This is a genomic window from Cupriavidus sp. 21MJTG02-4 (assembly GCF_057798975.1).
The window spans coordinates 112,002-223,100 of sequence record NZ_JBYOJP010000002.1 but is presented as its reverse complement, the minus strand read 5'-3'; the positions used below and the strand labels follow the sequence as shown (position 1 = coordinate 223,100).

Here is a 111,099-nt window from a genome sequence, read left to right as displayed (position 1 = left end):
GGCCGGCATCATTCCGGCCGGCCTGGAGATGATGGACAAGCCCGCCACGGCCGCCGTGGAGGAATTCGTGCACGCGGGCTACGACCTCGACGCCGCCGCCATCCTGCTGTGCGAGTCCGACGGCACGCCCGAGGAAGTGGCGGAGGAAATCCAGCGCATGAGCGACGTACTTACCGCCTCCGGCTGCACGCGCATCGTGGTGTCGCAAAACGAGGCCGAACGCCTGCGCTTCTGGAGCGGACGCAAGAACGCGTTCCCGGCAGCCGGGCGCATCTCGCCCGACTACTACTGCATGGACGGCACCATCCCGCGCAAGCACATCGGCACGCTGCTGCGGCGCATCGAGGAAATGGAGCGCAAGTACGCGCTGCGCTGCATCAACGTGTTCCATGCCGGCGACGGCAATATGCATCCGCTGATCCTGTTCGATGGCGCGGACCAGGACGAATGGCACCGCGCGGAACTGTTCGGCTCCGACATCCTGGAAGCCTGCGTGGAACTCGGCGGCACGGTCACCGGCGAGCATGGCGTGGGCGTCGAGAAGCTCAACTCGATGTGCGTGCAGTTCTCGCGCGCCGAGTGCGATGCCTTCTTCGGCGTCAAGGCCGCGTTCGACCCGGCACGCCTGCTGAACCCGGACAAGGCCATTCCCACGCTCGCGCGCTGCGCCGAATACGGCAAGCTGCACGTGAAGAAGGGCTTGCTGCCCCACCCGGACCTGCCCCGCTTCTGAACGGCACGCCAGCCATGCCGCCACGCCAGACCAACGAGACCCTGCGCCAGCGCCTGGGCCGGCCCGAAACCGGCTGGCGCGAGCGCTGGTACACGATCATCTTCGAGGCCGACACCCGCGAAGGGCGCGCGTTCGATATCACGCTGCTGTTCGCCATTGTCGCCAGCGTGCTGATCGTGATGGTCGACAGCCTGCAGGGCGTGAACGAGCACCTGCGCCGCCTGTTCACCGTGCTCGAATGGATGTTCACGCTGCTGTTCACGGCCGAGTACGTGATGCGCATCCTGGTGGTGCGGCGGCCGTTGCGCTATGTCTTCAGCTTCTTCGGCGTGATCGACTTTATCTCGATCATGCCGACGTGGCTGGCGTTCTTCCTGCCGGAGCTGGCGTTCCTGATCGACGTGCGGCTGCTGCGCCTGCTGCGCGTGTTCCGGATCCTCAAGCTCACGGTGTACTTCGAGGAAGCCGAGATCCTGTACCGCGCGCTCGCCAACAGCCGCCGCAAGATCTTCGTGTTCCTCGGCACGGTGTTCATCATCACCGTGATCCTGGGCACCATCATGTATGTGGTGGAAGGCCCGCAGCATGGCTTTACCAGCATTCCCGTGAGCATGTACTGGGCCGTGGTGACGCTGACCACCACCGGCTTCGGCGACATGGTGCCCAAGACGCCGCTGGGGCAGTTCATTACGTCGCTGACGATCCTGCTGGGCTACGGCATCATCGCCTTCCCGACCGGCATCGTCGGCGCCGAGCTGGCGGCCAGCATCATGAAGCGCCCGCTCACCACGCGCAGTTGCACCCACTGCCTGACCGAAGGGCATGACCCCGACGCGGCGTACTGCAAGCATTGCGGCAGCGAGTTGCCCGAATACCAGAATGATCGCCCGGAGGTCCCGGGCGGCCCCGCCGGCCGACGCCGCAAAGATACCTGACCGAACCGGAGCCACATGCAAGCCACTCTCGACTCCTTCCGCGATGCCGTGCGGCATGCCACCGAGACCCGCACGCCGCTGCGCCTGCGCGGCGGCGGCAGCAAGGACTTCTACGGCCAGGCCATGGACGGCCAGCTGCTGGATACGCGCGCGCATCGCGGCATCGTCGAATACGATCCGGCCGAGCTGGTCATCACCGCGCGCTGCGGCACGCCGCTGGCCGAGATCGAGGCCGCGCTCGCGGAAAAGCGCCAGATGCTGGCCTTCGAGCCGCCGCACTTCGCGGCTGCGGGCCAGCCCAGTGCAGCCACCTTCGGCGGCGCCGTGGCCGCCGGCCTGTCCGGCCCGCGCCGGCAGTCGGTCGGTGCGCTGCGCGATTTCGTCCTCGGCGCGCAACTGATGGACGGCCACGGCGAGGTAATGAACTTCGGCGGCCAGGTCATGAAGAACGTCGCGGGCTATGACGTGTCGCGGCTGCTGGCGGGCTCGCTCGGCACGCTCGGGCTGATCCTGGAAGTTTCCGTCAAGGTGCTGCCGATCCCGTTCGGCGATGCCACGCTGCGCTTCGCGATGAGCCAGGCCGAGGCCATCGACCGCCTGAACCAGTGGGGTGGCCAGCCGTTGCCGATTGCGGCATCGGCGTGGCACGAAGGCGTGCTGCATGTGCGCCTGTCCGGCGCCACCGCCGCGGTACAGGCCGCACGCGCACGGCTCGGCGGCGAGGCCATCGGACAGGAAGAAGGCGTGGCCCTCTGGCAATCGCTGCGCGAGCAGACGCATGCGTTCTTCGCCCCGGCGCTGCAGGGACGCGCGTTGTGGCGCCTGGCGGTGCCGCCAACCTCGGCGCCGCTGGACCTGCCCGGCTCGCAACTGGTCGAATGGGGCGGCGGACAGCGCTGGTGGCTGCCCGATGCCGGCCCCGACGGCAACCATGCCGGACTCGTGCGCGGCATTGCGCAGGCGGTCGGCGGCCATGCAACGCTGTTCCGCAACGGCGACAAGTCGGCGGGCGTGTTCACGCCACTGGCCTCGCCGCTGGCCGCGATCCACACGCGGCTGAAGGCCAGCTTCGACCCGGCCGGCATCTTCAACCCGCAGCGCATGTACCCCGGCCTCTGAGCCGCGCGCCCCGTTCAACGCCAAGGCAACCACACCCCACACCATGCAAACGACCCTGGCCGATTTTCTGCGCAATACGCCCGAAGGCGAAGAAGCCAAGTCCATCGTCGGCAAATGCGTGCATTGCGGCTTCTGCACCGCCACGTGCCCGACGTACCAACTGCTCGGCGACGAACTCGACGGCCCGCGCGGGCGTATCTACCTGATGAAGCAGGTGCTGGAAGGCAATGCCGTCAGTGAAAGCACGCGGCTGCACCTGGACCGCTGCCTGACCTGCCGCAACTGTGAATCGACCTGCCCGTCTGGCGTGCGCTACGGGCGGCTGGTCGATATCGGCCGGCAGGTGGTGGACGACCAGCTCGAAGCGCGCGGCATCCGCCGCCCCGCACGCGAACGCGTGGCGCGCTGGGTGCTGCGCGAAGGCCTGACGCGTCCGGCGCTGTTCGGCACGGCACTGAAGCTCGGGCAGATGGTGCGCCCGATGCTGCCGGCCACGCTGCGCAGCAAGGTGCCGGAACTGAGCAAGACCGCCGATCCCGGCCAATGGCCGCGCACCGCGCACGCGCGCAGGATGCTGTTGCTCGACGGTTGCGTGCAGCCTGCGATGTCGCCCAACATCAATGCCGCGACGGCGCGCGTGTTCGATCGTGTCGGCGTACAACTGGTGGTGGCGCGCGAAGCCGGTTGTTGTGGCGCGATCCGTTTCCACACTGGCGATCACGATGGCGGCCTCGACAATATGCGCCGCAATATCGATGCATGGTGGCCGCATATCGAAGCAGGCGCGGAAGCGATCGTCATGACCGCATCGGGCTGCGGCGCGATGGTGAAGGACTACGGCCACCTGCTGCGCAACGACCCGACGTATGCCGAGCGCGCGCGCCGCGTCTCGGCACTCACGCGCGACCTCTCGGAGATCCTGCCCGACTTTGCCGATCCGCTGCATGCGCTCGCCGGCGCGGTACCGCGCGACGGCCGCCGCGTGGCCTATCATCCGCCGTGCACGCTGCAGCACGGCCAGCAGATTCGCGGCAAGGTCGAAGCGCTCTTGACCGGCCTCGGCGTGGAAGTCAAACTCTGCGCTGACAGCCACCTGTGCTGCGGTTCGGCGGGCACGTATTCGGTGCTGCAGCCGGAACTGGCCTACCGCCTGCGCGACGACAAGCTCGCCAAACTGCAGGCGACCCAGCCCGAAGCCATCGTGTCGGCCAATATCGGCTGCATCACCCACCTGCAAGGCGGTACCGAAACGCCGGTCATGCACTGGATCGAACTGGTGGACAAGATGCTGGGCTGATCCCCGGCCACCCGGCCACGCGTCGGGGCGGTGTGGTTGTCGCCCCTCTCCCGCTTGCGGGAGAGGGAAGAAACCGCATCACTCACAACGCGCCCCATGCTCCAGACCTTTGCCATCCTCCTGGTTTTCCAATCCGTCGGCGAGGTGATCAGCTACGCGCTGCACCTGCCGGTGCCCGGCCCCGTGCTGGGCATGATCCTGCTGTTCGGCTGGCTCGTCTTCGACGACCGCCTGCTGCCCATCATCCAGGGCACCACCAGCGAACTGCTCAAGCACCTGTCGCTGCTGTTCGTGCCGGCCGGCGTCGGCATCATGGTCCATGCCAGCCGCATCGAAGGCGAATGGTTTCCGATCCTGGTCGCGCTGGTGGTATCGACGTGGCTGGCCATCGCCACCACCGCCGTGGTCACGCGCATGCTGATGCGCAAGCCCGCCGAACCGGTGCCGCAGGCCGCGGACCACAGCGGAGAACAGGCATGATGACGCCCCGCCTCAACGAGATCTGGGTCTACCTGGCCGCGAGCCCGCTGGTGGGGCTGACCGCCACGCTGCTGGCCTACGTCTTCGCGTTCCGCATCTATGAGCGCTCGCGCTTCTCGCCGCTCGCGAATCCGGTGATGATCGCCGTCGCGCTACTGGTCACCGTGCTGACCGTTACCGGCACGCCGTACAAGACCTACTTCGACGGCGCGCAGTTCGTGCACTTCCTGCTCGGCCCCGCCACCGTGGCGCTTGCCGTGCCGCTCTACCTGCAACTGCCCAAGCTGCGCACGCACGTGTTCCCGCTGCTGATCGGGCTGGTGGCCGGATCGCTGGTGGCCGTGGTATCGGCCGTTGGCATCGCCTGGATGCTCGGCGCCTCGCGCGAGACGGTGCTGTCGCTCGCGCCGAAGTCGGTGACGATCCCGATCGCGATGGGCGTGGCCGAGAAGATCGGCGGCCTGCCATCGCTCACCGCCGTGCTGGTGATGGCCACCGGCATCATCGGCGCCGTCAGCGCGACCAGCCTGCTGAACCTGCTGCGCATCCGCGACTACACCGTGCGCGGCTTCGCCACCGGCGTGGCGGCGCATGGCATCGGCACCGCGCGCGCGTTCCAGGTGAACCAGGAGGCCGGCGCGTTCGCCGCGCTGGGCATGGGCCTGAATGGCGTGCTGACCGCCATCATGGTGCCGGTGCTGGCGGCGTGGATGCCGCACTGACCCTGCTGCCAGGCTCCTGACAGGACGCTGTCAGCAGCCCGCGCGCATGATGCGGACTCCTTTCCCCGTGACCCAGGAGTCCATCATGAGCAATGGCCTGATCAACTGGCTTGAGATCCCCGTCGACGATATGAAGCGTGCGATTCACTTCTACGAGCAGGTGTTCGAAACGACGCTTCGCCGCGAAACCATGAGCCAGGTCGACATGGCGGTGTTCCCGAATCCCGACCCCGGCGGCGCGCTGGTAGCCGGCGAAGGCTACCGGCCCAGCCAGCACTATGGCCCGGTGCCCTACCTGCATGCGCCGGGGCTCGACGCCCTGCTCCAGCGCGTGGCCCATGCCGGCGGCAAGACCGTGTTCGGCCCGCTGCAGCTGCCCGGCGACATCGGCCGTATCGCGCATATCGCCGACAGCGAAGGCAACCGCATCGGCCTGCACGAGCCGATCGCGGGCTGAGGCCGCGCCGGAGAACCGATGAGCCGCCGCGCCGACCGCCTGTTCCAGATCGTCCAGATCCTGCGCGGCCGCCGCTTGACCACGGCGGCGCTGCTCGCGCAGCGGCTCGGCGTGTCCGAGCGCACGGTCTACCGCGATATCCAGGCGCTGTCGCTGTCAGGCGTGCCGGTCGAGGGTGAGGCCGGCATCGGCTACCGGCTACGCGCCGATTTCGATGTCCCGCCGCTGATGTTCACTGCTCTCGAAGTCGAAGCGCTGGTAGCCGGCCTGCGCCTGCTCAAGGCCTGGGGCGGCGGCGCGCTGGCGGCCGCGGCCGATCCGGCGCTGGAAAAACTGATGGCCGCGCTGCCGCCGCCGCGCCGGCTGGCCGCGCAGCAAAGCCGCGTGTTCGCCCCCGAGTACGTCAACCGCGCGCAGGTGCGCGAGGCGTTCGATGTCGTGCATGGTGCGCTGGGCGCGCAAAAGCTGCTGCTGCTCGACTATTGCGATGCGGAGCAGCGCGTCACCGAACGCGTGGTGCAGCCGCTGGGATTGTTCTTCTGGGGCAATGCGTGGCTGCTGGCGGCATGGTGCACGACGCGCACCGACTACCGCAGCTTTCGCCTGGACCGCTGCCGCGCGATCAGCATGCTCGACGACCGTTTCCACGAAACGCCGGACCGCTCGCTCAATGGCTTCCTGCGCGCGGTACGGGCCAGCGGAGCCTAAGCCTCAGGCGGCAGGATCGGCGATCAGCGTCTCGATGTCCGCGCGGATCTCTTCCGGCTTGGTCATCGACCCGTAGCGCTTGTAGACCGTGCCGTCGCGGCGCAGCAGGAACTTGGTGAAATTCCACTTGATGGCCTGCGTGCCGAGCACGCCGCGCTTCTCGCTGGTCAGCCACTGGTAGAGCGGATGCGCGTCGGGCCCCTTCACGTCGATCTTGGCGAACATCGGGAACGTCACGCTGAAGCGCGATTCGCAGAACTGGCCGATCTGCTGCGCGTCGCCGGGCTCCTGCTTGCCGAACTGGTTGCACGGAAAGCCCAGCACTTCGAGCCCGCGCGCGGCATACGCATCGTGCAGCGCCTGCAGGCCGGCATATTGCGGGGTAAAGCCGCACTCGCTGGCGGTGTTGACGATCAGCAGCACCTTGCCGCGGAACTGCGACAGCGGCACCGGCTGCCCGGCGAGGGAGTTGGCTTCGAACTGGTAGACATTGCTCATGGCGACTTGGCTCCTGGATCCGGCGCTTGCACGCTGCGCATCAGATCACGTTCAGGTGTTCGGTGCCGGCGCCCAGGTCGGCGTCCTTCCTGGTGGCACTGTGCAGCTTGATCATCAGCCGCAGGTCATTGAGCGAATCGGCATTGCGCAGCGCGTCCTCGTACGTGATCTTGCCGCTTTCGTGCAGGTCGAACAATGCCTGGTCGAAGGAGATCATGCCCTGCTCGCGCGATTTCTTGATCACTTCCTTGAGTTCGTGGATCTCGCCCTTGAAGATCAGGTCGGCCACCAGCGGCGTGCCGATCATGATCTCGACCGCCGGCACGCGTCCCTTGCGCCCGGCACGCGGCAGCAAGCGCTGCGAGATCATGCCCTTCAGGTTCAGCGACAGGTCGATCAGCAACTGCTGGCGCTTTTCCTCGGGGAAGAAGTTGACGATGCGGTCGATGGCCTGGTTGGCGTTGTTGGCGTGCAGCGTGGCCAGGCACAGGTGCCCGGTTTCCGCGTACTGCATCGCGTATTCCATGGTCTCGCGATCGCGGATTTCGCCGATCAGGATCACGTCGGGCGCCTGGCGCAGCGTGTTCTTCAGCGCGATGTGCCAGGACTCGGTATCGATGCCGACCTCGCGCTGCGTGACGACGCAGTTCTGGTGCGCGTGCACGTATTCGATCGGGTCCTCGATCGTGATGATGTGGCCGTAGGAATGCGCATTGCGGTGGTCGAGCATCGCCGCCAGCGTGGTCGACTTGCCCGAACCCGTGGCGCCGGTGACGATCACCAGGCCGCGCTTGGACATGACGATCTCATGCAGCGTCGGCGGCAGGTCCAGGTCCGCCACCGACGGAATGCGCGTGTTGATGGTGCGCACCACCATGCCGGCCTTGCCCTGCTGGATGAATGCCGAGACGCGGAAGCGCCCGGCCTTGGGCGCCGAGATGGCGAAGTTGCACTCGCGGGTGTCGTCGAACTCCTTGACCTGGCGTTCGTTCATGATCGAGCGCACCAGGCCCAGCGCCTGCGTCGGGTTGAGCGGCTGCTGCGAGACCGGCGTGACCTTGCCGTCGACCTTGATGGCCGGTGGAAAGTCCGAGGTGATGAACAGGTCCGACCCGCGGTTGCTCACCATCAGCTCGAGCAGGTCGTTGATGTACTTGGCGGCGGATTCGCGGTCGAGCATGGCATGGTCCTGCGAAGAAGCGGCCGCCCCGGAGGCGCGGCCGGCGGGCGAGGCGCGGGCCTCAGCCCATGAAAGCGTCGGGGTTCTTGGCAATGGCCCGTGCGTCGCTGTAGCTGATCATGCTGCGCTTGATCAGGTCCGACAGGCACTGGTCCAGGGTCTGCATGCCCAGCCCGCTGCTGGTCTGCATCATCGAGTACATCTGCGCGATCTTGTTCTCGCGGATCAGGTGGCGGATCGCCGGCGTGGCGATCATGATTTCGTGCGCGGCGGTGCGGCCGTTGCCGTCACGCGTCTTCAGCAGCGTCTGCGAGATCACGGCCTCCAGCGATTCGGACAGCATGGTGCGCACCATGTCCTTCTCTTCAGGCGGGAACACGTCGACCACGCGGTCGATGGTCTTGGCCGCGGAGCTGGTGTGCAGCGTGCCGAAGACCAGGTGGCCGGTTTCGGCCGCGGTCAGCGCCAGGCGGATGGTTTCGAGATCGCGCAATTCGCCGACCAGCACCACGTCCGGATCCTCACGCAGTGCCGAGCGCAACGCGTTGGCGAACGAGTGCGTATGCGGGCCAAGTTCGCGCTGGTTGATCAGGCTTTTCTTGGACTGGTGAACGAATTCGATCGGGTCCTCCACCGTGAGGATGTGGCCCATGTCGTTGTCGTTGCGGTGGTCCACCATCGCCGCCAGCGTGGTCGACTTACCCGAGCCGGTCGGCCCCGTCACCAGCACCAGGCCACGCGGCTTCATGCACAGGTCGGCGAACACCGCCGGCGCGCGCAGCTCTTCGAGCGTGAGAACCTTGGAGGGAATCGTACGGAACACCGCAGCCGCGCCGCGCTGCGTGTTGTAGGCATTGACCCGGAAACGCGACAGGCCGGCGATTTCAAACGAGAAATCGATCTCCAGCCGTTCTTCGTAGCTCTTGCGCTGGGAGTCGCTCATGATGTCGTACACCATGGCGTGGACATCCTTGTGCGCCATGGCGGCGACGTTGATGCGCCGCATGTCGCCGTGAATACGCACCATCGGCGGCATGTCCGCCGACAGGTGTAGATCGGACGCCTTGTTCTTGACTGCGAAAGCCAATAGCTGCGCGATGTCCATCTATAATGACCCCACCCGATTAATTGTCTGTACTTTTCGTACTTCTTTTTACTTCTTCTGTATGTCCGCCGGATTATGTCTGTAATTGCCGCCAACTTGCAAGCTGTGCACCGTGGCGTCGCGGCGGCGGCACAACAAGCCGGAAGAGTCCCTGAAGACGTGGCCTTGCTGGCGGTTTCCAAGACCGTCGCGCCCGGCATCGTGCGCGAGGCATTCGACGCCGGACAGCGCGCTTTTGGCGAAAACTACGTGCAGGAAGGCGTGGAAAAGATCGTGGCGCTGGCCGACCTGCGCAGCCAGGTCGCGTGGCATTTCATCGGGCCGCTGCAAAGCAACAAGACGCGGCTGGTGGCCGAGCATTTCGACTGGGTGCATGCGATCGACCGCCTCAAGATCGCGCAGCGGTTGTCGGAGCAGCGCCCGGCCGGCATGGCGCCGCTGCAGGTCTGCATCCAGGTGAATATCAGCCATGAAGCCAGCAAGAGCGGCGTCGCCCCGGAAGACGTGCCGGAACTGGCGCGCGCGGTGGCCGCGCTGCCGGGGCTTCGCCTGCGCGGGCTGATGGCAATTCCCGAGCCCGCGATCGACCTGGTCGCGCAGCGCCGACCGTTCGCCGCGATGCACGGCCTGTTGCAGTCGCTGCAAGCGGCAGGCCTGCCGCTCGATACCCTGTCGATGGGCATGTCGGGCGACATGGATGCCGCCATCGCCGAAGGCGCCACCATCGTGCGTATCGGCACCGCTATCTTCGGCGCGCGCGCATGAGCATCGCGACCGAATTCCCCCATTCAATTCCAGCCAGAGACTGACATGCTCGAAACCCTGACCTTCGGCTTCCTTGGTGGTGGCAACATGGCCACCGCCCTGATCGGCGGCCTGATCGCGCGCGGCGTGCCGGCCGGATCGATCCGCGTGGTCGACCCGTTCCCCGACGCCCGGCAGCGCCTGGTGCGCGACCTTGGCGTGCATGCGTCCGGTGCGCCGGATGCGGCCTTCGGCGCGTCAGACGTACTGGTACTGGCCGTCAAGCCGCAGCAATTCCGCGAAGCCGCGGCCAGCCTGCTGCCGCACCTGCCCGCGACCGGTGCCGGCAACCTGGTGATCAGCGTCGCCGCCGGCATCCGCCTGCAGGACATGCAACGCTGGCTGGGCGGCCGGTCGCGGCTGGTGCGCGCCATGCCGAACACGCCCGCGTTGTCGGGCATGGGCATGACGGGCCTGGCGTCACCCGCCGGCTTGTCGGCGCAGGACCGCGCCATCGCCACCGCGGTGGCTGAAGCCGTGGGCAAGTGCGCGTGGGTCGATGGCGATGATCAGATCGATGCCGTCACGGCTATTTCCGGCAGCGGGCCGGCCTATGTGTTCTTCTTTATCGAAGCGATGGAACGTGCCGCTACGGAACTCGGCCTTAGCGCGCAGCAAGGCCGTGAACTGGCGGTGCAGACGTTCCTTGGTGCAGCCACGCTGGCTGGCGAGTCGCCGGAAGCGGTGTCCACATTGCGCGAGCGCGTGACGTCCAAGGGCGGTACGACGTATGCCGCGGTGACGGCCATGCAGAGCGCGGGCATTGCCGATGCGTTCGTGCGAGCCATGCACGCGGCGGCGGCGCGTGGGAAAGAGATGGGGGAAGAGTTCGGGAAGGATTGAGCGAGCGCTCTACCCGATATCACCGGCTTGCGCATACCGCAGCCCGGCTCCCCTCTCCCATTTATGGGAGAGGGGAGAAATCCTAGCGCATCGCGTAGGCCAGCGCCGTTCCGGCAAACACGCACGCACCCAGCCAGTTGTTGTGGCGGAACGCTGCAAAACAGCGCATGCGATCGCGGTCGCGAATCAGGGTGTAGTGATAGCCAGCGCAAATCGCCGCTGCGACAAGGCCTGCCCAATAAGGCCATCCCAGCGACAGCATCGCACCTGCCCACGCCATCAGCCCCAAAAAGACCGCATAGCAGACCATGATCGCGGCCACATCGAAACGGCCGAACGTAATGGCTGATGTCTTGATGCCGATCAGCAGGTCATCGTCGCGATCCACCATCGCATACGCCGTGTCATAGGCGACCGCCCAGAACACATTGGCCAGCAGCATTACCCACGCCACCAGCGGCACCTGATCCTGCACGGCGGCAAACGCCATCGGAATGCCAAATCCAAAAGCGATACCCAGGTAAGCCTGCGGAATCGCAAAGAAGCGCTTGAAGAACGGATAGGTCCCGGCCACTACGGCGGCCACCACGGCCAGCCATTTGGTGAGGCTGTTCAGCGGCAGGATCAGTGCGAATGCGGCCAGCGCCAGCACCGCCGCCACCGCCAGCGCTTCCCACGCGGCAATCTTGCCCGCCGTCAGCGGCCGTTCCTTGGTGCGCTTGACGTGCTTGTCGAAGTCGCGGTCGGCGTAGTCGTTGATGGCGCAGCCCGCCGAACGCATCAGGAACGTGCCGGCAAAGAAGATGCAGAACACGCCCAGCGCCGGCGGCCCGCCGGCAGCCATCCACAGTGCCCACAACGTGGGCCACAGCAACAGCAGCGTGCCGATGGGCTTGTCGATGCGCACCAGGCGCGCATAGAGGGCAAGGCGTTCAGACATGGGAGCTCGGGGACAGGAAATCAGCACGGCAGCAGCGGGGACGGAAGGAATCAGAAAGACAGGGAGCGCAGTGACGCTCAGAACAAAAACGCGCCGCAGCCAGGACGGTTGCGGCGCGTCGTGCCGGCATGGCAGTCAGGCGACGATCAGGCCAGCATCGAGCGCAGCATCCACGCCGTCTTCTCGTGCGTCTGCATGCGCTGCGTCAGCAGGTCGGCCGACGGTTCATCGCTGGCGGCGTCGACCAGCGGGAAGATCGAGCGCGCGGTGCGGATCACGGACTCCTGGCCTTCAACCAGCTTGCGGATCATCTCGGTGGCTTCGGGCACGCCGTCTTCTTCCTGAATTGACGACAGGCGCGCATATTCCTTGTAGGTGCCCGGAGCCGGGTAGCCCAGCGCGCGGATGCGCTCGGCGATCGAGTCCACGGCCAGGGCCAGCTCGGTGTACTGCGTCTCGAACATCAGATGCAGCGTGTTGAACATGGGGCCCGTCACGTTCCAATGGAAGTTGTGGGTCTTGAGGTAGAGGGTGTAAGTGTCAGCCAGCAGCTTGGACAGGCCTTCCGCGATCTTCTTGCGGTCCTTGTCGGAGATGCCGATGTTCACGCTCATCTCATTCTTCTTTGCCATGGTAGGTACGCTCCATTCTGGGAAAGCACGAGGATTGCCACACGGCTGAGCCGAACCTGGCCGAGCGGCATAGCCCCGACATTATTGCACTACCGCGCAAGCCGGGACAAACCCCGAGCCAGCGCGCCGCAGTCGAAAAACAAAAACGGCCGCTCATGGCGGCCATTGATTCACGACGTACAGAAAAAACTCAGGCGGCCTCGGCCAATTCCTTGGCATTGAGCCTGCGCACGCCCGGCAAATCGCACGCCGCCACCGCGCTCGCCAGCGCTTCCATGGCGGGCAGGCGGGTGAAGCTCTTGCGCCAGGCCAGCACCACGCGGCGGTCCGGCACCGGCTCGGCGAACGGCACGTAGGCCAGCATATCGCCCTTGGCCTTCATGTCCGGCACCGAGGTGCGCGGCAGCACGGTAATGCCGACGCCGCTGGCAACCATATGGCGGATGGTTTCGAGCGACGAGCCTTCAAAGGTCTTCTGGATGCCGTCGGAAGCCTGCGAGAAGCGCGACAGCTCCGGGCAGACCCCCAGCACGTGGTCGCGGAAGCAGTGGCCGCTGCCGAGCAGCAGCATGGTCTGCTGCTTCAGCTCGTCCGGATCGACGTGGCTGACCTCGGCAAGCTGGTGCCCGCGCGGCACCGCGACGACGAACGGTTCGTCATAGAGCGGGCGCACCGTGAGGCCGGAGTCGGCAAACGGCTCGGCCATGATGGCGCAGTCGATCTCGCCCTGCTTGAGCAGCTCGATCAGCTTGACCGTGTAGTTCTCCTGCAGCATCAGCGGCATTTGCGGCACGGCCCCGATCATCTGCTTGACCAGCGACGGCAGCAGGTAGGGCCCGATGGTGTAGATCACGCCCACGCGCAGCGGACCGGCCAGCGGATCCTTCCCCTGCTTGGCGATCTCGCGGATGGCCATGGTCTGTTCGAGCACGCGCTGGGCCTGGGCCACGATCTGCTCGCCCACGGAGGTCACGGAGACCTCGGACGTGCCGCGCTCGAAGATCTGCACGTTGAGTTCGTCTTCCAGCTTCTTGATCGCCACCGACAGGGTCGGCTGCGACACGAAGCAGGCCTCGGCAGCACGGCCGAAATGGCGCTCCCGCGCCACGGCGACGATGTACTTCAGTTCGGTGAGCGTCATGACTTATCAATTTTCGATAGGCGATAGATTTTACCTTCGATTCCGCAATCTGTCAGAACAGTGCGCGAATGCGGCGCATGGGACACCAAAACGCGAAGTTTGCCCCGTTTTCAGGCCTTCAGGTAATGCTCGCGGCCCCCGAGCCAGCGTGACAGATGGGCCTCCACGGCCTCCGGAAACTGCGTCAGCATGAGCTGCGCGGCTTCCTGCGCGTACTCGACCAGCCAGGCATCGGTGTTCAGGTCGGCAAAGCGCAGCATGGCTTCGCCCGACTGGCGCGCGCCAAGGAATTCGCCCGGTCCGCGGATATCCAGGTCGCGCCGGGCGATCTCGAAGCCATCGGTGGTCTCTCGCATGGTCGCCAGCCGCTCGCGCGCGGTGGGCGACAGCGGCGCCTGGTACATCAGCAGGCAGACCGACTCGGCGGTGCCCCGCCCCACCCGCCCGCGCAACTGGTGCAGCTGCGCCAGCCCGAAGCGCTCGGCATGCTCGATCACCATCAGCGAGGCGTTGGGCACGTCCACGCCGACTTCGATCACGGTGGTGGCCACCAGCACCTGCAGGCGGTTGGCGCTGAAATCGTCCATCACGGACGCCTTCTCGGCCGGCGGCAGGCGGCCGTGGACCAGCCCGACGCGCAGGTCCGGCAAGGCGGCAACCAGCGTTTCGTAGGTCTCCACGGCGGTCTGCAGCTGCATCGCCTCGCTTTCCTCGATCAGCGGGCAGACCCAGTAGACTTGCCGGCCCTCGGCGGCCGCATGGTGAATGCGCTCGATGACCTCGTCGCGGCGCTCGTCGTTGACCAGCCGCGTGACGATCGGCGTGCGGCCCGGCGGCAGTTCGTCGATCACCGACACATCGAGGTCCGCGTAGTACGTCATGGCCAGCGTGCGCGGGATCGGCGTGGCCGACATCATGAGCTGGTGCGGCACGGTTTCCGGCCCGACCGGGGCCGTATCCGGAGCCACATCCGATGCCGGCTCGGCGCCGGCGGCCTTGCCGCGCAGCGCCAGCCGCTGCGCCACGCCGAAGCGGTGCTGCTCGTCCACCACCGACAGGCCGAGTTTGGCGAAGCGCACGGTGTCCTGGATCAGCGCATGCGTGCCGATCGCCAGCCGGGCCTCGCCCGATTCCACGCGCGCCACGGCCGCGCGCTTGTCGCGCGCCTTGAGGCTGCCGGCCAGCCACACCACCGGCACGCCGAGCGGTTCCAGCCACGCCGACAGCTTGCGGTAGTGCTGCTCGGCCAGGATTTCGGTCGGCGCCATGATCGCGGCCTGGTAGCCGGCGTCGATCGCCTGGCACGCCGCCAGCGCCGCCACGATGGTCTTGCCGCTGCCCACGTCGCCCTGCAGCAGGCGGTGCATCGGGTGCTGCGCGGTCATGTCGGCCGCGATTTCCTCGACCACGCGCTGCTGCGCGCCGGTCAGGCGGAACGGCAGTGCGGCCAGGAACTGCGTCAGCAGGCCGCCCTCCCGTCGCGGCATGGACGGTGCATTCTTTTCGCGCCGGGCCTCATGGGCACGCCGCAGCGAGATCTGCTGGGCCAGCAGTTCGTCGAACTTGATGCGCAGCCAGGCCGGATGCGAACGGTCGGCCAGCGCCGCCTCGCTTTCCTGCGGTGGCGGCGTGTGCAGCAGGCGCAGGCATTCGGCGAGCGGGCGCAGCTTCAGCTTGGCGAGCGGCCCCTTCAGCACGGCCGCGGGCAGTGTTTCCGGCATGGGCGTGCGCGTCAACGCGCCGGAAATCGCCTTGCGCAGATAGGCCTGCGAAATACCGGCCGTAGCCGGATAGACCGGCGTGAGCCGGTCCGGCAAGGCCTCGTCGGGCGCGACCGGGCGCACCGTCGGGTGCACCATCTCGGCACCGAAGAAGCCGCCCCGGACTTCGCCGCGCACGCGCAGGCGCACGCCTTCCTCCATCTGCTTGGTCTGGCTGCCGTAGAAATTCAGGAACCGCAGCGTCAGCTCGCCGCTTTCATCGGCGATCTTCACGACGAGCTGGCGGCGCGGACGGAAGGTGACCTCGTTGGAAATGACCTCGCCCTCGACCTGCGCGGCCTGACCGAGACCCGAGCGGCGGATCGCCTCGGCGATCGGCATCAGCGTGGTCTCGTCCTCGTAGCGCATCGGCAGGTGCAGCACCAGGTCGACGCTGCGCCGCAGGCCCATCTTGGCCAGCCGCGCGACCGCGGACGACGGCTTGCTGTCCTTGCCCGCGGCCTTGCCCCTTGCAGACGGCGCTGAGTCAGGGGCTGCGGCTTTGTCCTGGGTCGGTTCGGTGGCGGTTCCGGGCATCGGCAGTCGGGCAGGCGGAGAAATAAGGGGTATCACACAGGGCCGGGCGGCGCCTGGCGCCCAAGCCTTACAATATCGGATTCGCCGATTGTACCTATCCCGGTTGCCGCTCCGTACGCTGCGTACAGCGCCTGGCCGGGTCTTGCCGTTTCCTCATGCTGACGCTGTCCGATTTCGATTTCCCGCTGCCGCCCGAACTGATTGCCCAAAGCGCCCTGCCCGACCGCAGCGCCAGCCGGCTGCTGGTCGTCGAGCGCCTGGCGCCGGGCGAGCAGCCCGACGCTGTCCGGCTGGTCGACCGCGCGTTCAGCGAGATCACCGAATACCTGCGGCCCGACGACCTGCTGGTCTTCAATGACACGCGCGTGATCAAGGCGCGCTTCTTCGGCCACAAGCGTAGCGGCGGCAAGGTCGAGGTGCTGGTGGAGCGGGTGCTGGATTCCCACACCGTGCTGGCCCAGGTGCGCGCGTCCAAGACACCGCCCGAGGGCAGCCAGCTGCACCTGGCGGACGACGCCTTCGCCGTCACGGTCGGCCCGCGCGTCGACCAGTTCTTCACGCTGCGCTTCCCCGCACCCGCGCTGGACCTGATCGAGCAGTATGGACGCCTGCCGCTGCCGCCATACATCACGCACGACCCGGACGCCTACGACGAAACGCGCTACCAAACCGTCTATGCGCGCAACCCGGGCGCCGTGGCCGCACCGACCGCCGGGCTGCATTTCGACGATGCGCTGTTTGCCCGGCTCGACGCCGCCGGCGTGCGCCGCGCGTTCCTGACGTTGCACGTCGGCGCCGGCACCTTCCAGCCGGTACGCACCGAGAATATCGCCGAACACAAGATGCACTCGGAGTGGTACGCCATCTCGCCGGAACTGGCCGACGCCGTGCGCGAAACGCGCGCGCGCGGCGGGCGCGTCATTGCGGTGGGCACGACCTCGCTGCGCGCGCTCGAATCAGCCGCGATGCCCGACGGCACACTGGACGCCGGCAGCGGCGACACCGATATCTTCATCACGCCGGGCTACCAGTTCCGCCTGGTCGATGCCCTGATCACCAACTTCCACCTGCCCAAGTCGACGCTGCTGATGCTGGTGTCGGCGCTGGCCGGCGTGCAAGCCATCCGCGCCGCCTACCGCCACGCGGTCGAGGCGCGCTATCGTTTCTTCAGCTACGGCGACGCGATGTTCCTGACCCGCCAGTGAAACCCGCGGATCCGCGCCAGCCCTGAAGCCAGAACCGAATTCCGAAACCCGCCATGCTCAACTTCGAACTCCTCACCACCGACGGCAACGCGCGCCGCGGCCGCGTTACCCTGAACCACGGCGTGGTCGAAACGCCGATCTTCATGCCGGTCGGCACCTATGGCTCGGTCAAGGCCATGTCGCCGCTGGAACTGAACGAGATCGGCGCCGAGATCATCCTGGGCAACACCTTCCACCTGTGGCTGCGCCCGGGCCTGGACGTGGTGAATGCGCATGAAGGCCTGCACCGCTTCATCGGCTGGGACAAGCCGATCCTGACCGACTCGGGCGGCTTCCAGGTGTTTTCGCTCGGCGATTTGCGCAAGATCACCGAAGATGGCGTCACGTTCGCGTCGCCGGTGAATGGCGACAAGCTGTTCCTGTCGCCCGAGATTTCGATGCAGATCCAGCGCACGCTGAACTCGGACATCGTCATGCAGTTCGACGAATGCACGCCGTACGAGATCGAGGGCCGTCCTGCCACGCACGAAGAGGCGGCCAAGTCGATGCGCATGAGCCTGCGCTGGGCCAAGCGCTCGCGCGACGAGTTCGAGCGCCTGGCCAACCCGAATGCGCTGTTCGGCATCGTCCAGGGCGGCATGTTTGAAGACCTGCGCGATGAATCGCTGGCCGGCCTGTCGGAGCTGGACTTCCACGGCTTCGCCATCGGCGGCCTGTCGGTGGGCGAGCCCAAGGAAGACATGATGCGCGTGCTCGAGCACGTCGCGCCGCGCCTTCCGGCCAACAAGCCGCATTACCTGATGGGCGTGGGCACGCCTGAAGACCTGGTGGCAGGCGTGGCCGCCGGCGTCGACATGTTCGACTGCGTGATGCCAACCCGCAATGCGCGCAACGGCTGGCTCTTTACCCGTTTCGGCGACGTCAAGATCAAGAACGCCGCGCATCGCAACGACCCGCGCCCGCTCGACGAAAGCTGCGCCTGCTACACCTGCCGCAACTTCTCGCGCGCCTACCTGCACCACCTGCACCGCGTCGGCGAGATCCTGGGCGCGCGCCTGAACACCATCCACAACCTGCACTACTACCTCCAGCTGATGCGCGAAGTGCGCGAGTCGATCGAGCAGCACCGCTTCAGCGACTTCCGACGCCAGTTCGCCAGCGACCGCGCGCGCGGCGCGCGCTGAGCCGAGAACTTTCCCGCCTGGCATGGTCGAATACCGGGGTTGTGACGGCCTTGCCGCCCTTAGCGGCAAGTCGTCCAGAACGCACCCGAACAAACCCGAATTCCGGCCTAGAATGCCGGGGCGTGACCGAGTCGGGTGATAGAATGGTCGATTACTTGAATGACTTTTGTGACGGAGAATCAACGTGCTGATTTCTAATGCATTCGCCCAGACCGCCGGTGCCGGCGGCGCAGCGGGTGGCCTGATGAGCTTCCTGCCCATCATCCTGATGTTCGGCGTGCTGTGGTTCATCATGATCCGCCCGCAGATGAAGCGCCAGAAGGAAAGCAAGGCCATGCTGGAAGCCCTGGCCAAGAACGACGAAGTCGTCACGGCCGGCGGCATCCTCGGCAAGGTGACCAAGGTGACCGACCAGTACGTCAGCCTGGAAATCGCCGCAGGCACCGAAATCACCGTGCAGAAGAACGCCGTGACCACGGTGCTGCCGAAGGGCTCGCTGAAGTCGCTCTGATTCCCGTTCGCGACACTGCCCTTTGTCTTTTCCGGCATGCCCCATGTGCATGCCCTGGCAGCCGCCTGATCAGCCCGTGGGCCCCTGAAAGGCCTTCCCGTGGCGGCCAGGCGGCTGTTTGCCAACCGGTCCGGCCCCGCCGGCGTGCCCCTGGGGCCCCCGGCGAATCCGCCAACCGCAGAATGACTGGCCAGAGATGAATCGTTATCCGCTTTGGAAATATGTTGTGATCCTGGTGGCCCTGGCCATCGGCATCACCTACACGCTGCCGAATTTCTTCGGCGAGGCGCCCGCCGTGCAGGTTTCCTCCGGCAAGGCTACGGTCAAGGTGGACCTTTCCATGCAGAAGCATGTGGAAGAGATCCTGGCCCAGAACCAGCTCAAGCCTGACGGCGTGTTCTTCGATGTTTCGGGCCAGTCCGGCTCGGTCAAGGCGCGCTTTCGCACCACCGACGACCAACTCAAGGCCAAGGACGTCCTGACGCGCACGCTCAACCCCGACGCGGCCGACCCGACCTACGTGGTCGCGCTGAACCTGCTCTCGGGCTCGCCGCGCTGGCTGACCGCCATGCACGCGCTGCCGATGTACCTGGGCCTGGACCTGCGCGGCGGCGTGCACTTCCTGCTGCAGGTCGACATGAAGGGCGCCGTCGACAAGAAGCTCGACAGCCTTTCGGGCGATGCCCGTACCCTGCTGCGCGACAAGAACGTTCGCCACGGCGGCATCGACCGCGACGGCGACAAGCTGACCGTGCGCTTCAGCAATGCCGACGACGCCAACAAGGCGCGCGCCATCCTGGCCGACAACCTGCGCGAACTCGCCTTCGCCATGGACGGCAACAACGTGGTCGGCACCTTTACGGATGCCGCCCGCAAGGCCGTGCAGGACGCCGCCGTCAAGCAGAACATCACCACCCTGCACAACCGCGTGAACGAGCTTGGCGTGGCCGAGCCCGTGATCCAGCAGCAAGGCGCGGACCGCATCGTGGTGCAGCTGCCCGGCGTGCAGGACACCGCCAAGGCCAAGGACATCATCGGCCGTACCGCCACGCTGGAAGCGCGCCTGGCCGACCCCGACGCGCCGCGCAACCCGCGCCCGGGCGACCCGGTTCCGTTTGGCGACGAGCTGTTCACGCAAGGCAACGGCGCCCCGGTGATCCTGCGCAAGCAGGTGATCTTCACCGGCGACCGCATCGAAAGCGCGTCGGCCGGCTTCGACCAGAACCAGCGCCCGTCGGTCAACATCAAGCTCGACGCCCAGGGCGGCCGCGTGCTGCGCGACGTCTCGCGCGAGAACATCGGCAAGCCGATGGGCATCGTGCTGTTCGAAAAGGGCAAGGGCGAAGTCCTGACCGTGGCGACGATCCAGTCCGAACTCGGTTCGAGCTTCCAGATCACTGGCTCGTACTCGACCGAAGCCGCCAACGACCTAGCCCTGCTGCTGCGCGCCGGCTCGCTGGCCGCGCCCATGGAGATCATCGAGGAACGCACCATCGGCCCGTCGCTGGGCGCGGACAACATCCAGAAGGGCTTTGACTCGGTCGCCTATGGCTTCGGCGCCATCGCCGTGTTCATGGTGCTGTACTACATGCTGTTCGGCGTGTTCTCGGTGGCGGCGCTGGGCATCAACCTGCTGCTGCTGATTGCGGTGCTGTCGATGCTGCAGGCCACGCTGACGCTGCCGGGCATTGCCGCAATCGCGCTGGTGCTGGGCATGGCCATCGACGCCAACGTGCTAATCAACGAGCGTATCCGCGAGGAACTGCGCGCGGGTGCCTCGCCGCAGATGGCGATCGCCGTCGGCTTCGAGCGCGCCTGGGCCACCATCCTGGACTCCAACGTCACCACGCTGATCGCGGGCCTGGCGCTGCTGGCCTTCGGCTCCGGTCCGGTGCGCGGCTTTGCCGTGGTGCACTGCCTGGGCATCCTGACCTCGATGTTCTCGGCGGTGTTCTTCAACCGCGGCCTGGTCAACCTCTGGTACGGCCGCAAGAAGAAGCTGCAAAGCGTGGCCATCGGCCAGATCTGGAAACCGGGTGCGGACACCCCGGTCGCCAAGTAAGCACGGATACATCAGGACAACATCATGGAATTCTTCCGCATCCGGCGCGACATTCCGTTCATGAAGCACGCGTTGATCTTCAACGTGGTGTCCTTCCTGACGTTTGCCGCCGCCGTATTCTTCCTGTGGCACAAGGGCCTGCACCTGTCGATCGAGTTCACCGGCGGCACGGTGATGGAGGTCAACTACCAGCAGGCGGCCGATCTCGAAAAGATCCGCGGCCAGGTGGGCAAGCTCGGCTATACCGACGTGCAGGTGCAGAACTTCGGCACCTCGCGCGACGTGATGATCCGCCTGCCGCTGCAGAAGGGCCCGGACGGCAAGCCCGTCACCTCGGCCCAGCAGAGCGAGCAGGTCATGGGCGCATTGCAGGCGGCCACGCCTGAGGTCAAGCTGCAACGCGTGGAGTTCGTCGGCCCGCAGGTCGGCAAGGAACTGGCCACCGACGGCCTGCTGGCCTTGCTGTGCGTGGTGATCGGCATCGTGATCTACCTGTCGTTCCGCTTCGAGTGGAAGTTCGCGGTGGCGGGCATCATCGCCAACCTGCACGACGTGGTGATCATCCTGGGCTTCTTCGCGTTCTTCCAGTGGGAATTCTCGCTGTCGGTGCTGGCGGCTATCCTGGCGGTGCTCGGCTACTCGGTGAACGAGTCGGTAGTGATCTTCGACCGGATCCGCGAGGCCTTCCGCAAGTACCGCAAGATGACCACGCACGAGGTCATCGACCACGCGATCACCAGCACGATGTCGCGGACCATCATCACCCACGGCTCGACCGAAATGATGGTGCTGTCGATGTTCTTCTTCGGCGGCCCCACCCTGCACTACTTCGCCCTGGCGCTGACGGTCGGTATCCTGTTCGGTATCTACTCGTCGGTGTTCGTTGCCGCGGCGCTGGCCATGTGGTTTGGCGTCAAGCGCGAAGACCTGGTCAAGGGCGACAAGAAGGCCGGAGGCACGGATCGCGATGATCCGAACTACGGCGCGCAGGCCTGAGCCTGACGCTGGACAAAAAAAGGCGCACCTTTGGGTGCGCTTTTTTTTTTTGCTCTTCATTGCGGGTGGATTAGTGATCTTGTACCGGCGGGACTGGTGTCGTGAAACTGGGCGGCGCCAGAGTCCAAGAGTAGGATTAAATCCTACTCACGCAAGGAGGGTGCCATGCGGACCACTCAACAACTGAGCGTCACCCTTCCGACCGAAATGGCCCAGGCCATCAAGGAAAGGGTGCGTAGCGGGGAGTACGCCAGCGAGAGCGAGGTGATTCGAGATGGCCTTCGCGCACTCTTCGCTCGTGACCGGACCGTGGAGAACTGGCTGCGCGAAGAGGTCGTTCCAGCCTATGAGGCCATTAAGGCGGATTCATCGCGCGGCCGGACGGCAAGTGAAATCCGTTCCCGTCTGGCTGAAGAACTTGCCCAGAAGACCCGCGAAGGATGAGATCCTGTCAGGTCATCTTTACGCCGGAGTTCGAAGAACGGCTTGGCGAGCTGTTCCACTACATCGCCGATGAATCCGGCTCCGCGGCGGTCGCTGCGCAACACGGATGCAATCGTCGGCTATTGCGAGAGCCTCACTACCTTTCCGCATCGGCGCACCATGCGCCATGACCTTCAGCCAGGATTGCGCATCACCCACTATCGGGGGCGCACAGTGATTGCGTACTTGGTGGAAGGGGACCAGGTATTCATTACCGGCCTGTTCCATGGTGGCCGGAACTACGAGGCGGAGCTGGGAGCGGACGACTAATCCGTCAGCATTGGCCAGCCCCCTCATCCATGAAAAACGGGACCAGCCCATACGGCTGATCCCGCTCCTGTCATGATCCGTGACGGCAGCACGCCTCCGATCACAGCACAGCCTCACCCCCGTTCCGAAAACCGCTCGATCCAGATCGCCAGCCGGTCCGTCGAAAAGCTGGCCGTGCGTGTGCCGGCACGGCAGGCAATGGTCTCGCCTTCGCGCGTGAACTGCAGCGCGCCGCCGGCTTCTTCGAGCCACAGTAGGCTGGCCAGCCACGCCGCGTGCTGCGCAGAAACCGCCTCGCCCACCGGCTTGGCCAGGAATTCGCTGAGCGCGGACGGTGCGGTCCATACCACCGTCTCGCCTTCGCGGCGCACGGTGCTGTCGCCCAGCGCCTCGGCCACGACCTGCAGCGCATCGGCGGCGCCGCGCCCGGCATGGCGCGTGCGCAAAGCCGCCAGCTGCGTCCCCACGGCATGGCCGAAGGTGCCGCTGCGCTCGCTCTCGGCGCCCACCAGGTCGGCATAGTCCATGCGCTGCCAGTCGGGTTCGGCATTGCGCGCGCCGCCCAGCTCCGTGCCGGCCAGGTAGGTCTCGACGGGTTGGAAGCGGCCCGGGCCGATCAGGCTCGCGCACAGCGCGTGGATCATGCCGATGCGCGTGGCCACGGTCTGGGTCTGCAGCACGCTCAGCTTTTCGCGCACGAGCTGGTCGCGCTCCTTGCGCAGGCCGGCCATCTCCAGCGCCTGCTTCAGTTCCATGCGCAGCGCGGTGATGTCCCACGGCTTCTTGATGTAGCGGTGGATCTGCCCCTGGTTGACGGCCTCGACGGTCTGGTCCAGTTCCGAATACGCGGTGGTCAGGATCCGCACGATATGGGGATAGCGCTCGCGCGCATGGCGCAGCAGCTCGTTACCATACTCGCCCGGCATGCGCTGGTCGGACACCAGTACCGCAAGGCTGTCGGCGTGCGCCTCGAGCAGTGCCTTGCCCTCCTCCACCGAGCCGGCGGTCACCACAGGGGCCAGCGCGCCGATCGCGCGCTGGAAATACTTCACGGCCGTGGCTTCGTCGTCGACGAACAGAATCGCCGGGGGTGGTGCCTGGGTGGCATTCGGTTCGTTCATCGGTCACTCCTGTTCATTCGATTCTTGAAATTTGGGAAGTCCAGCGTCACGGTCGTGCCGGCTCCGGACGCTGAGGCGATCCGGATGCCGCCGCCAAACGACTGCATGACGCGGTTGCAGAAAATCATGCCGAGGCCGCTGCCGCCGGCCCCCGCGTGAGTGGTGACGGGGTCCACCAGCAGGCGCTCCATCACCTCGGGCGGAATCCCCGGCCCGTTGTCGCAGATGCGGATCTCCTGCCGCGGCTTCGACACCACGACAAAGCGCAGCAGGGGCGCACCGACGTCGCCAAGCGCGCGCAGCGCATTGCTCATGACCGAGGAAAGCACCAGCGCCACGCAGTTGGGCAGCGTCTGCACGGGAAAATCGCCGTGTATCTCCACCTGGACCCAGTTGCGCTGGTCGGCATTGAACGGATAGCTATCGAGCAGCGACGCGACCAGCGCGCCCGCGCTCACTTCGGTGCCCGGCTCCTGCCGCGCCGGCGTGCTGCCCGCGCTGCTGCGCACCGATTGCAGGAACGACGACAGCACCGCCAGGCAATACTGGGCGTTGTCGCGCATGGCGCTGGCGGCCTGGCCGATCTCGCCCTGGCGCTGCGCGGTGTATTCGGCCGTCACGCGCCCCTCGATGCCGCGCGCGAAATTGGCAATGGCCGCGAGCGGCGTATTCAGCTCGTGGGCCAGGAAGGCCAGCGTTTCGTCGATCGCCATCAGCCGCTGCTGCCGCAGCGCCCGCTCGCGCGAGCGCTCCACGGCCAGGCGCAGGACGTTGCGCACATCGCCGACGCTCAGCGGCTTTTCCAGGATGCGGAACACTTCGCCGCTGTTGACGGTCTGCAGCAGCACGTCCTTGTCGGCATACGCCGTGACGAGAATCCGGACGATCTGCGGGAATTCCTCGGCCACCTGGCGCAACAGGTCGCCGCCGTCCCGTCCCGGCATGCGGAAATCGGTGACCAGGATGGCCGTGCGCGCGCCGGCGCCACGCAGAATGTCGATCGCCTCGTCGGCGCCGGCGGCGGTCAGGACTTCATACTCGTTGCCCACGGCGCGCGCAAAGTACTTGAGCGCCATGTCTTCATCGTCGACGTAGAGCACGGTCGGCCGTGCCTGCTGGACTTCGCTCATGGCCAGATCACTCCGCGCGCGGCAGGTCGAAACTGAAGGCGGCCCACTTGCCGAATTCGCTCTCGGCAAACAGCTGGCCACCGTGCCGCTCGATCACCGCATAGCTGATCGACAGGCCCAGCCCCAGCCCCTGCCCTACGTCGCGCGTCGTAAAGAACGGCTCGAACACGCGCGCCAGGTTCTCCGGCGCAATGCCCGGGCCGTTGTCCTGGACTCGCACATGCAGGCGGCTTTCCACCCAACGGATCGTGGTATGGATGGCCGGCGCCACCGTGCCTGCCTTGCGCATCGCCAGCGCGGCATTGGAGAACAGGTTGATCAGCACGCCGATGACGGCCGCTTCGTCGCCGAGCACCAACGTGTCATCGGGCAGTTCGCGCGTCACCTTGACGCCTCGCAGCTCGTGGGCCGTGAGGCGGATGGAGGAATCGAGCGCCTTCTCGAACAGGAACGGCGTGCCTTCGACCTCGGCCCCGGGCTTGCGGTAGGCGAAGGTTTTCAGGTCCGACACGATATGCTGGATGCGCTGCATGCCCTGCTTGGCATCGACCAGGCATTCCTCCAGCGACGGATTTTCCTTGGCCTGCGGCTCTTCCATGGCCACCTCGATGGCCATCAGGCAGAAGTTGACCGGATTGTTCACCTCATGCAGCAGGCCTGCCGCGAGCGTACCGATGGCCGCCATCTTTTCCTGCTGCAGCATCTGGCCCTTGATGTCCGCGAGCCGGCGGTTGATGTCGGCCAGTTCCTCGTTCTTGCCCGCCAGCTCCTGCTTGAGCCGGATCAGGTGAAAGTGCCCGCGCTCGTTCATGAACGTGTACACGGCGCTGGCCACGATCGAAAACACGATGAACAGCGAATTGACGAGGAAGTGCCCATTCTGTGCCAGGCCTTCGGGATGGACCAGGCAGGCCACGAAGTACAGCAGATAGGTCACCGCGCCAAAGCCGACGGTCTGCCACAGGCCCATGGGCATCGCTATGCCGACCGCGAAGATGACAAGGTTCAGTCCCGCATAGTAGATCGAGGAAGCGCCGTCGGTCGTGGCAATCATCCAGGCGATCATCACCTGCGGCAGCAGCAGCCAGGCCAACGTGAGCGGCTGGACAAAGCGCCGTCCGGCCCCCTTCACCAGCAGCAGGAAAATCAGCCCGATCAATACCGAGACGACCAGGCGTGCCACGAAGAACTGCAATTGGTGGCCGGGATAGATGCCGTAGTCGAGTCCGACGCCAGCCATCACCAGCACGATGGCCGTCAGCGCGCCGGCCCGGCTCGAGATCAGGCGGAAGTCGCCCAGCTCGGCCTCGTACCGGGAATACTGCCCTGCAGTCCGTTTCAACATGGTGGTCAGGCCTTGGCCGGATCGGTCACGACGGCTTCGACGAACACATTGACGCCGGTGACATCAACGTACGTGCGGCCGTCACGCGTGTTGGAGGGCAGCAGCGCCTGCATGCCCGCCTCATCGCGATAGATCAGGTACCACTCCAGCATATGTTCCATGCTGTACCGTTCCGGATTGTTGACGTGAACGTTAGTGGCCAGGATGCGCCCCTCGGGATGCGTGCGCGACGAGAAATAATTAAGCAGGCGCGCGCAAACGCGATCCGACAGGTAGTCGAACAGGCCAGCGCAATAGACCCCGTCGAACTCGCGCAGCGACGGATCAATCTCGATGCGCCGCTTGAGCAGCTCATGCACAGAGTGATGGACGTATTCGACATCGACCTTCACACCGGCCAGCCGGCAACTTTCATCGATGCGCGCGCGGGTGTAATCCAGCGTTTCCTCGCTGAAGTCGAGCAGCTGGAACGACAGCCACTGCGGTTCCGGGTACTCGGCAATGAAACGGCGGATCTCCACCGCGGGCCCGCAACCGACATTAAGCAGGCGAAACGGCCTGCCCGCGGCCTTGGCCTGCTCGGCCACGCGCACCAGGAAATCGACCAGCAGGTCGATGCGGTTGCGGTGGGCAGCGGCCACGGAGGACTGCAGGAAGGTCGCGTTGACGATCTGGAAATAGGTGTTCGGGCCCTCGCGCGGATCCGAGAGGATCTGGTTCACCATCTCATAGTCGCCCGCGTAGCCGAGCGGCTTGGTGTAGGTGCGAAACACGAACGGGGAGCGCAGCAGCAAGGGATGCAGCGCCGCCTGCGTGAAAGTGCGGTGCATCACGGTCTGCTCTTCCGGCACGTTCGCGGCTTCGCCATCGAGCACGGCGGAATAGTGGCGTATCTTCAGGGCGATCGGCGTGGCCAGCTCTTCGAATACGTCCATGCGCAGCGTATCGCCCTCCTTGGGCAACGCGCTGGACATGTCGACCTGCTCGACCCAGCGCGAAACCTCCGACAGGAACGCGCGCATTTCGTTGACCACGATCTGGTAGTCGCGCCGGATATTGAAACGCTCGTTCCAGTCCTGCACGAAGCGCTGCGACTCGCGCGCGACCGAATTCGGCTCGTTGTCGAGGTTGCTCAGCTCCAGCCACTCGTCGATCAGCGTGAGCGACACGACCGCGGTCAGGCCGGTATTCACCAGGCTCATCACCACGGCCTTGCCGAGATAGGCGTTCTTGGGCCCCATGCGGATGCTGAGTTCGCTCAGCACCTCGCTGACCTGCACGATCGAATACGGATTGTAGATTTCCATCACCAGAGACTTTCTCTGGAGATTGATGATCGTGCCCCGCACCTGCTCGCCCTGCGAGTTGCGAAAGCTGACTACCGGATCGATTTGCGTTTTGGAATACACGGTATTACGCCAGGGAAATCCGAGAAAGGCTGGTGGCCATGCAGCCGGACGGACCGGATGGCCAGGTACAGCACAGGAGGGGCGACAGGGTCGCGGAGACGGCTACCGTTTTCGGAATGTACAGCGAATGCTCATGTCGGGTGCGCGAATGCCTGTTGGAGGCTTGGTCACCGGCGGTACGCGCCCCGGTTTCCTGCCTGGATCGGGAAGAATCTGATTCAAGACAATTTGCTGCGAGCCATTGTACTGTGGCAAGAGCGGCCCATACAACCAAGTGGATGAAACGTCCCCCCGTACTCCCGAGTACAAGTGTGGGCAAGCATGCGGCAACTAAAAAAGGCCGGCAAGGCCGGCCTTCTCAAATTGGGCTGCAGCCCCGGGTATTACTCCGCGCGGACGCCTTCGACCTGGATCGCCAGCTTGACCTGCGGGTTGAAGCCCATCTTCACGCCATAGTCGAGACCGAAGTCGGCACGGTTGAACTGGCCAACCGCGTCGGCGCCGCAAGCCTCGCGCTTGAGCATCGGGTGCTGGATGCACTTGAAGTCGCGGATTTCCAGCTTGACCGGCTTGGATACGCCGCGCAGGGTCAGCACGCCCTCCACTTCGGTCGGGACATCGCCCTTGAACTTGCTGAACTTGCCCTTGTAGCTCGCTTCCGGGAAGGCCTCGACATCGAACATGTCCGGGCTCTTGGCGTGCTGGTTCAGCTTGGAATTACCAAAGTCGATCGAGGCCGGATCGATCTTCACGTCCACCGTGCCGCTCTTGGCGGCGCGGTCCAGCGTGACCACGCCGCTGGATTTCTCGAACTTGCCGCGCCAGGTCGACAGGCCGCCGAGGTGGTCGGCCTCGAAGCTCGGGTAGGTGTGGGTCGGATCGAGGTTATAGGTCACGGTGTTGGCCGAAGCCACGCCGAAGGCGGCGGTTGCAGCAACGGCCGCCACGGCGGTCATGAGGGTACGCAGTTTCATGGGATCTCCCGACAAAAGGTTGGAGAGGAACATCAACGGGAATGGCAACAGCTGTTCAGTTCGAGAAGACCGGCGCAGCCGGCCTTCACTTCTTTGCTGCCGTCACGATATGGAACTTGATCTGCACGTCGTCGGCGACCACGGAAGTATCCTTCCATTCACCGTCGCCGATATTGAAGGCCGTGCGCTTGATCGGCAGCACGCCTTCGAACACCTGGGCAGCGCCGTCCTGGCGATACGTGGCCGGGATGACGATGTCCTGGGTCTTGCCCTTGATGGTCAGCTTGCCGGCCACCTCGTACTTGCCCGGCGTGCCGTTCTTGATGCTGGTGGACTGGAACACGGCCTTCGGGTACTTCGCCGCGTCAAACCAGTCCTTGCCCTTCACTTCCTTGGTGGTCTCGGCGTCGGCGATCTCAAAGCTCGACACGTCGATCTCGACCTTGGCCGACGACGTCGCCAGCTTGGCGGGATCGAAGTCGACGTTGGCGTCAAACTTCTTGAACTTGCCTTCCATGGGCACGCCGATCTGGCGCGCCACCGCGGTCACAGAGCTCTTGGCGGTGTCGATCTGCGCCCAGGCAAGGTTGGCGGCGACTCCGGTGGTGGCCAGCACGGCGGCCAGCAGCAGCGAACCGGGGCGGGGAATGCGTTTCATCAATGACTCCTGTCAGTGGGCGGCGCGCTGCGCCGCGCATCAGAACCGAAATGGGATTTCCCGAACAGCAACGACCGGAGCGACCTGCTCCGGTCGCGAGGCCTAGCGCAGGAACGGCAGCATGCGGCCAAGCGTGCCGTCGCGATCGACGACCTGGTGCTTGATGGCAGCGGCCGCGTGCACCGTCACCACGCCCGCCATCAGGTAGTTCAGCGCGACATGCGCGACCTTGAAGACGGCCTTGAGCTCTTCATTGGCCTCGATCAGCACGGGCATCTTCCACAGGCCCAGGTAGACCACGGGCACGCCCGCGGCCAGGCTGTACAGGTAACCCGTGACCGGCACCACGATGATCAGCACGTAGAGCAGGTGATGGGCGCCCGCGGCGGCCCTGGCCTGCCACGCCGGCGTACCCGGTGCGACCGGCGGCGCGGCATGCGTGGCGCGCCAGAGCACGCGCAGCACGGCGATGATGAACACGGTCACGCCGAGCCATTTGTGCCACGAGAACAGCTTGAGCTTGGTTGGCGTCAGCCCGGGGATGCCGGTCATGTACCAGCCCAGCCCGAAGGCGGCGAAGATCAGCAAGGCAATGATCCAGTGCAGGCCGATGGCCGTGGCACCGTAGCCGGTAGCAGTAGCGTTCGAACGCATCAAATTCCTCAGCCCTTGTCGCGGGCATTTCACAATCTTTGGGCAAGTCTGCAACGGGAAATCTGGCCCCGCGCTTCAGATTCTCGCATTATTGCGGCGGAGTGTGCGCGCATGCAGGACAGTCCTTAATTAAGTTATTCAAATGATTTGAAGTGGCATTCTGTCGCAGGGCGCGCCCCTGCCCTTTCCTTCAAAACAAGCAAAAAAGCCACCCGATCGGGTGGCTTTCTTGCTTCAAGCGGAGAGGCGCGTCAGATCCGCTCGGCCAGAACGATAGCCTTGCCGATGTAGCTCGCCGGCGTCATGGCCAGCAGCAGGTCCTTGGCGTCCTGCGGAATGGCCAGGCCGGTGATGAACGTCTGCAGCGCCTCGCGCGAGATGCCCTTGCCGCGCGTCAGCTCCTTGAGCTGCTCGTACGGGTTGGGCACGCCGAAGCGGCGCATCACGGTCTGCACCGGCTCGGCCAGCACCTCCCAGCAGTTGTCGAGGTCTTCGTTGAGGCGTTCCGGGTTGGTTTCCAGCTTGCCCAGGCCGCGCAGGCAGGCCTCGTAGGCCAGCAGGCTGTAGCCGAAGGCCACGCCGATATTGCGCAGCACGGTCGAATCGGTCAGGTCGCGCTGCCAGCGCGACACCGGCAGCTTCTCCGACAGGTGGCGCAGCACCGCATTGGCCAGGCCCAGGTTGCCTTCCGAGTTCTCGAAGTCGATCGGGTTGACCTTGTGCGGCATGGTCGACGAGCCGATCTCGCCGGCCTTGGTCTTCTGCTTGAAGTAGCCGACCGAGATATAGCCCCAGATGTCGCGGTTCAGGTCCAGCAGGATGGTGTTGGCGCGCGCCACGGCGTCGAACAGCTCGGCCATGTAGTCGTGCGGTTCGATCTGGATGGTGTACGGGTTGAAGGTCAGGCCCAGGCGGGTTTCGATGACCTGCTTCGAAAACGCTTCCCAGTCGAACGTCGGGTAGGCCGACAGGTGCGCGTTGTAGTTGCCCACGGCGCCGTTCATCTTGCCGAGCAGCTCCACGCGTTCGATGCGCTCGATGGCGCGCGCCAGGCGCGCGGCCACGTTGGCCATTTCCTTGCCGAGCGTGGTCGGGCTGGCCGGCTGGCCGTGGGTGCGCGACAGCATCGGCTGGGCGGCGTTGGCCTTGGCCAGTTCCACCAGGCGGGCCTGCACGCGCTTGAGCGCCGGCACCACCACGCCTTCGCGGGCGCCCTTGAGCATCATGCCGTGCGAGGTGTTGTTGATATCTTCCGAAGTGCAGGCGAAGTGGATGAACTCGCTGGCCGCTTCCAGTTCGGCGTTGCCCTTGACCTGCTCCTTTAGCCAGTACTCGACCGCCTTGACGTCGTGGTTGGTGACGGCCTCGATTTCCTTGATGCGGGCCGCGTCGGCTTCGGAGAAGTTATCGACCAGCGCCAGCAGCGCGGCTTCCGAGGCTGCGGAGAACTTCGGCATGTCGGGCAGGCCGGCCTGGGCCAGTGCGATCAGCCAGTGCACTTCGACCTTGACGCGGTTGCGCATGAAGGCCGCTTCGGACAGCCATTCGCGCAGCGCATCGGCCTTGGAGGCATAGCGGCCATCGATGGGGGACAGGGCGGTGAGCGGCGAAAGCGAAGAGGTGGACATGCTGGCAACCGGGGAAAAATGAGGGCGAGTACGGGATGGATCGCAGGCGCGCCAGGCGTGGGAGGCACCCCGCGGGCAACTGGCAAGCGGCCGATGCGCCGCACCGCGTGGGTTCCGCGGAGAACGGCGCTGACGGGCCGGCGCCGCGCAACGGGCGATTTTACCACCCATGCCGCCGTCCCGGGGCAACGCTACAGCATGGCCATGGGACATCCGTGCGCGAGGCCTCATTCGCCATGCGGCGCGGGTATACTCGCGCTCGCCATTCCACTAGCCTGTTATGAAGTGCATCGGGCAAGCGTTGAAAGCCAGGGGCTCCTGCGCCGCTTGCCGCCGAGCGTCGATGCACTTCATAACAAGCTCGAGGGGAGAAAATGAAGCTGTTCGCGTCCCAGACCAGTCCCTACGCGCGCAAGGTGCGCGTAGTGATGGCGGAAAAGAAGATCGACTACCAGTTGATCGAAGAGAATGTCTGGTCAGCCGATACGGTGATCGGCCAATACAATCCGCTCGGCAAGGTGCCCTGCCTTGTCATGGAGGACGGCAGCTCGATCTATGACTCGCGCGTGATTGTCGAATACGTCGACACGCTGACGCCGGTCAGCCGCCTGATTCCGCAAGGCGGCCGCGAACGCCTGGAAGTGCACTGCTGGGAAGCGCTGGCCGATGGCCTGCTCGATGCCGCGCTGCTGGCGCGCCTGGAAAACACCCAGCGCGAACCGCACGAGCGCAGCGAGCGCTGGGTGCAGCGCCAGCTTGGCAAGATCGACGCCGCACTGGCCGCCATGTCGAACGACCTGGCCGATCGCCCGTGGTGCAGCGGCAACCACTATTCGCTCGCCGACGTGGCCGTAGGCTGTGCGCTGTCCTACCTGGATTTCCGCTTCCCGGAAATCCACTGGCGCGAGCGCCATCCGAACCTGGCGGCGTACCACGAGAAACTCGCCAAGCGCCAGTCGTTCATCGACACGGAACCACCGGCGGCCTGATCATGGCGCCAACGAAAAACGCTCGCTTGCGCGAGCGTTTTTCGCTTTCAGGGCACGCTTACTGCGCCGACTGGATGATGCCGCCGCCCAGGCAGACATCGCCGTCATACAGCACCGCCGACTGGCCCGGCGTCACCGCCCACTGCGCTTCGGCAAACGAGAGACTGAGCGTGTCGCCATCGACCCCCTCGACCACGCACGGCGCATCGCTCTGGCGGTAGCGCGTCTTCGCCGCCATGGCGGCACCGGCAGCAGGCGGCTCGCCCGCCACCCAGGACAGGTCGGCCGCGGCCAGCGTGGGCGTGAGCAGCCACGGATGATCGTGGCCCTGCACGACATACAGCGTATTGCTGGCCATGTCCTTGCGCGCCACATACCACGCGTCGCCGTTGCCGTCGCGGCTGCCGCCCAGGCCGATGCCCTTGCGCTGCCCGAGCGTGTAGAAGGCCAGCCCGATATGCTCGCCAACCACCTTGCCATCGGGCGTCTTCATCGGCCCCGGCTTGGTCGGCAGGTAGCGGTTCAGGAAATCGCGGAACGGCCGCTCGCCGATAAAGCAGATGCCGGTCGAGTCCTTCTTCTTCGCGTTCGGCAGGCCGATCTCGGCAGCAATCTCGCGCACGCGGGTCTTCGGCATCTCGCCCAGCGGGAACAGCGTGCGCGAAAGCTGCGCCTGGTTCAGGCGATGCAGGAAGTAGCTCTGATCCTTGGTGTGGTCCACCGCCTTGAGCAGCTCGAAACGGCCCGCCGCGTTCTGCCGCACGCGCGCATAGTGGCCCGTGGCGATGGTTTCCGCGCCCAGCGACATGGCGTGGTCGAGAAAGGCCTTGAACTTGATCTCGGCATTGCACAGCACGTCGGGGTTCGGTGTGCGGCCAGCGGAATACTCGCGCAGGAAATCCGCGAACACGCGGTCCTTGTACTCGGCGGCAAAGTTCACGGCCTCGACATCCACGCCGATCAGGTCGGCCACCGACACCACGTCGAGCCAGTCCTGCCGCGTGGAGCAGTATTCGCTGTCGTCATCGTCTTCCCAGTTCTTCATGAACAGGCCGATGACCTCATAGCCCTGCTGCTTGAGCAGCCACGCGGTCACCGACGAATCGACCCCGCCCGACATGCCGACCACGACCCGCTTGCCGCTCACAATGCGTCTCCGGTGGCCAGGACGGACGGGTGCGTGTAGAGCGCATCAAGCGCAAAGCGCTTGCCGGCCAGATAGTCGTCGATGCAGGCCAGCACCAGCGGCGTGCGGTGGCGCTCGGGGCAGGCGCGGATCTCGTCGGCGCTCATCCACACGGTGCGCACGATGCCGGTATCGAGCTGGCGGCCCGCGTCGAGCGAGCCGAGGTCGCCGGTGAAGGCAAAGCGCACATAGGTCACGTCTGAATCCGTGCGCGACGACGCCGCGCGGCCCATGTAGCAGCCCAGCAGTGCGCGCGGCTCGAAGGTGTGCGCGGTCTCCTCCAGCGTTTCGCGGATGACGGCGCGGATCAGGCTTTCGCCCGGATCAAGATGGCCCGCCGGCTGGTTCAGCCGCAGGCCATCACGGGTTTCTTCTTCCACCAGCAGGAACCGCCCGCCGCGCTCGATGACCGCGGCAACCGTCACGCTGGCATTCCAGTCACGTGGCATGATGCACATTTTTTAGGCAATTCGGCATTTTACCGGTTGCGCCGGCATTGTGCAGCGCGGCGGCGGCGGCGGTCCAACCGTCTCGCGCCACCCTTGCAATACCCGACCGATCAGTCACCAACAATGGTCAGATTCCTGTAAGCTGCGTGAAAAATTGTGCGCTGCGGGTGTCAACAACCGTTGGCGCGCAACGGGCCAGACGTCGGCCCGCCCATCAGATATGACGCCAGCAAAGGAGAAATTGACGATGTACATCGGCATCCCGCAGGAGACGCGGGCCGGCGAGACGCGTGTCGCCGCCACCCCTGAAACCGTCAAGAAGTATGTCGCCCAGGGCCACAAGGTTGTGGTGCAGGCGGGTGCCGGCGTACGGGCCAGCCAGCCCGACAGCGCCTACGAGGCCGTCGGCGCCACCATCGGCAGTGCCGCCGAGGCGCTTGGCGCCAACCTGGTGCTGAAGGTACGCGCGCCGGAAGCCGCGGAGCTGGCCCAGATGAAGCCGGGCTCGGTGCTGGTGGGCATGCTCAACCCGTTCGATGTCGAGAACAATGCGCGCATGGCGGCAGCATCGATCACCGCCTTCGCGCTCGAAGCCGCGCCGCGCACCACGCGCGCGCAGAGCATGGACGTGCTCTCCTCGCAGGCCAATATCGCCGGCTACAAGGCCGTGCTGATCGCCGCGCACTATTACCAGCGATTCATGCCGATGCTGATGACCGCCGCGGGCACCGTCAAGGCGGCGCGCGTGCTGATCCTCGGCGCCGGCGTGGCCGGCCTGCAGGCCATCGCCACGGCCAAGCGCCTGGGCGCGGTGATCGAGGCCTCGGATGTGCGACCGGCCGTGAAGGAACAGATCGAATCGCTCGGCGGCAAGTTCCTGGACGTGCCGTTCATCACCGACGAAGAACGCGAGATCGCGCAGGGCGTCGGCGGCTATGCCCGCCCGATGCCGCCCGACTGGATGCGCCGCCAGGCCGAACTGGTGCACGAGCGGGCGAAGCAGGCCGACATCATCATCACCACCGCGCTGATCCCCGGCCGCAAGGCACCGGTGCTGCTGCAGGAAGCCACCGTGCAGCAGATGAAGCCGGGCTCGGTGGTGGTCGACCTGGCCGCCGCGCAAGGCGGCAACTGCCCGCTGACCGTGGCCGACGAAGTGGTCGAGCGCAATGGCGTCACCCTGATCGGGCACACCAACCTCGCCAGCATGGTCGCGGCCGACGCCTCGGCGCTCTATGCCCGCAACGTGCTGGATTTCCTCAAGCTGGTCATCGACAAGGACGCCCAGTTCACGCTGAACCTCGAAGACGACATTGTCGCGGCCTGCCTGATGTGCAACAGCGGCGAAGTCGTGCGCAAGGCGGCGTGAGTCTTCCCGGCGCCCGCGGGCGCCGGCTGCATTCCGCATCAATATAAGGACGTATCACCCATGCAACGCATCATGCTCCGCGCCAAGCTCCACCGCGTCACCGTGACGCAGGCGGACCTCCACTACGAGGGTTCGTGCGGCATCGACGAGGACCTGCTCGAAGCTGCCGACATGAAGGAGTTTGAGAAGATCGACCTGTACAACGTGCAGAACGGCGAACGCTTCTCCACCTACATCATCAAGGGCCGGCGCGGCAGCGGCGAGATCTCGCTCAACGGCGCCGCCGCGCGCCGCGCGCATATCGGCGACCATCTGATCATCTGCACCTACGCGCCGATGACCGAGGAGCAGATCGCCACGTACAAGCCGAAGATCATCCTGGTCGACGAGAAGAACGGCATCAAGGAAATCAAGAAGGTGTAAGCCCATGACGGCCAGCCTGTGTCGGAATTCCGTAGCGAGGGCGGCACCGTGGCGTGCCCGCCTTGGCATGCGGTTCGCGCAGGCGGCCGGCATCGGTCTGCTGGCCTTGTGCGCGGCGTGCGGGACATCGGGCGGCGGCAGTGCGTCCGGTTCCGCCAGCGCTGCCGCCACCAGCGGCCCCAGGCTGCTTGACCCCTTGCCCGCATGGCGCGATGGGGCCGCCAAGCAGTCCATCCTGCATTTCGTCAGCAAGACCACCACGCCGGGCAGCCCCGAGTTCGTCGCGCCGGAAGACCGCATCGCCGTGTTCGACAACGACGGCACGCTGTGGCGTGAAGACCCGGTGGTGGAGCTGCTGTTCGTGGTCAGCCGCGCGCAGGAGCGCGCGCGGGCCGAACCGGCACTGGCCGGTCGTTCGCCCTACAAGGAATTCCTGGCCGACCCCGCGGCCTATTTCAAATCCACCGGGGAGGCAGGCGCCGTGCGCCTGCTCAACGAGCTCTACGGCAACACATCGCTCGACGCCTTCCAGGAAGACGCGCGGCGCTACTTCGCCAATGCGCGCCATCCGAAATCCAAGGCGCCGCTGCGCGAAGGCACCTACCAGCCAATGCTGGAAGTGCTGGCATTGCTGCGCGCCCATGGCTACCAGACCTGGATCTGCTCGGGCGGCACGACCGACTTCATGCGCGCCGTGTCGCAGTCGTACTACGGCATTCCTCCGCAACAGGTGATCGGTTCGCGGCTTGCCGCACAGTTCCGCGAAAGCGGCCGCGACAACGAAATCTGGCGCGAGCCGAAGATCGAAAGCTTCAACGACAAGCAGATGAAGCCGGTCAACATTGCGCTGCAGATCGGCAAGCGGCCAGTGTTCGCGGCCGGCAATGTCGGCGGCAAGGGCGATATCGCCATGCTGTCGTACTCGCAGGCGCGCAAGGGGCCGTCGTTCCAGCTGCTGGTCAACCATGACGACGCCGAGCGCGAATCCGCGTATGCGGAAAACGACGGCGCGTCGCTGAAAGCCGCGGCAGAACGCGGCTGGACCGTGGTGAGCATGAAGCGCGACTGGGCCCGTGTCTTTCCGGCGCCAGGCGCGGCGGCGGCAACGCTGGCACCGGTGCGGGCGCAGGCGCCTTAGCGGCCCGCGACATCCCGGTCGTTCGCATACCAATACAGACAACGCAAGCGGCATCCAGGATTCAATGCAAGGGAGGAGAAGTCGATGGAGATGGTGAACCACACGGTGATCAACCTGATCATCTTTGTGCTGGCGATCTACGTGGGTTACCACGTGGTGTGGACGGTAACGCCCGCGCTGCACACCCCGCTGATGGCCGTGACCAATGCAATCTCGGCCATCATCATCGTCGGCGCCATGCTGGCGGCCGGCCTCACCGAGGGCGCCACGGGCCGCATCATGGGCACGCTGGCAGTCGCTCTCGCCGCCGTCAACGTGTTCGGCGGCTTCCTGGTGACCCAGCGCATGCTGGAGATGTTCAAGAAGAAAGAGCCCAAGGCCAAGGCCGGTGCCAAGGGAGGTGCGTGATGACCGAACTCGTCAGCATGAACCTTGTCACCCTGCTCTACCTGGTCGCCTCGGTGTGCTTCATCCAGGCGCTCAAGGGGCTTTCGCATCCGGCTTCGGCCCGCAAGGGCAATGCCTTCGGCATGATCGGCATGGCCATTGCCGTGGTCACCACGCTGGTGCTGATCATCAAGCTCAAGAACGAGTTCCTGGCGGCGGGCACGGCGCAGTCCTCGGTCGGCTCGGGCCTGGCGCTGATCTTCGGCGCGCTGGTGGTGGGCGGCGGCGTCGGCGCCTATGTGGCGAAGAAGGTCGAGATGACCAAGATGCCCGAACTGGTCGCGGCGATGCACTCGCTGATCGGTCTGGCCGCAGTGTTCATTGCCGTGGCGGCGGTGGCCGAGCCTTCGGCGTTTGGCATCGCACCTGCGGGCTCGCATGAGATCCCGACTGGCAACCGCATCGAGCTGTTCATCGGCTGCTTCGTCGGCGCCATCACGTTCTCCGGTTCGGTGATCGCCTTCGGCAAGCTGGCCGGGCGCTACAAGTTCCGCCTGTTCCAGGGCGCGCCAGTGGTCTTCCCCGGCCAGCACATGCTGAACCTGGCGCTGGCGGTTGCGATGGTCGGCTTCGGCATCGCGTTCTTCATGACGCAGGACTGGCTGCCCTTCCTGGTGATGCTGGCCATCGCCTTCGTGCTCGGCGTGCTGATCATCATCCCGATCGGCGGCGCCGACATGCCGGTGGTGGTGTCGATGCTGAACTCGTATTCGGGCTGGGCGGCCGCCGGTATCGGCTTCTCGCTGAACAACCCGATGCTGATCATCGCCGGCTCGCTGGTGGGGTCGTCCGGTGCCATCCTCTCGTACATCATGTGCAAGGCGATGAACCGTTCGTTCTTCAACGTGATCCTGGGCGGCTTCGGCGGTGAAGCGGCAGCGGCCGGCGCGGCCGGTGCGCAGGCCCAGCGCAACGTGAAATCGGGCTCCGCCGATGACGCGGCCTTCCTGATGGGCAATGCCGAGACGGTCATCATCGTGCCGGGCTACGGCCTGGCCGTGGCGCGTGCCCAGCACGCGCTCAAGGAACTGACCGAGAAGCTGCACGAGAAGGGCGTGACCGTGAAGTACGCGATCCACCCGGTGGCGGGCCGCATGCCGGGCCACATGAACGTGCTGCTGGCCGAAGCCGAAGTGCCGTACGACATGGTCTTCGAGATGGAAGACATCAACAGCGAGTTCGGCCAGGCCGACGTGGTGCTGGTGCTCGGCGCCAACGACGTGGTGAACCCGGCGGCGAAGACCGATCCGAAATCGCCGATCGCCGGCATGCCGATCCTGGAGGCCTACAAGGCCAAGACCATCATCGTGAACAAGCGCTCGATGGCCGCCGGCTACGCCGGGCTGGACAACGAACTGTTCTACATGGACAAGACCATGATGGTGTTCGGCGATGCCAAGAAGGTGGTCGAGGATATGTTCAAGGCGGTCGATTAACCACGCGGTCGTCCGGAATCCGTGCAGGACACGACGCGTTGCCGCCCGCCGTGGCGGCAGCGCGTTATACTGGCCTGCGCTGAATTCCCAGCGTTGCCGCATGGCCCGAACGCACCATGACCTTCAACCCGCACGACCGGAACCTGTCGGTCTTCCATCACCCGATCCTGACCGTCCTGGTCGATGACAGCAAGTCGTTCATCGACAGCCTGGCTTTCCAGATGGACGCGTCTCGCGCGGTGGTCACGTTCACGGACCCGCGCGAAGCGCTGCAATGGATCCGCGACGCCTACGCCACCCGCTTTCCCGCCTTCCTGCCGGTGCGGGTCACGCACGACGACCTGACCTTCCTCACCGAGCGGCGCACCGTGCAGCTCGACATCGACCGCATCCACCGCCAGATCCACGACGTCAACCGCTTCCTGCAGCCGGGCGTGATCGTGGTGGACTATTCGATGCCGCAGATGGACGGGCTGGAATTCTGCCAGGCGCTGCAGGACCTGCCGTGCAAGACCATCCTGCTGACCGGCACCGCGGACGAAAGCATCGCCGTGCAGGGCTTCAACCATGGCCTGATCGACCGCTACGTGAAAAAGCACGAAGCCAATATGGTCGAGCGCCTGAGCCAGGAAATCGATGCCTTGCAGCAACAGTACTTCGCCACGCTGTCGCGCACCTTGCGCGAACTGCTGACGCGGCATTCGTACTCGTTCCTGTCGGATCCTGCCATGACCGAGCGCGTGCGGCAGATCACCGCGCGCTATGGCTTTGTCGAGTACTACCTGTACCCCAATCCGGTCGGCATCCTGATGCTGACGGCGCAGGGCCATGCCACGCTGATGGTGATCGAAACCCGCGTCGGGCTGATGAGCCAGGTCGAATCGGCCGAGGCCTACGACGCGCCGGCGGCGCTGATCGAAGGGCTGCGCGAAGGCCGCCTGGTGCCCTTCTTCTGGCCCGGCAACGGCATGTACACGCCAGCCTGCGTCGACTGGGAGCAATATTGCCTGCCGGCCGAACGCTGCGAGGGGCGCGAGGAATATGTCTACGCCCTGTTCGACCTGCCGCGCCACCTGCTGCAGGAGCCGGTGGTCAGCCAGCAAGCCTTCCTGGCCGACTTCGCGCGCAATCCGGACACGCTGACGGGCCGCAAGCGGCCCTGAGGTTCAGGCGGCCGCCGCGTCGGCCGCCGGCCATTCAGGCCGGCTGCGGCCCACGGTTGCCGCCCCGCACCATGTCAAAGCGGAACAGGCGGCACTCGATATTGCCGTTGTAGAGCGGCGTGCGGCGCGATTCCTTCAGCCGCAGGCGTTTTGGCATCGACAGATCCCCGGTAAAGACCCAGGCCTGCCAGCCCGCGAAGTTCTGCTTGAGCGTGGTGGCGAAGGCGCTGGCGAACTGGTTGGCGGCGGCCTCCTCGGCCTCGTCGCGCGGCATTTCGTCCTGCGCCATGCGGCGCTCGCCGCGCACCACGATCCGTTCGCCATACGGCGGGTTCATCAGCATCAAGCCCGGCTCGGCGAACGGCGGCTGCGCGAAGCGCGCATCCACCTGCTTGGTACGCGCTTCGTCGGGCAGTCCGGCACGCGACCAGTTGGCGTGCGCCATGGCCAGCATGTCGGTGGAAATGTCCGATCCGGCAATCTGCAGGCCATCCGTCGACGCCAGCATGCGCGCGCGCTGCGCGTCCGACTTGAGCTTCTGCCAGGCCTTGGTATCGGCACCCTTGAGCCATTCAAAGGCAAAGCTGCGGCTGCCGCCCGGCGCGATATCGAGTGCCACTTGCGCGGCTTCGATCAGGAATGTGCCGCTGCCGCACATCGGGTCATAGAACGGGCGGTTGGTCTGTCCCTTCACCCAGCCGGCCAGGCGCAGGATGCCCGCTGCCAGGTTCTCCTTAAGCGGTGCCTCGCCCTTTTCCATGCGCCAGCCGCGCTTGAACAGCGGCTCGCCGGTGGTATCGATGTACAGCGTGCAGTCGTACTCCGTCAGGTGGGCATAGATGCGCACATCCGGGCTCACGGTATCCACGCTGGGGCGCGCGCCCAGGCGTTCGCGCATGCCATCGCAAATGCCGTCCTTGATGCGCAGCGCCGTGAAATTCAGGCTGCGCAGCTGGGACTTGGTGGAAGTCAGATCCACGCGGATCGATTCATCGGGCGAGAACCACTGCTCCCAGCGCTGGTTGCGCACCAGCGCGTAGATATCGTCCTCGTGGCGGTAGCCGCGCGCGGCCACGCGCATCAGCACGCGGCTGGCAATGCGCGAATGCAGGTTGACGGCGTACGCGGCCGCCAGTTCGCCCGAAAAGCTGACGCCGCCCGGCACCTCGCGATGCACCTCGAACGGGGCCACCGACGCCATTCCGGGCCGCGCGGCGATCTCGCGCAGTTCTTCGGCCAGCGCGCCCTCCAGGCCACGCGGGCAGGGAGCAAAGAAAGCTTGGGTCATGGATTCAGGTTTCCTGCAAACAAAAACGTCCGCCGTGGCGGACGGGAATCAAATTAGCCTAGGCGACGGTTCAACCGGCCGCCAGTGCACGGTCGAGGAAGTCGAGCCGGTCCTGGCCCCAGTAGGGCTGGCCATCATAGACGTACCACGGGGCGCCGAACACGCCCGCCGAGATCGCGTCCTGCGTGTTCTGCGCGTAGGCAGCCAGCACGGCCTGCCCGTCGCTGGCCTTGAGCAGGCTGGCGCCGTCGAGACCCGCCTCGTCGGCCAGCTGCGCGAGCGTGGCGGCATCCGCGATATTGCGCTGCTGCGCCCAGAGTGCCGTGCCAATCGCGCCAAGGAGCTGCATGGCTCGCGCCGTGCCATGCGCGAGCTGGGTCGCGATGATCAGCTTGCTGGCCGGGTCGCCGGACACCGGGAAATACGTCGGCTGCAGGTTCAGCGGCTTGCCCAGGAACTCGCTCCAGCGCGCCAGCTCGACCAGCCGGTATGCCTGGCGCTGCGGCGGTCGCTGCGCCAGCGGCAGGCCGCCTGACACCGAGAACACCTTGCCGAGATCGCAGGGCTTCAGGTTGACCAGGGCGCCATGGCTGGCCACGATGGCGGCAAAGCGCTCATGCCCGAGATAGACGTACGGAGACTGCGGCGAGAAATAGTAATCGACCTGCTTGCTCATCTTTCGCTCGATTGGGAGAGTCCCGACGGACCAGGTTTCAGAACGGCTTGACCACCACCAGGATCACCACTGCCAGCAGCACCAGCACGGGCAGTTCGTTGAACCAGCGGTAGAAGGTATGCGAGCGCGTGTTGCCGCCCGCCTCGAACTTCTTCAGCAGCCTGCCGCAGCCGTGGTGGTAGCCGATCAGCACCAGCACCAGCGCCAGCTTGGCATGCATCCAGCCCTGCCCCGGACCGCGGCCGATGCCATAGCCCAGGTACAGCCACAACCCGAACACGACCGCCGGCACGGCCAGCATGGTCATGAAGCGGTACAGCTTGCGGGCCATCAGCAGCAGTCGCTGCGTGCTGGCGGGATCCGTCTCCATGGCCAGGTTGACGAAGATTCGCGGCAGGTAGAACAGGCCGGCAAACCAGGACACGACAAAGACGATATGAAGCGCTTTGACCCAGAGCATTCAGCGACGCGTTGCGGCAGTAGTTGTTGTTCTTTGCGGCGGGCAAGGCGGGCCCGCCCCCGATTCTCAGGTGCGGATCTCGCCGTGGCCGAACACCACGTACTTCAGCGACGTCAGCCCTTCCAGCCCGACCGGGCCACGCGCGTGCAGCTTGTCGTTGGAGATACCGATTTCCGCGCCCAGGCCATATTCGAAGCCATCGGCAAAACGCGTCGACGCATTGATCATCACGCTGGCCGAATCGACCTCGCGGATGAAACGCATGCCGGTCGAGTAGTTCTCGGTGATGATCGAATCGGTATGGTGCGAACCGTATTCGTTGATATGCGCGACGGCTTCATCCAGCCCCGGCACCGTCTTGATGGCGAGGATCGGGGCCAGGTATTCCAGGCGCCAGTCGTCCTCGGTGGCGTCGACGAGACCGCTGAAGCCCGCGGCCTCCAGCGTGGCGCGGGTCGCCGCGCAGACGCGCAGTTCGACGCCCTTTTCCTGGTAGATGCGGCACAGCGGCGGCAGCGCGCGCGCGGCGATGTCCTGCGACACCAGCAGCGTCTCCATGGTGTTGCACGGCGCGTAGCGCTGCGTCTTGGCGTTGTCGCAGACGCGCACGGCCTTGTCGAGATCGGCGTCGGCGTCGATGAACACGTGGCAGATGCCGTCCAGGTGCTTGATCATCGGCACGCGCGCTTCTTCCATCAGCCGTGCGATCAGGCTCTTGCCGCCACGCGGCACGATCACATCGACATACTCGGTCATCGTGATCAAGCGGCCGACCGCGGCGCGATCCGTGGTCCCGATGACCTGCACGGCCTCGGGCGGCAGGCCGGCGCTCGCCAGGCCTTCGGCCACCAGCGCGGCCAGCGCGGTGTTGGATTCGATCGCTTCCGAACCGCCGCGCAGGATGGTGGCATTGCCCGACTTCAGGCACAGCGCCGCCGCGTCGATGGTCACGTTGGGCCGCGACTCGTAGATGATGCCGATCACGCCGAGCGGCACACGCATCTGTCCGACCTGGATGCCGGTCGGGCGGAACTTCATGTTCGAAATCTCGCCGATCGGGTCGGCCAGCGCGGCGATCTGCTCCAGGCCCTCGGCCATGGTCTTGATGGCCTTGTCCGACAGCGTCAGGCGGTCGACAAAGGCGGCGTCCTGGCCGTTGGCGCGCGCGCGCTCGACATCGCGCGCGTTGACGGCCTTGAGCTTGTCGGCGTCACGGCGGATCGCCGCGGCGATGGTCAGCAGCGCGCGATTCTTGTCGGCGGTGGAGGCACGCGCCATCGCGCGCGATGCCGCGCGTGCCTGGCGGCCGACGCGGTCCATGTATTGGTTGAGGTCGAGCTCGGTCATGTTCGTGGCCTTCAGACGACGGCCGTCTGAGAATGTTTCTTCCCTCCCGCGAGCGGGAGAGCGGGGCAAGGATCAGCGCGCGATCATCAGCGCCAGCTGCTGCAAGCCATCCCATGGCTCCGCCGGCAGCGGGCCGCTGCCCGGAGGCGGCAGGTCGGACAACCCCTTCACCTGCCGGTCCAGCCGCGCCGCCATGGACAGCGCCGCATCGAGCCGCGCCGGCGTCAGCCGCTGCGCGGCCTGCGGCACCAGGCGTTCGCGCGGGCCCCAGACCCGCAGCTCGCGCATCAGCACGGCGGCGGGCTTGCCGGCCGCAATGCCTTGCCGGACCTTGGATAATACGCGAATTTCCTCGGTCAGCGCCCACAGCACCAGCACCGTGGCCTCGCCCTCGCCGCGCAGCCCTTCGAGCATGCGAACCAGGCGCGGGACGTCACCGCCCAGCATGGCTTCGGACAGCTTGAAGACGTCGTAGCGGGCCACGTTGAGCACCGCATCGTGCACCTGGTCGAACGTCAGTTCGCCGGGCGGATACAGCAGGCCGAGCTTCTGGATTTCCTGATGGGCGGCCAGCAGGTTGCCTTCGACCTTGTCGGCGATGAACTGCAGCGCGCGCCGGCCGGGCTCGCCGCCTTCCACGCGCTGCTGCTGCAGTCCGAGGCGCTCGCCGACCCACGCCGGCAGGCGCGTACGGTCCACGGAATCGACCTTGATCGATACGCCCGCGCCTTCCAGAGCCTGGAACCATGCCGACTTGGACGCGGCGAAATCGAGCCGCGGCAGCGTCACCAGCATCACCACGTCGGGCGACGGCTGGGCGGCCACGGCGCGCAGCGCCTCGCCGCCGTCCTTGCCCGGCTTGCCCGACGGAATGCGCAGTTCGACGATCTTGCGGTCGCCGAACAGCGACATCGACTGCTGCGCCTCGACCAGGTGGCTCCAGTGGAAATTGCGCTCCGCCACGAGCACGTCGCGCTCGGAGAAACCGGCCTCGCGCGCGGTCTGGCGCAGGCGATCGACGGCCTCGAGCACCAGCAGGTGCTCATCGCCATGGACCACGTACAGCGGGGCCAGGCCCTTGGCCTTGGCCTGCCGCAGATGGGCGTCGAGTCCGTCTAGCTTGAGCTGCATGCCGGTGCGATGGCCCGTACTCAGATGGCCTTGACCGCGGCCAGGCGGCGCATCAGCTGCTGCACGATGTCGCGCTGCATGTCGCGGTAGAGCTGCTGCTCTTCGTAGTCCTTGGCCAGCGTGTTGGCTTCGTTGTACGTCAGGTCGCGCGTGAGGATGAGCTGCGACGGCGGGATCAGTTCCTTGCCGGCGGCATCGCGCAGGCGGAAGCTGAAGCGCTGGGTCAGGCGGTATTCGCGCACCACGCCTTCGGTCGTGATCGACAGGATGGTCTTGGTGCGCGTGTCCTGCAGCACGTCCAGCAGCGCGTCGGCCTCTTTCTGGTCGTTGACGACCGTGGTGTCCGAACCGCCGCGGATCGCGCGGCGCAGGTCCGAGCCCATCAGCGTATTGGGCGGAATGCCGATATAGAGCCGCTTGAACGCGAAGTCGGCATTGCCGCGCATATGGAAGCCGCAGCCCGCCAGCAGGCCGGTGGCCAGCATCGCGGCAAGCAGCTTGCGGCGGCCCTTGTCCAGTCGATCCATTCTCGGCGATTCCTTCATCGGCTTATCGGTTTCCGATCCCTGCTTACAGCACCACGTTGACCAGTCGGCCCGGCACGACCACGATCTTCTTGGGCGCCTTGCCCTCGGCAAACTTGGCCACGGTCTCGCTGGCGGCGGCCACGGCCTCGATGGCAGCGCGGTCGGCATCAGCCGGCACGGTCACGCTGCCGCGCACCTTGCCGTTGATCTGCAGCACCAGTTCGATCTCGCTGCGCACCAGCGCGCCTTCATCGACCAGCGGCCACGGGGCGTCGAGCAGGTCGCCGGCGGCGGCGGCATAGCCCAGCGCTTCCCACAGGCCGTGCGTGATGTGCGGCACCACCGGGTACAGCACGCGCAGCAGGATACCGAAGCATTCGCGGCGCGCGGCCGGCGAAGCGCTCTTGGCACCTTCGAGCGCGTTCAGCATCTTCATCGTGGCGGACACCACGGTGTTGTACTGGATGCGCTGGTAGTCGTAGTTGGCCTGCTTGAGCACGCTATGGATCTCGCGGCGCAGGTCCGCGTCTTCCGCGGTCGGCGCGGCACCGGCGCCATCGCGCACGGCGGCGGCGTTGGCATAGCCGTAGTTCCACACGCGGCGCAGGAAGCGCGACGCGCCTTCCACGCCCGAGCCGCTCCACTCGAGCTGCTGCTCCGGCGGCGCGGCGAACATCACGAACAGGCGCGCGGTGTCGGCGCCGTGCTGGTCGATCAGGGCCTGCGGGTCGATGCCGTTGTTCTTCGACTTCGACATCTTCTCGACGCCGCCGATCACCACCGGCTGGCCGTCGGCCTTGAGCGTGGCGCCCAGCGGGCGGCCGCGCTCATCGGTCTGCACGTCGACGTCGGCCGGGTTGTACCAGGTCTTCTTGCCCGCGGCGTCTTCGCGGTAGTAGGTCTCGTTGAGCACCATGCCCTGCGTGAGCAGGTTGGTGAACGGTTCGTCGAACTTGACCAGGCCCAGGTCACGCATGACCTTGGTCCAGAAACGCGCGTACAGCAGGTGCAGGATTGCATGCTCGATGCCGCCGATGTACTGGTCCATCGGCATCCAGTAGTCGTTGCGGGCATCGACCATCGTGGTCGCGTCCGGGCACGTATAGCGCATGTAGTACCAGCACGAATCGATGAACGTATCCATCGTGTCGGTCTCGCGGCGCGCCGGCTTGCCGCACGACGGGCAGGTGCACTGCAGGAAGCGCGGGTCCTTGTTGAGCGGGTTGCCGGTGCCGTCCGGCACCAGGTCCTCGGGCAGCACCACGGGCAGGTCCTGCTCGGGCACGGGGACCACGCCGCAGCTGTCGCAGTGGATCAGCGGGATCGGCGTGCCCCAGTAGCGCTGGCGCGAGATGCCCCAGTCGCGCAGGCGCCAGGTCACCTTCTTCTCACCCAGGCCCATCGCGCCGAGATCGGCGGCAATCGCCTCGATCGCGGCCTGGTAGCCGAGGCCGTTGTACTTGCCGCTCTCGATGCAGACGCCGTTTTCCTTGTCGCCGTACCACTCCTGCCAGGCTTCGGTCGAATACGGCTGACCCTTGACGTCGATGACCTGCTTGATCGGCAACTGGTACTTGTTGGCGAAGGCGAAGTCGCGTTCGTCGTGCGCGGGCACGCCCATGACGGCGCCGTCGCCGTAGCTCATCAGCACGTAGTTGCCGACCCACACGTCGACCTGCTCGCCGGTCAGCGGATGCGTGACCTGCAGGCCGGTCGGCATGCCCTTTTTCTCCATGGTCGCCATGTCGGCTTCCATGACCGAGCCGTGCTTGCATTCGTCGATGAAGGCGGCCAGTTCGGGATTGTTCGCGGCAGCATGCGTGGCCAGCGGGTGCTCGGCGGCCACGGCGCAGAACGTCACGCCCATGATCGTGTCGGCGCGCGTGGTGAACACATACAGCTTGCCGTCGTTGATCAGCTTGCCATCATCGCCCTGGATGTCATGCTTGAACGCGAAGCGCACGCCCACGCTCTTGCCGATCCAGTTCTGCTGCATGATCTTGACGCGCTCGGGCCAGCCGAGGTTGTCCAGGTCGCCCAGCAACTCGTCTGCGTAGTCGGTGATACGCAGGTAGTACATCGGGATCTCGCGCTTTTCGACGACGGCGCCCGAGCGCCAGCCACGGCCATCGATGACCTGCTCGTTGGCCAGCACGGTCTGGTCGACCGGATCCCAGTTGACGGTGCCGGTTTTGCGGTAGGCGATGCCCTTCTCCAGCATCTTCAGGAACAGCCACTGGTTCCAGCGGTAGTAGTCGGGGCTGCAGGTGGCGACTTCGCGCGACCAGTCGATCGCCAGGCCCATCGACTGCATCTGCTTCTTCATGTAAGCAATGTTGTCGTAGGTCCAGGCGGCCGGCGCCACGCCGTTGTTCAGTGCCGCGTTTTCCGCCGGCATGCCGAAGGCGTCCCAGCCCATCGGCATCAGCACGTTGTTGCCATTCATGCGCAGGTAACGCGCCATCACGTCGTTGATGGTGTAGTTGCGCACGTGTCCCATGTGCAGCTTGCCCGACGGATACGGCAGCATCGAGCAGGCGTAAAACTTGGGCTTCTCCTTGCCGTCGGGGCCGGTGGCATGCTCGGGCACGCGGTAGGCGTCGATCGCCTGCCAGTGCTGCTGGGCGGCTTGTTCAACGGCGGAAGGAAGATATTTGTCTTGCATGGTCGGGGACAACGTTCAGGACAACGGTCTGCGCGGCGTCTGGAAGGCCCGCATCCGGGGGACAGGAAGGCAGACGGCGGGCGCCCGCTTTGAGGGCGCCCGCCAGTCGTGCAATGCGAAAGAAGCTGATTATAACCGTGCGGCCGGGCCATCACGGCCACGCCGCCAGGGCCGGTCTTACTTCAGGCCGAGCACGTCCTGCATGTCGAACAGGCCATTCGGCTTGTCAGCCAGGAAGCGGGCCGCGCGCACGGCGCCATCGGCGTAAGACTGGCGGCTCGACGACTTGTGGCTGATCTCGATGCGCTCGCCGATGCCGGCGAACATCACGGTGTGGTCGCCGACGATATCGCCGCCGCGCACGGTGGCAAAACCGATGGAATTCGGATCGCGCTCGCCGGTGTGGCCTTCGCGCGCGTAGACGGCGCAGGTCTTGAGGTCGCGGCCCAGCGCGTCGGCAACCACTTCGCCCATCTTCAGCGCCGTGCCCGACGGGGCATCGACCTTGAAGCGGTGATGCGCTTCGATGATCTCGATGTCGTAGCCGGTGGAAAGCAGCTTTGCCGCCACTTCCAGCAGCTTGAACGTGGCGTTGACGCCCACGCTCATATTGGCCGCGAAGACGATGCCGACGGACTTGGCCGCGTCGGCCAGGGCAGCCTTGCCAGCGTCATCGAAGCCGGTCGTGCCGATGACCATCTTTACGCCCAGGCGCCTGGCGGCCGCCAGGTGGACCAGCGTGCCTTCGGGGCGGGTGAAATCGATCAGGCAGTCCGCGCCGGCCAGGCCCGCGTCGAGGTCGTCCGTGATCGCCACGCCGGTACGGCGGCCCAGCAGCAGTCCGGCGTCCTGGCCCAGCGCGGGCGAGCCCGGCAGGTCGAGCGCACCGGACAGCGAAACCCCTTCGGTGGCTAGAACGTGTTCGATCAGCATGCGGCCCATGCGGCCGGATGCGCCAGCAATGGCGATGTTCATGGTGTTTTACCTGGCGATATCGGAAAACGGCCGGTCGCTGAGCGCCGGCCGGAAATCTAGGTGCGCGGCGTGGCCGCAGCGGTGCGCGTCAGTTCGGCTGCGCTGCCGGTTCCGCTTGCGTGGATGCGGCGGGCGTTGCTGTAGAAGTGGCAGGCGCTGCACTTGATTGCTCAGCCGGTGCCGCTGTTGTCTCTTGCGGGATAGCTGGTGCTGACGCGGGCGCGGGCGCCGCCTGCGTCGCCGAGCTTCCGCCGATACCGGGCTTCTGTTCTTTCAGGGCCTTTTTCATGCCGTCAATTTCGGCAATCAGCTCGTATTCGGACGGCAATTCGTCACCGCCAAACTTCACCAGCTTGTCGCCATCAAAAAAGACAGTGAAGCGGCGCTGCTGCACGACCGGCGTATTGCCGCGGCGGAACGAGAAGATGTAATCCCAGCGATCGCTATGGAAGACATCGGTCAGCAGCGGCGTGCCCAGCAGGAATTTGACCTGGTCGCGGGTCATGCCCTCGTGCAGTTGCGAAGCCGCCTCGCGCGAGACGAAGTTGCCCTGCACGATATTGATCCGGTACGGCGTGATGACGTTGGCGACCTTGCGCGAGGTGGAGTCGTAGGTCGAGCAGGCGCCGGCCAGAAGTGCGACGGCCAGCAGAGAAAACACCAGCGTCGGGCGCATGGCAGACGAACGGGATGAACGCATTGATCTCGCTTCCAGAGGGAAAGGAAAGTGCCGCCAGGGACATTTCCGCCGTGCGGCGGCGCCTGGTCTGCCACGGCATCCGGCGGGCTGAAGCCGCCTTCGCTGGCCTTGGCACCGGGCGACTTTTGTCGCCAAAACCCTTATGATTCAACTATCCAGACATTGTACTCTAGGGAGTCACGCCCATGCCGAGTCCGGCGGAGCTCAAGAATATCGGCCTGAAGGCGACCGTGCCGAGGCTGAAGATCCTTGAGATTTTTCAGACCAGTGAACAGCGCCATCTGAGCGCTGAAGACGTCTACCGAATCCTGCTCAACGAGCATATGGATATCGGCCTGGCGACCGTTTACCGCGTGCTCACGCAGTTCGAGCAGGCGGGCCTGCTTTCGCGCAACAACTTCGAATCCGGCAAGGCCATCTTCGAACTCAACGAAGGAAAGCACCACGACCACCTGGTGTGTCTCGATTGCGGCCGTGTCGAAGAGTTCTTCGACGGCGAGATCGAGCAACGCCAGCAAAGCATTGCGCGCGAGCGCGGCTTTGCACTGCAGGAACATGCATTGTCGCTGTACGGCAATTGCACCAAAACCGATTGTCCCCACAGACCAAAACGATAAGCCGTCCGTCGCCCTGTGCGCGGAACGGAAGCAAGAAAAAACCGGCGCCCAGCGCCGGTTTTTTCATGGGCCTGCCGTGCGGCACGTCAGGGCGCTTCGACGTCCTGTTCAGCCACCACGCGCAGCGGCCTGGCCGCGGGCACGCCGACGAACTCACCGACCACCTGGCGGAACAGGCTGCGCGCCCAGACCAGCATCGGGTGCGTGTTGCGGCTGCGGTGCCAGAACATATTCAGGCCTACCGTGGTGTTCAGCTCGGCTGGCAGCGGGAACGCCTTGAGACCATAGGTTTCGCAAGCCATGTCCTTGGTCAGGGCATTGACCGTGAAGATCATGTCCGTCTGCGCGGCAAGTTCGGCCTGCGCGCGCCACGAATGCACGGTCAGCGTGGCATTGCGCTTCAGTCCGCGCTGCTGCAGTGCGTAGTCCAGCGGAATCAGCGACGGCGCAGGCCGGCCGGCGCCACCCGAGTGCGCCATGAAGATATGGCCGCAATCGAGATACTGCTCCAGCGTGCACTGGCCTTTCAGCAGGGGATGGTTCTTGCGCGCGCAGACCCACAGGCTCAGCGACGTGACCATTTCCTCGACGATTTCCGGGTGCCGCGTGGGGAACGGTGAAAACGCCAGGTCGAGCTCGTTGGCGCGCATCGACGCCACGTCGCTTTCCCAGGAATGCGATTCGACCAGCTTGATATGCAACTCGGGCGCCAGCTGCTTGATGCGCAGTACGAAGCGATTGAACACCGTATCGCCGAGTTCGGCGGCGAAACCAATGCTCAGGGTACCCGTCGCGATCGCCGGGTCGAAATTGTCGGCGTCGCCTTCATTGATCGACGACCACAGGTCCAGCATGTCGCGGATCTTTGGGCCCAGTTCCAGCGCGCGCGGCGTCGGCGTCAGACCGTGCGGCACGCGGATAAAGAGGGGATCGTCGAAGATCTCGCGCAGCCGGCCCAGCGAATGCGATACGGCCGGGGCCGTCATGTGCATTTTCTCCGCGACATAGGTCGCGTTCCGCTTGCTCAGCAGTTCGGTGAAAATCACAAGAAGCTTGGTGTCCACGTTCACCATGATCAGGCCCTGTTCCGATTTATTCTCAACAAAGATGGCCCCGCGACTTGCACTGGCTGCACATCAGATATCAACGGCTCGTTATCAGTGTAAGTGGAAAAAACGGCAGCGGAAAGCAGATTCGGCATTTCGCTCCTGACAATGGTCGGCGTTTTACCGCCAGTATGAGCAAATTTCGCCTACTTTCATGAAACTCCAGCCGTGCCTGGCCGGCGCTGCGGCGCAGGCCGCTGTCGGCAGCGGCGCGCCCAAAACAAAAAAACGCGCCCGAAGGCGCGTTTTTTATGACAAACGGGCTTACTTGGCCACGACGCGTGCCATTTCCAGGCACTTGTTCGAATAGCCCCACTCGTTGTCGTACCAGCTCACGACCTTGATGAAGGTGCCGTCCAGCGCGATGCCGGCTTCAGCGTCGAAGATCGACGTGCGTGCATCGCCGCGGAAATCCGTGGCAACGACCTTGTCTTCGGTGTAGCCCAGCACGCCCTTCAGCGCGCCCTGGCTCTGTGCCTTCATCTCGGCGCAGATTTCTTCGTACGACGCCGACTTTTCCAGTTCGACGGTCAGGTCGACCACGGACACGTCCGAAGTCGGCACGCGGAACGACATGCCGGTCAGCTTCTTGTTCAGCTGCGGGATCACCACGCCAACGGCCTTGGCAGCGCCGGTCGACGACGGAATGATGTTTTCCAGGATGCCGCGGCCGCCGCGCCAGTCCTTGTTGGACGGGCCGTCAACGGTCTTCTGCGTGGCGGTGGCAGCGTGCACGGTGGTCATCAGGCCGCGCTTGATGCCCCACTTGTCGTTCAGCACCTTGGCCACCGGAGCCAGGCAGTTCGTGGTGCAGCTGGCGTTCGAGATGATCGCTTCGCCCTTGTACGTCTCGTGGTTCACGCCGTACACGAACATCGGGGTGTCGTCCTTGGACGGGGCCGACATGATCACCTTCTTGGCGCCCGCGTCGATGTGCTTCTGCGCGCCTTCCTTGGTCAGGAAGATGCCGGTCGACTCGATCACCACGTCGGCGCCGACTTCGCCCCACTTCAGTTCGGACGGGTCCTTGACGGCCGTCAGGCGAATCTTCTTGCCGTTGACGACCAGCGTGTTGCCGTCGACCGACACTTCACCGTCGAAACGGCCGTGCACCGAGTCGTACTTCAGCATGTACGCCAGGTAGTCGGGCTCGAGCAGGTCGTTGATGGCAACGACTTCGATGTCCTTGAAGTTCGCGGCGGCGGCGCGGAACACCATGCGCCCGATGCGGCCGAAGCCGTTGATGCCGATCTTGATGGTCATGTTTATCTCCTGAGATGCCTGATGCTAGAAAACTGGGGCGTCGGATTGTCCGCCGGAAACTTATTGCAACGTGTCCTTGACGGTCCGGACCACGTTGTCGACGGTGAAGCCAAAGTGCTTGAACAGCACGCCCGCCGGAGCCGATTCGCCGAAGGTGTCGATGCCCACAACAGCCTGGACCTGGTATTTCCACCAGAAATCCGTCACACCGGCTTCCACGGCCACGCGCGGCACGCCCGCGGGCAGCACGCTGGCCTTGTAGGCGGCGTCCTGCTTGTCGAACACGCTCGTCGACGGGATCGACACCACGCGCACATGTACGCCTTCGATCGCCAGCTGGTCAGCGGCGCCGACAGCCAGGCCGACTTCCGAGCCGGTGGCGAGGATGGCCGCGTCAGGACGGCCGGTCTTCGGGTTGGTACCGTCGCGCAGCACATAGCCGCCGCGGGCGATATTGGCGCGGGTCACGTCGTCACGCTGTTGGAACGGCAAGTTCTGGCGGCTGAATATCAGGCAGCTCGGGCCGTTCTCGCGGCGCACGGCCTGGGCCCAGGCCACCGCGGTCTCGGTGGTGTCGGCGGTACGCCACACGTCCAGGTTCGGGATCAGGCGCAGGCTGGCGACGTGCTCGATCGACTGGTGCGTCGGGCCGTCCTCGCCCAGGCCGATGGAATCGTGCGTGAACACGAACAGCGAGCGAATCTTCATCAGCGCCGCCATGCGCAGCGCGTTGCGGCTGTAGTCCGAGAACGTCAGGAACGTCGCGCCGTAGGGGATATAGCCGCCATGCAGCGCGATGCCGTTCATGATGGCGCTCATGCCGAACTCGCGCACGCCATAGTTGATGTGGTTGCCCCAGGCATCGACGCGCACCGGCTGGCTGCCCGACCAGTTGGTCAGGTTCGAGCCGGTCAGGTCGGCCGAGCCGCCGAGGAACTCGGGCAGCACCGGGCCGAAGGCTTCGATGGTGTTCTGGCTGGCCTTGCGGGTGGCGATGGTCTCGGCCTTTTCCTCGCACTTGGCGATGAAGGCGTCAACGGCAGCGTCGAATGCCGCCGGCAGCTCGCCGCGCATGCGGCGCCGGAATTCGCCGGCTTCGTACGGATGGCGGTCGGCGTAGCCGTCGAACAGCGCGGTCCAGGCCTTTTCCAGGGCCTGGCCGGTAGCCTTGGCGTCCCAGGCATCGTAGACATCGGCCGGCACTTCGAACGGGGCATGGGCCCAGCCCAGCGCCTCGCGCGTGGCCAGCACTTCGGCGCCGCCCAGCGGCGCGCCATGCACATCGTGGCCGCCTTCCTTGTTCGGTGCGCCCTTGCCGATCTTGGTGCGGCAGCAGATCAGGGTCGGCTTGTCGCTGGCCTTGGCCTGCGCGATGGCGAGGTCGATGGCGGTCACGTCATGGCCGTCGATGCCACGGATCACGTTCCAGCCGTAGGCTTCGAAGCGCTTCGGGGTGTCGTCGTTGAACCAGTGCACCACGTCGCCGTCGATCGAGATGCCGTTGTCATCCCACATCGCGATGAGCTTGTTCAGCTTCAGCGTGCCGGCCAGCGAGCAGGCCTCGTGGCTGATGCCTTCCATCAGGCAGCCATCGCCCAGGAACACGTAGGTGTGGTGGTTGACGATGTCGAAGCCCGGGCGGTTGAACTCTTCGCCCAGCAGGCGTTCGGCCAGCGCCATGCCAACCGCGTTGGTGATGCCCTGGCCCAGCGGGCCGGTGGTGGTTTCGACGCCGGGGGTAATGCCGTACTCGGGGTGCCCCGCGGTCTTGCTGTGGAGCTGGCGGAAGTTCTTCAGCTCTTCGATCGGCAGGTCATAGCCGGTCAGGTGCAGCAGCGCGTAGATCAGCATCGAGCCGTGACCGTTGGACAGCACGAAGCGGTCACGGTCGGCCCAGTGCGGGTTGGCCGGGTTGTGCTTCAGGTGCCGGCCCCACAGTGCCACGGCGATATCGGCCATGCCCATCGGCGCGCCCGGATGGCCGGAATTGGCTTGCTGGACGGCGTCCATGGCAAGCACGCGAATGGCATCGGCCATCAGCTTGGCAGGCTGGGAAGCGAAAGGACTTGTGGCGGGATGAGCGAGGGCGGACATGCGGGCGTAATGGCGCTGGGCCTGGCGGCAGGAAAACCGGAATTTTAACAGATACCGGGGGCAAATCCGGCCGTAGCGGCGGGAGCAGGCGGGGCGGGCGCGGGGCGGTAATCGCACAAGCGCGGCGGCGCCCGCATATTGCCGTTGCCGCACTTTCCCCGTCGGGGCGCGGACTTCGACAGCGCTCTCCGGCACGCGTAAGATGCACTCTCGCACCGCGTGCCGTTTGGCAGCGCCAGGTTTCCCGACAGGAGACGATCATGACGAGACCGGCCAATACCCCGAGGCTCACCCCTTACCTGACCGTCAGCAACGCACGCGCAGCCCTGGACTTCTACCAGCGCGCCTTCGGCTTCGCGGCGGCCAACGTGGTCGATGAAAACGGCGTGCCCACCCACGTCGAAATGCACTACCAGGGCGAACTTATCGTGATGTTCGCGCCCGAGGGCGCCTGGGGCAGCACGGCACGCACGCCGCGCTCGCTCGGCGTGGAGTGCCCGCAGACCTTTTACGTCTATTGCGATGATGTCGACACCATGCACGCGCAAGCCGTCGCCGGCGGCGCCATCAGCCTGATGGAGCCGGCCGACCAGTTCTGGGGCGACCGCTACTGCATGGTGGAAGACCAGGACGGTTACCGCTGGGGCTTCGGCAAACCCGTAGCCGCCAACCAGGAAAGCAAGACAAGCTGATGCCACCCCGTTTCTTTGTCGGCAGCGCCGAGGCGGCGCTTGCCGCCGGTACCGATTTCGCGCTGCCCGAAGCCGTCGTCCGCCACGTGCAGGTGCTGCGCCTGGAGACCGGCGACGCCATGACGCTCTTCGACGGGCGTGGGGGCAGCCATGCCGCCACCCTGGCGGAACTGGGCAAGCGCCACGCGCTCGCGCGTGTGGGTGATCACGACACGACCGAAGCCGAGCCGCCGTTCCGCGTCACGCTGGCGCAAGGACTGGCCGGCGGCGACAAGATGGACTGGCTGATCGAGAAGGCTGTCGAGCTTGGCGTGGCGGCGATCCAGCCGTTGCAGGCCGCGCGCTCGGTCGTGCGGCTGAGCGGCGAGCGCGCGCAGAAGCGGCAGGCGCACTGGCAGGCCCTGGTCGAAGCCGCCTGCGAGCAATGCGGACGCAATCGCTTGCCGACAGTCGCGCCGGTAGCTAACTTGGATACTTGGCTGCGCGCGCCGGGCGACAGCGCGCGGCTGCTGGTGTCGCCGCGCGCGGTTCAGACGCTTCCCGCCTACGCTGCGGCAAACCGGGAAACGCTGCTGGCCGGCGGCGTCACGCTGCTGATCGGACCGGAAGGCGGCCTGGCGCCGGAAGAAGAAGAGGCAGCGCGGCATGCCGGCTTCACCGCCGTGTCACTCGGCCCGCGCATCCTGCGGACCGAAACCGCCGGGCTGGCTTGCCTGGCTACGCTGAACGCCTTGCTTGGCGGATTTTGATGGCGGCGCACGCCGTCCTTCTTGAAGAGGAGTCGACCATGGGATTACTCGATAGCGTGCTGGGCGGAGTGCTCGGGCAACTCGGCGGCGCGCGCCAGGGCGAGAGCGAAGGCCAAAGCGCCGGCGGCCTGAACCCGAAGCTGATGATGGCGCTCGGGCTGCTGGCCATGATGGCGATGCGCCACAAGGAGGGCGGCGCAACGGAAGGCACGGCGCAGCCGGGGCAGGATGACGGGCTTGGCGGACTGGGAAGCCTCGGCGGCTTGCTCGGCGGGCTGGCCAGCGGCGCTGGAGGCGGCGCCAGCGGCGGCCTGGATCTCGGCTCGCTGCTCGGTGGGCTGCTCGGCGGCCAGGGCGGCGCGCCGGCCAACAGCCAGGCGCTCGGCGCTGCCACCGGCGGCATCGGCGCATTGCGTGACGTGCTCGCGCAGGCCGGCCTCGGCGAGCAGGTCGATTCGTGGATTGGCGCGGGCAGCAACCAGCCCGTGACGCCATCGGCTCTGAGCAATGCGCTAGGCGACACTGGCGCGCTCGAATCGCTGGCCAACTCCACCGGCATGTCGCAGGACGACGTGGCGGCTCAGCTCAGCGAAGGCCTGCCCGAACTGATCGACCGGCTGACCCCGCACGGGCACTTGCCGTCGCAGTCCTGAACGCTCCGCAGCCAGGTCCGCAAAAAAGCCAAAGCCCGCGATCGTCGATGACGATCGCGGGCTTTGTTTCTTCACGTCTGACCGGAGCTTAGCCCCGCGCAGCGAACAGCTAATAGCTAGTAGCTAATCAGGCAAACGAATAGAACACGCGGAACTGGACCTTGCGCTCGCCCCAGAACTCGGCCGCATCGCGGAACACGTCCAGCAGGACCTCGCGCGCTTCCTTGTCGAACTTCTGCGCGATCGGCAGGCCTTCCAGCACGATCACGAAGCCCGGCTGCTGGCCAGCCTTGTGAATCATGTCGGTCAGGCAATCGGCCAGCGCGTCGAAGTTCTTGCCGAAATGCTTGGGGAACGTGAACGATGTCGCAATCGTTTCCAGGATCTCCGCCTTGCTCGCGCAATGGGCGCAGTTCGCATACAGGAAATGCTGGCCAAGTTCGGCGGCCGCCTGGGCGAGGTCAGGCACGCGGAACGCGCGGATCGACTGGACAATGTTCGGGCGCACCGACTTGAACAGGTTCATGGCTCCCTCAGCCCCGTCGGCCCAGCTCGCGATGGCCGGCACGGCGGCCGGAGCGGCGGGCGGAAGTTTGTGCGTGAGCTCTTGGCGCGGCATCATCAGCACGTTGTCGTAAAGGTTCTGGGCCTGGTGCTGCGCCCGCTGCCAGCCATCTCCGGCGCCGCGCTCCTCGCGGGCGGCAAGGGCGTCGCCCAATCCGAAAATGTCAGTCATCATTTGGTTATCCGTTTGAAGCTGTTGTAGTGGTCTTCTGTGTAATAGCAGTCGTTCGCCGCGCGCTGGTCGCCGCCGCAAATAATCCGCTTTGCTCCCCGGTTCCGGCTGCTCGGGCTCTTGACCGTATATTCACGGTAATAACCGCGTTGTTGTTGAGGGAGGATACGTTCGTAATTGCCGAACCGCGAACCGTCCTTCTCATAGGGATACGGGCCGCCGGCCTCAATGCGCTCCAGCGTCTGCCGTGCTTCATTGGGCAATTGCTGCACGGCAATGGTTCCCGGGAGCCCTTCGGACTGCTGTCTTGCCAGTGACGGCTGGATGCATGCCAGCGCCAGGACCATGCCCGTCAGGGCGCTTGCCAGCACGCGCCGGACGCGAACGGGCGTTTGCCGCTGTTGAATCAGGGGAATCTGGGAACCCACGTTGGTTGTCTTGGTTGAACCGGAAATCGAGCCTGCCGCCTGCTGGGTAGACAAGTTGTCCGGGCCACCCTGGCCGGCTTGCTAGCCGCCGACCTCACCGGAGCGCTCGTGGCGAGCGCCTGCATCAAAGGCGTAAGGGTACGCGCATGCAGGAAATTAATCAATCCCGGCCCACCGCCAGCGCAAAATCCTCAATTGTTTCAATGTGTTAATAGGATGTGTGCGCATACTAACGTGAAAATTCAAGTCGCAAAAAAAGCCGGGCAAGCCCGGCTTTTTCGCCACGGTGAGCCGTATTCGGCTTAGCGCTTGGCAGCGGAGTCGACCACGACCAGGGAGGTCATGTTGACGATGCGGCGCACCGTCGCGGACGGCGTCAGGATGTGCACCGGCGCCTTCACGCCCAGCAGGATCGGCCCGATTGCGACGTTGTTGCCCGCAGCAACCTTCAGCAGGTTGTACGAGATATTGGCCGCGTCGATGTTCGGGCAGACCAGCAGGTTGGCTTCGCCCTTGAGCGAGCCGTCCGGCACCAGGCTGTCGCGCAGCTTCTGGTCCAGCGCGCTGTCGCCATGCATCTCGCCATCGATTTCGAGTTCCGGCGCACGTTCGCGCAGGATCGCCAGCGTATCGCGCATCTTGCGCGCCGACGGCGCTTCGGACGAGCCGAAATTCGAGTGCGACAGCAGCGCCACCTTGGGTTCGATACCAAAGCGCTTGAGCTCTTCCGCGGCCATCAGCGTGATCTCGGCCAGTTCGTCGGCAGTCGGGTCGACGTTCACGTGCGTATCGACCAGGAAGATCTGGCGGCCCGGCAGCACGAGGCCGTTCATGGCTGCGTAGACCTTGTTGGTGCCGCCAAGCACCTGGTCGATGTAGCGCAGATGCGCGGCGGTGTTGCTGACGGTGCCACAGATCATGCCGTCGGCTTCGCCCTTCTTGACCAGCATCGCGCCGATCAGCGTGGTGCGGCGGCGCAGTTCGAGCTTGGCGTATTGCGGCGTGACGCCTTCCCGCGCCATGGTCCGGTAGTAGGTATCGGAGTAGTCGCGGAAACGGTCGTCGTGCTCGGGATTGACCACGGTGAAGTCCACGCCCGGGCGCAGGCGCAGGCCGAAGCGTTCGATGCGGTGCTGCAGCACCGCCGGGCGGCCGATCAGGATCGGGTTGGCCAGCTTTTCATCGACGATCACCTGCACGGCGCGCAGCACGCGCTCTTCCTCGCCCTCGGCGAAGACGATGCGCTTCTTCGCCATCTCGACCTTGCGGGCGGCGGCGTAGATCGGCTTCATCAGCGTGCCCGAGTGGTACACGAACTGCTGCAGCTGCAGGCGGTAGGCGTCCATGTCCTCGATCGGACGCGAGGCCACGCCGGACTTCATGGCGGCTTCCGCCACGGCCGGGGCCACCCACACGATCAGGCGCGGGTCGAACGGCTTCGGGATCAGGTATTCCGGGCCGAACGACAGGTCCTGGATACCGTAGGCCGAGGCCACGATATCGCTTTGCTCCTGCCGCGCCAGTTCAGCGATCGCATTGGCGGCGGCGATTTCCATCTCGCGCGTGATGGTGGTCGCGCCGCAGTCGAGCGCACCGCGGAAGATGAACGGGAAGCACAGGACGTTGTTGACCTGGTTCGGGTAGTCGGTACGGCCGGTGGCCATGATGGCGTCCGGGCGGACTTCCTTGACCAGTTCAGGTGCAATTTCGGGGTTCGGGTTCGCCAGGGCCAGCACCAGCGGCTTTTCGGCCATGCGCTGGACCATGTCCTGCTTGAGCACCCCGGCGGCGGACAGGCCCAGGAAGATGTCGGCGCCGTCGATCACCTCGCCAAGCTTGCGCTTGTCGGTCCTCTGGCAGAAGCGTGCCTTTTCCGGGTCCATCAGCTCGGTACGGCCTTCATAGACCACGCCGGCCAGGTCGGTCACCCAGATATTCTCGATGGGCAGGCCCAGGTCCACCAGCAGGTCCAGGCAGGCCAGCGCCGCTGCGCCCGCGCCCGAGGCCACCAGCTTGACCTTCTTGATGTCCTTGCCCACCACCGTCAGGCCGTTGATGACGGCCGCGGCGACCACGATGGCGGTGCCGTGCTGGTCATCGTGGAAGACGGGGATCTTCATCTTGTCGCGCAGCGTGCGCTCCACGTAGAAGCACTCCGGCGCCTTGATGTCTTCCAGGTTGATGCCGCCGAAGGTCGGTTCCAGCGCAGCAATGACCTGCACCAGCTTTTCGGGGTCTTTTTCGTCGATTTCGATGTCGAAGACGTCGATGCCGGCAAACTTCTTGAACAGGCCGGCCTTGCCTTCCATCACCGGCTTGGACGCCGCGGCGCCAATATCGCCCAGGCCCAGCACGGCGGTGCCGTTGGTGATCACGGCCACCAGGTTGCCGCGCGCGGTGTAGCGGAACGAATTCGCCGGATCGGCGACGATTTCCTCGCAGGCAGCGGCCACGCCCGGCGAATAGGCCAAGGCCAGATCGCGCTGGTTGGACAGCGGCTTGGTCGGCGTGACGGAGATCTTCCCAGGAGTCGGAAACTCGTGGTACTCGAGCGCCGCTTTGCGCAGCGCCTCACGCTGCTGCTGTTTCAGATCGTCTTGGGACGGGGACTGCTGAGGGCTGGTCATCGGCGCATATTCCAATCGGTGGAGCCGTCATTTGACGTGGCTTCGGGATGATGGCGGACCGGCTCCACGTGCCCGCCCATCTCTTCCTCTGGACCCGGCATTTTACATTGTGAAATATTATTTCACAATAAGCATTTTGCGAGGACCAGCATTGTGATTCGGTACAATATGCCCCAAGCCGCAGGCCTTGACCAGCAAGCAACAGTCACTGCTGCCGCCCGCTGCGGTATCTTGCCGAGCCTCCTGGCAGGCAGCATCCTTGTCCCGATCCGCCTTTTTTGCGCCGGCGCCGGCCTGGCCCGCTTAATCCCATGTCCACGATCCGCCGCGCGCAGCTCTCCGAGTTCGACCTGATCCGCCGCTTCTTCACCCGGCCGGTGCGCAAGGCCGTGCTCGGCGTGGGCGACGACTGCGCACTGATCGATCCGCGGCCCGGCCATCACCTCGCCATCAGCACCGACATGCTGGTCAGCGGCCGGCATTTCTTTGCCGATGTCCCGCCCCGGGCGCTCGGCCACAAGGCGCTGGCGGTTAACCTGTCCGACCTGGCGGCCATGGGCGCCGAGCCGCGCGCGTTCACGCTGGCGCTGGCGCTGCCAGAGGCCGATCCCGCCTGGCTGGAGGAACTGGCTGCAGGCATGCTGGCACTGGCCGACGCCCACGGGTGCGAGCTGATCGGCGGCGACACGACACGCGGGCCGCTTACGCTCAGCCTGACCGTATTCGGCGATGTGCCGCCGCGCGCCGCGCTGCGGCGCGACGCCGCGCGTCCCGGCGACGATATCTGGGTTTCCGGCACGCTTGGCGATGCCCGCCTGGCCCTCGGCGACTGCCGTGGCGAGTGGCTGCTCCCCGAACCCGACTTCAGCCGCGTGCGCCCGCGCATGGAGACGCCCTCCCCGCGGATCGCGCTGGGCCTGGCGCTCCGCGGCATGGCGCATGCCGCACTCGATATTTCGGATGGACTGATCGGCGACCTCGGCCACATCCTGGCGCGCTCGCAGGTCGGCGCACTGCTTGATGTCGATGCGCTGCCGCGCTCGGAAGTGCTCGCCAGCCAGCCCGAAGCCCTGCAGCGCGAATGCGTGCTGGCCGGGGGCGACGACTACGAACTCTGCTTCACCGCGCCCATCGGCAACCGCGAAGCCATCGCAGCGATCGCGGAGCGCCTGGAACTGCCACTGACACGGGTCGGCGCGATCACGCCCGAGCCAGGATTACGACTGGTCGACCGCCATGGCAGCCCGGTGAGCTATGCCGGCGCCAGCTTCGACCACTTCGCCTCGTCCTGACAGCGGCATACGACCGTGTCATGATGCCGGCATTGTCGGCGCCGGCAAACCCGGGAGGGAACCCGGGAAACTGGCACGCAAGGCGCCGCGGACATAAAACATAAGCACACGAGCCAATCCTGATGTCGACCTCCCCTCCCGCGGCCGCGCCGCGCGACCCCGCCATGACCCTCGAAGCCGGGCAAACCGCCAAGGTGACCCGGCCCACGGCCCGCTTCATGCTGGCGCACCCGGCCCGCCTGATCGCCCTCGGCTTCGGCTCCGGCCTGTCGCCGGTCAGCCCCGGTACCGTGGGCACCCTCTACGGGTGGCTGTCCTTTGCCGCGATCTCGCTGTGGATCGAGCCGACCACCTGGCTGTGGATCATCGGCGCCGGCTTCCTGATCGGGCTGTGGGCCTGTGCACGCACCGCGCGCGACATGGGCGTGCACGACCACGGCAGCATGGTCTGGGACGAGATCATCGCGTTCTGGCTGGTGCTGACGTTCGTCATGCCCACGGGCCTCTGGGGCCAGTTCGCCGCCTTCCTGTGGTTCCGGCTGTTCGATATCGCCAAGCCAGCGCCGATCGCCTATTACGACCGCTCGCTCAAGGGCCCGGGGCTGCGCGGCGCGTTCGGCGTGATGTTCGACGACATCTTCGCGGCGTTCTACACCTTGCTGGTGTTCGCGTTGTGGCGCTCGTTCTGACATCCTTGCCACGCTTGCACGACGGTTCACCCGCCAAGCCCCTTCCATTGCCAGGCAACTTTCACCTATGTCCATCAGCCGCTTGCTCGATCAACTTGCCATCCAGGCTGGCGTAGCCCTCGCCGAAAGATCGCTGATGCTGGCCACGGCCGAGTCCTGCACCGGCGGGCTGGTGGCCGCGGCCATTACCGATGTCTCCGGTTCGTCAGGATGGTTCGAGCGCGGCTTTGTCACCTACTCGAACGAGGCCAAGAGCACGATGATCGGCGTGCCCGCCAAGCTGATCCGCGACCACGGCGCCGTCAGCGAGGAAGTCGCCAGGGCGATGGCCGAGGGCGCGCTGCTCAACAGCCGCGCACAAGTATCGCTGTCGATCACGGGCGTGGCCGGGCCCAATGGCGGCACCGCCGACAAGCCGGTCGGCATGGTCTGTTTCGGCTGGAGCAACCGCATTACCACGCGCACCGAGACCCAGCGCTTCAAGGGCGACCGCGCGCAGATCCGCCGCCAGGCGGCGGAGCACGCCATGCGCGGGCTGCTTGAACTGGTACGCAACGAGGCCTGAAACGGAAAAGGCCGCGCCTGTTGGCGCGGCCTTTTCCGTTGTCACGGCGCTTTGCGCCTGCCCGGCGCGGCTCAGCCGTGGCGATAGCGGTTGATGACATCCCGCGTCTGCATCGCCACATTGCGCGCCGCGGTCGCGAAGTCCTTCTCGCGGCTGGCATAGAGGATGGCGCGCGACGAATTGATCATCATGCCGGTCCCATCCGCCGTGCGGCCAGCCTTGACGGTGGCCTCGATATCGCCGCCCTGCGCGCCGATGCCCGGGATCAGCAAGGGCATGTCGCCAACAATCTGGCGCACGCGCGCGATCTCGTTCGGGAAGGTGGCGCCGACCACCAGGCCCATCTGGCCGGTGGTGTTCCAGCGCTCCCTGGCGGCCTCGGCTACCAGCTGGTAAAGCGGCTTTCCATCCACCTGAAGGAACTGCACATCCGATCCTCCCGGGTTCGACGTCCGGCACAGCACGATCACGCCGCGGTCCGGATAGGCCAGGTACGGCTGCATCGAGTCGAAGCCCATGTACGGGCTGACGGTCACCGCATCGGCCTTGTAGCGTTCGAACGCTTCGCTGGCGTAGTGCTCGGCGGTGGAGCCGATGTCGCCGCGCTTGGCGTCCAGGATCACCGGGATGCCCGGGTGGGCGTCATGGATATAGTGGATCAGCTGTTCGAGCTGGTCTTCGGCGCGCTGCGAATGGAAGTAGGCGATCTGCGGCTTGAACGCGCAGACCAGGTCGGCGGTGGCATCGACAATCTCGCGGCAGAAGGAGAAGATCGCGCCGCCCGCCCCGGTCAGGGACAGCGGCAGCTTCTGCGGATCGGGATCGAGTCCGACGCAGAGGAGGGAATCGTTGCGCTGCCAGGCGGCAGACAGCTGCTCGATAAAGGTCATGGGCTACTCGATATCCTGTTGGCTCCGGCGCCGCCTGCACAGGGGCGGGCGACCGGTCGCTGCGGGCTGGGGCGCTGGGACGGATAGGCCCCTCCTGTACGCAGCATATGTCGTTTCCGGCAATTTTACCCGCTGCATGCTATCGTTTCGCGCTCAAAGTCAAAACAAAGAGCGGCGTGACACGCAGCCGCCATTCACGACATGTCTCTCGATCGCCGCGGCCTCATCCTGCTGGTCATCCTGACCATTGCCTGGGGCGTGAACTGGCCCATCATGAAAATTGGCGTGGCGCATTTCCCCGCCATGGGCTTCCGGCTGCTGTGCATGGCCGGCGGCGTGGTGGCGCTGGGCCTGGCGCTGCGCGTGCGCGGCGAATCACTGCGCGTGCCGCGCGCGCAATGGGCCACCATCGTCAAGCTGGCCATCCCGAACATGGTGTTCTGGCACCTGCTGGCGATCTGCGCGGTCAAGATGCTGTCGTCCGGACGCGCCGCGATCCTGGGCTACACCATGCCGATCTGGGCCGTGGTGTGGGGCCTGGTGCTATACCGCGACCGCATTGGCGTGTCGGCCTGGGTCGGCATTGCGTGCGCGCTGGCCGGCACCATCCTGCTGCTGTCGGGCGAGATCCGCGCGCTGACCGGCAGCCCGGCCGGTACGTTGCTGATGCTCGCGGCGGCAGCCGGCTGGGGCTTCGGCACGCAGCTCATGAAGCGCACGCAGATCGACATCCCGATCGGCACGCTAACGTTCTGGATGCTGACGGTCACCCTGCCCTTCCTGGCCGCGGGCACGTTGTTGCTGGAGACCGGCTGGCGCATGCCGAATGCTGCCGAATGGGGTGCCATCGCCTACAACGCCGTGGTGGTATTCGCCTACTGCCACCTGGTCTGGTTCGCGCTGGCGCGCAACCTGCCACCGGTGGTATCGAGCCTGTCGGTCATGTTCATTCCCGTGGTCGGCGTGTTTTCAGGCATGTGGATGCTCGGCGAGCAGCCGCACTGGCAGGACTACACGGCGATTGCGCTGATGTTCGCGGCACTGTCGTCGGTGATGCTGGTGCCACTGTTGCGGCGACGCCTGCAGGCCGGCGCCGCGCGTGGAGATTTCACTTAACAAGCCCCCCCGCGTTGGGCTACACTCGCGGCCATCACAATCCCGGAGAAACTACGTGGGCAGTAGCATCGGGTGTTCGAGTTGCCGCGGTAACACAGTTAACGCAGCTTCGTCGGATGCCATGTCACTGCGGGCTGCGTAGACGAACCGCCGGAGCCGCCACGCGCTCCCGCCTCGTCGCATCGCCCGCAGAATCCATGCGGGCGAGTGTTTTTCCGTATCGCCGACGGCCGCCGCAGCGCGTGCCGCGCCATTGCGGATCTTCCCTCTCCCGGCTTGCCAGCCACCCCAGGCAAACGCCATCGCCTTGCGCCCGCCGGCCTGATGCCGTCCGCGCAGCGCGATCACGCTTGCCCGTGATTCCGCACTGAACCGGTCCGGACCACCTGGGATGCGGCGAGCCTGCCTGCGCTTGTCTTCGCGCTTGTCATTGTTTTTTCGTCGTAATCAGCATTAGCAATAAGGAATCCCGGGGATGATCAACCTGTTCGTCCTGCAAAAAGGCCGGCTTGCCCAGGAGCAGGTCGACGAGCGCAGCGAGCTGCTTCAGCACAAGCCGATCTGGATCGACGTCGTCAGCCCCGACGACGAGGAACTCGCCTGGATCAAGGAAACCTACGGCGTAGCCCTGCCGGAACTGGAAGACCTGGGCGACCTGGAAGCGTCCGCGCGCTATTTCGAAGGCGAGGACGAGAACATCCACATCCGCACCGACTTCCTGCTCGACGAGGAAGAAGCGTCGCGCAACGTGCGCGTGGCCTTCGTGCTCACGCGCGACGTGCTGTTCTCCATCCACGACGAAGACCTGCCGGTGTTCCGCCTGGTGCGGCTGCGCGCCCGCATGCGCCCGGGCTCGGTGCGCAACGCCAAGGACGTGCTGATGGACCTGTACGCGACCGATGCCGAATACTCGGCCGACTCGATCGAGGAAGTCTACGAACGCCTGGAAGAAGCGAGCCGCCGCGTGCTGGCCGAGAACGTGACCGACGCCGCGGCCGCCGACGTGCTGGAAACCATCGCGCGCGAGGAAGACCTGAACGGCCGCATCCGCCGCAACGTCATGGACACGCGCCGCGCGGTGTCGTTCCTGATGCGCAGCCAGTTGCTGTCAGCCGAGCAGCAGGACGAGGCGCGCCAGATCCTGCGCGATATCGACTCGATCGAGAACCACACCGCGTTCCTGTTCGACAAGATCAACTTCCTGATGGACGCGACCGTCGGTTTCATCAACATCAACCAGAACAAGATCATCAAGCTGTTCTCGGTGGTGTCGGTGGCGCTGATGCCGCCCACGCTGATCGCAAGCATCTACGGCATGAACTTCAAGTTCATGCCGGAACTGGACTGGGCCGCGGGGTATCCGTGGGCGATCGCGCTGATGGCGGTGTCGGCGGCGATTCCGCTGGTGTATTTCCGCAGGAAGGGATGGCTTGGCTGAGGAGCCGCGTTACGCGACCGGATTCAATCCGGCAGCGTAGCGGCCCCCATCCGCCGCGCAATAATCCCCGCCTTCACCTTGAAGTTGACGCGCACGTTCGCGCAATACTCCTTCTTGTCGAAGCATTTCGGCGCCGGCAGCGCTGCCGCCAGGCGCGCGGCCTGGCCCACGCCGAGCTTGCCAGCGCTAGTGCGGAAGTAGTGCTGGGCCGCGGCCTCGGCGCCGAATACGCCCTCGCCCCACTCCACGGAATTCAGGTAGATCTCGAAGATTCGCTGCTTGTCGAGCCAGAACTCGAGCATCCATGTAATCGCCAGTTCCTGGCCCTTGCGCAGGTAATGCTGCTCGGGCGACAGGAACAGGTTCTTGGCAAGCTGCTGCGTGATGGTCGAACCGCCGCGCACGACGCGGCCACGCTTCTTGTTGCGCTCCCAGGCGTCGAGCATGGCGTCGATCTCGTAGCCGGGATGGTTGACGAAGTCCGCATCCTCGCTGGCGATGACCGCGCGCTTGAGGTTGCGCGAGATCTGGTCGTATGGCACCCAGCGGCGGTCGATCTCGCAGTTCCAGACCTTGAAGCCGCACAGGCGCCAGCGCTCGGCGCGCATGAATGACGTGGACGAAGGCGCCACGTATTGCCAGGCCGCGATCTGCAGGAAAAAGTAGGCCTGCATCGCCAGGATGCCGGCCGCTACGCAGGCGATCAGGTAGCCAACCCAGCGCATCGGGGCGAATGCCGTGCCGGCGGCGCGCACGGTGCGCTGTCGGGTGGCCACGGGTGCTGGCGGTGCGTCAGCCCTTGCGCTCGGCCTGCAGCGCGGCGCGCAGGTCGGCCAGCACGGGCGCGGTGCGCGGACGTACGCCGCGCCAGATGTAGAAGGCCTCGGCGGCCTGCTCGACCAGCATGCCCAGCCCGTCGGCCGTGCGCGCGCCGCATTGCGCGGCATGGCGCAGGAACACGGTCGGGTCGGCGCCGTACATCATGTCGTAGGCCAGCACGCCTTCGCCAAGCAGGAAATCAGGCACCGGCGGCAGTTCGCCATGCAGGCTGCTGGACGACGCATTGATGACCACGTCGCAGGCCTCGTCCTCGGACAAGTGCTCCAGCGCATCGAGACCGCCGCCCCACAACTCCACGCCGAAGGAATCGGCGGCTTCCACGAACTCTTCCAGCATGTCGCTCGCGCGCGCAGCCGTGCGGTTGGCCACCACGATGCGCGACGGCCGGCATTCGAGCAGCGGCAGCATCGCACCCATGGCCGCGCCGCCCGCGCCGAGCAACAGCACGCGTTTGCCTTCGAGCAGCGTGTCGAGGTTGTCCTGGATGTCGCGCACCAGGCCAATGCCATCGGTGTTGTCGCCGTGGATCAGCCCGTCCTCGATCCACATCGTGTTGACCGCGCCGGCAGCTTCCGCGCGCTCCGTCAGGCGATCGGCCAGGTCATAGGCCTGCAACTTGAACGGCACCGTCACGTTGAAACCGTGGCCACCGCCTTCCAGGAACGCGCGCACGGTCTCGGCGAACGCGTCGAGCGGTGCTTCCAGCCGGCTGTACTCGACGGCCTCGCCGGTCTGCTGCGCAAACGCGGCGTGGATGAATGGGGAGCGGCTGTGCGCAACCGGGTTGCCGACCACGACGTAGCGGTCAGCCAGCTGGGAGGATTCAGTGGATGTCATCAGCGGGCCTGCAAGCGGGTTTCCAGACCGCTGCGCGAGAACTTGAAGGTGGAAATGACTTCGAGGATGTCCTGGCGCGCCGCCATCTCGGCCGTGAACGGGCCGAACGGCGCGGCAGCGCGGACGATGGCAACGGCCTGGCGGTCCAGCGCCGGATCGCCCGAGCTCTTGACCACGTCGATGGCGTCGACGTTGTAGCCGTCGCGGTTGTAGCCAAGCTTGCCCAGGCGGTTCACGTTGATCACCAGGATCAGCTGGCCGTACAGCGGCTTGCCGTTGCGCTGCGGGAAATCGCTGGTGCCGCGTGCCTCGATCCGGTGGCGCAGCCGGTCATAGTACTGGGCGTAGTCGACTTCGCGCGCGCTGGTGGCGGTGAGCTGGTAGCGCTTGGGCCGCTTGGCATACTGCTCGAGGTTGCGGCCGATTTCGGCCTCCAGCTTGGCCATCTCGTCCGTGGAGGTACGCTCGTCCTGGCCGCGCAACGGCGTGTCCTGGCGCTGCTCGCCCGGCTTGAGCGGCTGGCTGCGCACCGACGGGGCGGCTTCGCGCGTCTGCGTCATCAGGCGCTGCTGTTCCTGCTCGAGCTGCTCGACGCGGCGCTGCACCTGGCGCACCAGGTCGCCGTCCTGTGACACGGTCTGCGCCGGCAGCGGCGTGGTGGCACGCTGCTGATCGTGGTCGCCGCCGCCATCGAGGTTGGCCTGCGCCAGCACGGTCGGGTTGCGCGGCTTCTGCGCGGACTTGGAATTGACGAGCACCACGTCCAGCGCCGCGTCCATGCGCTTGATCTCGAACACCTCGGGCGCCGCGATCCGCACCATCAGCAGCACCAGGTGCACCGCGACCGAGATGGCCAGCGCCTTGACCAGCGTATTGCTGGCGCGCCACCAGTGGCGGGGATCGACGAGTGCGGCGTTCACGATGGAGAGCTGGCTGGACAATGGCTTGGGGGAATCGCTTGGAAGATCCGCCGGGGCAGCATGTCGCCACGCGCCCCCGGCCCGGCGCCGCCGGGTCAGATGGGCATTGTATGTGAGCCGCCGGCTTTTCCGAAGGGATCAGCCCTGGCCGGGCAACATGGTGTCGCGCGCGGCAGACGCCCCGTCGCCACCGCCCTCTCCGGCCGGCTCGCCGGCTTCGCCTGCGGTGGGTTCGGCGCCTTCCGCGGACTGCTTGGCTGCGTCTTCGGCCGCCATCTCCGCCGCGGCTTCCGCCGAGACTTCAGCGGCTTCCTCGTCGCTTTCGAGTTCTTCCTCAGGCAACGCGCCTTCCCCGGCAAACACTTCAAGCACCCGGCACGACACATCGAGCGAGATTTCGTCGATAGCGCCAATCTCCAGCAGCACCTGCGTGCCGCGCTGGGCTTGCATCAGCTCCGGCACGCGCGTGACCAGCGGGATCTCCATGAAACGCACCGCGCCTTCCTTGAGCGTGCTGGCCATCATGCGCTCGCGTTTTTCCTGCTGCAGCCAGCGCAGGCACCAGTAGCGCTCCATGGTGGACTGGTGGTCGGCATAAGCCGCATAGGTGCCTTCGAAATCCGCCACCGCGGCCAGCAGGTCGGCGTCCTTCGGCTTGAACGGCGCCACCAGCTTGGCCGTGATGCCATGCTGCGCCACCGCCAGGATCTGCCACTGGTTGACCAGGTCGACATAGCGGCGCAGCGGCGAAGTACTCCATGCGTATTGCGCCACGCCCAGGCCTTCATGCGGCGCCGGGTAGGTCTGCATGCGGGTGCGGTGCATGCCCCAGGCCTTCTGCGTCCGGTAGATACCCGGCACGCCGTTGTCCGCCAGCAGCTTGCCCCACGTGCTGTTGGCCAGGATCATCAGCTCGGCCACGATCTTGTCGAGCGGCGAGCCGCGCTTGCGCTGCTCGATGCGCACGCGCTGGCTGCCATCGGCCTGGTCGTCCAGGTAGAAGTTGAAGTCCGCGCGGCTGTGCGATTCGGGCCGCAGGCCGCTGGCCAGGCGGGCTTTCTGGCGCTCGTCATGCAGTGCGCCGGCAAAGTGCCACAGCCGCGTGAGTTCGGCGCGGAACGGATAGTCGCCGGTGCCGTCGGCCAGCGACGCCTCGGTGATGACATCATCGAGCAGGTTGTGGCGCAGGTTGGCCGCGATCATGACCATCTCGGCGCGCGTCTCGCTGCCAACCACTTGCCAGAACTGTGTCTCGACCGTCACGTAGAGCGACAGCGCGGGGCACTGGCGACCCTCCTGCAGCGTGTAGCGCTCGACCACGGCGTCGGGCAGCATGGTGATCTTGTCGCCTGGGAAGTAGACCGTGGACAGCCGATTGCGCGCGATCACGTCGAGCGGCTCGCCGCGGCGGATGCCCAGCGCGGGCGCGGCAATATGGATGCCCACGCGCAGCTTGCCGTCGGGCAGCTCGGTGACCGACAGCGCGTCGTCGATCTCGGTGGTGGTCACGTCGTCGATCGAGAACGCCTGCACGTCGGCCACGGGCAGGTCGGCCTGCGGCTCGGGTACGTCGATGTCCGGGAAGCCCGTGCCCTTTGGGAAGCACTCTGCGAGGAACTTGGCCTCGTGCAGCGCGCGCGCGCTGGCCACGCCCCCGGCGCTTACCATCAGGCGCATCGGCGTCATGCCGAGCGCCGTGCAGGCGGCATCCATGGCCTTGTATTCGAGGCTGTTCTTGTCCGGCTTGAACAGCAGTTGCAGCACCTTGTTGCGGAACGGCTCCGGCAGCGTCAGCGCCTTGAGCTGGTCTTCGTATTCGGTCTGCAGCAGCGCCTGCTGCTTCTTGCGCTCGACTGCGGCCAGGGCGGCCTTCAGCTGGTCTTCCGGCGCGCGCTGGTAACGCCCGCGGCCCTTGCGGCGAAAATACACCGGGTTGCCATGCAGCGCCATGGCCAGCGCCGCCTGCTGCACGGGGCCGGCATCCGCGCCGTAGTATTCGGCCGCCAGCTCGGGAAAGCCGAATTCGGCTTCGGGCGCGCATTCCCACAGGAAGTCGAGGTCGATCTCGGCGGTCATCTCGCCGGTCTGGCGCACCAGTTCGATCGCCGACGGCTGCGCAAACTGCAGCAGCACGTCCCGGGACTTGACCTTGGTGCGCTTGCCGGCCGGCAATTCGACCTGGTAGGCCTCGCCCTGCTGGGTCAGCACGGTGCCGGCGCGAATCTCGCCGCCTTCTTCGAACAGCAACTGCATCGATCGGTACTTTCAGAAATGCCGGGAACCCTGCCGCTCAGGCGGCAAAGACGCGGGTTCCGGGGAGATAAGTGTGAGCGCCCTTGGCGGGCGGGCTGGCCGCAAGTGCCAAAGTCAGAATGATACCGCACTGGTTCCCGCCGCCCTCCCGCAAACGGGTTGGCGGGCACGGCAGCAGGACGGTCCGGTGACGTCAGAGCGACATGCCGCCGCTGGTCTCGATGGCGACGCCGTTGATGTAGCTGGCGTCATCGCTGGCCAGGAAGGCGTACACGCTGGCGATCTCCGACGGCTCGGCCAGGCGGCGCATCCAGCAGGATTCCTTCATGCCGTCGAGCACCTTCTCCGGCACGGTCTGCAGGATCTCGGTGTTGACGAAGCCAGGGCACACGGCGTTCACGCGCACGCCCTTGGGGCCGAGTTCGCGGGCCCACGTCTTGGTGAAGCCGATCACGCCGAACTTGCTGGCCGCATAGTTGGTCTGGCCGAAGTTGCCGTACAGGCCGACCACGCTCGATGCGTTGAGGATCACGCCCTTGCCCTGCTCGGTCATCACGCTGGCCACGGCCTGCGCGCAGTTGAACACGCCCTTCAGGTTGACGTCGATCACGGCATCGAACTGCACCTCGGTCATCTTTGCCAGGCGAGCATCCTTGGTGATGCCGGCATTGTTGACGAGTACGTCGATGCGCTCGTGCGCGGCCAGCACGGCGGCGACCATGGCGTCGACCTCGTCACGGCGCGTCACGTCGACGCGGAAGGCCTTGGCAATGGCGCCGTTGGCGGCCAGCTTCTCGGCGGCCTCGCGCACGCGCGCTTCCTGGACGTCGCACAGGATGACAATGGCGCCTTCCGCGGCAAAGCGCTCGGCCGTGGCAAACCCGATACCGGCAGCTGCGCCGGTGATGATGGCAACGCGACCTTGCAATTTCATGATGTCTTCTCTTCTGTAATTCTGGGTAGTGTGTAAGTCAGTCGAGGCTCCGGTCTGATGGACTACGTTGCCGGGGTCCCCGTGAAGGCCGTGCCAGCAGGTCAGGCAAGAAGACCTCTGTCACGAGCATGATGCCGGCGCCGCGCCGGAATACGGAACGGCGCGCCGGCAGCATTGGTACCGGCCCCATGGCCGGCAGGATCCGCTGCAGCGCCTGGCGCAGCGGGTGGTGCGGCAGCAGCCGCGCGAATTCGAACGGATCGCGCCGCACGGCCGGATCCACGAACAGGCGGCCGCCCAGCGGGCGCTCGCCGAGCCCGCGCAGGAAGGGCCAATCGCGGCGCGCGTGGCGCTCGCGCACGACGGTGTGCGCGTAGATGGCCGGCTGCTCGTCGCAGATCAGCAGCACTTCGCGCGTCAGCGCCGGTTCACGGCCGCATTGACCGAGCGCCTGCCATTCGTCGAGATAAGGTCGCGCCGAAGCCTGCAGCAGGCGGTGCACGCGAAAGCGTTCGGAGGCGGCCATCAGCCGCGCGGTCAGAGAACCTTCGCCCGTGACCCAGTGCCGCAGGTTCGGCGGAATCTCCGGATCGAAGGGCAGGTGGCAGGTCCAGCCGCAGCGGCGCGCGAACTGCGCGCTCATGCCGCGCGGCCCGGCACTACGCCGCCGGGCCCGTAGCCGCAAAAGGCCAGCACGTCGTCGACGTAGTTGGCGAACTCGCCGATGCCGTGGTCGCTGCCCGTGAGGATGCGGATATGCGCGCCCGCGCAAGCCGCGACCATCTCGCGGTAATCGAGAACTTCGTCGCCCGTGGCGGCGATCAGGTAATAGCGTTCGGGCCGCGTGATGGTGTCCACGCGCAGGTCGATCAGTTCCTGCATATGGCGTGGCTCGACCGTGACCGAGCCGCCGCCGTGCCACAGCGGCTGTTCGCCGATGTATTGCTGCAGGTCGGTCCACGGATGGATAGCCGGGTTCAGCAGCACCGTGCGGCAACCGTGGCGCTCGCCGAGCCAGCGGGCGTAGAAGCCGCCAAGCGAGGAACCGACGATTGCGATCTCCTGGTCGCCATCCGCGCGCGCCGCGCCAATGGCGGCTTCGGCCTGGGCGATCGCCTGGGCGGGGGAGACATTGAGCAAGGGGCAGGCATAGTAGCGCCCCACGCCCCACTCGCGCATGCGCTCCTGCAGCAGCCGCGCCTTGAACGACTGCGGCGAGGAGCGGAATCCGTGCAGGTACAGCAGCATGTCCGCGTCCTCAGCCGGCGGCGCCCTGGCCGAGCGCGTCCAGCAACTTCTGGTGCACGCCGCCGAAGCCGCCGTTGCTCATGACCAGCACCTGGTCGCCGGGGCGCGCCGCGGCGCGCACGGCCTCGACCAATGCGCCGAGATCGTGGAAAGCCGCGGCCTTATTGCCCAGCGGTGCCAGCGCGCCGGCCAGGTCCCAGCCGAGTGCGTCCTTGCCGGCCGGAGCGCCATAGCCGAACACCAGGTCGGCCTGTTCGAGGCTGGCCGGCAGCTGCGCCTTCATCACGCCGAGCTTCATGGTGTTGGAGCGCGGTTCCAGCACGGCCAGGATGCGCGCGCCACCGACGCGGCGGCGCAGACCTTCCAGCGTGGTCTGGATCGCGGTGGGATGATGGGCGAAATCGTCGTAGACGGTCACGCCGCCCGCCACGCCGCGCACTTCCATGCGGCGCTTCACGTTGGCGAAGCGGCCGAGCGATTCGATGGCCTGCGCGGGCGGCACGCCGACATGGCGCGCGGCGGCAATCGCGGCCAGCGCGTTCATGCGGTTGTGCGTGCCCTGCAGATCCCAGGTCACGCGGCCCTGCACGGTCTCGCCGAACCAGACATCGAAGGCGTCCTTGCCGCCATCGCCGCCTGCGTCGCTTTCGCGCCAGTCACCGACACCGAACTGCTCCGCCTCGCTCCAGCAGCCGCGTTCAAGCACGCGCGCGAGGCTGGGTTCGATGCCGTTGACCACCAGCCTGCCCTGCCCGGGCACCGTGCGCACCAGGTGGTGGAACTGCGTTTCGATCGCGTCGAGATCCGGGAAGATGTCGGCGTGATCGTATTCCAGGTTATTGAGGATGGCCGTGCGCGGACGGTAGTGGACGAACTTGCTGCGCTTGTCGAAGAAAGCGGTGTCGTATTCATCTGCCTCGATCACGAAGAAGTCCGACTCCGTCACGCGCGCCGAGATGCCGAAGTTCTGCGGCACGCCGCCCACGAGGAAACCGGGGTTGTAGCCGGCATCTTCGAGGATCCACGCAAGCATCGACGTGGTGGTGGTCTTGCCATGCGTGCCCGCCACGGCGAGCACCCACTTGCCTGCCAGCACGTGCTCGCCCAGCCATTGCGGGCCCGACACGTAAGGCAGGTTGCGGTTGAGGATGGCTTCCATCAGCGGATTGCCGCGCGACACCACGTTGCCGATCACGAACAGGTCCGGCTCGAGCGCGAGCTGGGCGGGATCGAAGCCTTCGATCAGCTCGATACCCTGGGCCTCGAGCTGCGTGCTCATCGGCGGATAGACATTGGCATCGCAGCCGGTGACACGATGTCCCGCCTGCTTGGCGAGGACCGCCAGGCCGCCCATGAAAGTGCCGCAGATGCCAAGGATATGAATATGCATGGGGTTCCCGGAAAGACTTGGGACCGGCCGGGCCGGTCGGCATGCCGGCGCGGGTCCAGCGGACCATGCCGGGCAGGAAGGCCCCGATTGTACCCGAGCGCCTGCGCGCTTCGCTGCACTGCGGTAGCGCCGCGCGCTGCGGCTGCGCGCCCTGCTCCGGTATCATCGGGACATGTCCCGACACGCCTTTTCCGACCCCGTCCGCCTGCGCGAGGAGATCGCCCAGGCCGCGGCGCGCATGATTGCCGAAGACGGCGCCGACTACGCCACCGCGAAGCGCAAGGCCGCGCGCCAGTTGCTCGGCGACCAGCGCGTGGCCGGCGAATGGCTGCCCGATAACGACATGATCGAGGCCGAAGTCCGCGCCTATCAGGCACTTTTCCACGGCGACACGCAACCGCGCATCCTGGCGCTGCTGCGCCGGGTGGCCATCCTGGCGATGGAGGACCTCGCCGCCTTCCGTCCATACCTGGTGGGCGCCGTGCTCAATGGCACCGCCACCGAGCATTCAGATATCTATCTGCAGTGCTTCTGCGACAGCCCCAAGGACGCCACGTTGCACCTGCTCAACGCGGGCGTCGACTTTGAAACCAGCGAATCGCGCCATTTCGCCGGCCGCGGCGACGTGGAGACGCTGAGCTTCCTGTGGAAAGGCCAGTGGCCCGACCGCCGCGAAGCGCGCCTGCTGGCCGGCGAGGTACGCGCCGAACTGGGCGCGCCGGTCGGGATCCATATTGCTCTGTATGATGCCGACGACGAACGCGGCGCCGCGCGCACCGATGCAAGCGGCCGTGCGGCCAGGGCCGACCTGCAAGCCGTGCGCGCGCTGCCTGGGGACCCCGACACGTCGAACTGAAGCGCACCCGACCGGTCAGAAGTTCACCATTTGCCGGTATCGGCGCCGATACCGCCGTTGCTTACTGAAGACAACATGAACGCTACCACCCAGAAACCTGTCCGCCGTTCCCGCCTGTGGCTGTGGATTGCCGTGGCCGTGGCGGCCTGCGCCGGCGGCGCGCTGGCCGGTCACTTCGTGTTCTCGCCGAAACCCGCGTCGGAACAGGCCGTCGAAACCTTCTTCCAGACCCGCCTGCCCGACCCGAGCGGCACCGATATCGATCTCGGCAAGCTGCGTGGCAAGACCGTGGTGATCAACTTCTGGGCACCGTGGTGCGGGCCGTGCGTGGAAGAAATGCCGGAGCTCACCGCCCTGCATGCGGAGTACGCGGCCCGCAAGGTCGAGTTCGTCGGCATCGGCATCGATTCCGCCGCCAACATCCAGCAGTTCGTCAAGAAGGTGCCGGTGGCCTATCCGCTTGCGGTGGCTGGCTTCGCGGGCACGGAGCTGTCCCGCAACTTCGGCAACAACGCCGGTGGCCTGCCCTATACCGTCGTGATCAACCCGGACGGTTCCGTCAAGTACCGCAAGATGGGGCGTATCACGTCGGACGAATTGCGCGCTGTTCTGCCCCGTTCCTAGGTGCAGTCGGCGATATAAGGTGCTTCTTCGCCCAAGTTCGTCGAACCGTCCCGAAACTGCGCTGAAACCGGGCGCATATTGCCGGAAATGGCCAAATGTGCCTTAATCAGCGCACAATCGCCATGCCGGGGCGTGAAGGCTTGTATCGCCCGCTAGACAAATCCCTCTAAGCTACGGTAATCTCCGCGCAATTTCGTTGAACTGGTCGAGCCGCCGTGACTGCAACCCGCTCCAATCGTCGCTCAGCCCGCTACCGCAAGGTGCTGGTCCTGCATGGGCCAAACCTCAACCTGCTGGGCACGCGCGAACCGGAGACGTACGGGCACACCACACTGGCCGATATTGACGCCGCCCTGGCACGGCATGCCGCCGACGCCGGAATCGCGTTGTCGTCGTTCCAGTCCAACCATGAAGGCGCGCTGGTTGACCGCATCCATGCCGCGCGCACGGAAGCGGTGGATTTCATCATCATCAACCCCGCCGCCTACACGCATACCAGCGTGGCGATACGCGATGCGCTGGCCGGTGTGGCCATTCCGTTTGTCGAAGTACACCTGTCGAACGTGCATCGCCGCGAAAGCTTCCGTCACCATTCGTATTTCTCCGACCTCGCTGTCGGCGTGATCTGCGGACTGGGCTGGCAAGGCTACCTGATGGCGCTGGACTATGCCCTCGGGCTGGAGCAGCCGCCGCCAGGGGGCTGAGGCCAACCGGCATACAAGGCTTTACCCGAATACATCAAGCGCGCCGCCTGGCGGCCGCGCCCGCAGCCTGTGCAGCACGGCACTGCGGACGCGGACAGCCGGTGGCCGTACCGACGATTTCTTCCGCCGCTGCCCCGCCAGGGCACGCCCGGACAACCTGATTCAGGAGGATAAGAAGATGGACCTGCGCAAGCTGAAGACGCTGATCGACCTGGTGGCCGAATCCGGCATCTCGGAGCTGGAAGTGACTGAAGGCGACGGCAAGGTACGCATCGTCAAGCAACCGCCGCAAGTCATCGCCGCACCGATGGCCATGCCGCAGATGCAGGCGCTGCCGGTCATGCCCGGCGCGGCGCCTGCCGCCAGCGCTCCGGTCGCTGCCGCCGAGCCAGCCGCTGCGCAGCTCCCGGCTGGCCATGTGGTCACCTCGCCCATGGTCGGTACCTTCTACCGTGCCCCGTCGCCGGGCGCCGCGCCGTTCGTCAACGTGGGCGACACCGTCAAGGAAGGCCAGACCGTCTGCATCATCGAAGCCATGAAGCTGCTCAACGAGATCGAGTGCGACAAGGCCGGCGTGATCAAGGAAATCCTGGTCGAGAACGGCCAGGCCGTGGAATACGGCCAGCCGCTGTTCGTCATCGGCTGATGCTGTCCGGAGTACCGCGCAGCATTGCGCGGCACTCCGGATCTCGTGGATGTTCGCACGTTGCGGCCCGCATCCCACGCCATGAAGCGGCCCCTGGCACCGCCAGTTTCCCGGCCGCGCGCCCGGTGTGCCGCTGCGGCACCTGACGGGACCGCTCCCGTTCTCGCAGAGAGAGACCATGTTTGAAAAAATTCTGATCGCGAACCGCGGTGAAATCGCCCTTCGCATCCAGCGCGCCTGCCGCGAGCTGGGCATCAAGACCGTAGTGGTGTACTCGGAGGCCGACAAGGAAGCCAAGTACGTCAAGCTGGCCGACGAAGCCGTGTGTATCGGCCCGGCCCCGTCGCCGCTGTCCTACCTGAACATGCCGGCGATCATCTCGGCTGCCGAAGTGACCGACTCGCAGGCCATTCACCCGGGCTACGGCTTCCTGTCGGAAAACGCCGACTTTGCCGAGCGCGTCGAAAAATCCGGCTTCGTCTTCATCGGCCCGACCGCCGAGAGCATCCGCCTGATGGGCGACAAGGTCTCGGCCAAGCAGGCCATGATCAAGGCCGGCGTGCCGTGCGTGCCGGGCTCGGAGGGCGCGCTGCCCGAAGACCCGAAGGAAATCCTGGCCATCGCGCGCCAGGTGGGCTACCCGGTCATCATCAAGGCCGCCGGCGGCGGTGGCGGACGCGGCATGCGCGTGGTCCACACCGAAGCCGCGCTGGTCAACGCCGTCAACATGACGCGTGAAGAAGCCGGCCGCGCCTTCGGCAATCCCGAGGTCTACATGGAGAAGTTTCTGGAGAATCCGCGTCACGTGGAAATCCAGATCCTGGCCGACCAGCACAAGCAAGCCATCTGGCTGGGCGAGCGCGACTGCTCCATGCAGCGCCGCCACCAGAAGGTGATCGAGGAAGCGCCCGCGCCGCACATCCCGCGCCGCCTGATCGAGCGCATCGGCGACCGCTGCGCCGAGGCCTGCCGCAAGATGGGCTACCGTGGCGCCGGCACGTTCGAGTTCCTGTACGAGAACAACGAGTTCTACTTCATCGAGATGAACACGCGCGTGCAGGTCGAGCACCCGGTCACCGAGATGATCACGGGCATCGATATCGTGCAGGAACAGATCCGCATCGCGTTTGGCGAAAAGCTGCGCTTCCGCCAGAAGGATGTGCAGTTCCGTGGCCATGCGATCGAGTGCCGCGTGAACGCCGAGGACCCCTTCAAGTTCATCCCGTCGCCGGGCCGCATCACCGCCTGGCACATGCCGGGCGGCCCCGGTGTACGCGTCGACTCGCACGCGTATGATGGCTACTTCGTCCCGCCGAATTACGATTCGATGATCGGCAAGATCATCACTTACGGCGCCACCCGCGAGCAGGCCATCGCCCGCATGCGGATCGCGCTGTCGGAAATGGTGGTGGACGGTATCCAGACCAACGTGCCGCTGCACCGCGAACTGATGATGGACGCCAACTTCGTCGAAGGCGGCACCAGCATCCACTATCTCGAGCACCGCCTGGCGCAGCGCGAGAAAGCCTGACGCGGCAACTGCCGCACTGCTGTACTGCTGTAAAAAAGGAAGCCCGTGGCATTTCAGGAATGTGTGATCGAAGTGGCACAGGACCAGGCCGAAGCCTGGTCCGACGCCTTGTTCGACCTTGGCGCGCTGTCGGTGTCGGTGGAAGACGCCGACGCCGATACGCCGGACGAGCAGCCGCTGTTCGGCGAGCCCGGGATGGAGCCGACAAGGCTCGCCTGGAACCGCTCGCGCGTGGTGGCGCTGTTCGGTGACGACACCGACCCGGCGCTGGTCGTCGCGGCCGCGTCGAATACGCTTGGCATCGATCCGGTGCCCGCCTACCTGCTGCGCGATGTCGAGGACCAGGACTGGGTGCGTCTGACGCAATCCCAGTTCGAGCCGATCCGCGTCGGCGAACGCCTGTGGGTCGTGCCGTCGTGGCATGAGGCACCGGAGCCCGATGCGGTGGTGCTGGAACTCGACCCGGGCCTGGCGTTCGGCACCGGCAGCCACCCGACCACGCGGCTGTGCATGCAGTGGCTGGAGCAGAACCTGAAGGCGGGCGAAACCGTGCTCGACTATGGCTGCGGCTCCGGCATCCTCGCCATCGTGGCAAAGAAGCTCGGTGCCGGCGATACGCTCGGCATCGACATCGATCCGAACGCCGTGGAAGCGTCGCGCTACAACGCCGAGCGCAACCGCGTCCAGGCGCAGTTCGCGCTGCCGGAATCCGTTTCGGAAGCGACCTACGACCTCGTCGTCGCCAATATCCTCTCCAACCCGCTCAAGCTGATGGCCGCGATGCTGAGCGCCCGCGTGCGCTCCGGCGGACGCCTGGTGCTGTCCGGCGTGCTCGAGCGCCAGGCCGAGGAAGTGGCCGCCGCCTATGCCGCCTGGCTGCCGCTGACGGTCTGGCGCAGCGAGGAAGGCTGGGTCTGCCTGCACGGCACGCGCCCCTGAGGTGAGCCGATGGCCGCCGCCAAGCTTGTCACGCGCTGCCCGGCCTGCCGCACCGCCTTCCGGCTGGTGGCCGACCAGTTGCGCCTGCGCCAGGGACTGGTGCGTTGCGGACACTGTGAAACGGTCTTCGATGCACGCGAGCATCTGATTGAAGTGCCCGTGCCGGGTGCCCCGGCCGCCGCGCGCGCGCCACAGCCCTCGCCTGGACCCGCAGCGGCTCAGCCCGCTGCACCGGCTGAAGCGGAAAGCGAAGCCAGGGCGGCTTCGTCCGCTTCGTCCGCCACTCACTTCGACCCGGGCTACGACCCGGGGTACGACGTGCCCGCGCTCGATTCGCCCACCATGATGATGATGCCCACCGAGGAGGAAGATGCTTCCGCCGAGGAGGAGCACGAGGCACCGGTCAGGCAGGACGCGGACGCAGCTTCCATCGAGCCGTCGCCCGCTGCCAAGGACATCGCGCAACCGGCACTGCAGCAAGCCTCCGCGGCCGTGCCGGCCGATGACGACAGAGCGCCGGCAGAGACGCCTGCCGAGTCGGGCGAATTCGAAGACACGCGCCCCTCGCAAGCCGAACAATCTGAACACGCCGAACCGGGACCTGCGGACGCGCCACCAGAGGCTGCAGGTCACCCCGACGACAATCCTGTCGCGACTGCCAACGGCATGCATCATGCCGACGAGGCAGACGAAGCATCGGCCGCCATCGTGGCCGCTCATGCGCCATGGCCGACGCTCGATCGCTCTGCGCTCGGAGACGAAGAGGCCTCCGCGCGCGCACCCGCTTCCCACGCAGTCGAGGCGCCGGACGAACCGGCAGGCGAAGCCGCCGCCGAACCCGCGCTGCGCAGCGCCAGCGAGTTCCTGCGCGCGGAATCCAGTGACACCACCGAAGCCCCGGCCGCCAGGACGGACACGCCGGCAACAGCCGCCGCCGCCGAAACGCCGCACGAGCCTGGCCACGACTACGGTCTCAACTACGGCCCGAGCTACGGGCCTGGCGGAGCCAGCACGGGCGATGCCTTCAGTGCCACCGCCGGCGCGATTGCGCGCGAGAACGTCGCGCGGCGCTGGACACGCCAGGAACCGCAATTGGGTCCGGCCTTCGCGCCCGATTTCCTGCGCCAGACCCGCGAGCGAGAACGCGAACGCACGCGCGAGACCGCCGCGACCCCGGCACGGCCGCGCCTGCGCTTCGGCTGGCATATCGCCGCCGGTGTGCTGGCGGTTGGCGTAGTCCTGCAAGGGCTGTACCTGCTGCGCGGACAACTCGCCGGTCAGTTCCCGGTGCTGCGCCCGGTACTGGAAGCCGCGTGCGGGCCGCTGGGCTGCACCGTGCCGCCGTGGCGCGACATCGATGCGCTGCGCATCGATACCTCGCAGCTGCAGAAGCAGGACGAAGGCAGCGATGCGTACGTGCTCGCGGTTACGCTGCGCAACCAGGGACGCGCCACCACCGCCCTGCCGGCCATCGAACTGGTCATGACCGATCTGCAGGACCAGTTGCTGCTGCGGCGTGTATTGGAGCCATCCGAGTACCTGGAGCCGACGCAGAAAGCCTTCGCCACGCATGGCCTTCGCGCGGGCACGGAGCTGCCGGTTCGGGTACGATTCCGGACTCAGCAGGCGGCGGCCAATTACCGCGTGCTGATTTTCTATCCATAGGGCCTGTTCACCCAAGGCGCATGCCTTTCACCGTGAACGGTCCCTGGATTTCGCAGGCTTGCTGCCAAGGGCCGAATCGAGTCCGGCCGCAAGCTGCGCCCCCCCGAAGATCCTGAACAGGAAGGAGCAGTGATGAGCAACGTGACTCTCGGCGGCAACGCCATTGAAGTGGCAGGCAAGTTCCCGCAATCCGGCGACAAGGCCGCCGACTTCAAGCTGGTCGGCAAGGACCTGAAGGACGTGACGCTGGCCGACTTCGCCGGCAAGCGCAAAGTGCTGAATATCGTACCGAGCCTGGACACCCCGGTGTGCCAGGCCTCGACGCGCAAGTTCAACGAAGCCGCCAGCGGCCTGGCCAACACCGTGGTCCTGACCGTCTCGGCCGACCTGCCGTTCGCCATGGGCCGTTTCTGCACCGCTGAAGGCCTGGCCAACGTGGTGCCGCTGTCGACCATGCGCGGCGCGGAATTCAAGGGCAACTACGGCGTCGATATCAAGACCGGCCCGCTGGCCGGCGTGACGGCGCGCGCCGTGGTGGTGCTGGACGAAAACAACATCGTCAAGTACAGCCAGCTGGTGCCCGAGATCAAGAACGAACCCGACTACGACGCCGCGCTCGCCGCACTGAAGTAAGCCGCACCGGCATCTCGCACCGGCCGCCCGCATTCCCGGGGCGGCCGCTTCTGTTTTCCGAAACCCCTCGGGCTGCACGCGGCCCGACCATCCCAAAGTACCTGGAGAGAGCATGGCCAGCCTGATCTGCGGCTCCGTCGCCTACGACACCATCATGACGTTCGACGGACGCTTCCGCGAACACATCCTGCCGGACCAGATCCACATGCTGAACGTCTCGTTCCTGGTGCCGGGCATGCGGCGCGAGTACGGCGGCTGCGCCGGCAACATCGCCTATACGCTCAAGCTGCTGGGCGGCGAGCCCGTGGTGATGGCCACGGTGGGCGCGGACGCCGAACCCTACCTGCGGTACCTGCGCGGCCTGAACATCGACACCACGCATATCCGCGTGCTGCCCGATACGTTCACGGCGCAGGCCATGATCACCACCGACCTGGACAACAACCAGATCACCGCCTTCCACCCCGGCGCGATGAGCCAGTCGCAGCTCTCCAACGTGAAGGATGCGCTGGGCGGCAGCGCGGCGCCGAAACTCGGCATCGTCGCACCGGACAGCCGCGAGGGCATGCTGCACCACGCGCGCCAGTTCGCCGAGGCGGGCATTCCGTTCATCTTTGACCTGGGTCAGGCCATGCCATTGTTCAACGGCGAGGACCTGCGGCAGTTCGTTGAACTCGCCAGCTACGTCACAGTCAATGACTACGAAGCGCAGGTCCTGCTGTCCCGCACCGCCTGGACCAGCGCCGAGGTTGCCGCCAAGGTTCGTGCCTTCATCGTCACGCACGGCGAGCGCGGCGCCAGCATCTTTGCCGATGGTCAGCAGTACGCGATCCCGGCCGTTCCGGCCGAGCGCATCGTGGACCCGACCGGCTGCGGCGACGCGTTCCGCGGTGGCCTGCTGTTCGGCATCGAAAACGGGTTAGACTGGGACACCACTGGCCGCCTGGCATCGCTGATGGGATCGCTCAAGATCGCGCAGCAGGGTCCGCAGAACCACGGCTTGCCGCTCGACGAAATCGGCAACCGTTTCCAGTCTGCATTCGGCTACCGCTACGCCTGACCTGCGGCACGGGCGTGGCACGTTTACGGGAAATGAAATGAACAACAAGCTTCGAACCGGTGTCGTCGCCGTGATTGCCGGAGCGGCACTGGTCAGCGGCTGCGCCACGCAATCGAACTCCAACAGCGTCTACTCGACCGGACAGGCACAGCGCGAACAGACCGTGCGCTATGGCGTGGTCGAAGGCGTGCGCGACGTGATGATCCAGGGCGGCCAGACCGGCGCCGGCACCCTTGCCGGCGGCGCCATTGGCGGCGTGGCGGCGGGCAGCCTGATCGGCAGCGGGAACGGGTCCGTGGCGGCCGGCATTCTCGGCGCGGTGCTCGGCGGCATTGCCGGCAGCGCGACGGAGAACAAGGTCAACCAGCGGCGCGCGCTCGAGATCACGGTCCGCCTGGAAAACGGCGAGATGCGCGCGATCACGCAGGAAGCCGATGAACTGTTCCGCCCCGGCGAGCGGGTGCGCTTGCTGACCTCCGGCGGCGTGACGCGCGTCACGCACTGATCCGCCTGCGTCCCGGCTTCTGGAAGCGCCGCGTCCGAGAGGATGCGGCGTTTTGTTTTTGCAAGGGCGGGTCAGCCTGCCAGCCGCGGCGACATCGATCCCGTCCCCCTCCGCGCAGCGGCAGCCCAAAAGAAAAAACCCGCCGGGCATGCGCCGTCGGCGGGTTGGCAAGACTGGTGTCTTGCAGGCCGGATACGGTGTATCCGGCCACTATGGCACGCCGTACGTGCCTGGGCGACTCCTTGCGGTAGTCGTGGCCCCCACTCGACCGAGTGAGGCTTACGGACGGTTGCCCGTCGGGAACGGCCAGGCCGCCGCCGGGTTCAGCGCGGTCTTGGCAGCGGCAGCAGGCGCAACCGCAGCGGCAGGAGCCGCCGCAGGGGCAGCCTTGGCCTTCTTCGCAGCAGGCTTCTTGGCAGCGGCCTTCTTGGCAGCCGGCTTCTTCGCAGCAGGCTTCTTGGCGGCAGTCTTCTTGGCAGCAGCCTTCTTGGCCGGAGCCGCCTTCTTGGCAGCAGCCTTCTTGGCCGGTGCGGCCTTCTTGGCGGCAACCTTCTTTACCGCTGCCTTCTTGGCCGGTGCTGCCTTCTTGGCGGCGACCTTCTTCACTGCTGCCTTCTTGGCCGGTGCGGCTTTCTTGGCGGCAACCTTCTTCACTGCTGCCTTCTTGGCCGGTGCGGCCTTCTTGGCGGCGACCTTCTTCACTGCTGCCTTCTTGGCCGGTGCTGCCTTCTTGGCGGCAACCTTCTTCACGGCGGCCTTCTTGGCGGCCGGTGCTGCCTTCTTGGCGGCAACCTTCTTCACAGCGGCTTTCTTTGCCGGTGCAGCTTTCTTGGCTGCCGGCTTGGCGGCCTTCTTGGCCGCCGGCTTCTTCTTCGCAGTCGTTACCATGGATAACTCCTTCCACACTAGAGAGTGAATATCGAATGACCTAGGTTGGCGACCCGACCGACCCGAGGCGCGGCAATTCTGCCGCTACCCCAGTCGAGCGAGCGATTCATCGGCGCACGACACTATCTCCGCCGCACGCTAATGAATTCGGTAGCAGGACCGTCGCCCATGGCGACGCCCCGGAATATTCGATTGGCCCGCGCCGCCCGTCGAGTCGGCGCGCAGCCTGCAATGAGGAGATATCGGACGGCTTGCCTGCGGTGCGGGCCTGGCCTCGCGCACGGCAGACGGCATTCATCTTGAGGTAGCCGGCCCATCCCGTCAGTGGGCCAAAGGAGACTGCACGCGTTTTAAGAAGCCGGTTCGGCCTGGTCTGCGTCAAAGTTCTCGTGCTCCTCAGCTACCTGCATCACTGTGTCACTGCATCGAAGCGCGCATCGCGCTCGTCGTTCGATCTTGCTTCCTGCTTCGTTGCAATGAAGTGAGACTCTTGTCAAGGCGAATCATAATTCGTTTGCACGATGATGTTAAGAAAAAAGTGCAAAAAAACTTGCGCGCGCGAGCGAGTCGATCTAGCCAGCGCTCACCGCTTCGCGAAGACGTCGCCGACACCCTCGCGCAACCACGCCTGCATGCCTCGACGCATGTCCTCATCGGCGTCGCGAACACGCGCCTCCGCCCACGCGAACGCACGCACGCCAACACGAGCGCCACGCCGCTCGCACGCTGCGCAGCGCGCGGCCGGAGGCCCGCTGCCACAGCGTTGAAAGGCCCGTGCAACGATCATCGCGCTGGCTGGAAACCCGCATGAACAAAGGCTCTCCGGCAAGCGAAGCAAAACCTGCGGAGGCGCGCTCCAACGCTCGCGCAGCGCGTGTGTCGCCAAGCGCGTCGCCATCATCGTCACGGCTGAAGCACCGGATGCGACGCGTGTCACGTGCGATGTTCCACCTGCGATGACGACACGCACGCTGGCCGCTTGCATCGATGTCTCCGACTACGCGAGACAGTGATGCGCCAACGCAACGGTTTGCATCGAAGCAACAACTTCGCATCGACCGAAAGCGTTGCGATCCGGCAAAGCTTTCGCAATGAACGCGCGTTGCGAACGCCGAAGGCAACGATCGACATGCGCATCGACACCTTCGCGCGACGTCGCTGCCCTTAGGACAGCCACTCGCGAGACACGTTCGTACCGCGTTCGGGACGCCCCGCGAAAAGCGCGCGAGATGCAAGGCTTAGAGGATTGCTTCGGGCACGCGCGTGGCGCGTTTTGCTGCAATACAAAATTCCCGCAAACGGCGTGCGCATGCGCCTTTCGGACAAGCGCGCCACGGCGGCGCCGAGCCTGGTCGCACACGCCCGCCGATTGCGAAGCGTCAGCGGCGCCAGTAGATTGGCGGGCACGCCTGATGCCGCCAGACTGTGCGATCGGCCACACGGCATCGCGGTCGGCATCGATGCCGACCGCCACCACCACCCAAGAGGAGATTTCATGCGCGTTCATCCCCAAGCCATCGCCGCGCGCACGCTGCTGCGCGCCGGCATGTTCGCCGCCGTCACGCTCGCGAGTGCCGCGGCACTCGCCCAGGCCACGCCGAGCGGAAGCTGGAAGACGATCGACGACACCACCGGCAAGCCGCGCGGCCTGGTGGAGATCACCGACAAGAACGGCGTCTACAGCGGCCGCCTGGTGAAGACCTTCGGCGACGACGACGGCAAGCCGAAGCTGTGCGTGAAATGCACGGACGCGCGCAAGGACCAGCCCATCATCGGCATGACCATCCTCTCCGGCCTGCGCAAGACCGGCGACAACGAATGGAGTGGCGGCGAGATCCTCGACCCCGAGAACGGCAAGGTCTACAAAAGCAAGATGTCGCTGTCCGACGATGGCAACAAGCTCGACGTGCGCGGCTTCATCGGCATCAGCCTGCTGGGCCGCACGCAGACCTGGGAGCGCGAGCGCTGATGCCGGGCCGTCGGCGCCAGGCAGTACCTTGACGGGACGTTGAAGCGCGTCAGGGTTTCTCCGCATCACCGTGCAAACGCGACACCCGCTCTCGCGCCTTGCGCGAAAGCACCGCAAGGCGCACGTCAAGCGAACTGACAGCGAGTCCCGGTAACATGGCCCGGCATCCGCGGCAGAGGCCAGCGTTGTGGCACCGCAGATCCATCCAACCCATCCAGCCGGAGACAACATGCGACAGATCACCGCCAGCCGCGCGCTGGCCCTTGCCTTGCCTTCTCTTGCTGCGGCCGCAGCGGTCACCATCGCCATCGTTTCCCCAGCCAGCGCGCGCGGCCGATGCATGGCCCAACCACCTGATCAAGTTCGTGGTGCCGTTCACGGCCGGCGGCGCCAACGACCTGGTGGCGCGTGCGGCGGCCGACGCTGTCGGCAAGCGCCTGGGCCAGACCGTCGTGATCGAGAACCGTCCCGGGGCCGGTGGCGTGGTCGGCGCCGACTTTGTGGCCAAGAGCAAACCCGATGGCTACACCTTTCTTGTCGGCGCGGTCGGCACCGTGACCAACAGCCTGATCCGCACGAAGATGCCGTACGCCGCGGACGATCTCATCCCCGTGTCGCTGATCGCAGTGAGTCCTTCGGTGATCGTGGCATCGCCATCGCTGCCGGCAAACAATCTCAAGGAGCTGATCGACTACTCGAAGAAGCAAAACGGCGGCGTGAACTTCGCCACGGCGGGCAGCGGCAGCACGCCTCACTTCGTCGAAGAGATGCTCAAGGAGAAAGGTGCGTCGCTGACGCCGGTGCCCTACAAGAGCGGTTCGGAGAGCATCAGCGCGGTGATTGGCGGCCAGGTTGCGGCGACGTCCGAAGCCAGCGTCGTGGTGCTGCCGCAGATCAAGGCGGGCAAGCTCAAGGCGCTCGGCGCAACCTGGGACAAGCGCATGAGCGCCGCGCCGAACATCTCCACCACGGCGGAACAGGGCATGCCCGAAGTCCGCATCGGACACTGGGCCGGCATCTTCGCGCCCAAGGGCACCGACCCTGCCATCCTGAAGAAGCTCAATGCGGAAATGACAGCGGCCATGCAGACGCAGGAGACGCGCGATCGCCTGCTGCCCAATGGCATCGAGCCGGCCGGTGGCTCGCGGGAGAGCTTTGTCGCGTTCATCAAGTCAGAACGCGAACGGCTGGGCCGGATTGCAAAGAACGCCAAGATGAGCGCCGACTGAGAAATATTTTTAAACTGCCCTGCCGGTCATTTTCCCCAATGTATTGAGACGGCCCTTCTGGCGAAGGGCCGTTTTCTTTTCCGCGCACCGCCTCTCCGCCTCTTTAGCGTTGTATCGCCAATGTTTATGGCGTTTAACGCACTATTTTGAATTTATTGTTTTTTATTAAGGACATTGATATGGCCAGATCAATGTCTGTGTCATGTCCGCAACGTCAATTGCAACGCAAATCATTCGCATTTATATTCGCCGAGCCAAAATCATCGCCCTCATGACCGCATCGTCGATCCTCGCGCATTCGCGCTGGCGGCGGCGCCGGCCGGATCCACGCCCGGGCGAACAAAAGACACACGCCATGAATCGCCGCTCCCAACGTACCCCCATCGCCACCGCGCTGATCGCGCTGTTTGCCGCGCCCGCAGCATCGCTTGCCCAGCAGGCGCCCGCAGCTCCCGTGCAGCAGTCCGCGGTGCCCGCCACCACGCTGCAGGAGGTGGTCGTTCAGGGCGCGGCCTCGCGCGACGATTTCAACGCGGGCCGCAGCTCGCTCAGCAAGCTGCCGGAAGACCTGCGCGACGTGCCGCAATCGGTCACGGTGGTGAACAAGGCGCTGATGGAATCCCAGGGCGTGAGTTCGCTGGCCGAAGCGCTGCGCAATGTGCCGGGCATCACCATCGGCGGCGCCGAAGGCGGGCAGATCGGCAACAACATCAACCTGAACGGCTTCTCCGCCCGCACGGACATCTACCTGGATGGCTTCCGCGATCGCGGCCAGTACTACCGCGACACCTTTGCGCTCGATTCCGTCGAAGTGCTGATGGGGCCGTCGTCGATGCTGTTCGGGCGCGGATCGACTGGCGGCGTGATCAACCAGGTCAGCAAGAAGCCGCAGATGAATGCGGCGACCGAAGTGACAGGCTCGGTCACCACCAATGGCCTGGTGCGCGCCACGGCCGACTACAACACGCCCACGGGCGACACCTCGGCCTTCCGCATCTCGGCGATGGCGCAGGACGGCCGGACCAGCACCCGCGACGAGATGACGGTGCAGGACTTCGGCATTGCGCCGTCGTGGCGGTTCGGCATCGGCACGCCGACGGAAATCACCCTGTCGGCCCTGCTGCAGCACAATCACGACATGCCGGACTATGGCTTCTCGAACCTGAACGGCCATCCGACCAATGTCGACCGCAATACCTTCTACGGCTTCACCGACGACCGCACCAACCAGGACATCGCGGCGCTGAGCGCGGGCATCACGCACAAGTTCTCGCCCAACCTGCGCCTGCGCAACCAGACGCAGTTCAACTATGTCGAAACCGACGCCCGCGAAACCGCGCCCAACACGGTCGGCTCGGTCAGTGCGCGCGGCTTCACGCCGCTCACCACCAGCACCCTGCCGCTGGATCAACTCTTCGTGCGCCTGCAGAGCCACGACCGCAAGATCCGCGACTATTCGATCTTCAACCAGACCGAACTGACGGCCAACTTCGACACCGGCTCGGTCAAGCACACCATGCTGGTGGGCGCCGAGATCGGCCACGACGGCTACAACAACCAGAACTACTACCGCAACGGCAGCTGCAACGGGCAGCCGCTGGTCAGCGGCACGACCGCCGCGACGGTCGGTTATGTTGCCTGCGAACCGCTGGTCAACCCGACCTACACGGCCTCGCCCGCCAACGTGGCGACCAGCACCGGCAACCTGCAAGGCGGCTCGGCAAATACGATTGCCGCCTACCTCAACGATTCGATCGAGTTCAGCAAGCAATGGAAGGCCGTGGCCGGCGTGCGCTATGACCGCTACATCGCCAGCGTCAGCAACTCCATCAACTCGTCCAATTCCGCCGGTGCCCCCTTCTTCAGCACTGCGCTGGCCAACGCCGACCAGACCGTCAACTTCACGAGCGTGCGCCTGGGCGGTATCTGGCAGCCGACCGAAGCCCAGTCCTACTATGTGTCGTATGGCACGTCGTTCAACCCGTCGCTGGAGCAGCTGGTCGGCACCGTCGGCCAGCAGAGCCTGGACCCGGAGAAGAACAAGTCCTATGAAGTCGGCGGCAAGTGGGACCTGATGGGCGGCGACCTGTCGCTGACCTCGGCGCTGTTCCAGATCACCAAGGACAACGCCCGCAGCCAGATCGACGCCACCACCTACGCGCTGTCCGGCAAGATCCGCGTGAAGGGCTTCCGCGCCGGCGCGACGGGCCATATCACCAACAAGTGGCAGGTATTTGCCGGCTATACCTACCTGGACGGCGAGATCATCAACGGTATCGGCGCCAACACCACCGGCAAGGTGCCCACGAACACGCCGAAGCACACCGCCACGGCCTGGACCAGCTACTCCGTCCTGCCCAACTGGGAGATCGGCGGCGGCGCCTTCTATATGTCGGAGCGCTTTGCCAACAACACCAACACCGTGCAGGTGGGCAGCTTCGTGCGCTGGGATGGCATGGTGGCCTACCACCAGCCGAAGTACGATGTGCGGCTGAACCTGTTCAACATCTTCGACAAGAAGTATTACGATGCGCTGATCCAGTCCGATGGCGGACGCTCGGTGCCGGGCACCGGCCGCACCGCCATGCTGTCGTTCACCTATCGCATGTAAGCGTGTAAGGAAAGCCGCCATGCTGGTTGTCATCCCCCAGGTCCTCAACGCCGAACAGGTCGGCGCGGTGCGCGAGCGGCTGGAACAGGCGGGCGAAGCCTGGATCGACGGCCGCGTGACAGCCGGCTACTCGGGCGCGCCGGTCAAGTTCAACCAGCAGATCGACGAACGCTCCGACGTGGCGCTGGAATGCCAGCGACTGGTCCTTGGCATGCTCGAGCGCAATCCGCGCTTCATCAGCGCGGCGCTGCCCAATCTCGTCTACCCGCCGATGTTCAACCGCTACAGCCAGGGCATGACGTTCGGCGCCCATGTGGACGGCAGCGTACGCATTCATCCGCATGACGGGCGCAAGCTGCGCACCGACATCTCGGCCACGCTGTTCCTGTCGCCGCGCGACAGCTATGACGGCGGCGAGCTGCAGGTGCAGGACACCTACGGCATGCACGCAGTCAAGCTTGAAGCCGGCGACATGGTGGTCTATCCGGCCACCAGCCTGCACCAGGTCACGCCGATCACGCGCGGCACGCGCGTGGCCAGCTTCTTCTGGATCCAGAGCCTGGTGCGCGACGACACCCAGCGCGCGCTGCTGTTCGACATGGATAACGCGATCCAGCGGTTGAACCAGACCGGCGCCGATGAAGAGGCGCGCCGGACGCTGGTGGGGTGTTATCACAACCTGCTGAGACAGTGGAGCGAGACCTGAGGCGGTCCATGCGGAGACAGTGCAAAAAGGCCGGGCGGTGAGTAACCGCCCGGCCTTTTTGCTGGCTGCCGATGTCGTACCGGCTTACATCCGGTAGCGCAAGGTCGCCATGACGCTGCGAGGCGCGCCCGGCATGTTCAAGTTCGGGTTGGTGCCGTGCGCCGAGACGATGTAGCTCTTGTCGAACAGGTTGTACAGATTCAGCTGGGCCTCGAAGGCGCCACGGCGATACCAGGCCATCATGTCGGCCGTGACATAGCCAGGCAGCGTCACGGTATTGGCGGGGTCGGCGTAGCGCGCACCCACCATGTTGAGGCCGGCGCCGACGCCAAAGCCATAGCCCAGGCTCTTGGTCAGCCAGACGTTGCCCGAATGCTTCGGCGTGATTGTCGCGCTCTTGCCCTGGAACGCCGCCGTCGACTTGGTCACTTCGGTGTCCAGGTAGGCGTAGCCAGCCAGGAAGCGCCAGCCGTTACCCAGCTCTGCCGCCCCCGACAGTTCCACGCCGTCGGTGCGCTGCTCGCCGATCGGGATCAGCGCCGTGTTGGTGGCATTGGCCACCTTGATATTAGTGCGTTCCAGCCGGAACACCGACACCGTGGCGCTGGCCTTGCCGTCCAGGAAGTCATACTTGGCCCCGACTTCGGTGTTGTTGGTCGTCTCGGGCGCAAGCTGCGTGTTGTTGGCGGCGAGCGCAAAAGCCTCTCCCGACGGCTGGAACGACTTGCTCCAGGACACGTAATAGGACTGCGCCTTCGTCGGTTGCCAGACCAGGCCCGCGCGCGGACTCCACGCATTGTCGGTGCGCGACAGGTTCGGCTGGCCGGCCAGGTTCTGGCGCGTCTCCTGTTCAAAGCGGTCGAAACGCAGGCCCACCAGTGCCTTCCACTGTTCGCTGAGGGTCACCATGTCCTGCGTATAGAACCCCAGGGTATTGAACACGCCAAGGTTGTCGGTGCCCGGCGTGCCCGGGTTCACGCGCGCCAGCGTTGGCAGCACCGGATTGAACAGGTTGAAGCTACCCGGCACGGGCTTGGTGTTGTTGACCTGGTTCTTGTTCTGCTGGCCGATCTCCATGCCGTACAGCAACTCGTGCTGCATGCCGAAGAAGCTGGCCTTCTGCGTCAGGTCGGTCTGGTTGAACCAGCCATGCTCCTCGCGGCCGACATTGCCGTGGTTCATCGTGAACGTCTGCGCCGCCTCGTTGACCGCATTGGTCAGCGTGTTGTTGCGGTCAAGCGAATAGTGGTAGTAGCGCGTGGCATTGCGGATCGACCAGTTGTCGTTGAAGCGATGGTTGATCGTGGCCGTGCCCGAGTACACGCGCGACTGCGAGTAATCGGCATCGCGCGCATTGGCCGCGCCGTAGTAGCGCGAGGCCGGCACGTCGACCGGACGGCCCTTGTAGGCCGGAATGCCGAAGTCCGTCACGCGGCGGTCCTCAAGATAGTCGGCCTGCAGCAGCACGGTGGTCTCGGGCGCGATCCGCAGTTCGAGCGACGGCGCGATCGCCTTGCGATCGAGGAATTGCTGCGAGCGGTAGCTGTTGGCCTTCTCCACGGCGCCCGTCACGCGGAACGCGGCGGCGCCATCGGCGAACACGCGGCCGACATCGGCCTCGGCGCGGCGGTCGGCCCACATGCCGTAGCTCAGCGCGAAGTCGGTCACGTCGATGCCCGGCTTCTTGGTCACGCGGTTGATCAGCCCGCCTGACGAGCCGCGGCCATAGAGCACGGCTGCCGGCCCCTTGATGACTTCGACGCGGTCGACGTTGGACAGGTCGCGGAAATACAGCGCGTCGTCGCGGATGCCATCGACGAACTGGTCGGCAATCGCGGTGAAGCCGCGGATCGACACCTGGTCGCGCTGGCCGTCGCCGGTGGAAAACGACACCCCCGGCACGTTCTTCAGGGCATCCTGCATCGAGGTGGCATGCTGGTCGCGCATGACGTCGGCCGTGACCACGTTGACGGTCTGCGGAACGTCGCGCAGCGGTGCCTCGGTCTTGGTCGCGCTGACCGTCCTGGACGGGTTATAGCCACTGCCCAGGTCCTGGCTGGCATCGGCCCTCACCGTGACCTCTGGAAGGCTCTGCTGAGGCGTCGCGACAGCCCCGGCCTCCTGAGCGTGGACGATGCCGGCCAGCATGGGCTGGAAAGCGAATACCGTCAGGACGGCGCGGTGTACCGGATGCAGTTTAAGGCTCATTTCCCTGTAATTTTTTGTAATGCAATCGATAAAATGCGACGCATTATCATTTACCGGGGAGCCTTTGGTCAAATTTGCGGATAAATATCCGCTTTCGCTTTGCGGGAAAGGGAGGCGCTACGCCCTATTTTTCGGGAGCCGCCTGAGCGAGCGACGCTCACCCGAACTGTTCCGCAAGCGCATTGCGCGCCGCCGCGATGAAATCCGGTTCGCCGCGCCTGGGCGGCAACAGGAAAAACTCCGCTTCCGGCAGGGCCGGCAGGCCGAGCCTGCGTTGGCTGGCGGCATCCAGCGGCGCCACGCCCGGGCCGATGGCCGAGGCATTGAGGCAGGACAGGCCGAGCCCCGCGGCCAGCGCCAGGTGCAATCCGGCCACGCCCGAGGCCGAATGCGCGATCTCGAAGGACCGATGCTTGCGCACGAGCAGCTTCACCACGAACTGGTGCAGCGAGCACGAGTCGGGCAGGAGCACGAGCGGCAGCATCGGCGTCAGGTTGCCCGCCTCGCCCTGCGCCGTGACCCATGACAGCGACTCGCGCCGCAACAGTGTCCCGCGCCGTGCGGCCGCGTGGCCGCGCGTGCCGACGATACGCATGCTCAGGCCGATATCGAACGCGTCCATGTCCGCCGTGGCGTCGATCACGGCGCTCTTCATCACCGTGACGTGCAGGCGCAGCAGCGGATGGCGCTCGCGCAAGCGGCGCAGCATGCCGGCGATCTCGGCGGGCCGGAAGTAGTCCGTCACCGCTAGCCGCAACTCCCCTTCCAGCACGCGGCCGCGCAGCTCCTGCAGCGCCATGTCGTTGAGCGCCAGGATGCGCCGCGCATGCTCCAGCAGACGCGTCCCGGCAGGCGTCGGCGCCGCGCCCTTGCGGCCGCGCGTAAGCAGTGGCACGCCGGCGCGCTCTTCGAGCTTGCGCAGTTGCTCGCTGACGGATGACTGCGACAGGAATAGCCGGGGCGCGGCCGCGGACAGGCTGCCGCTGTCGGCCACCGTGACGAAGGTACGCAACTGATCGGTGTCGAATCCGCGCATGGCGACTCCTGATTCCTGATTCCTGATTCCTGATGATTCGGTGATTCGTTGATTCGGAGAATCCGATGGTTCATATCGGAACTTCCCGCTTTTCCGATATTACACCGCCACCTACCATGACCTTGCCAACGCAATCATCAAGGAGCCAGACATGCCCCACATCAACCTGCAGATCTCCGGCCAGCCCGACGCAGCCCTCACCCGCCGCAGCGCCGCCGCGGTGTCCGAACTCACGCAGCGCGTGCTCGGCAAGAAGCCCGATGTCATTGCCATTGCGGTCCAGTACGTGCCGCGCGAGCAGTGGATCATTGGCGGCGAGCCGCTGTCCGGAACCGGGCGCAATGCCTTCCATCTCGATATCAGCGTGACCGATGAAACCAATACCAAGGCGGAGAAGGCTGCGTACCTGAAGGCCATCTTCGAAACCCTGTCCGAGCTGATCGGTAACGTGCATCCGGTGTCGTATATCCACGTTATCGATGCGCGGGCTGCGGCTTACGGGTATGGCGGGCTGACGCAGGAGTATCGGCATCAGCATGGGTGAACCGAACGGGCGTCCGCGATGCCGGTGGGTTGGCTCCCCTCTCCCACTGCGCGGGAGAGGGAAGCAAGCCCAGGGCCCGTGCATCGCCCTCGCCACGTACAGGCTGACCCGACTATTCCCCCCTTAATCCCCCGCTCATGTTCTTGTAGATTGATGGCTTGTTAACCAGCGCAAGCGTGTGCCGTCCCACGCACCGCCCGCCTTAAGGAATAGCCACCATGAAACATGTCACCCTGCCCGATGGCGAGCGCGTGCCCGCGCTTGGCATGGGAACGTGGAATATGGGCGAACATCCCGCCGCGCGTGCCGAGGAAATTGCCACGCTGCGGCTGGGCCTGGACCTGGGTCTGAGCCTGATCGATACCGCGGAGATGTACGGCGAGGGCGAGTCCGAGGAGATGATCGGCGAAGCCATCGCCGGCCGGCGCGACGAGGTCTTCCTGGTCAGCAAGGTCTACCCGCATAACGCCAGCCGGCGCGGCACCGTGGCCGCGTGCGAGCGCAGCCTGCGGCGGCTTGGCACGGACCGCCTCGACCTCTACCTGCTGCACTGGCGCGGCGGCATCGCGTTGGAGGAAACCGTTGAGGCGCTGCAGAACTTGCAGCGCGACGGCAAGATCCGCCACTATGGCGTGAGCAACCTCGACCTGTCCGACATGGAGGAATTGTGGGCGGTTCCGGGCGGTGGCCAGGTTGCGGTCAACCAGCTGCTCTACAACCTGACCCGCCGCGGCATCGAATGGGACCTGCTGCCCTGGATGCAAGCGCGCGGCGTGCCGGCGATGGCCTACTCGCCGATCGAGCAGGCACGGCTCGCGCGGCATCCGAAGCTGGTGCGTTTCGCGCAGGCCAACAGCATGACGCCGGCACAAGTCGCGCTGGCGTGGCTGCTGGCCCGCGACGACATCATCGCGATTCCCAAGACCGGACACCGCGACCGCCTGACCGAGAATTTCGGCGCCTTGCAGCACCCGCTCACGCCGGAACAATTGCGGGAACTCGACCGCCTGTTCCCGCCGCCGAGCGGGCCCGCGCCGCTTGAAATGCTATAGCGGCAGCCGGCCTTTTGAGGTGCTATCGCGGATTACTGCGTGCGCGCGATATAGCGCTCGCGCTCGACGTATTTCGTCAGGTAGGCGCGCGCCTTCTCGCGCGTGTCGGTGGTGACCCGGTCGGCCGCCTGGCGCGCACCGGACTTGCCGTGCGAGGACGACATCTGGCTGCCGAGATAGGTGCCGAAGGCATCGTGCATGGCCTTCAGTTCGCCGTTGCACGCCGTCAGCGCGGAGGACACCACGTCCTTCGTCTGCGCCTTGCCGGACGCGCCTGCGTCGGCCTGGTGCTGCACGCAATCCATGTAGCGGGCGCGCAGCGCCTGCCAGCCGTTGCTGGCTTCCGTGCTCGCGCTGGCGGCGCTGGCGGCGCCGGCGGCCTCGCCCGCATCGGGCGCGGGCGGATGCGAGCCGCAGGCGCCGAGCAGCGCGGCAAGCATCAGGATGGACAGTTTGGGGGCATGGAGGATCGTCTTCATGCGTCGGGACTGTACCGCAGCGTCTGCACCCTTGCAGGGGCAAAGTCGACCATACGCCACAACATTAACAAATGGAAACGACTTCAACGTGTTGCAGCCAGTCGAGCATTGGTCCGCAAGCGGCCGGGCACTATGCTTCAAAGAACACAAACAAGCAGAAGGAGATCCTATGAAGCGCCGCTCATTCCTCCAAACCGGTGCCGGCCTCGTGCTGGGCAGCCTGTCGTTGGCCGCCTGCACCACCACGGGTCCCGATGCGCCCAGTGACAAGGCCGCGCGGCGGCGCGAGCTGGATTCGGGCGTGGATGCCACATTGGGCAAGTTGTACGGCAGCGTCAAGGGCTCGCGCGAGCTTGCCAACAAGGCGCGCGGCATCCTGGTGTTCCCGAAGACGCTGTCGGCGGGCTTCGTCGTCGGCGGCGAGTATGGCGACGGCGCGCTACGCTCGGGCGGCGCCACGCACGGCTACTATCGCCTGGTCGCGGGCTCGGTCGGCTGGCAGATCGGCGCACAGTCCAAGTCGATCGTGCTGATGTTCCTGACGCCCGAGGCCTACGACAAGTTCGTGCGCAGCAATGGCTGGACCGCCGGCGTGGACGCCACCGTGGCGCTCGCCACGATCGGCGCCAACGGCGTGCTGGACACCAACACCGCGCAGGCCCCGATCGTCGGCTTCGTCATGACGAATGCCGGCCTGATGGCCGGGCTGAGCCTGGAAGGCAGCAAGATCACCAGGCTCGATCTGTAGCGCACCACCGCGCGATGCCGCCGCGCTTTTTCAGGCGGCATCGCGGCGACCGGCTAGAATTCGTCCCTTTCATCCGGCCGAATTCATCCCATGTGGTTCAAGAACCTCCAGCTCCACCGTTTTTCCGCTCCATGGTCGCCCCGCGCGGACGAAGTCGAAGCCAGCCTGGCCAAGCACGCTTTTTTCCCCGGCACCAGCCTTGAAATGCAAACGCAGGGCTGGGCCTCGCCGCGCGACAACGGCCAGCTGGTTCACACCGTGGGCGGCCAGATGCTCCTGACGCTGCGCACCGAGAAAAAGCTGCTGCCCACCACCGTGGTCAACCAGGTCACCAAGGCGCGCGCCGTCGAGATCGAAGAGCAGCAGGGCTACAAGCCCGGCCGCAAGCAAATGAAGGAACTGAAGGAGCAGGTCACCGAAGAACTGCTGCCGCGCGCCTTCAGCATCCGCCGCGACACGCGCGTGTGGATCGACCCGGCCAACGGCTGGCTGGCCATCGACGCTGCCAGCGCGGCCAAGGCCGACGAGGTGCGCGGCATGCTGTTCAAGGCACTGGACCCGCTGCCGCTCGCGAACCTGCACGTGAACCAGTCGCCGGTGGCGGCCATGACCGACTGGCTGGCCACCGATGTCGCGCCCGCCGGCTTCACGGTGGACCAGGAGATCGAACTCCAGTCCGGCGCCGAAAGCAAGGCTACGGTGCGCTACGTGCGCCATCCGCTCGATGCCGAAGACCTGCGCCGCCATATCTCCGGCGGCAAGCGCTGCACGCGCCTGGCCATGACCTGGAACGACCGCGTGTCGTTCGTGCTGACCGACTCGCTCGCGATCAAGCGCGTGGCGCCGCTGGACGTCATCAAGGAACAGGCCGACAACACCGGCAACGACGAAGACGAGCGTTTCGACGCCGATTTCACGATGATGGCCGGAGAACTGGCCGGCATGCTGGGCGACCTGACCGAGGCGCTCGGCGGCGAACGCAAGGTCTGAGGCCAGCGCCGCACGACCTGAAAACCTGCCACGGCCGCCTTGCGCGGCCGTTGTTTTTTATGCCGCCTCAGCCGACCCAGTTGACCTTGGGGAAGCGCCCGGCAAAACCGGCCGGCATCGGCATCACCTTCTTCTGCTGATAGTCGAAGAACACAAAACCGGACTTGGCCATGGCGATCAGCGCGCCGTCCTGCGGGCGCGTGATGCGGAAGATGATGTCGCCGCCATACTTGTTGAAATCCATCACGCCGACCTCGAACAGCAGTTGGTCGCGCGCATGCGCCTCATTGCGGTACATCGTGGCCAGGTCCGTGACGATGATGCCGAGACCCTCCACCCTGTCGCCCTCGCTGCCAAACTCATAGAGAAAGCGGGCGCGCGCCTCGGAGATCATCGAGATCATCGCATCGTTGGCCAGGTGGTTGGCCGAATTGATCTCGGTGACGCGCACGGTCATGTGCGTCGAATAGCAGAACTGGTCGTCGGGGAGGTCGAGTTGAAGACGGGCCATGGCGGCATCGGGCAGAGTGGACGGAAAGCCGCCGCCAGACGCACCAGAGGGTCGTCGATCCCGGGCAGGCTGGCGGCGAGGCGCCCATCATAGTCGATCCCGGCGGTTCGGCCAGCAGGCCTCAGGGGTTGAGCGGCGGCAGCGCTGCCGGCGAAGCCCGGTGCAGCGGGACAGACCGATGTGGGGCGGCGTATTTCGACAACAGCGCCGCCAGTTCATTGCCGTTCCACGGCCCGGCGCTGGCAACGGCGCCGAACAGCCGCCGTTCGAGCGCATCGACGGCGGCGGCCAACGCCGCGTCGCCAGTGCCGGCCACCCAGTCCGCCGGCGCCTTGCCCCATGCGGTGCGCGACCACACACCCAGCGCGCGACAGGCCGCCGGCGCGTCGTTCGCGCGGCAGGCCCGCAGCAGCGCCGCGAGCCGCGCCTCGCTTCCGGTAGCCCTTGCGGTGCGCCGTGCCGCGAGAACCCGGCGCAGACGCGCCACGTGCGGCCGCAACCCATGCAACAGCCCCCACGCGAGCAGCAGAACCAGCGCGCCGCCTGCCGCCCACAGCCACAGGCGCCATGCGGAGCCGCCCTCTCCGGGCAACGGGGCAGCGTGGGGGCCGGTCGGCGACAGCCCTGCCAGCCCCGGCGCCGAGGCCACGTCCACCTTCACCTCGGGCGCTTCCGATTCGCCGGGCTTGCGCGTGACCGGATCGAACCATTCCACCTGGATCGCCGGCAGCGTATAGGTGCCCGATTGCTCGAACACGTAGGTGATGCGGTCCGTGCGGCTGCCGCCCGTATTGCCGGCGCTATCGTGCGCGGCATCGCTCAGTTGCGGATCGCCCGCGAACACGCGCACGCCGGACGGCGCCTCGATCTTCGGCGGCCGGATCATCATCGCCTGCGTCCGCGGCGCGAACGTGGTGATGGTGCGCACCAGCGCGTCGCCGGCATGGAACTGCGCCTGCGGACCGCTGACCGGGCGGTCGAAGCGCTGCGTGACGTTCAGGCGCGCCACCGGCAGCGTGGCACCGGCCGGCGCGCCGGCAGCGCCCGCGGCGCGGATCGTGGTGGGCGGCAGCGTCACGCTGCCCTGGCGCGGCTTGCCGTCATCACCGGAATAGGTGAAGGCGATGGAAACCTGCGGCAACTGGAAATCGCCGCCCTGCTCCGCGGCAAACAGATAGGTCTTGCGGATGCCGGCGTAGCTCGCGCCGTTAATGGTCTCCACCGTGTTCTGGCCGCGATCATCGGGCATGGTGATGATGGCGCCGGGCACCTGCAGCGTCGGGAAGACGGGCGCCGACAGGAAGAAGTTGGGCGCCAGTATGGTCACATCGATGCCGATCTGCTGGCCCGGCAGTATGGGTTGCTGCGCCGCGACGTTAACCCGCACGAGAGGATCGGCCGCCAGCGCGAGCGCGCTCGACAGCCACATCATCAGCCCCATGAACCAGATGCCGAGACCCCGAACCGTGCGCGTCATGGCTTGGCTCCGGCGCCGGGCTGTGCCTGGCTCTGCAGCGCGAACTTGCGTTGCAGCAGTTCCGTCGGCGTGGTCTGGATTGCGCGCATCCACGTCTCGGCGCTTTCCACCGCGCCCAGCTCGCGCTTCTTGCCCTCCCCCTCAGGCGGCTTGGAATCGCTGTCGTACTTGACTTCGTCGGGCTTGATGTCGGGCGGCTCCTCGCCCTCCTTTGGCTTGTCCGCCCTGGCCGCCAGTTTTTCCATGAGCGCCAGGTTGGCCGTGGCCGCGGGCCATTGCGGGCGGTGCTTCAGGGCCTGCCGGTAGCGCGCCGCCGCGTCCTTGTACTTGCCCATCCGCGCCAGCGCATCGCCCTGGTTGAAGTCGCTCTCGGGCGAATCGATCAGCGCGAAGCTCTGCACCGCCTGCGCGTATTGCCCCGCGCGGTACTGCGCCACGCCGCGCCACATCGGGTCGTCGAACAGCGCCGCGGCGCCGGCAAAGTCGCCACGCTCGAACGCGCGGCGGCCCTGCTGGTCGTGCGTAAGCCACAGGTCGACAAAGCGCCGTGCGCGCGGCGCGTCGGCATCGGGTGCCGATGCCTGCGCGCAAGATTCCTGCGGCGGCGCGGCCAGCATCGCGGCAAGCAGCACGCCGGTGATCCAGCGCACGGTCCAGCCCTTGCGGAACCACAACACGCCAAGCAGTGCGATCGGGATCGTCAGCCACCAGCCCTCATCCTTCCAGCGCGTGTTGTCGACCGACTGCTTTTGCGCCAGGTGCGATTGCACGTGGCGCTGCACCCAGGCGACGTCATCGTCGCTGTCGGGCGTGAACGTGGCGACCGGCACGCCGGTGTCGTCGCCAAAGCGCTTGAGCGCGGCCATGTCCATGCGCGCAAACACGCGCACGCCGTCCTTCTCGACAAAGCCTTCGGTGCCGCTGCGCAGCGGGCCGCCGCGTTCGGTGCCGATCGCCAGTACCACCGGCTGGCTGCGCCCGCTGCTGACCTGCGCCTTGAACGCGCGCACGGCGGCGGTCTCCACGCCATCGGTCAGGAACAGGATGGTGCCGGGCACCTCTTCGTGCCTGAGCGCGGCATCGAGGGTGCGCAGCGCGAGCGCGGTGTCCCTGCCGGGCGCGGGCATGATGCGGGTCTGCAGCGCATCGACGAAGGTCTGCAGCAGCGTGGCGTCGTCGGTCAGCGGCAGCACCAGGTGCGTGGAGCCGGCATAGGCCCAGAACGCGGTCCGCCCGCCGTCGCGGCGCGCCAGCAGCGCCTTGACCTTGAGCTTCGCGCGTTCGAGCCGCGTGGGACTCACGTCGATGGCGTCCATGGTCGGCGACAGGTCGACGGCAATCGCCAGCGGCGCCTTGTCGTCGAGGAACGGCGGACGCTCGCGCTCCCAGCTGGGCCCGGCCAGCGCGATGGCGCCGAGCGCAAGCAGCAGCGCGGTCAGGTGCACGGGGCGAATGGCCAGCCGGCGGCGCTCGCCCACCATCAAGGCGTCGAGCAGGTGCGGGGCGATGGCGTCGCGCCAGCGGCGCCGTACATCGCCGCGCCGGCGCAGGGCCCAGACCAGCAGCACCGCGGGGATCAGCACCAGCAGCCACCAAGGGCGCAGGAAGTGGAAGTGCGCCAGCGCGTGCATCACGCTTCCTCCGCCGCTGGCTGCTGCACGCCACCACTGCGCGGACGCGACAGCCACGCCGACCACAGCGCCATGATGAGTTGGTACACCAGCACTACGCCCACCGCGGCGCCGAGCGGCCACATGAACAACTCGCGGCGCGGCCGCCACGACAGCGTCTTGTGGTTGTGCGGCGTGATGCGATCCAGCGTCGCATAGATGCTTTCGAGTCCCGTCTGGTCGGCACCGAAGAAGTAGCGTCCGCCCGTCGATGCGGCGATGCGCTGCAGCACGCCGAGATCGACGCGCTGCTCGCCCTCGGCCGACGGATCGCCGATGCCGATCGTATGCACGATCACATGCCGCTGCTTCGCGATTTCCGCGGCGCGTTCGGGGGGCATCTTGCTGGCGGTGTCGTTGCCGTCGGTCAGCACGATCAGCACCTTCTCGGGTGTCTGGCTCTGGTCGAACATCTTGATGCCCAGGCCGATGCCATCGCCGAGCGCCGTACTGGGGCCCGCCATGCCCGGCAGCAGGTCCTTGATCATGGTCTGCACCAGCGTGTGGTCCAGCGTGAACGGCGCCAGCGGGTACGGGGCATCGCCGAACACGAGCAGGCCGATGCGGTCGCCGGGGCGGCGCGCCACGAAGCTGCTGACCACCTCGCGCACCGCCTGGACGCGCGGGATCAGCGCGCCGGCCGGGTCGCGGAAGTCGCGCGTGTCCATCGACTGCGACAGGTCCAGCGCCAGCAACAGGTCGCGCGCGGGCTGCACCTTCTCGATCGGCGCCTCCAGGAACTGCGGCCGCGCCAGCGCCGTCACCAGCAGCGCCCACGCGAGCGGCGCCAGGATGCGCTGCAGCCAGTTGCTGCGCGGCACGACCGCGCCGGGCGCCGGCTTCAACCCCGCCGCGCTGGCCACCTCGCCAAAGAACGGCAGGCGCACCGACGGGCTTTCCTCGCGATACGCCGGCAGCAGCCACCACAGCAGCAAGGGCAGCGGCAGCAGCACGAAGAGCCACGGATATTCAAACTGGTACATGGTGGCCCGCAATCCATTGCCGGCAAGCTGCGGCAGTGGCCGCTACCTGGGTGTCGGGCCATTGCGCGAGCGCCGCGGCATCGCGGTACTGCGCGTCGTTGACCAGCGCCGAGAGCACCGGCACCGCGGTGCCGGCCTTGCCCGCATTGGCCTGCAGGAATTTCGCCCACTCCGCGCCGGCCATGCTGGCCACCTGGGCGCGCGGCCACGCCGCCAGCGCGGTGCGCTTGAGCAGTTCCGCCATGGCGGCCAGTGCGTGCGCGCGCGCCTGCGGCGACGCGGTCATGCCGGCACGCAATTGCTCCAGTTCGGCCAGTGCCTCGCGACGGTAGCGGTTGGCGCGGTAGCGGCGCCACCAGCGCCACGCCGCGACCGACAGCAACGCCAGCACGATCGCGCCCGCCACCGGCCAACCGATGGTCTGCGGCCGCCACGATGGCGGCGGCGGCACGACCACTTCGGCCAGATGCAGGAGATCGCCGGCAATCGTCGCGCTGTCGGGTGCGGCCGTGCTGTGTACCAGGTCACTCACGGCCGCGCTCCCTGCCGTGCGCGCAGCGTGCCATGGCCTTGCGACAGCGCTTGCCCGAGCAGGCGGCGCAACTGCTGCGGCGTTTCCTCCGCGGCTGACAGCGGCAGCAGTGGCACGCCAATGGCGCGATGCCAGGCCAGCAGATCGCGGCTCTGCGCATCGACGAAGTCGGCGATGCCCTTGCGCGTCGCAGCGTGGCCAAAGCCCAGCTCGACCTGGAGCTCGCCGTCGCTGACGACAAGCTGGCCGGAGTCAGGCAGTTCGAGCAGGAACGGGTCGTAGACCAGCATCGTGAGCAGGTCGTTGCGCGCGCACATCGACAGCATCAGGTCGCGCGTGGCCGCATCGTGCCCGTCGAAGTCGCTGATGACGATGACGAGGTGGTCATGCCGTGCGAGCCGCGAGGCCCGCTCCAACGCGGCATTGAGCTGACCCGCGCCACGCAGCGCGGGCGCATCGGCGCGCAGCGACTGGTTCTGGCGCGCGATCTCGCCAAGCAGGTGCTCCACGGCCTGGCGGCTTCGGCGCGGCGCAAGCTCGGTGCATGCGCTGTCGCCGAACACCAGCCCGCCGACACGGTCGCCTTCCGACAGCACGCGCCACGCGGCCAGCGCCGCAGCCTCGGCCGCGGCCACGGACTTCATCGCGCGGCGGCTGCCGAAGAACATGTTGATACGCTGGTCCACCAGCAGCAGCACCGGACGGTCTTTCTCCTCGCTGTACACGCGGACATGCGGCTTGCCGGTGCGCGCCGTGACACGCCAGTCCATGCTGCGGATATCGTCGCCGGGCAGGTAACCGCGCACTTCCTCGAACGTCAGCCCGCGCCCGCGCACGCGGGACGCATGCCGGCCCGCCAGCACGCTGTGCACCGGCTGGCGCGGCAGGAAATGGAAATCGCGCGCGGCGAGTTCAAGCGCCGCCAGCGCCGCGGCGTCCACGCTGACGCCCGGCTGCACGCGCGAGGCAGGCCCTTCGCCGGCAGGCAGCGGCGAACGGCCAAGCGAGGCAAGATGGGAACGCATGGCGCCGGCCGCCGCGTCAGGCCACGGCGACCTGCTGCACCAGGCGGTCGATCACGGCATCGGCGCTGACACCGGCGGCGTGGGCCTCGTACGACAGGATCAGGCGGTGGCGGAACACTTCGTGCACCACGGCCTGCACATTCTCGGGCGAGACAAAGTCATGCCCGTGCAGCCAGGCGTGCGCGCGCGCCACCTTGTCCAGGCCGATGGAGCCGCGCGGGCTCACGCCGACCTGGATCCATTGATCCAGCTCGTCATCGACGGTCTTGGGCTCGCGCGTCGCCTGCACCAGCGCGACCATGTAGCGCGAGACCGCTTCGCCCACGTGAATGCGGTGGATCTCGGCACGCGCGGCGAAGACCACCTCCGGCGCGAGCCGCTGTACGGCAGCGGCTTGCGCGCCGGCCTCGGCGCCCGACTCTTCGGCACGCGCCAGCGCCACGATCCGCGCTTCGGCATCGGCGTCGGGATAGGTCACGTTCACGTGCATCAGGAAGCGGTCCATCTGCGCTTCGGGCAGCGGATAGGTGCCTTCCTGTTCGATCGGGTTTTGCGTGGCCATGACCAGGAACAGCGGGTCGAGCTTATGGGTCGTGCCGCCGACGGTGACCTGGCGCTCTTCCATCGCCTCGAGCAGCGCGGCCTGCACCTTGGCCGGCGAGCGGTTGACCTCGTCGGCAAGGATCAGGTTGGCGAAGATCGGGCCCGCCTGGAAGCGGAATTCGCCCTTGCCGCCCTCGGTGTAGTAGACCTCGGAGCCCGTGATATCGGCCGGCAGCAGGTCGGGCGTGAACTGGATGCGCGACAGCTTCGCCTCCAGGTTGCGCGCCAGCACCTTGATCGCGCGCGTCTTGGCCAGGCCCGGCAGTCCTTCCACCAGCAAGTGGCCATCGGCCAGCAGACCGAGCAACAGCCGCTCGATCATATGCTGCTGGCCGACGATGGATTCGCCCATTCGCTGCTGCAATGCCAGCACGTCGTCACGGGTGCTCATGGGACATTCCTCGATGGGGCGGGGCCAGGCGCCCGGCGGCCGCCCCCGAACCAGCCGTAGTAAGGGTTGTCGGGATCGGTGCGCATGACCTGTTGCATATGCAGCGCCCAGGCATCGCGGTCGCCGTAATAGGCATCCAGACCGGCCGTGTAGAAGGTGTGCAGCGTTTCACGTTCGAGCCCGATATCGGCGATCAGGGCCGCATCCGCTCCGATCAACGGCGGTTCCGTCTGGAGCGTCAGCAGGCGCTGCAGGACTTGCGGGAACTCGGCACGCCGCACCCACGTCGCGTATTCGATGCGGGGATGGTCGTCGGTCACGGCGGGCGCGTCACCCGCATAGCGCTCCAGTCCCGCGCGGTCCGTGACCCACGTTGCCAGCAGCGCAGCCGGTGACGCCACGCCCACCGCGCGCAGCGCTGCCGCGACTTCCGGCTGCGCAAAGCGCTCGCGGATGCGCGCGGCATCGAGCGTGACCGGCGACATCGAGCCCACCAGCATCATCTCGTGCAGCTCCGTGGTCCACAGCGTCGCGTGCGGGAACACGTCGAGGAAACTGCGCACCAGCGAACGCGTGTCTTCATCGTTCTGCGTAGGCAGCGGCAGCCATTGCGCCACCAGTCCGCCCGCTTGCAGCCGAGCCGCGGCGAGGCGATAGAAATCGGTCGAGTAGAGGTTGACCACGCCCGCGGCCGAAGGCGGCGGCGGCTCCAGCGTGATCAGGTCGTAGCGCTGCTCGCTCTGCAGCAGCTCGCGCCGGCCGTCCCGGAGCCGTATATCGACGCGCTTGTCGCTGGCAACACCGAAGTTGCCCTGGAACTGCGGCACGGCACGCAGCACCGGCGGCAGCAGCTCTGCCACCACGCGCTGTTCCAGGCCTGCAAACGGCAGCGTGGCGCCGGCGGTGATGCCCGTTCCAAGGCCGATCACCAGTGCCGAGCGCGGCGTGCCGCTGTGCACGATCAGCGGCAGCAGCGCCTGCAAGCGCATGTAGCGCAGCGACGTCATCGTGTCGCCAGAATTGGACACGCCCTGGATATAGAGCCGGTTGAAGCTGTGGGTCGCCGATGATTGCTTCACCACCGCCACGGTAGCGCCGCGGCCTTCCTCGTAGAACACCATCTCGCCGCCGCGTGCGCGCGCCAGCAGCGTGGCAAGGCGGTCCGCCGGCGCCAGCGCCGCGGCAATCACCGCGAGCAGCGCCACCATCGGCACCGCCCAGCGCGCCAGTTTCGTCACGCCCGAGCCTAGCGCCGCGGCAATGACGCCGACAATGCCTGCGCCCACAGCCAGCAGCGACAAGGTATGCACGAGCCCGATGCGCGGCACCAGCACAAACCCGGCCACTGCCGTGCCGGCGATACCGCCCAGCGTATTGAGCGCCACCACCGCGCCCACGCCGGCACCGAGCCGGTGATTGTCCACGCCCACGCGCAGCACGAACGGGAATGCCGCGCCCAGCAGCAGCGTCGGCACGAACACCACGCACAGCGCCGCCACCGCGAAGCTCGCGCAGGCGGCTACGAGTCCGTTCGAGGTTGCCGACTGTGCCCAGGCCGATACCGCTGCCTGCGCCTGCAGCAGCCATTCGCCGAGCACGACGATCTCCAGCAACGCAACCAGCCCTGCCGCGGCGATCAGCATGGCGAACGCGCCCCACGGGTCTCGCGCGCGGTCAGCGCGTTTTGCGGCGAGCGCGCTGCCGATCGCCAGGCCCGCAAGGTAAGTCGCGAGCACGATCGTAAAAGCAAACGTCCGCGTGCTGATGAACTGCACGATGGCTTGCGACCACACCACCTCATAACCCAGTGCGATGCCACCCGCAGCCGCATAGAGCACGAGTGCCAGTCGGCCAGCTCCCGCATCGCGCCCCGGCTCCGCGGCGGCTGTCGTGGCGTCCGTGGCGGCAGGCTCGTCCGCCGGCACCGGGCGCGATGCCATGCGCAGCGCCGCAGCGGCGGCAAGCCCGTTGAGCGTGGCAGCGGCCAGCGCGCTGCCCGTAATGCCGAGCCACGGAATCAGTACGAAGCCCGCCAGCAGCGTGCCCGCAATCGCGCCGGCGGTGTTGGCGGCATACAGGCGTCCGCCGTGCGTGCCGACCTGCCCCGCGCGCGACGCCAGCACGCGCATCAGCACCGGCAGCGTGCCCCCCATGGCCGCCGCGGGCAGGATCACCAGCACGAACGGCAACGCCCACGCCAGCAGCCCGACGCGGCCCTCCAGCCATGCGAACGGTGCGGCGGCGCGTGCGAGCGCCAGCGTGGCGCCGATGGCCAGCACCAGCACGGCGATCTCGAGCCACGCATACAGCCGCAGCGGCTGCGCATGGCGGTCCGCCACGCGTCCCAACAGCCAGCCGCCCAGTGCAAGGCCGGCAAAAAATGCGCTCACGGCCGTGGTGACGGCGTGTACATCGACGCCGACCACCAGCGCGAGCTGCTTGATCCAGAGAACCTGGTAGATCAGTCCGGCCGCGCCGGACGCGAAAAGCAACAGGGCAGGTGCCAGCACGGCGCCGTCGTGCGCCAGTTGGCCCTGCCCTGCCTGCACGGCGGCGCTTTGCGCGCGCCGCGGTTTGCCAGATCTGTGCCGCGCTTGCTGCTTGCCGGCGTCTGCGCCGGCATGCGCTTCTCTCATGGTGCGATCCTGGTGAAGAGGTTGGCCGGGATAGCCCGGCCAACCGTTGCCGCTGGAATTACTTCCCGGTCCCCCCGCTCCCCTTGTCGATCGACTTCATCACCGCCTCGGTCATCTGGTCGATGGTGAAGCTCGCTCCGCGCTGGCTGGGCGGATAGTCCTTGAACGTCTGGAGGAATGGCGCCACGCGCGAGCCCGCATAGCTGATCATGTAGGCATTCTTCGCGGTCCAGTCATAGTACTGATCGGAGACGATATCCGCACGCTCATAGGGGTCCATGCGCAGGTTGAACGCCTTCGGCACGCGCAGGCAGGTGAAGGGGTTGGCCCACACCTGGAAGCCGCCCGGCTGGCGCTGCTCGCAGAAGACGAACTTCCAGTCGTTGTGCCGCATGGCCACCAGCTGACCATCATCGTTGAAGTAATAGAAATCCTGGCGTGGCCCGGTATTGGTCTGGCCGGTCAGGTACGGCACGAAGTTGTAGCCATCGAGGTGCACCTTGAACGATTTTCCGCCGATGCTGGTGCCCTTGAGCAGCCGGTCCTTGATGTCGCCATCGCCGGCGGCGGCGAGCAGTGTCGGGAACCAGTCGAGCCCGGACATCATCGTCGTGGACACCGTGTTGGGCTTGATGCGGCCGGGCCACCGGACCAGCGCCGGCACGCGGAACGCGCCTTCCCAGTTGGTGTCCTTCTCGCTGCGGAACGGCGTGGTCGCGGCGTCCGGCCAGCTGAACTGGTTCGGGCCGTTGTCCGTGGTGTAGACCACGATCGTGTTGTCGGCGATCTTCAGGTCATCCAGTGACTTGAGCAGCTTGCCGACGTCGCCGTCGTGCTCGATCATGCCGTCCGCATACTCGTTGCCCGGCATGCCGCTCTGCCCGCGCATCGATTCGCGCACGTGCGTGAACAGGTGCATGCGCGTGGTGTTCATCCAGACGAAGAACGGCTTGTCGGCCTTGACCTGCTTCTCCATGAAGCCGATCGCCGCCGCCGTGGTTTCGTCGTCGATGGTTTCCATGCGCTTGCGGTTCAACGGGCCGGTATCTTCGACCTTGCCGTCGGCAAAGGAATGGATCACGCCGCGCGGCGCGTTCGCCTTGACCCAGGCCGCGTCGTTCTTCGGATAGTACGGACGCTCGGGCTCCTCTTCCGCATTCAGGTGATAGAGGTTGCCAAAGAACTCGTCGAAGCCGTGCGCGGTCGGCAGGTATTCGTTGCGGTCGCCGAGGTGGTTCTTGCCGAACTGGCCGGTGGCGTAACCGAGCGGCTTGAGCGCCTGCGCGATCGTGACGTTCTGCGCCTGCAGGCCGACCGTTGCGCCTGGAATGCCGACTTTCAGCAGGCCCGTGCGCAGCCCGACTTCACCCGTGATGAAGGTGGATCGTCCCGCCGTGCAGCTGTTTTCGCCGTAGTAGTCGGTGAGCATCATCCCTTCGTTGGCGATGCGGTCGATGTTCGGCGTGCGGTAGCCCACCACGCCATGGCTGTAGGCGCTGATGTTGGTCTGCCCGATGTCATCGCCAAAGATGACCAGGATGTTCGGCTTCTTGCCCGACGGCGAGGTGGCGGCCACCGCGGGTGCCGAGGCCACGTCGACTGGCGCACTGGCGGCAACTGGCGGGTTCTCCTTCGCCGGCACTGGCGCGGCCGCGGTTTCCGGCGCCGCAGCTGACGCCTGTGCTGCTGGCTGCTGCGCCTTGGGCGGCGTCTCTTTCTTGCCGCAGCCCGCGACGGTAAAGACGGCGGCGGCCATGGCCAGCATCACCAGCCTGGTGCCTCCTCCTTTTGCTTTGCCTTTTTCAACTCGGTGCATGTCCCGCCTCCGTTCATTGACCCATTACGGTCGGTTTGCTGCGCTCATCGTGCTCATGGCTTGCTGGCCGGATAGACCTGCAGCCAGTCCTGCTTCATGCTGATCACCGTCCAGCCTCTGGCCGGGGCCGCGTCGAGCGCCTTGTCGAGCTTGCCGACCTTGGACTGCCGGTCATAGGCGAACTCGCGTTCGGCGTCGTCGTGGTGGACCAGCACGGCCATGCGCGGCCCCTCGCCGCCGGTGGTGTACTCCAGCATCTGCAGGTCGCCGTCGGAGTTGCCCACGGCAAGGATCGGGCGGCGGCCGATATGGCGGTAGATGCCAACCGGCTTGCCCGGTCCGTCATCGATGAATTCGAGCTTGGGGTCACGCACCAGCACCGGCTTGCCGTCGCGCACCATGTACTTCACCGCCTGCGAGGAACCAATCACCTGCTCGGGCGGAATGCCGTAGATCTTCTGCACCCACGGCCGCATGAATTCGATGGTGCCGCCCGAGACGATGTAGGTCTTGAAGCCATTGGCGCGCAGGTAGGACAGCAGTTCCAGCTGCGGCTGGTAGACCA

The 111,099-nt window shown here is 66.1% G+C and carries 105 protein-coding genes and 1 pseudogene (2 of these 106 running past the window's edge); 51 read left to right on the top strand and 55 right to left on the bottom strand.

Annotation, left to right across the window (positions count from 1 at the left end; genetic code table 11):
- The 8 genes from AC3FKH_RS04280 to AC3FKH_RS04245 all read left to right on the top strand — a co-directional run.
- A protein-coding gene (locus AC3FKH_RS04280; RefSeq protein ID WP_488673209.1) for an FAD-linked oxidase C-terminal domain-containing protein crosses the window boundary here: on the top strand, positions 1–733 show its 3' end. The gene continues 788 nt to the left of window position 1, outside the view; 733 of the gene's 1,521 nt are visible here — the last part of the coding sequence; its start codon lies beyond the left edge, outside the window; its stop codon occupies positions 731–733.
- Positions 734–747: 14 nt separating this feature from the next.
- Complete coding sequence (locus AC3FKH_RS04275; protein ID WP_488673207.1) at positions 748–1,668, top strand: ion transporter; 921 nt, start codon at positions 748–750, stop codon at positions 1,666–1,668.
- A gap of 15 nt (positions 1,669–1,683) precedes the next feature.
- Positions 1,684–2,787 carry a glycolate oxidase subunit GlcE gene (gene glcE / locus AC3FKH_RS04270; protein ID WP_488673205.1) on the top strand — a complete coding sequence of 368 codons (1,104 nt, stop codon included), beginning with the start codon at positions 1,684–1,686 and terminating at the stop codon, positions 2,785–2,787.
- Between the two features lie 43 nt (positions 2,788–2,830).
- Positions 2,831–4,084 carry a glycolate oxidase subunit GlcF gene (glcF, locus tag AC3FKH_RS04265; protein ID WP_488673204.1) on the top strand — a complete coding sequence of 418 codons (1,254 nt, stop codon included), beginning with the start codon at positions 2,831–2,833 and terminating at the stop codon, positions 4,082–4,084.
- A 96-nt stretch (positions 4,085–4,180) separates the two neighbouring features.
- Entirely contained in the window at positions 4,181–4,564 is a 384-nt protein-coding gene (locus tag AC3FKH_RS04260; RefSeq protein ID WP_488673202.1) for a CidA/LrgA family protein, read from the top strand.
- On the top strand, positions 4,561–5,286 hold the full coding sequence (locus AC3FKH_RS04255; RefSeq protein WP_488673200.1) for an LrgB family protein: 726 nt from the start codon (positions 4,561–4,563) through the stop codon (positions 5,284–5,286). The genes AC3FKH_RS04260 and AC3FKH_RS04255 overlap by 4 nt, the downstream gene beginning before the upstream one ends.
- Positions 5,287–5,371: 85 nt before the next feature.
- Positions 5,372–5,743 carry a VOC family protein gene (locus AC3FKH_RS04250; RefSeq protein WP_211945710.1) on the top strand — a complete coding sequence of 124 codons (372 nt, stop codon included), beginning with the start codon at positions 5,372–5,374 and terminating at the stop codon, positions 5,741–5,743.
- A gap of 18 nt (positions 5,744–5,761) precedes the next feature.
- Positions 5,762–6,451, top strand: coding sequence for a helix-turn-helix transcriptional regulator (locus tag AC3FKH_RS04245; protein WP_488673198.1), 690 nt, complete (start codon positions 5,762–5,764; stop codon positions 6,449–6,451).
- A gap of 3 nt (positions 6,452–6,454) precedes the next feature.
- On the opposite strand, the gene AC3FKH_RS04240 is transcribed toward AC3FKH_RS04245, so the two are convergent.
- The 3 genes from AC3FKH_RS04240 to AC3FKH_RS04230 form a co-directional block, all read right to left on the bottom strand.
- Positions 6,455–6,949, bottom strand: a complete 495-nt coding sequence (locus tag AC3FKH_RS04240; RefSeq protein WP_488673197.1) for a glutathione peroxidase — start codon at positions 6,947–6,949, stop codon at positions 6,455–6,457.
- Positions 6,950–6,989: 40 nt separating this feature from the next.
- On the bottom strand, positions 6,990–8,129 hold the full coding sequence (locus AC3FKH_RS04235; RefSeq protein WP_483709203.1) for a PilT/PilU family type 4a pilus ATPase: 1,140 nt from the start codon (positions 8,127–8,129) through the stop codon (positions 6,990–6,992).
- A 61-nt stretch (positions 8,130–8,190) separates the two neighbouring features.
- Positions 8,191–9,234: a type IV pilus twitching motility protein PilT gene (locus tag AC3FKH_RS04230; protein WP_488673195.1), complete on the bottom strand. Its 1,044-nt coding sequence runs from the start codon at positions 9,232–9,234 to the stop codon at positions 8,191–8,193.
- A 75-nt stretch (positions 9,235–9,309) separates the two neighbouring features.
- Here AC3FKH_RS04230 and AC3FKH_RS04225 point away from each other — a divergent pair, with 75 nt between their 5' ends.
- Together AC3FKH_RS04225 and proC are read left to right on the top strand one after the other, a co-directional pair.
- Entirely contained in the window at positions 9,310–9,999 is a 690-nt protein-coding gene (locus AC3FKH_RS04225; RefSeq protein WP_488673193.1) for a YggS family pyridoxal phosphate-dependent enzyme, read from the top strand.
- Positions 10,000–10,044: 45 nt separating this feature from the next.
- A complete protein-coding gene (gene proC, locus AC3FKH_RS04220) occupies positions 10,045–10,881 on the top strand; it encodes a pyrroline-5-carboxylate reductase (RefSeq protein WP_488673191.1) in 837 nt (278 codons plus the stop codon).
- A gap of 82 nt (positions 10,882–10,963) precedes the next feature.
- Here the strand turns inward: proC and ubiA are convergent, their stop codons facing one another.
- The 4 genes from ubiA to recG form a co-directional block, all read right to left on the bottom strand.
- Positions 10,964–11,821: a 4-hydroxybenzoate octaprenyltransferase gene (gene ubiA / locus AC3FKH_RS04215; RefSeq protein ID WP_488673189.1), complete on the bottom strand. Its 858-nt coding sequence runs from the start codon at positions 11,819–11,821 to the stop codon at positions 10,964–10,966.
- 146 nt (positions 11,822–11,967) lie between these two features.
- Complete coding sequence (locus AC3FKH_RS04210) at positions 11,968–12,453, bottom strand: Dps family protein (RefSeq protein ID WP_211945718.1); 486 nt, start codon at positions 12,451–12,453, stop codon at positions 11,968–11,970.
- A gap of 190 nt (positions 12,454–12,643) precedes the next feature.
- A complete protein-coding gene (locus AC3FKH_RS04205) occupies positions 12,644–13,594 on the bottom strand; it encodes a LysR substrate-binding domain-containing protein (protein WP_488673188.1) in 951 nt (316 codons plus the stop codon).
- A gap of 110 nt (positions 13,595–13,704) precedes the next feature.
- Positions 13,705–15,891: an ATP-dependent DNA helicase RecG gene (gene recG, locus AC3FKH_RS04200; RefSeq protein ID WP_488673186.1), complete on the bottom strand. Its 2,187-nt coding sequence runs from the start codon at positions 15,889–15,891 to the stop codon at positions 13,705–13,707.
- 155 nt (positions 15,892–16,046) lie between these two features.
- Here recG and queA point away from each other — a divergent pair, with 155 nt between their 5' ends.
- The 6 genes from queA to AC3FKH_RS04170 all read left to right on the top strand — a co-directional run bounded on the left by queA (position 16,047) and on the right by AC3FKH_RS04170 (position 22,293).
- Complete coding sequence (gene queA / locus AC3FKH_RS04195) at positions 16,047–17,096, top strand: tRNA preQ1(34) S-adenosylmethionine ribosyltransferase-isomerase QueA (protein WP_488673185.1); 1,050 nt, start codon at positions 16,047–16,049, stop codon at positions 17,094–17,096.
- A gap of 53 nt (positions 17,097–17,149) precedes the next feature.
- Positions 17,150–18,280: a tRNA guanosine(34) transglycosylase Tgt gene (gene tgt / locus AC3FKH_RS04190; RefSeq protein WP_483730298.1), complete on the top strand. Its 1,131-nt coding sequence runs from the start codon at positions 17,150–17,152 to the stop codon at positions 18,278–18,280.
- Between the two features lie 184 nt (positions 18,281–18,464).
- Positions 18,465–18,791, top strand: coding sequence for a preprotein translocase subunit YajC (gene yajC, locus AC3FKH_RS04185; protein ID WP_483709215.1), 327 nt, complete (start codon positions 18,465–18,467; stop codon positions 18,789–18,791).
- A gap of 196 nt (positions 18,792–18,987) precedes the next feature.
- Positions 18,988–20,853, top strand: a complete 1,866-nt coding sequence (secD, locus tag AC3FKH_RS04180) for a protein translocase subunit SecD (protein ID WP_488673183.1) — start codon at positions 18,988–18,990, stop codon at positions 20,851–20,853.
- 24 nt (positions 20,854–20,877) lie between these two features.
- Positions 20,878–21,849 (top strand): protein translocase subunit SecF, encoded by a 972-nt coding sequence (secF, locus tag AC3FKH_RS04175; protein WP_488673181.1) that lies wholly within the window; start codon positions 20,878–20,880, stop codon positions 21,847–21,849.
- Between the two features lie 165 nt (positions 21,850–22,014).
- Positions 22,015–22,293 carry a ribbon-helix-helix domain-containing protein gene (locus tag AC3FKH_RS04170; protein WP_488673179.1) on the top strand — a complete coding sequence of 93 codons (279 nt, stop codon included), beginning with the start codon at positions 22,015–22,017 and terminating at the stop codon, positions 22,291–22,293.
- A gap of 422 nt (positions 22,294–22,715) precedes the next feature.
- Here AC3FKH_RS04170 and AC3FKH_RS04165 read toward each other — a convergent pair whose 3' ends face one another.
- From AC3FKH_RS04165 to purB, 8 genes are all read right to left on the bottom strand, one after another.
- Positions 22,716–23,723: a response regulator gene (locus AC3FKH_RS04165; RefSeq protein ID WP_488673178.1), complete on the bottom strand. Its 1,008-nt coding sequence runs from the start codon at positions 23,721–23,723 to the stop codon at positions 22,716–22,718.
- Positions 23,720–24,853: a hybrid sensor histidine kinase/response regulator gene (locus AC3FKH_RS04160; RefSeq protein WP_488673177.1), complete on the bottom strand. Its 1,134-nt coding sequence runs from the start codon at positions 24,851–24,853 to the stop codon at positions 23,720–23,722. Before AC3FKH_RS04160 ends, AC3FKH_RS04165 begins: the two co-directional genes overlap by 4 nt.
- A gap of 7 nt (positions 24,854–24,860) precedes the next feature.
- The gene (locus AC3FKH_RS04155; protein WP_488673176.1) at positions 24,861–26,198 is read right to left on the bottom strand and encodes a sensor histidine kinase; all 1,338 of its coding nucleotides are present in this window, start codon (positions 26,196–26,198) and stop codon (positions 24,861–24,863) included.
- A 5-nt stretch (positions 26,199–26,203) separates the two neighbouring features.
- On the bottom strand, positions 26,204–27,607 hold the full coding sequence (locus AC3FKH_RS04150; RefSeq protein ID WP_488673175.1) for a class I SAM-dependent methyltransferase: 1,404 nt from the start codon (positions 27,605–27,607) through the stop codon (positions 26,204–26,206).
- A gap of 383 nt (positions 27,608–27,990) precedes the next feature.
- Complete coding sequence (locus AC3FKH_RS04145; protein WP_488673174.1) at positions 27,991–28,581, bottom strand: YceI family protein; 591 nt, start codon at positions 28,579–28,581, stop codon at positions 27,991–27,993.
- 85 nt (positions 28,582–28,666) lie between these two features.
- On the bottom strand, positions 28,667–29,239 hold the full coding sequence (locus AC3FKH_RS04140; RefSeq protein WP_488673172.1) for a YceI family protein: 573 nt from the start codon (positions 29,237–29,239) through the stop codon (positions 28,667–28,669).
- A gap of 102 nt (positions 29,240–29,341) precedes the next feature.
- The gene (locus AC3FKH_RS04135) at positions 29,342–29,893 is read right to left on the bottom strand and encodes a cytochrome b (RefSeq protein ID WP_488673170.1); all 552 of its coding nucleotides are present in this window, start codon (positions 29,891–29,893) and stop codon (positions 29,342–29,344) included.
- A gap of 251 nt (positions 29,894–30,144) precedes the next feature.
- Complete coding sequence (gene purB, locus AC3FKH_RS04130) at positions 30,145–31,521, bottom strand: adenylosuccinate lyase (protein WP_488673169.1); 1,377 nt, start codon at positions 31,519–31,521, stop codon at positions 30,145–30,147.
- 374 nt (positions 31,522–31,895) lie between these two features.
- Between purB and AC3FKH_RS04125 the strand changes: the two genes are divergently transcribed.
- On the top strand, positions 31,896–32,510 hold the full coding sequence (locus AC3FKH_RS04125; RefSeq protein ID WP_488673167.1) for a glutathione S-transferase family protein: 615 nt from the start codon (positions 31,896–31,898) through the stop codon (positions 32,508–32,510).
- Between the two features lie 58 nt (positions 32,511–32,568).
- Here the strand turns inward: AC3FKH_RS04125 and mnmA are convergent, their stop codons facing one another.
- Positions 32,569–33,657, bottom strand: coding sequence for a tRNA 2-thiouridine(34) synthase MnmA (gene mnmA / locus AC3FKH_RS04120; RefSeq protein WP_488673166.1), 1,089 nt, complete (start codon positions 33,655–33,657; stop codon positions 32,569–32,571).
- Positions 33,654–34,145 (bottom strand): NUDIX hydrolase, encoded by a 492-nt coding sequence (locus AC3FKH_RS04115; RefSeq protein ID WP_483730311.1) that lies wholly within the window; start codon positions 34,143–34,145, stop codon positions 33,654–33,656. Before AC3FKH_RS04115 ends, mnmA begins: the two co-directional genes overlap by 4 nt.
- 247 nt (positions 34,146–34,392) lie before the next feature.
- On the opposite strand from AC3FKH_RS04115, the gene AC3FKH_RS04110 reads away from it, so the two are divergent.
- The 6 genes from AC3FKH_RS04110 to AC3FKH_RS04085 all read left to right on the top strand — a co-directional run bounded on the left by AC3FKH_RS04110 (position 34,393) and on the right by AC3FKH_RS04085 (position 40,121).
- Positions 34,393–35,514, top strand: a complete 1,122-nt coding sequence (locus AC3FKH_RS04110; RefSeq protein WP_488673164.1) for a Re/Si-specific NAD(P)(+) transhydrogenase subunit alpha — start codon at positions 34,393–34,395, stop codon at positions 35,512–35,514.
- A 60-nt stretch (positions 35,515–35,574) separates the two neighbouring features.
- Positions 35,575–35,937 (top strand): aspartate 1-decarboxylase, encoded by a 363-nt coding sequence (gene panD / locus AC3FKH_RS04105; RefSeq protein WP_483709233.1) that lies wholly within the window; start codon positions 35,575–35,577, stop codon positions 35,935–35,937.
- Positions 35,938–35,941: 4 nt separating this feature from the next.
- Positions 35,942–37,075 carry an HAD family hydrolase gene (locus AC3FKH_RS04100; protein ID WP_488673162.1) on the top strand — a complete coding sequence of 378 codons (1,134 nt, stop codon included), beginning with the start codon at positions 35,942–35,944 and terminating at the stop codon, positions 37,073–37,075.
- A gap of 84 nt (positions 37,076–37,159) precedes the next feature.
- Positions 37,160–37,483, top strand: coding sequence for an NAD(P) transhydrogenase subunit alpha part 2 (locus AC3FKH_RS04095; protein ID WP_211945740.1), 324 nt, complete (start codon positions 37,160–37,162; stop codon positions 37,481–37,483).
- Complete coding sequence (locus AC3FKH_RS04090; RefSeq protein WP_483730314.1) at positions 37,483–38,958, top strand: NAD(P)(+) transhydrogenase (Re/Si-specific) subunit beta; 1,476 nt, start codon at positions 37,483–37,485, stop codon at positions 38,956–38,958. Before AC3FKH_RS04095 ends, AC3FKH_RS04090 begins: the two co-directional genes overlap by 1 nt.
- 116 nt (positions 38,959–39,074) lie before the next feature.
- A complete protein-coding gene (locus tag AC3FKH_RS04085) occupies positions 39,075–40,121 on the top strand; it encodes a response regulator (RefSeq protein WP_483709237.1) in 1,047 nt (348 codons plus the stop codon).
- Between the two features lie 34 nt (positions 40,122–40,155).
- Here AC3FKH_RS04085 and AC3FKH_RS04080 read toward each other — a convergent pair whose 3' ends face one another.
- From AC3FKH_RS04080 to AC3FKH_RS04040, 9 genes are all read right to left on the bottom strand, one after another.
- Positions 40,156–41,409: a THUMP domain-containing class I SAM-dependent RNA methyltransferase gene (locus tag AC3FKH_RS04080; protein WP_488673159.1), complete on the bottom strand. Its 1,254-nt coding sequence runs from the start codon at positions 41,407–41,409 to the stop codon at positions 40,156–40,158.
- Positions 41,410–41,479: 70 nt separating this feature from the next.
- Complete coding sequence (locus AC3FKH_RS04075; RefSeq protein WP_488673156.1) at positions 41,480–42,085, bottom strand: 2-hydroxychromene-2-carboxylate isomerase; 606 nt, start codon at positions 42,083–42,085, stop codon at positions 41,480–41,482.
- A gap of 37 nt (positions 42,086–42,122) precedes the next feature.
- The gene (locus tag AC3FKH_RS04070; protein ID WP_483730317.1) at positions 42,123–42,545 is read right to left on the bottom strand and encodes a CopD family protein; all 423 of its coding nucleotides are present in this window, start codon (positions 42,543–42,545) and stop codon (positions 42,123–42,125) included.
- Positions 42,546–42,611: 66 nt separating this feature from the next.
- Positions 42,612–43,892, bottom strand: a complete 1,281-nt coding sequence (locus AC3FKH_RS04065; RefSeq protein WP_488673153.1) for a glutamate-5-semialdehyde dehydrogenase — start codon at positions 43,890–43,892, stop codon at positions 42,612–42,614.
- Positions 43,893–43,964: 72 nt separating this feature from the next.
- On the bottom strand, positions 43,965–45,023 hold the full coding sequence (gene holA / locus AC3FKH_RS04060) for a DNA polymerase III subunit delta (RefSeq protein WP_488673151.1): 1,059 nt from the start codon (positions 45,021–45,023) through the stop codon (positions 43,965–43,967).
- A 20-nt stretch (positions 45,024–45,043) separates the two neighbouring features.
- Complete coding sequence (locus AC3FKH_RS04055) at positions 45,044–45,550, bottom strand: LPS-assembly lipoprotein LptE (protein ID WP_488673149.1); 507 nt, start codon at positions 45,548–45,550, stop codon at positions 45,044–45,046.
- 43 nt (positions 45,551–45,593) lie between these two features.
- Complete coding sequence (leuS, locus tag AC3FKH_RS04050; protein ID WP_488673147.1) at positions 45,594–48,215, bottom strand: leucine--tRNA ligase; 2,622 nt, start codon at positions 48,213–48,215, stop codon at positions 45,594–45,596.
- Between the two features lie 177 nt (positions 48,216–48,392).
- Positions 48,393–49,190, bottom strand: a complete 798-nt coding sequence (gene dapB / locus AC3FKH_RS04045) for a 4-hydroxy-tetrahydrodipicolinate reductase (RefSeq protein ID WP_488673145.1) — start codon at positions 49,188–49,190, stop codon at positions 48,393–48,395.
- An 88-nt stretch (positions 49,191–49,278) separates the two neighbouring features.
- A complete protein-coding gene (locus AC3FKH_RS04040) occupies positions 49,279–49,890 on the bottom strand; it encodes an outer membrane protein assembly factor BamE (protein ID WP_488673143.1) in 612 nt (203 codons plus the stop codon).
- A 185-nt stretch (positions 49,891–50,075) separates the two neighbouring features.
- Between AC3FKH_RS04040 and fur the strand changes: the two genes are divergently transcribed.
- Positions 50,076–50,507, top strand: a complete 432-nt coding sequence (fur, locus tag AC3FKH_RS04035; RefSeq protein ID WP_011298983.1) for a ferric iron uptake transcriptional regulator — start codon at positions 50,076–50,078, stop codon at positions 50,505–50,507.
- 86 nt (positions 50,508–50,593) lie between these two features.
- Here fur and AC3FKH_RS04030 read toward each other — a convergent pair whose 3' ends face one another.
- The 3 genes from AC3FKH_RS04030 to tkt form a co-directional block, all read right to left on the bottom strand.
- The gene (locus AC3FKH_RS04030; protein WP_488673140.1) at positions 50,594–51,580 is read right to left on the bottom strand and encodes a LysR family transcriptional regulator; all 987 of its coding nucleotides are present in this window, start codon (positions 51,578–51,580) and stop codon (positions 50,594–50,596) included.
- 297 nt (positions 51,581–51,877) lie between these two features.
- The gene (gene gap / locus AC3FKH_RS04025; protein WP_211957310.1) at positions 51,878–52,876 is read right to left on the bottom strand and encodes a type I glyceraldehyde-3-phosphate dehydrogenase; all 999 of its coding nucleotides are present in this window, start codon (positions 52,874–52,876) and stop codon (positions 51,878–51,880) included.
- A gap of 60 nt (positions 52,877–52,936) precedes the next feature.
- Positions 52,937–54,970 (bottom strand): transketolase, encoded by a 2,034-nt coding sequence (gene tkt / locus AC3FKH_RS04020; RefSeq protein WP_488673137.1) that lies wholly within the window; start codon positions 54,968–54,970, stop codon positions 52,937–52,939.
- A 260-nt stretch (positions 54,971–55,230) separates the two neighbouring features.
- On the opposite strand from tkt, the gene AC3FKH_RS04015 reads away from it, so the two are divergent.
- From AC3FKH_RS04015 to AC3FKH_RS04005, 3 genes are read left to right on the top strand one after another with little or no spacing between them, the layout of a single operon-like run.
- Complete coding sequence (locus AC3FKH_RS04015; protein ID WP_488673135.1) at positions 55,231–55,662, top strand: VOC family protein; 432 nt, start codon at positions 55,231–55,233, stop codon at positions 55,660–55,662.
- On the top strand, positions 55,662–56,411 hold the full coding sequence (locus AC3FKH_RS04010; RefSeq protein WP_488673133.1) for a 16S rRNA (uracil(1498)-N(3))-methyltransferase: 750 nt from the start codon (positions 55,662–55,664) through the stop codon (positions 56,409–56,411). Before AC3FKH_RS04015 ends, AC3FKH_RS04010 begins: the two co-directional genes overlap by 1 nt.
- Before the next feature lie 38 nt (positions 56,412–56,449).
- A complete protein-coding gene (locus tag AC3FKH_RS04005; RefSeq protein ID WP_488673131.1) occupies positions 56,450–57,064 on the top strand; it encodes a YidB family protein in 615 nt (204 codons plus the stop codon).
- A gap of 127 nt (positions 57,065–57,191) precedes the next feature.
- Here the strand turns inward: AC3FKH_RS04005 and AC3FKH_RS04000 are convergent, their stop codons facing one another.
- The 3 genes from AC3FKH_RS04000 to AC3FKH_RS03990 all read right to left on the bottom strand — a co-directional run bounded on the left by AC3FKH_RS04000 (position 57,192) and on the right by AC3FKH_RS03990 (position 60,855).
- Positions 57,192–57,803, bottom strand: coding sequence for a barstar family protein (locus AC3FKH_RS04000; RefSeq protein WP_483730331.1), 612 nt, complete (start codon positions 57,801–57,803; stop codon positions 57,192–57,194).
- The gene (locus tag AC3FKH_RS03995) at positions 57,800–58,171 is read right to left on the bottom strand and encodes a guanyl-specific ribonuclease (RefSeq protein WP_488673838.1); all 372 of its coding nucleotides are present in this window, start codon (positions 58,169–58,171) and stop codon (positions 57,800–57,802) included. The genes AC3FKH_RS04000 and AC3FKH_RS03995 overlap by 4 nt, the downstream gene beginning before the upstream one ends.
- A 359-nt stretch (positions 58,172–58,530) precedes the next feature.
- A complete protein-coding gene (locus AC3FKH_RS03990; protein ID WP_488673128.1) occupies positions 58,531–60,855 on the bottom strand; it encodes an NADP-dependent malic enzyme in 2,325 nt (774 codons plus the stop codon).
- 311 nt (positions 60,856–61,166) lie between these two features.
- Here AC3FKH_RS03990 and thiL point away from each other — a divergent pair, with 311 nt between their 5' ends.
- The 3 genes from thiL to AC3FKH_RS03975 all read left to right on the top strand — a co-directional run bounded on the left by thiL (position 61,167) and on the right by AC3FKH_RS03975 (position 63,401).
- Positions 61,167–62,147 (top strand): thiamine-phosphate kinase, encoded by a 981-nt coding sequence (thiL, locus tag AC3FKH_RS03985; protein ID WP_488673126.1) that lies wholly within the window; start codon positions 61,167–61,169, stop codon positions 62,145–62,147.
- Between the two features lie 122 nt (positions 62,148–62,269).
- On the top strand, positions 62,270–62,836 hold the full coding sequence (locus AC3FKH_RS03980; RefSeq protein WP_488673124.1) for a phosphatidylglycerophosphatase A family protein: 567 nt from the start codon (positions 62,270–62,272) through the stop codon (positions 62,834–62,836).
- A 67-nt stretch (positions 62,837–62,903) separates the two neighbouring features.
- A complete protein-coding gene (locus AC3FKH_RS03975) occupies positions 62,904–63,401 on the top strand; it encodes a CinA family protein (protein WP_483730335.1) in 498 nt (165 codons plus the stop codon).
- Between the two features lie 71 nt (positions 63,402–63,472).
- Here the strand turns inward: AC3FKH_RS03975 and pyrF are convergent, their stop codons facing one another.
- Positions 63,473–64,291, bottom strand: coding sequence for an orotidine-5'-phosphate decarboxylase (gene pyrF / locus AC3FKH_RS03970; RefSeq protein ID WP_483709262.1), 819 nt, complete (start codon positions 64,289–64,291; stop codon positions 63,473–63,475).
- Positions 64,292–64,492: 201 nt separating this feature from the next.
- Between pyrF and AC3FKH_RS03965 the strand changes: the two genes are divergently transcribed.
- Both AC3FKH_RS03965 and corA read left to right on the top strand, forming a co-directional pair.
- Complete coding sequence (locus AC3FKH_RS03965) at positions 64,493–65,407, top strand: DMT family transporter (RefSeq protein ID WP_488673120.1); 915 nt, start codon at positions 64,493–64,495, stop codon at positions 65,405–65,407.
- A 475-nt stretch (positions 65,408–65,882) separates the two neighbouring features.
- The gene (corA, locus tag AC3FKH_RS03960) at positions 65,883–66,845 is read left to right on the top strand and encodes a magnesium/cobalt transporter CorA (protein ID WP_483709264.1); all 963 of its coding nucleotides are present in this window, start codon (positions 65,883–65,885) and stop codon (positions 66,843–66,845) included.
- Between the two features lie 23 nt (positions 66,846–66,868).
- Here corA and mtgA read toward each other — a convergent pair whose 3' ends face one another.
- From mtgA to mpl, 8 genes are all read right to left on the bottom strand, one after another.
- Positions 66,869–67,570, bottom strand: coding sequence for a monofunctional biosynthetic peptidoglycan transglycosylase (gene mtgA, locus AC3FKH_RS03955; protein ID WP_488673836.1), 702 nt, complete (start codon positions 67,568–67,570; stop codon positions 66,869–66,871).
- A 67-nt stretch (positions 67,571–67,637) separates the two neighbouring features.
- Positions 67,638–68,522 carry a shikimate dehydrogenase gene (gene aroE / locus AC3FKH_RS03950; RefSeq protein WP_488673118.1) on the bottom strand — a complete coding sequence of 295 codons (885 nt, stop codon included), beginning with the start codon at positions 68,520–68,522 and terminating at the stop codon, positions 67,638–67,640.
- A complete protein-coding gene (locus AC3FKH_RS03945; RefSeq protein ID WP_488673834.1) occupies positions 68,522–69,391 on the bottom strand; it encodes an energy transducer TonB in 870 nt (289 codons plus the stop codon). Before AC3FKH_RS03945 ends, aroE begins: the two co-directional genes overlap by 1 nt.
- 189 nt (positions 69,392–69,580) lie before the next feature.
- The gene (locus AC3FKH_RS03940; RefSeq protein ID WP_488673116.1) at positions 69,581–71,695 is read right to left on the bottom strand and encodes a ribonuclease catalytic domain-containing protein; all 2,115 of its coding nucleotides are present in this window, start codon (positions 71,693–71,695) and stop codon (positions 69,581–69,583) included.
- A gap of 193 nt (positions 71,696–71,888) precedes the next feature.
- Positions 71,889–72,629: a 3-oxoacyl-ACP reductase FabG gene (gene fabG / locus AC3FKH_RS03935; RefSeq protein ID WP_488673114.1), complete on the bottom strand. Its 741-nt coding sequence runs from the start codon at positions 72,627–72,629 to the stop codon at positions 71,889–71,891.
- A gap of 37 nt (positions 72,630–72,666) precedes the next feature.
- A complete protein-coding gene (locus AC3FKH_RS03930) occupies positions 72,667–73,272 on the bottom strand; it encodes a chorismate--pyruvate lyase family protein (RefSeq protein WP_488673112.1) in 606 nt (201 codons plus the stop codon).
- A complete protein-coding gene (locus AC3FKH_RS03925; protein ID WP_488673109.1) occupies positions 73,269–73,877 on the bottom strand; it encodes a YqiA/YcfP family alpha/beta fold hydrolase in 609 nt (202 codons plus the stop codon). Before AC3FKH_RS03925 ends, AC3FKH_RS03930 begins: the two co-directional genes overlap by 4 nt.
- Positions 73,878–73,887: 10 nt before the next feature.
- Entirely contained in the window at positions 73,888–75,267 is a 1,380-nt protein-coding gene (gene mpl / locus AC3FKH_RS03920) for a UDP-N-acetylmuramate:L-alanyl-gamma-D-glutamyl-meso-diaminopimelate ligase (RefSeq protein WP_488673107.1), read from the bottom strand.
- A 172-nt stretch (positions 75,268–75,439) separates the two neighbouring features.
- Here mpl and AC3FKH_RS03915 point away from each other — a divergent pair, with 172 nt between their 5' ends.
- From AC3FKH_RS03915 to AC3FKH_RS03870, 10 genes are all read left to right on the top strand, one after another.
- Positions 75,440–76,123, top strand: a complete 684-nt coding sequence (locus AC3FKH_RS03915; RefSeq protein ID WP_488673105.1) for a UDP-N-acetylmuramate--alanine ligase — start codon at positions 75,440–75,442, stop codon at positions 76,121–76,123.
- Between the two features lie 75 nt (positions 76,124–76,198).
- Entirely contained in the window at positions 76,199–76,747 is a 549-nt protein-coding gene (locus tag AC3FKH_RS03910; protein WP_488673103.1) for a TlpA family protein disulfide reductase, read from the top strand.
- Between the two features lie 215 nt (positions 76,748–76,962).
- On the top strand, positions 76,963–77,451 hold the full coding sequence (gene aroQ / locus AC3FKH_RS03905) for a type II 3-dehydroquinate dehydratase (RefSeq protein WP_483730346.1): 489 nt from the start codon (positions 76,963–76,965) through the stop codon (positions 77,449–77,451).
- Positions 77,452–77,629: 178 nt separating this feature from the next.
- On the top strand, positions 77,630–78,097 hold the full coding sequence (gene accB / locus AC3FKH_RS03900; protein ID WP_483730347.1) for an acetyl-CoA carboxylase biotin carboxyl carrier protein: 468 nt from the start codon (positions 77,630–77,632) through the stop codon (positions 78,095–78,097).
- A 178-nt stretch (positions 78,098–78,275) separates the two neighbouring features.
- Positions 78,276–79,628: an acetyl-CoA carboxylase biotin carboxylase subunit gene (gene accC / locus AC3FKH_RS03895; protein WP_483709279.1), complete on the top strand. Its 1,353-nt coding sequence runs from the start codon at positions 78,276–78,278 to the stop codon at positions 79,626–79,628.
- A gap of 45 nt (positions 79,629–79,673) precedes the next feature.
- Positions 79,674–80,567, top strand: coding sequence for a 50S ribosomal protein L11 methyltransferase (prmA, locus tag AC3FKH_RS03890; protein ID WP_488673099.1), 894 nt, complete (start codon positions 79,674–79,676; stop codon positions 80,565–80,567).
- A gap of 9 nt (positions 80,568–80,576) precedes the next feature.
- Positions 80,577–82,232: a zinc-ribbon and DUF3426 domain-containing protein gene (locus AC3FKH_RS03885; protein WP_488673097.1), complete on the top strand. Its 1,656-nt coding sequence runs from the start codon at positions 80,577–80,579 to the stop codon at positions 82,230–82,232.
- Positions 82,233–82,364: 132 nt separating this feature from the next.
- Positions 82,365–82,865, top strand: coding sequence for a thiol peroxidase (gene tpx / locus AC3FKH_RS03880; protein ID WP_483709283.1), 501 nt, complete (start codon positions 82,365–82,367; stop codon positions 82,863–82,865).
- 112 nt (positions 82,866–82,977) lie between these two features.
- Positions 82,978–83,925 carry a carbohydrate kinase family protein gene (locus tag AC3FKH_RS03875; protein WP_488673095.1) on the top strand — a complete coding sequence of 316 codons (948 nt, stop codon included), beginning with the start codon at positions 82,978–82,980 and terminating at the stop codon, positions 83,923–83,925.
- A 37-nt stretch (positions 83,926–83,962) separates the two neighbouring features.
- Entirely contained in the window at positions 83,963–84,430 is a 468-nt protein-coding gene (locus tag AC3FKH_RS03870) for an outer membrane lipoprotein (protein WP_488673093.1), read from the top strand.
- Positions 84,431–84,709: 279 nt separating this feature from the next.
- Here the strand turns inward: AC3FKH_RS03870 and AC3FKH_RS03865 are convergent, their stop codons facing one another.
- On the bottom strand, positions 84,710–85,318 hold the full coding sequence (locus tag AC3FKH_RS03865; RefSeq protein ID WP_488673091.1) for a histone H1-like DNA-binding protein: 609 nt from the start codon (positions 85,316–85,318) through the stop codon (positions 84,710–84,712).
- A 1,012-nt stretch (positions 85,319–86,330) separates the two neighbouring features.
- Between AC3FKH_RS03865 and AC3FKH_RS03860 the strand changes: the two genes are divergently transcribed.
- From AC3FKH_RS03860 to AC3FKH_RS03840, 5 genes and pseudogenes are all read left to right on the top strand, one after another.
- Positions 86,331–86,486 (top strand): hypothetical protein, encoded by a 156-nt coding sequence (locus AC3FKH_RS03860; RefSeq protein WP_488673089.1) that lies wholly within the window; start codon positions 86,331–86,333, stop codon positions 86,484–86,486.
- A 327-nt stretch (positions 86,487–86,813) separates the two neighbouring features.
- Positions 86,814–87,287 carry a DUF2147 domain-containing protein gene (locus AC3FKH_RS03855; RefSeq protein ID WP_488673087.1) on the top strand — a complete coding sequence of 158 codons (474 nt, stop codon included), beginning with the start codon at positions 86,814–86,816 and terminating at the stop codon, positions 87,285–87,287.
- 229 nt (positions 87,288–87,516) lie between these two features.
- A pseudogene (locus tag AC3FKH_RS03850) lies at positions 87,517–88,516 on the top strand (Bug family tripartite tricarboxylate transporter substrate binding protein).
- A 355-nt stretch (positions 88,517–88,871) separates the two neighbouring features.
- The gene (locus AC3FKH_RS03845; RefSeq protein ID WP_488673085.1) at positions 88,872–91,127 is read left to right on the top strand and encodes a TonB-dependent receptor; all 2,256 of its coding nucleotides are present in this window, start codon (positions 88,872–88,874) and stop codon (positions 91,125–91,127) included.
- A 19-nt stretch (positions 91,128–91,146) separates the two neighbouring features.
- Positions 91,147–91,833, top strand: coding sequence for a Fe2+-dependent dioxygenase (locus tag AC3FKH_RS03840; RefSeq protein ID WP_488673083.1), 687 nt, complete (start codon positions 91,147–91,149; stop codon positions 91,831–91,833).
- Positions 91,834–91,917: 84 nt separating this feature from the next.
- Here AC3FKH_RS03840 and AC3FKH_RS03835 read toward each other — a convergent pair whose 3' ends face one another.
- Both AC3FKH_RS03835 and AC3FKH_RS03830 read right to left on the bottom strand, forming a co-directional pair.
- Entirely contained in the window at positions 91,918–94,041 is a 2,124-nt protein-coding gene (locus AC3FKH_RS03835) for a TonB-dependent receptor (RefSeq protein ID WP_488673081.1), read from the bottom strand.
- 157 nt (positions 94,042–94,198) lie between these two features.
- Positions 94,199–95,077 carry a LysR family transcriptional regulator gene (locus tag AC3FKH_RS03830; RefSeq protein ID WP_488673079.1) on the bottom strand — a complete coding sequence of 293 codons (879 nt, stop codon included), beginning with the start codon at positions 95,075–95,077 and terminating at the stop codon, positions 94,199–94,201.
- 151 nt (positions 95,078–95,228) lie between these two features.
- On the opposite strand from AC3FKH_RS03830, the gene AC3FKH_RS03825 reads away from it, so the two are divergent.
- Positions 95,229–95,621, top strand: a complete 393-nt coding sequence (locus AC3FKH_RS03825) for a tautomerase family protein (RefSeq protein ID WP_488673077.1) — start codon at positions 95,229–95,231, stop codon at positions 95,619–95,621.
- A 218-nt stretch (positions 95,622–95,839) separates the two neighbouring features.
- Positions 95,840–96,673 carry an aldo/keto reductase gene (locus tag AC3FKH_RS03820; RefSeq protein WP_488673075.1) on the top strand — a complete coding sequence of 278 codons (834 nt, stop codon included), beginning with the start codon at positions 95,840–95,842 and terminating at the stop codon, positions 96,671–96,673.
- Positions 96,674–96,705: 32 nt separating this feature from the next.
- Here the strand turns inward: AC3FKH_RS03820 and AC3FKH_RS03815 are convergent, their stop codons facing one another.
- On the bottom strand, positions 96,706–97,152 hold the full coding sequence (locus AC3FKH_RS03815) for a hypothetical protein (protein ID WP_488673073.1): 447 nt from the start codon (positions 97,150–97,152) through the stop codon (positions 96,706–96,708).
- A 169-nt stretch (positions 97,153–97,321) separates the two neighbouring features.
- Here AC3FKH_RS03815 and AC3FKH_RS03810 point away from each other — a divergent pair, with 169 nt between their 5' ends.
- Both AC3FKH_RS03810 and AC3FKH_RS03805 read left to right on the top strand, forming a co-directional pair.
- Positions 97,322–97,900 (top strand): BPSL1445 family SYLF domain-containing lipoprotein, encoded by a 579-nt coding sequence (locus AC3FKH_RS03810; protein WP_488673071.1) that lies wholly within the window; start codon positions 97,322–97,324, stop codon positions 97,898–97,900.
- Between the two features lie 90 nt (positions 97,901–97,990).
- Entirely contained in the window at positions 97,991–98,890 is a 900-nt protein-coding gene (locus AC3FKH_RS03805; protein WP_488673069.1) for a recombination-associated protein RdgC, read from the top strand.
- Positions 98,891–98,957: 67 nt separating this feature from the next.
- Here AC3FKH_RS03805 and AC3FKH_RS03800 read toward each other — a convergent pair whose 3' ends face one another.
- From AC3FKH_RS03800 to AC3FKH_RS03755, 10 genes are all read right to left on the bottom strand, one after another.
- Positions 98,958–99,401 (bottom strand): thioesterase family protein, encoded by a 444-nt coding sequence (locus AC3FKH_RS03800; RefSeq protein WP_483709310.1) that lies wholly within the window; start codon positions 99,399–99,401, stop codon positions 98,958–98,960.
- A 121-nt stretch (positions 99,402–99,522) separates the two neighbouring features.
- Positions 99,523–100,878: a BatD family protein gene (locus AC3FKH_RS03795; protein ID WP_488673067.1), complete on the bottom strand. Its 1,356-nt coding sequence runs from the start codon at positions 100,876–100,878 to the stop codon at positions 99,523–99,525.
- Positions 100,875–102,509 (bottom strand): vWA domain-containing protein, encoded by a 1,635-nt coding sequence (locus AC3FKH_RS03790; protein ID WP_488673832.1) that lies wholly within the window; start codon positions 102,507–102,509, stop codon positions 100,875–100,877. The genes AC3FKH_RS03795 and AC3FKH_RS03790 overlap by 4 nt, the downstream gene beginning before the upstream one ends.
- A complete protein-coding gene (locus AC3FKH_RS03785) occupies positions 102,509–103,531 on the bottom strand; it encodes a vWA domain-containing protein (RefSeq protein ID WP_488673065.1) in 1,023 nt (340 codons plus the stop codon). The genes AC3FKH_RS03790 and AC3FKH_RS03785 overlap by 1 nt, the downstream gene beginning before the upstream one ends.
- Positions 103,518–104,063: a DUF4381 domain-containing protein gene (locus AC3FKH_RS03780; protein ID WP_488673063.1), complete on the bottom strand. Its 546-nt coding sequence runs from the start codon at positions 104,061–104,063 to the stop codon at positions 103,518–103,520. Before AC3FKH_RS03780 ends, AC3FKH_RS03785 begins: the two co-directional genes overlap by 14 nt.
- Positions 104,060–105,088 carry a DUF58 domain-containing protein gene (locus AC3FKH_RS03775; RefSeq protein WP_488673061.1) on the bottom strand — a complete coding sequence of 343 codons (1,029 nt, stop codon included), beginning with the start codon at positions 105,086–105,088 and terminating at the stop codon, positions 104,060–104,062. Before AC3FKH_RS03775 ends, AC3FKH_RS03780 begins: the two co-directional genes overlap by 4 nt.
- Positions 105,089–105,104: 16 nt before the next feature.
- Positions 105,105–106,082, bottom strand: coding sequence for an AAA family ATPase (locus AC3FKH_RS03770; protein ID WP_488673059.1), 978 nt, complete (start codon positions 106,080–106,082; stop codon positions 105,105–105,107).
- The gene (locus AC3FKH_RS03765) at positions 106,079–108,718 is read right to left on the bottom strand and encodes a fused MFS/spermidine synthase (protein ID WP_488673057.1); all 2,640 of its coding nucleotides are present in this window, start codon (positions 108,716–108,718) and stop codon (positions 106,079–106,081) included. Before AC3FKH_RS03765 ends, AC3FKH_RS03770 begins: the two co-directional genes overlap by 4 nt.
- Positions 108,719–108,776: 58 nt before the next feature.
- On the bottom strand, positions 108,777–110,534 hold the full coding sequence (locus tag AC3FKH_RS03760) for an arylsulfatase (protein ID WP_488673055.1): 1,758 nt from the start codon (positions 110,532–110,534) through the stop codon (positions 108,777–108,779).
- 53 nt (positions 110,535–110,587) lie between these two features.
- On the bottom strand, positions 110,588–111,099 hold the end of the coding sequence (locus tag AC3FKH_RS03755; protein ID WP_488673053.1) for an HAD family hydrolase. Its footprint extends 580 nt past the window's final position; the window shows 512 of its 1,092 coding nt (coding positions 581–1,092); the start codon falls outside the window, past its right edge — the gene reads right to left on this strand; the stop codon is at positions 110,588–110,590.

What these genes read in the sequence shown, in the direction of transcription:
- AC3FKH_RS04275 (WP_488673207.1), top strand. Translation starts at nt 748, where the DNA reads ATGCCGCCACGCCAGACCAACGAGACCCTGCGCCAGCGCCTGGGCCGG.
- glcE (WP_488673205.1), top strand. Translation starts at nt 1,684, where the DNA reads ATGCAAGCCACTCTCGACTCCTTCCGCGATGCCGTGCGGCATGCCACC.
- glcF (WP_488673204.1), top strand. Translation starts at nt 2,831, where the DNA reads ATGCAAACGACCCTGGCCGATTTTCTGCGCAATACGCCCGAAGGCGAA.
- AC3FKH_RS04260 (WP_488673202.1), top strand. Translation starts at nt 4,181, where the DNA reads ATGCTCCAGACCTTTGCCATCCTCCTGGTTTTCCAATCCGTCGGCGAG.
- AC3FKH_RS04255 (WP_488673200.1), top strand. Translation starts at nt 4,561, where the DNA reads ATGATGACGCCCCGCCTCAACGAGATCTGGGTCTACCTGGCCGCGAGC.
- AC3FKH_RS04250 (WP_211945710.1), top strand. Translation starts at nt 5,372, where the DNA reads ATGAGCAATGGCCTGATCAACTGGCTTGAGATCCCCGTCGACGATATG.
- AC3FKH_RS04245 (WP_488673198.1), top strand. Translation starts at nt 5,762, where the DNA reads ATGAGCCGCCGCGCCGACCGCCTGTTCCAGATCGTCCAGATCCTGCGC.
- AC3FKH_RS04240 (WP_488673197.1), bottom strand. Translation starts at nt 6,949, where the DNA reads ATGAGCAATGTCTACCAGTTCGAAGCCAACTCCCTCGCCGGGCAGCCG.
- AC3FKH_RS04235 (WP_483709203.1), bottom strand. Translation starts at nt 8,129, where the DNA reads ATGCTCGACCGCGAATCCGCCGCCAAGTACATCAACGACCTGCTCGAG.
- AC3FKH_RS04230 (WP_488673195.1), bottom strand. Translation starts at nt 9,234, where the DNA reads ATGGACATCGCGCAGCTATTGGCTTTCGCAGTCAAGAACAAGGCGTCC.
- AC3FKH_RS04225 (WP_488673193.1), top strand. Translation starts at nt 9,310, where the DNA reads ATGTCTGTAATTGCCGCCAACTTGCAAGCTGTGCACCGTGGCGTCGCG.
- proC (WP_488673191.1), top strand. Translation starts at nt 10,045, where the DNA reads ATGCTCGAAACCCTGACCTTCGGCTTCCTTGGTGGTGGCAACATGGCC.
- ubiA (WP_488673189.1), bottom strand. Translation starts at nt 11,821, where the DNA reads ATGTCTGAACGCCTTGCCCTCTATGCGCGCCTGGTGCGCATCGACAAG.
- AC3FKH_RS04210 (WP_211945718.1), bottom strand. Translation starts at nt 12,453, where the DNA reads ATGGCAAAGAAGAATGAGATGAGCGTGAACATCGGCATCTCCGACAAG.
- AC3FKH_RS04205 (WP_488673188.1), bottom strand. Translation starts at nt 13,594, where the DNA reads ATGACGCTCACCGAACTGAAGTACATCGTCGCCGTGGCGCGGGAGCGC.
- recG (WP_488673186.1), bottom strand. Translation starts at nt 15,891, where the DNA reads ATGCCCGGAACCGCCACCGAACCGACCCAGGACAAAGCCGCAGCCCCT.
- queA (WP_488673185.1), top strand. Translation starts at nt 16,047, where the DNA reads ATGCTGACGCTGTCCGATTTCGATTTCCCGCTGCCGCCCGAACTGATT.
- tgt (WP_483730298.1), top strand. Translation starts at nt 17,150, where the DNA reads ATGCTCAACTTCGAACTCCTCACCACCGACGGCAACGCGCGCCGCGGC.
- secD (WP_488673183.1), top strand. Translation starts at nt 18,988, where the DNA reads ATGAATCGTTATCCGCTTTGGAAATATGTTGTGATCCTGGTGGCCCTG.
- secF (WP_488673181.1), top strand. Translation starts at nt 20,878, where the DNA reads ATGGAATTCTTCCGCATCCGGCGCGACATTCCGTTCATGAAGCACGCG.
- AC3FKH_RS04170 (WP_488673179.1), top strand. Translation starts at nt 22,015, where the DNA reads ATGCGGACCACTCAACAACTGAGCGTCACCCTTCCGACCGAAATGGCC.
- AC3FKH_RS04165 (WP_488673178.1), bottom strand. Translation starts at nt 23,723, where the DNA reads ATGAACGAACCGAATGCCACCCAGGCACCACCCCCGGCGATTCTGTTC.
- AC3FKH_RS04160 (WP_488673177.1), bottom strand. Translation starts at nt 24,853, where the DNA reads ATGAGCGAAGTCCAGCAGGCACGGCCGACCGTGCTCTACGTCGACGAT.
- AC3FKH_RS04155 (WP_488673176.1), bottom strand. Translation starts at nt 26,198, where the DNA reads ATGTTGAAACGGACTGCAGGGCAGTATTCCCGGTACGAGGCCGAGCTG.
- AC3FKH_RS04145 (WP_488673174.1), bottom strand. Translation starts at nt 28,581, where the DNA reads ATGAAACTGCGTACCCTCATGACCGCCGTGGCGGCCGTTGCTGCAACC.
- AC3FKH_RS04140 (WP_488673172.1), bottom strand. Translation starts at nt 29,239, where the DNA reads ATGAAACGCATTCCCCGCCCCGGTTCGCTGCTGCTGGCCGCCGTGCTG.
- AC3FKH_RS04135 (WP_488673170.1), bottom strand. Translation starts at nt 29,893, where the DNA reads ATGCGTTCGAACGCTACTGCTACCGGCTACGGTGCCACGGCCATCGGC.
- purB (WP_488673169.1), bottom strand. Translation starts at nt 31,521, where the DNA reads ATGTCCACCTCTTCGCTTTCGCCGCTCACCGCCCTGTCCCCCATCGAT.
- AC3FKH_RS04125 (WP_488673167.1), top strand. Translation starts at nt 31,896, where the DNA reads ATGAAGCTGTTCGCGTCCCAGACCAGTCCCTACGCGCGCAAGGTGCGC.
- AC3FKH_RS04115 (WP_483730311.1), bottom strand. Translation starts at nt 34,145, where the DNA reads ATGCCACGTGACTGGAATGCCAGCGTGACGGTTGCCGCGGTCATCGAG.
- AC3FKH_RS04110 (WP_488673164.1), top strand. Translation starts at nt 34,393, where the DNA reads ATGTACATCGGCATCCCGCAGGAGACGCGGGCCGGCGAGACGCGTGTC.
- panD (WP_483709233.1), top strand. Translation starts at nt 35,575, where the DNA reads ATGCAACGCATCATGCTCCGCGCCAAGCTCCACCGCGTCACCGTGACG.
- AC3FKH_RS04100 (WP_488673162.1), top strand. Translation starts at nt 35,942, where the DNA reads ATGACGGCCAGCCTGTGTCGGAATTCCGTAGCGAGGGCGGCACCGTGG.
- AC3FKH_RS04095 (WP_211945740.1), top strand. Translation starts at nt 37,160, where the DNA reads ATGGAGATGGTGAACCACACGGTGATCAACCTGATCATCTTTGTGCTG.
- AC3FKH_RS04090 (WP_483730314.1), top strand. Translation starts at nt 37,483, where the DNA reads ATGACCGAACTCGTCAGCATGAACCTTGTCACCCTGCTCTACCTGGTC.
- AC3FKH_RS04085 (WP_483709237.1), top strand. Translation starts at nt 39,075, where the DNA reads ATGACCTTCAACCCGCACGACCGGAACCTGTCGGTCTTCCATCACCCG.
- AC3FKH_RS04080 (WP_488673159.1), bottom strand. Translation starts at nt 41,409, where the DNA reads ATGACCCAAGCTTTCTTTGCTCCCTGCCCGCGTGGCCTGGAGGGCGCG.
- AC3FKH_RS04075 (WP_488673156.1), bottom strand. Translation starts at nt 42,085, where the DNA reads ATGAGCAAGCAGGTCGATTACTATTTCTCGCCGCAGTCTCCGTACGTC.
- AC3FKH_RS04070 (WP_483730317.1), bottom strand. Translation starts at nt 42,545, where the DNA reads ATGCTCTGGGTCAAAGCGCTTCATATCGTCTTTGTCGTGTCCTGGTTT.
- AC3FKH_RS04065 (WP_488673153.1), bottom strand. Translation starts at nt 43,892, where the DNA reads ATGACCGAGCTCGACCTCAACCAATACATGGACCGCGTCGGCCGCCAG.
- holA (WP_488673151.1), bottom strand. Translation starts at nt 45,023, where the DNA reads ATGCAGCTCAAGCTAGACGGACTCGACGCCCATCTGCGGCAGGCCAAG.
- AC3FKH_RS04055 (WP_488673149.1), bottom strand. Translation starts at nt 45,550, where the DNA reads ATGGATCGACTGGACAAGGGCCGCCGCAAGCTGCTTGCCGCGATGCTG.
- leuS (WP_488673147.1), bottom strand. Translation starts at nt 48,215, where the DNA reads ATGCAAGACAAATATCTTCCTTCCGCCGTTGAACAAGCCGCCCAGCAG.
- dapB (WP_488673145.1), bottom strand. Translation starts at nt 49,190, where the DNA reads ATGAACATCGCCATTGCTGGCGCATCCGGCCGCATGGGCCGCATGCTG.
- AC3FKH_RS04040 (WP_488673143.1), bottom strand. Translation starts at nt 49,890, where the DNA reads ATGCGTTCATCCCGTTCGTCTGCCATGCGCCCGACGCTGGTGTTTTCT.
- fur (WP_011298983.1), top strand. Translation starts at nt 50,076, where the DNA reads ATGCCGAGTCCGGCGGAGCTCAAGAATATCGGCCTGAAGGCGACCGTG.
- AC3FKH_RS04030 (WP_488673140.1), bottom strand. Translation starts at nt 51,580, where the DNA reads ATGGTGAACGTGGACACCAAGCTTCTTGTGATTTTCACCGAACTGCTG.
- gap (WP_211957310.1), bottom strand. Translation starts at nt 52,876, where the DNA reads ATGACCATCAAGATCGGCATCAACGGCTTCGGCCGCATCGGGCGCATG.
- tkt (WP_488673137.1), bottom strand. Translation starts at nt 54,970, where the DNA reads ATGTCCGCCCTCGCTCATCCCGCCACAAGTCCTTTCGCTTCCCAGCCT.
- AC3FKH_RS04015 (WP_488673135.1), top strand. Translation starts at nt 55,231, where the DNA reads ATGACGAGACCGGCCAATACCCCGAGGCTCACCCCTTACCTGACCGTC.
- AC3FKH_RS04010 (WP_488673133.1), top strand. Translation starts at nt 55,662, where the DNA reads ATGCCACCCCGTTTCTTTGTCGGCAGCGCCGAGGCGGCGCTTGCCGCC.
- AC3FKH_RS04005 (WP_488673131.1), top strand. Translation starts at nt 56,450, where the DNA reads ATGGGATTACTCGATAGCGTGCTGGGCGGAGTGCTCGGGCAACTCGGC.
- AC3FKH_RS04000 (WP_483730331.1), bottom strand. Translation starts at nt 57,803, where the DNA reads ATGATGACTGACATTTTCGGATTGGGCGACGCCCTTGCCGCCCGCGAG.
- AC3FKH_RS03990 (WP_488673128.1), bottom strand. Translation starts at nt 60,855, where the DNA reads ATGACCAGCCCTCAGCAGTCCCCGTCCCAAGACGATCTGAAACAGCAG.
- thiL (WP_488673126.1), top strand. Translation starts at nt 61,167, where the DNA reads ATGTCCACGATCCGCCGCGCGCAGCTCTCCGAGTTCGACCTGATCCGC.
- AC3FKH_RS03980 (WP_488673124.1), top strand. Translation starts at nt 62,270, where the DNA reads ATGTCGACCTCCCCTCCCGCGGCCGCGCCGCGCGACCCCGCCATGACC.
- AC3FKH_RS03975 (WP_483730335.1), top strand. Translation starts at nt 62,904, where the DNA reads ATGTCCATCAGCCGCTTGCTCGATCAACTTGCCATCCAGGCTGGCGTA.
- pyrF (WP_483709262.1), bottom strand. Translation starts at nt 64,291, where the DNA reads ATGACCTTTATCGAGCAGCTGTCTGCCGCCTGGCAGCGCAACGATTCC.
- AC3FKH_RS03965 (WP_488673120.1), top strand. Translation starts at nt 64,493, where the DNA reads ATGTCTCTCGATCGCCGCGGCCTCATCCTGCTGGTCATCCTGACCATT.
- corA (WP_483709264.1), top strand. Translation starts at nt 65,883, where the DNA reads ATGATCAACCTGTTCGTCCTGCAAAAAGGCCGGCTTGCCCAGGAGCAG.
- mtgA (WP_488673836.1), bottom strand. Translation starts at nt 67,570, where the DNA reads ATGCGCTGGGTTGGCTACCTGATCGCCTGCGTAGCGGCCGGCATCCTG.
- aroE (WP_488673118.1), bottom strand. Translation starts at nt 68,522, where the DNA reads ATGACATCCACTGAATCCTCCCAGCTGGCTGACCGCTACGTCGTGGTC.
- AC3FKH_RS03940 (WP_488673116.1), bottom strand. Translation starts at nt 71,695, where the DNA reads ATGCAGTTGCTGTTCGAAGAAGGCGGCGAGATTCGCGCCGGCACCGTG.
- fabG (WP_488673114.1), bottom strand. Translation starts at nt 72,629, where the DNA reads ATGAAATTGCAAGGTCGCGTTGCCATCATCACCGGCGCAGCTGCCGGT.
- AC3FKH_RS03930 (WP_488673112.1), bottom strand. Translation starts at nt 73,272, where the DNA reads ATGAGCGCGCAGTTCGCGCGCCGCTGCGGCTGGACCTGCCACCTGCCC.
- AC3FKH_RS03925 (WP_488673109.1), bottom strand. Translation starts at nt 73,877, where the DNA reads ATGCTGCTGTACCTGCACGGATTCCGCTCCTCGCCGCAGTCGTTCAAG.
- mpl (WP_488673107.1), bottom strand. Translation starts at nt 75,267, where the DNA reads ATGCATATTCATATCCTTGGCATCTGCGGCACTTTCATGGGCGGCCTG.
- AC3FKH_RS03915 (WP_488673105.1), top strand. Translation starts at nt 75,440, where the DNA reads ATGTCCCGACACGCCTTTTCCGACCCCGTCCGCCTGCGCGAGGAGATC.
- AC3FKH_RS03910 (WP_488673103.1), top strand. Translation starts at nt 76,199, where the DNA reads ATGAACGCTACCACCCAGAAACCTGTCCGCCGTTCCCGCCTGTGGCTG.
- accB (WP_483730347.1), top strand. Translation starts at nt 77,630, where the DNA reads ATGGACCTGCGCAAGCTGAAGACGCTGATCGACCTGGTGGCCGAATCC.
- accC (WP_483709279.1), top strand. Translation starts at nt 78,276, where the DNA reads ATGTTTGAAAAAATTCTGATCGCGAACCGCGGTGAAATCGCCCTTCGC.
- AC3FKH_RS03885 (WP_488673097.1), top strand. Translation starts at nt 80,577, where the DNA reads ATGGCCGCCGCCAAGCTTGTCACGCGCTGCCCGGCCTGCCGCACCGCC.
- tpx (WP_483709283.1), top strand. Translation starts at nt 82,365, where the DNA reads ATGAGCAACGTGACTCTCGGCGGCAACGCCATTGAAGTGGCAGGCAAG.
- AC3FKH_RS03875 (WP_488673095.1), top strand. Translation starts at nt 82,978, where the DNA reads ATGGCCAGCCTGATCTGCGGCTCCGTCGCCTACGACACCATCATGACG.
- AC3FKH_RS03870 (WP_488673093.1), top strand. Translation starts at nt 83,963, where the DNA reads ATGAACAACAAGCTTCGAACCGGTGTCGTCGCCGTGATTGCCGGAGCG.
- AC3FKH_RS03865 (WP_488673091.1), bottom strand. Translation starts at nt 85,318, where the DNA reads ATGGTAACGACTGCGAAGAAGAAGCCGGCGGCCAAGAAGGCCGCCAAG.
- AC3FKH_RS03860 (WP_488673089.1), top strand. Translation starts at nt 86,331, where the DNA reads ATGCGCCAACGCAACGGTTTGCATCGAAGCAACAACTTCGCATCGACC.
- AC3FKH_RS03855 (WP_488673087.1), top strand. Translation starts at nt 86,814, where the DNA reads ATGCGCGTTCATCCCCAAGCCATCGCCGCGCGCACGCTGCTGCGCGCC.
- AC3FKH_RS03845 (WP_488673085.1), top strand. Translation starts at nt 88,872, where the DNA reads ATGAATCGCCGCTCCCAACGTACCCCCATCGCCACCGCGCTGATCGCG.
- AC3FKH_RS03840 (WP_488673083.1), top strand. Translation starts at nt 91,147, where the DNA reads ATGCTGGTTGTCATCCCCCAGGTCCTCAACGCCGAACAGGTCGGCGCG.
- AC3FKH_RS03835 (WP_488673081.1), bottom strand. Translation starts at nt 94,041, where the DNA reads ATGAGCCTTAAACTGCATCCGGTACACCGCGCCGTCCTGACGGTATTC.
- AC3FKH_RS03830 (WP_488673079.1), bottom strand. Translation starts at nt 95,077, where the DNA reads ATGCGCGGATTCGACACCGATCAGTTGCGTACCTTCGTCACGGTGGCC.
- AC3FKH_RS03825 (WP_488673077.1), top strand. Translation starts at nt 95,229, where the DNA reads ATGCCCCACATCAACCTGCAGATCTCCGGCCAGCCCGACGCAGCCCTC.
- AC3FKH_RS03820 (WP_488673075.1), top strand. Translation starts at nt 95,840, where the DNA reads ATGAAACATGTCACCCTGCCCGATGGCGAGCGCGTGCCCGCGCTTGGC.
- AC3FKH_RS03815 (WP_488673073.1), bottom strand. Translation starts at nt 97,152, where the DNA reads ATGAAGACGATCCTCCATGCCCCCAAACTGTCCATCCTGATGCTTGCC.
- AC3FKH_RS03810 (WP_488673071.1), top strand. Translation starts at nt 97,322, where the DNA reads ATGAAGCGCCGCTCATTCCTCCAAACCGGTGCCGGCCTCGTGCTGGGC.
- AC3FKH_RS03805 (WP_488673069.1), top strand. Translation starts at nt 97,991, where the DNA reads ATGTGGTTCAAGAACCTCCAGCTCCACCGTTTTTCCGCTCCATGGTCG.
- AC3FKH_RS03800 (WP_483709310.1), bottom strand. Translation starts at nt 99,401, where the DNA reads ATGGCCCGTCTTCAACTCGACCTCCCCGACGACCAGTTCTGCTATTCG.
- AC3FKH_RS03795 (WP_488673067.1), bottom strand. Translation starts at nt 100,878, where the DNA reads ATGACGCGCACGGTTCGGGGTCTCGGCATCTGGTTCATGGGGCTGATG.
- AC3FKH_RS03790 (WP_488673832.1), bottom strand. Translation starts at nt 102,509, where the DNA reads ATGCACGCGCTGGCGCACTTCCACTTCCTGCGCCCTTGGTGGCTGCTG.
- AC3FKH_RS03785 (WP_488673065.1), bottom strand. Translation starts at nt 103,531, where the DNA reads ATGTACCAGTTTGAATATCCGTGGCTCTTCGTGCTGCTGCCGCTGCCC.
- AC3FKH_RS03775 (WP_488673061.1), bottom strand. Translation starts at nt 105,088, where the DNA reads ATGCGTTCCCATCTTGCCTCGCTTGGCCGTTCGCCGCTGCCTGCCGGC.
- AC3FKH_RS03770 (WP_488673059.1), bottom strand. Translation starts at nt 106,082, where the DNA reads ATGAGCACCCGTGACGACGTGCTGGCATTGCAGCAGCGAATGGGCGAA.
- AC3FKH_RS03765 (WP_488673057.1), bottom strand. Translation starts at nt 108,718, where the DNA reads ATGAGAGAAGCGCATGCCGGCGCAGACGCCGGCAAGCAGCAAGCGCGG.
- AC3FKH_RS03760 (WP_488673055.1), bottom strand. Translation starts at nt 110,534, where the DNA reads ATGCACCGAGTTGAAAAAGGCAAAGCAAAAGGAGGAGGCACCAGGCTG.